General features: G+C 63.5%; 91 protein-coding genes, 2 tRNA genes and 1 riboswitch (1 of these 94 running past the window's edge). Of the genes, 53 read left to right on the top strand and 40 right to left on the bottom strand.

Translation table 11 applies throughout. The features are described from left to right. From PQR32_RS16180 to PQR32_RS16160, 5 genes are all read left to right on the top strand, one after another. Window positions 1-1,251: the 3' portion of an NCS1 family nucleobase:cation symporter-1 gene (locus tag PQR32_RS16180; RefSeq protein ID WP_408228472.1), read on the top strand. Its footprint begins 261 nt before the window's first position; the window shows 1,251 of its 1,512 coding nt (coding positions 262-1,512); its start codon lies off the left edge, out of view; the stop codon is at window positions 1,249-1,251. A 66-nt stretch (window positions 1,252-1,317) separates the two neighbouring features. Further along, on the top strand, window positions 1,318-2,769 hold the full coding sequence (gene hydA, locus PQR32_RS16175) for a dihydropyrimidinase (protein ID WP_408228469.1): 1,452 nt from the start codon (window positions 1,318-1,320) through the stop codon (window positions 2,767-2,769). Between the two features lie 354 nt (window positions 2,770-3,123). Continuing rightward, window positions 3,124-3,906 carry an amino acid ABC transporter substrate-binding protein gene (locus PQR32_RS16170; RefSeq protein WP_408228466.1) on the top strand — a complete coding sequence of 261 codons (783 nt, stop codon included), beginning with the start codon at window positions 3,124-3,126 and terminating at the stop codon, window positions 3,904-3,906. Window positions 3,907-3,928: 22 nt separating this feature from the next. Beyond that, entirely contained in the window at window positions 3,929-4,606 is a 678-nt protein-coding gene (locus tag PQR32_RS16165) for an amino acid ABC transporter permease (protein ID WP_408228463.1), read from the top strand. After that, a complete protein-coding gene (locus tag PQR32_RS16160; RefSeq protein ID WP_408228460.1) occupies window positions 4,606-5,394 on the top strand; it encodes an amino acid ABC transporter ATP-binding protein in 789 nt (262 codons plus the stop codon). The genes PQR32_RS16165 and PQR32_RS16160 overlap by 1 nt, the downstream gene beginning before the upstream one ends. 152 nt (window positions 5,395-5,546) lie before the next feature. Here PQR32_RS16160 and leuA read toward each other — a convergent pair whose 3' ends face one another. Next, entirely contained in the window at window positions 5,547-7,265 is a 1,719-nt protein-coding gene (gene leuA, locus PQR32_RS16155; protein WP_408228457.1) for a 2-isopropylmalate synthase, read from the bottom strand. Between the two features lie 269 nt (window positions 7,266-7,534). Continuing rightward, window positions 7,535-8,437 carry a class I SAM-dependent methyltransferase gene (locus tag PQR32_RS16150; RefSeq protein ID WP_408228454.1) on the bottom strand — a complete coding sequence of 301 codons (903 nt, stop codon included), beginning with the start codon at window positions 8,435-8,437 and terminating at the stop codon, window positions 7,535-7,537. A gap of 264 nt (window positions 8,438-8,701) precedes the next feature. Between PQR32_RS16150 and PQR32_RS16145 the strand changes: the two genes are divergently transcribed. After that, on the top strand, window positions 8,702-9,031 hold the full coding sequence (locus tag PQR32_RS16145; protein ID WP_408228451.1) for a hypothetical protein: 330 nt from the start codon (window positions 8,702-8,704) through the stop codon (window positions 9,029-9,031). Window positions 9,032-9,157: 126 nt separating this feature from the next. Here PQR32_RS16145 and PQR32_RS16140 read toward each other — a convergent pair whose 3' ends face one another. Next, a complete protein-coding gene (locus PQR32_RS16140) occupies window positions 9,158-9,874 on the bottom strand; it encodes a cadmium resistance transporter (RefSeq protein WP_408228448.1) in 717 nt (238 codons plus the stop codon). A 286-nt stretch (window positions 9,875-10,160) separates the two neighbouring features. On the opposite strand from PQR32_RS16140, the gene PQR32_RS16135 reads away from it, so the two are divergent. Further along, window positions 10,161-10,646, top strand: a complete 486-nt coding sequence (locus PQR32_RS16135) for a hypothetical protein (protein WP_408228445.1) — start codon at window positions 10,161-10,163, stop codon at window positions 10,644-10,646. A 93-nt stretch (window positions 10,647-10,739) separates the two neighbouring features. Here the strand turns inward: PQR32_RS16135 and PQR32_RS16130 are convergent, their stop codons facing one another. From PQR32_RS16130 to PQR32_RS16120, 3 genes are all read right to left on the bottom strand, one after another. Then, window positions 10,740-12,617, bottom strand: coding sequence for a glycosyl transferase family 1 (locus PQR32_RS16130; RefSeq protein ID WP_408228442.1), 1,878 nt, complete (start codon window positions 12,615-12,617; stop codon window positions 10,740-10,742). Window positions 12,618-12,756: 139 nt separating this feature from the next. Beyond that, window positions 12,757-14,037, bottom strand: coding sequence for a DUF3443 domain-containing protein (locus tag PQR32_RS16125; RefSeq protein ID WP_408228439.1), 1,281 nt, complete (start codon window positions 14,035-14,037; stop codon window positions 12,757-12,759). A 69-nt stretch (window positions 14,038-14,106) separates the two neighbouring features. Continuing rightward, window positions 14,107-14,571 (bottom strand): DUF2844 domain-containing protein, encoded by a 465-nt coding sequence (locus PQR32_RS16120; RefSeq protein ID WP_408228436.1) that lies wholly within the window; start codon window positions 14,569-14,571, stop codon window positions 14,107-14,109. Window positions 14,572-15,032: 461 nt separating this feature from the next. On the opposite strand from PQR32_RS16120, the gene bamC reads away from it, so the two are divergent. Continuing rightward, window positions 15,033-16,265 carry an NlpB/DapX family lipoprotein gene (bamC, locus tag PQR32_RS16115; protein ID WP_408228433.1) on the top strand — a complete coding sequence of 411 codons (1,233 nt, stop codon included), beginning with the start codon at window positions 15,033-15,035 and terminating at the stop codon, window positions 16,263-16,265. An 810-nt stretch (window positions 16,266-17,075) separates the two neighbouring features. Here the strand turns inward: bamC and PQR32_RS16110 are convergent. From PQR32_RS16110 to PQR32_RS16085, 6 genes are all read right to left on the bottom strand, one after another. Further along, on the bottom strand, window positions 17,076-18,002 hold the full coding sequence (locus PQR32_RS16110) for a DMT family transporter (protein ID WP_408228430.1): 927 nt from the start codon (window positions 18,000-18,002) through the stop codon (window positions 17,076-17,078). Between the two features lie 414 nt (window positions 18,003-18,416). Next, a complete protein-coding gene (locus tag PQR32_RS16105) occupies window positions 18,417-20,015 on the bottom strand; it encodes an L-lactate permease (RefSeq protein ID WP_408228428.1) in 1,599 nt (532 codons plus the stop codon). Between the two features lie 332 nt (window positions 20,016-20,347). Next, window positions 20,348-20,845 (bottom strand): hypothetical protein, encoded by a 498-nt coding sequence (locus PQR32_RS16100; protein ID WP_408228426.1) that lies wholly within the window; start codon window positions 20,843-20,845, stop codon window positions 20,348-20,350. A gap of 255 nt (window positions 20,846-21,100) precedes the next feature. Beyond that, window positions 21,101-21,313 carry a YMGG-like glycine zipper-containing protein gene (locus PQR32_RS16095; protein WP_408203571.1) on the bottom strand — a complete coding sequence of 71 codons (213 nt, stop codon included), beginning with the start codon at window positions 21,311-21,313 and terminating at the stop codon, window positions 21,101-21,103. Window positions 21,314-21,568: 255 nt separating this feature from the next. Beyond that, on the bottom strand, window positions 21,569-23,500 hold the full coding sequence (thiC, locus tag PQR32_RS16090) for a phosphomethylpyrimidine synthase ThiC (RefSeq protein ID WP_408228423.1): 1,932 nt from the start codon (window positions 23,498-23,500) through the stop codon (window positions 21,569-21,571). Between the two features lie 93 nt (window positions 23,501-23,593). Beyond that, window positions 23,594-23,712: riboswitch (TPP riboswitch) on the bottom strand. A 150-nt stretch (window positions 23,713-23,862) separates the two neighbouring features. Continuing rightward, window positions 23,863-24,273 (bottom strand): GreA/GreB family elongation factor, encoded by a 411-nt coding sequence (locus PQR32_RS16085; protein ID WP_408228420.1) that lies wholly within the window; start codon window positions 24,271-24,273, stop codon window positions 23,863-23,865. Window positions 24,274-24,708: 435 nt separating this feature from the next. Here PQR32_RS16085 and PQR32_RS16080 point away from each other — a divergent pair, with 435 nt between their 5' ends. From PQR32_RS16080 to PQR32_RS16060, 5 genes are all read left to right on the top strand, one after another. Further along, on the top strand, window positions 24,709-25,554 hold the full coding sequence (locus PQR32_RS16080) for a DUF1223 domain-containing protein (protein ID WP_408228417.1): 846 nt from the start codon (window positions 24,709-24,711) through the stop codon (window positions 25,552-25,554). A gap of 30 nt (window positions 25,555-25,584) precedes the next feature. Continuing rightward, window positions 25,585-26,223, top strand: coding sequence for a cytochrome b/b6 domain-containing protein (locus PQR32_RS16075; protein WP_408228414.1), 639 nt, complete (start codon window positions 25,585-25,587; stop codon window positions 26,221-26,223). Between the two features lie 40 nt (window positions 26,224-26,263). Then, window positions 26,264-27,055 (top strand): molybdopterin-dependent oxidoreductase, encoded by a 792-nt coding sequence (locus PQR32_RS16070; protein WP_408228411.1) that lies wholly within the window; start codon window positions 26,264-26,266, stop codon window positions 27,053-27,055. Window positions 27,056-27,173: 118 nt separating this feature from the next. Next, the gene (locus PQR32_RS16065; protein ID WP_408228408.1) at window positions 27,174-27,419 is read left to right on the top strand and encodes a pentapeptide MXKDX repeat protein; all 246 of its coding nucleotides are present in this window, start codon (window positions 27,174-27,176) and stop codon (window positions 27,417-27,419) included. A gap of 368 nt (window positions 27,420-27,787) precedes the next feature. Then, a complete protein-coding gene (locus tag PQR32_RS16060; RefSeq protein WP_408228405.1) occupies window positions 27,788-28,717 on the top strand; it encodes an EamA family transporter in 930 nt (309 codons plus the stop codon). Window positions 28,718-28,744: 27 nt separating this feature from the next. Here the strand turns inward: PQR32_RS16060 and PQR32_RS16055 are convergent, their stop codons facing one another. Continuing rightward, a complete protein-coding gene (locus PQR32_RS16055; RefSeq protein ID WP_408228402.1) occupies window positions 28,745-30,793 on the bottom strand; it encodes an oxidoreductase in 2,049 nt (682 codons plus the stop codon). Window positions 30,794-31,156: 363 nt separating this feature from the next. Between PQR32_RS16055 and PQR32_RS16050 the strand changes: the two genes are divergently transcribed. Next, window positions 31,157-31,951, top strand: a complete 795-nt coding sequence (locus PQR32_RS16050) for a DUF4397 domain-containing protein (protein WP_408228399.1) — start codon at window positions 31,157-31,159, stop codon at window positions 31,949-31,951. Between the two features lie 307 nt (window positions 31,952-32,258). On the opposite strand, the gene PQR32_RS16045 is transcribed toward PQR32_RS16050, so the two are convergent. Both PQR32_RS16045 and PQR32_RS16040 read right to left on the bottom strand, forming a co-directional pair. Then, the gene (locus PQR32_RS16045) at window positions 32,259-32,393 is read right to left on the bottom strand and encodes an entericidin A/B family lipoprotein (protein ID WP_408228397.1); all 135 of its coding nucleotides are present in this window, start codon (window positions 32,391-32,393) and stop codon (window positions 32,259-32,261) included. A gap of 223 nt (window positions 32,394-32,616) precedes the next feature. Then, entirely contained in the window at window positions 32,617-34,086 is a 1,470-nt protein-coding gene (locus tag PQR32_RS16040; protein ID WP_408228394.1) for a sensor histidine kinase, read from the bottom strand. Window positions 34,087-34,329: 243 nt separating this feature from the next. Between PQR32_RS16040 and PQR32_RS16035 the strand changes: the two genes are divergently transcribed. From PQR32_RS16035 to PQR32_RS16015, 5 genes are all read left to right on the top strand, one after another. Continuing rightward, complete coding sequence (locus PQR32_RS16035; RefSeq protein WP_132373772.1) at window positions 34,330-34,506, top strand: DUF1328 domain-containing protein; 177 nt, start codon at window positions 34,330-34,332, stop codon at window positions 34,504-34,506. Window positions 34,507-34,615: 109 nt separating this feature from the next. Beyond that, complete coding sequence (locus PQR32_RS16030; protein ID WP_006052455.1) at window positions 34,616-34,777, top strand: DUF1328 domain-containing protein; 162 nt, start codon at window positions 34,616-34,618, stop codon at window positions 34,775-34,777. Between the two features lie 101 nt (window positions 34,778-34,878). Then, entirely contained in the window at window positions 34,879-35,451 is a 573-nt protein-coding gene (locus PQR32_RS16025; RefSeq protein ID WP_408228391.1) for a ferritin-like domain-containing protein, read from the top strand. A gap of 260 nt (window positions 35,452-35,711) precedes the next feature. Further along, window positions 35,712-36,344, top strand: coding sequence for a response regulator (locus PQR32_RS16020; protein WP_408228388.1), 633 nt, complete (start codon window positions 35,712-35,714; stop codon window positions 36,342-36,344). A 20-nt stretch (window positions 36,345-36,364) separates the two neighbouring features. Beyond that, on the top strand, window positions 36,365-36,793 hold the full coding sequence (locus tag PQR32_RS16015) for a response regulator (protein ID WP_408228385.1): 429 nt from the start codon (window positions 36,365-36,367) through the stop codon (window positions 36,791-36,793). Window positions 36,794-36,819: 26 nt separating this feature from the next. On the opposite strand, the gene PQR32_RS16010 is transcribed toward PQR32_RS16015, so the two are convergent. Continuing rightward, window positions 36,820-38,019, bottom strand: a complete 1,200-nt coding sequence (locus tag PQR32_RS16010) for an MFS transporter (RefSeq protein ID WP_408228382.1) — start codon at window positions 38,017-38,019, stop codon at window positions 36,820-36,822. Window positions 38,020-38,232: 213 nt separating this feature from the next. On the opposite strand from PQR32_RS16010, the gene PQR32_RS16005 reads away from it, so the two are divergent. Then, complete coding sequence (locus PQR32_RS16005; RefSeq protein WP_408228379.1) at window positions 38,233-38,718, top strand: DUF2569 domain-containing protein; 486 nt, start codon at window positions 38,233-38,235, stop codon at window positions 38,716-38,718. Between the two features lie 8 nt (window positions 38,719-38,726). Here PQR32_RS16005 and PQR32_RS16000 read toward each other — a convergent pair whose 3' ends face one another. The 6 genes from PQR32_RS16000 to PQR32_RS15975 all read right to left on the bottom strand — a co-directional run bounded on the left by PQR32_RS16000 (window position 38,727) and on the right by PQR32_RS15975 (window position 44,735). After that, on the bottom strand, window positions 38,727-39,554 hold the full coding sequence (locus tag PQR32_RS16000) for a phosphodiesterase (RefSeq protein ID WP_408228376.1): 828 nt from the start codon (window positions 39,552-39,554) through the stop codon (window positions 38,727-38,729). 45 nt (window positions 39,555-39,599) lie between these two features. Further along, window positions 39,600-40,646: an ABC transporter ATP-binding protein gene (locus PQR32_RS15995; protein WP_408228373.1), complete on the bottom strand. Its 1,047-nt coding sequence runs from the start codon at window positions 40,644-40,646 to the stop codon at window positions 39,600-39,602. Beyond that, entirely contained in the window at window positions 40,643-41,545 is a 903-nt protein-coding gene (locus PQR32_RS15990; RefSeq protein WP_408228370.1) for an ABC transporter permease, read from the bottom strand. The genes PQR32_RS15995 and PQR32_RS15990 overlap by 4 nt, the downstream gene beginning before the upstream one ends. A gap of 47 nt (window positions 41,546-41,592) precedes the next feature. After that, a complete protein-coding gene (locus PQR32_RS15985; protein ID WP_012433636.1) occupies window positions 41,593-42,417 on the bottom strand; it encodes an ABC transporter permease in 825 nt (274 codons plus the stop codon). Next, the gene (locus PQR32_RS15980; protein ID WP_408228697.1) at window positions 42,414-43,403 is read right to left on the bottom strand and encodes an ABC transporter substrate-binding protein; all 990 of its coding nucleotides are present in this window, start codon (window positions 43,401-43,403) and stop codon (window positions 42,414-42,416) included. The genes PQR32_RS15985 and PQR32_RS15980 overlap by 4 nt, the downstream gene beginning before the upstream one ends. Window positions 43,404-43,664: 261 nt before the next feature. Beyond that, complete coding sequence (locus PQR32_RS15975; protein ID WP_408228367.1) at window positions 43,665-44,735, bottom strand: LacI family DNA-binding transcriptional regulator; 1,071 nt, start codon at window positions 44,733-44,735, stop codon at window positions 43,665-43,667. A 195-nt stretch (window positions 44,736-44,930) separates the two neighbouring features. Here PQR32_RS15975 and PQR32_RS15970 point away from each other — a divergent pair. The 4 genes from PQR32_RS15970 (at window position 44,931) to PQR32_RS15955 (ending at window position 47,197) form a co-directional block, all read left to right on the top strand. Next, window positions 44,931-45,015 (top strand) — tRNA-Leu (locus tag PQR32_RS15970). Between the two features lie 384 nt (window positions 45,016-45,399). After that, window positions 45,400-45,708, top strand: coding sequence for a hypothetical protein (locus PQR32_RS15965; RefSeq protein ID WP_408228364.1), 309 nt, complete (start codon window positions 45,400-45,402; stop codon window positions 45,706-45,708). A 330-nt stretch (window positions 45,709-46,038) separates the two neighbouring features. Then, entirely contained in the window at window positions 46,039-46,674 is a 636-nt protein-coding gene (locus tag PQR32_RS15960) for a hypothetical protein (RefSeq protein WP_408228361.1), read from the top strand. Between the two features lie 19 nt (window positions 46,675-46,693). Further along, a complete protein-coding gene (locus PQR32_RS15955) occupies window positions 46,694-47,197 on the top strand; it encodes a M48 metallopeptidase family protein (RefSeq protein WP_408228358.1) in 504 nt (167 codons plus the stop codon). Window positions 47,198-47,200: 3 nt separating this feature from the next. On the opposite strand, the gene PQR32_RS15950 is transcribed toward PQR32_RS15955, so the two are convergent. Next, window positions 47,201-49,516, bottom strand: a complete 2,316-nt coding sequence (locus PQR32_RS15950; protein ID WP_408228355.1) for an FdhF/YdeP family oxidoreductase — start codon at window positions 49,514-49,516, stop codon at window positions 47,201-47,203. 170 nt (window positions 49,517-49,686) lie between these two features. Between PQR32_RS15950 and PQR32_RS15945 the strand changes: the two genes are divergently transcribed. Together PQR32_RS15945 and PQR32_RS15940 are read left to right on the top strand one after the other, a co-directional pair. Continuing rightward, entirely contained in the window at window positions 49,687-51,120 is a 1,434-nt protein-coding gene (locus PQR32_RS15945) for an aminotransferase-like domain-containing protein (RefSeq protein WP_408228352.1), read from the top strand. A gap of 21 nt (window positions 51,121-51,141) precedes the next feature. Next, entirely contained in the window at window positions 51,142-51,450 is a 309-nt protein-coding gene (locus PQR32_RS15940; RefSeq protein WP_408228349.1) for a winged helix-turn-helix domain-containing protein, read from the top strand. Between the two features lie 13 nt (window positions 51,451-51,463). On the opposite strand, the gene PQR32_RS15935 is transcribed toward PQR32_RS15940, so the two are convergent. Both PQR32_RS15935 and PQR32_RS15930 read right to left on the bottom strand, forming a co-directional pair. Continuing rightward, window positions 51,464-52,453: an alpha/beta fold hydrolase gene (locus tag PQR32_RS15935; RefSeq protein WP_408228346.1), complete on the bottom strand. Its 990-nt coding sequence runs from the start codon at window positions 52,451-52,453 to the stop codon at window positions 51,464-51,466. Between the two features lie 127 nt (window positions 52,454-52,580). Next, window positions 52,581-53,330, bottom strand: coding sequence for an SDR family oxidoreductase (locus tag PQR32_RS15930; protein WP_408228343.1), 750 nt, complete (start codon window positions 53,328-53,330; stop codon window positions 52,581-52,583). 267 nt (window positions 53,331-53,597) lie between these two features. Between PQR32_RS15930 and PQR32_RS15925 the strand changes: the two genes are divergently transcribed. After that, window positions 53,598-54,728, top strand: coding sequence for a BMP family ABC transporter substrate-binding protein (locus tag PQR32_RS15925; RefSeq protein WP_408228340.1), 1,131 nt, complete (start codon window positions 53,598-53,600; stop codon window positions 54,726-54,728). A gap of 43 nt (window positions 54,729-54,771) precedes the next feature. After that, on the top strand, window positions 54,772-55,314 hold the full coding sequence (locus PQR32_RS15920; protein ID WP_408228337.1) for a nucleoside deaminase: 543 nt from the start codon (window positions 54,772-54,774) through the stop codon (window positions 55,312-55,314). An 88-nt stretch (window positions 55,315-55,402) separates the two neighbouring features. Here PQR32_RS15920 and PQR32_RS15915 read toward each other — a convergent pair whose 3' ends face one another. Continuing rightward, a complete protein-coding gene (locus PQR32_RS15915) occupies window positions 55,403-55,981 on the bottom strand; it encodes a lysozyme inhibitor LprI family protein (protein ID WP_408228334.1) in 579 nt (192 codons plus the stop codon). Between the two features lie 316 nt (window positions 55,982-56,297). On the opposite strand from PQR32_RS15915, the gene PQR32_RS15910 reads away from it, so the two are divergent. The 8 genes from PQR32_RS15910 (at window position 56,298) to PQR32_RS15875 (ending at window position 64,336) form a co-directional block, all read left to right on the top strand. Continuing rightward, a complete protein-coding gene (locus tag PQR32_RS15910; protein WP_408228331.1) occupies window positions 56,298-57,179 on the top strand; it encodes an SH3 domain-containing protein in 882 nt (293 codons plus the stop codon). A 277-nt stretch (window positions 57,180-57,456) separates the two neighbouring features. Next, entirely contained in the window at window positions 57,457-59,763 is a 2,307-nt protein-coding gene (locus PQR32_RS15905; RefSeq protein ID WP_408228328.1) for a putative bifunctional diguanylate cyclase/phosphodiesterase, read from the top strand. 222 nt (window positions 59,764-59,985) lie between these two features. After that, window positions 59,986-60,174: a hypothetical protein gene (locus tag PQR32_RS15900; protein ID WP_012433618.1), complete on the top strand. Its 189-nt coding sequence runs from the start codon at window positions 59,986-59,988 to the stop codon at window positions 60,172-60,174. A 126-nt stretch (window positions 60,175-60,300) separates the two neighbouring features. Then, the gene (locus PQR32_RS15895) at window positions 60,301-61,701 is read left to right on the top strand and encodes an FAD-containing oxidoreductase (protein ID WP_408228325.1); all 1,401 of its coding nucleotides are present in this window, start codon (window positions 60,301-60,303) and stop codon (window positions 61,699-61,701) included. Window positions 61,702-61,728: 27 nt separating this feature from the next. Beyond that, window positions 61,729-62,079 (top strand): cupin domain-containing protein, encoded by a 351-nt coding sequence (locus tag PQR32_RS15890; protein ID WP_408228322.1) that lies wholly within the window; start codon window positions 61,729-61,731, stop codon window positions 62,077-62,079. 136 nt (window positions 62,080-62,215) lie between these two features. Further along, on the top strand, window positions 62,216-62,791 hold the full coding sequence (locus PQR32_RS15885) for a TMEM175 family protein (protein WP_408228319.1): 576 nt from the start codon (window positions 62,216-62,218) through the stop codon (window positions 62,789-62,791). Window positions 62,792-62,796: 5 nt separating this feature from the next. Continuing rightward, window positions 62,797-63,603, top strand: coding sequence for a hypothetical protein (locus PQR32_RS15880; RefSeq protein WP_408228694.1), 807 nt, complete (start codon window positions 62,797-62,799; stop codon window positions 63,601-63,603). Between the two features lie 244 nt (window positions 63,604-63,847). Continuing rightward, the gene (locus PQR32_RS15875) at window positions 63,848-64,336 is read left to right on the top strand and encodes a metallophosphoesterase family protein (protein ID WP_408228316.1); all 489 of its coding nucleotides are present in this window, start codon (window positions 63,848-63,850) and stop codon (window positions 64,334-64,336) included. A gap of 79 nt (window positions 64,337-64,415) precedes the next feature. Here the strand turns inward: PQR32_RS15875 and proP are convergent, their stop codons facing one another. The 3 genes from proP to argA all read right to left on the bottom strand — a co-directional run bounded on the left by proP (window position 64,416) and on the right by argA (window position 68,411). Continuing rightward, on the bottom strand, window positions 64,416-65,918 hold the full coding sequence (proP, locus tag PQR32_RS15870; protein WP_408228691.1) for a glycine betaine/L-proline transporter ProP: 1,503 nt from the start codon (window positions 65,916-65,918) through the stop codon (window positions 64,416-64,418). A gap of 714 nt (window positions 65,919-66,632) precedes the next feature. After that, window positions 66,633-66,908, bottom strand: a complete 276-nt coding sequence (locus tag PQR32_RS15865; RefSeq protein ID WP_073427523.1) for an oxidative damage protection protein — start codon at window positions 66,906-66,908, stop codon at window positions 66,633-66,635. A 114-nt stretch (window positions 66,909-67,022) separates the two neighbouring features. After that, window positions 67,023-68,411 (bottom strand): amino-acid N-acetyltransferase, encoded by a 1,389-nt coding sequence (gene argA, locus PQR32_RS15860; RefSeq protein ID WP_012433610.1) that lies wholly within the window; start codon window positions 68,409-68,411, stop codon window positions 67,023-67,025. Window positions 68,412-68,434: 23 nt separating this feature from the next. Here argA and hrpA point away from each other — a divergent pair, with 23 nt between their 5' ends. Then, window positions 68,435-73,036, top strand: a complete 4,602-nt coding sequence (gene hrpA / locus PQR32_RS15855; RefSeq protein ID WP_408228312.1) for an ATP-dependent RNA helicase HrpA — start codon at window positions 68,435-68,437, stop codon at window positions 73,034-73,036. Between the two features lie 219 nt (window positions 73,037-73,255). Here hrpA and PQR32_RS15850 read toward each other — a convergent pair whose 3' ends face one another. Continuing rightward, window positions 73,256-76,729, bottom strand: coding sequence for a YadA family autotransporter adhesin (locus tag PQR32_RS15850; RefSeq protein ID WP_408228309.1), 3,474 nt, complete (start codon window positions 76,727-76,729; stop codon window positions 73,256-73,258). 590 nt (window positions 76,730-77,319) lie between these two features. Here PQR32_RS15850 and PQR32_RS15845 point away from each other — a divergent pair. The 4 genes from PQR32_RS15845 to PQR32_RS15830 all read left to right on the top strand — a co-directional run bounded on the left by PQR32_RS15845 (window position 77,320) and on the right by PQR32_RS15830 (window position 81,232). Next, window positions 77,320-78,339 (top strand): YVTN family beta-propeller repeat protein, encoded by a 1,020-nt coding sequence (locus PQR32_RS15845; protein WP_408203657.1) that lies wholly within the window; start codon window positions 77,320-77,322, stop codon window positions 78,337-78,339. Window positions 78,340-78,396: 57 nt separating this feature from the next. Further along, complete coding sequence (locus PQR32_RS15840) at window positions 78,397-79,395, top strand: sterol desaturase family protein (RefSeq protein WP_408228306.1); 999 nt, start codon at window positions 78,397-78,399, stop codon at window positions 79,393-79,395. Window positions 79,396-79,542: 147 nt separating this feature from the next. Continuing rightward, on the top strand, window positions 79,543-80,376 hold the full coding sequence (locus tag PQR32_RS15835) for an EI24 domain-containing protein (RefSeq protein WP_408228303.1): 834 nt from the start codon (window positions 79,543-79,545) through the stop codon (window positions 80,374-80,376). Between the two features lie 19 nt (window positions 80,377-80,395). Beyond that, window positions 80,396-81,232 carry a competence/damage-inducible protein A gene (locus PQR32_RS15830; protein ID WP_408228300.1) on the top strand — a complete coding sequence of 279 codons (837 nt, stop codon included), beginning with the start codon at window positions 80,396-80,398 and terminating at the stop codon, window positions 81,230-81,232. A gap of 131 nt (window positions 81,233-81,363) precedes the next feature. Here the strand turns inward: PQR32_RS15830 and PQR32_RS15825 are convergent, their stop codons facing one another. Beyond that, window positions 81,364-81,828, bottom strand: a complete 465-nt coding sequence (locus PQR32_RS15825; RefSeq protein ID WP_012433603.1) for a rhodanese-like domain-containing protein — start codon at window positions 81,826-81,828, stop codon at window positions 81,364-81,366. A 440-nt stretch (window positions 81,829-82,268) separates the two neighbouring features. Here PQR32_RS15825 and glnA point away from each other — a divergent pair, with 440 nt between their 5' ends. From glnA to PQR32_RS15805, 4 genes are all read left to right on the top strand, one after another. Further along, window positions 82,269-83,684 carry a type I glutamate--ammonia ligase gene (gene glnA / locus PQR32_RS15820; protein ID WP_408228297.1) on the top strand — a complete coding sequence of 472 codons (1,416 nt, stop codon included), beginning with the start codon at window positions 82,269-82,271 and terminating at the stop codon, window positions 83,682-83,684. Between the two features lie 188 nt (window positions 83,685-83,872). Further along, window positions 83,873-85,015 carry a nitrogen regulation protein NR(II) gene (gene glnL, locus PQR32_RS15815; protein WP_168794545.1) on the top strand — a complete coding sequence of 381 codons (1,143 nt, stop codon included), beginning with the start codon at window positions 83,873-83,875 and terminating at the stop codon, window positions 85,013-85,015. 112 nt (window positions 85,016-85,127) lie between these two features. After that, window positions 85,128-86,645, top strand: a complete 1,518-nt coding sequence (gene ntrC / locus PQR32_RS15810) for a nitrogen regulation protein NR(I) (protein WP_408228293.1) — start codon at window positions 85,128-85,130, stop codon at window positions 86,643-86,645. Window positions 86,646-86,758: 113 nt separating this feature from the next. Next, window positions 86,759-88,855 carry a prolyl oligopeptidase family serine peptidase gene (locus PQR32_RS15805; protein WP_408228290.1) on the top strand — a complete coding sequence of 699 codons (2,097 nt, stop codon included), beginning with the start codon at window positions 86,759-86,761 and terminating at the stop codon, window positions 88,853-88,855. 15 nt (window positions 88,856-88,870) lie between these two features. Here PQR32_RS15805 and xth read toward each other — a convergent pair whose 3' ends face one another. Beyond that, window positions 88,871-89,647, bottom strand: a complete 777-nt coding sequence (gene xth, locus PQR32_RS15800; protein WP_408228287.1) for an exodeoxyribonuclease III — start codon at window positions 89,645-89,647, stop codon at window positions 88,871-88,873. A 170-nt stretch (window positions 89,648-89,817) separates the two neighbouring features. Between xth and PQR32_RS15795 the strand changes: the two genes are divergently transcribed. Further along, entirely contained in the window at window positions 89,818-90,105 is a 288-nt protein-coding gene (locus tag PQR32_RS15795) for a hypothetical protein (protein ID WP_106279408.1), read from the top strand. Between the two features lie 79 nt (window positions 90,106-90,184). Further along, a tRNA-Met gene (locus tag PQR32_RS15790) sits at window positions 90,185-90,261 on the top strand. Window positions 90,262-90,670: 409 nt separating this feature from the next. Here the strand turns inward: PQR32_RS15790 and PQR32_RS15785 are convergent. Continuing rightward, complete coding sequence (locus PQR32_RS15785) at window positions 90,671-93,607, bottom strand: enterotoxin A family protein (protein WP_408228284.1); 2,937 nt, start codon at window positions 93,605-93,607, stop codon at window positions 90,671-90,673. Window positions 93,608-94,367: 760 nt separating this feature from the next. Between PQR32_RS15785 and PQR32_RS15780 the strand changes: the two genes are divergently transcribed. Next, on the top strand, window positions 94,368-94,835 hold the full coding sequence (locus PQR32_RS15780) for a hypothetical protein (RefSeq protein ID WP_408228281.1): 468 nt from the start codon (window positions 94,368-94,370) through the stop codon (window positions 94,833-94,835). 167 nt (window positions 94,836-95,002) lie between these two features. On the opposite strand, the gene PQR32_RS15775 is transcribed toward PQR32_RS15780, so the two are convergent. Then, window positions 95,003-95,701: an aspartate/glutamate racemase family protein gene (locus tag PQR32_RS15775; protein WP_408228279.1), complete on the bottom strand. Its 699-nt coding sequence runs from the start codon at window positions 95,699-95,701 to the stop codon at window positions 95,003-95,005. A gap of 204 nt (window positions 95,702-95,905) precedes the next feature. On the opposite strand from PQR32_RS15775, the gene PQR32_RS15770 reads away from it, so the two are divergent. Further along, window positions 95,906-97,198 (top strand): amidohydrolase family protein, encoded by a 1,293-nt coding sequence (locus PQR32_RS15770; RefSeq protein WP_408228276.1) that lies wholly within the window; start codon window positions 95,906-95,908, stop codon window positions 97,196-97,198. 103 nt (window positions 97,199-97,301) lie between these two features. Here the strand turns inward: PQR32_RS15770 and PQR32_RS15765 are convergent, their stop codons facing one another. Continuing rightward, the gene (locus tag PQR32_RS15765) at window positions 97,302-99,410 is read right to left on the bottom strand and encodes a M3 family metallopeptidase (RefSeq protein ID WP_408228273.1); all 2,109 of its coding nucleotides are present in this window, start codon (window positions 99,408-99,410) and stop codon (window positions 97,302-97,304) included. Window positions 99,411-99,743: 333 nt separating this feature from the next. Between PQR32_RS15765 and PQR32_RS15760 the strand changes: the two genes are divergently transcribed. Beyond that, window positions 99,744-100,859 carry an acyltransferase family protein gene (locus tag PQR32_RS15760; protein ID WP_408228270.1) on the top strand — a complete coding sequence of 372 codons (1,116 nt, stop codon included), beginning with the start codon at window positions 99,744-99,746 and terminating at the stop codon, window positions 100,857-100,859. Between the two features lie 238 nt (window positions 100,860-101,097). Here PQR32_RS15760 and folD read toward each other — a convergent pair whose 3' ends face one another. From folD to fixL, 5 genes are all read right to left on the bottom strand, one after another. Next, window positions 101,098-101,958, bottom strand: a complete 861-nt coding sequence (folD, locus tag PQR32_RS15755) for a bifunctional methylenetetrahydrofolate dehydrogenase/methenyltetrahydrofolate cyclohydrolase FolD (RefSeq protein WP_408228267.1) — start codon at window positions 101,956-101,958, stop codon at window positions 101,098-101,100. Window positions 101,959-102,317: 359 nt separating this feature from the next. Then, a complete protein-coding gene (locus PQR32_RS15750; protein WP_408228264.1) occupies window positions 102,318-103,256 on the bottom strand; it encodes a DUF2950 domain-containing protein in 939 nt (312 codons plus the stop codon). A gap of 23 nt (window positions 103,257-103,279) precedes the next feature. Further along, on the bottom strand, window positions 103,280-104,770 hold the full coding sequence (locus PQR32_RS15745; protein WP_408228261.1) for a DUF3300 domain-containing protein: 1,491 nt from the start codon (window positions 104,768-104,770) through the stop codon (window positions 103,280-103,282). Window positions 104,771-105,346: 576 nt separating this feature from the next. Further along, the gene (fixJ, locus tag PQR32_RS15740; protein ID WP_006051254.1) at window positions 105,347-105,991 is read right to left on the bottom strand and encodes an oxygen response regulator transcription factor FixJ; all 645 of its coding nucleotides are present in this window, start codon (window positions 105,989-105,991) and stop codon (window positions 105,347-105,349) included. Further along, a complete protein-coding gene (gene fixL / locus PQR32_RS15735) occupies window positions 105,988-108,504 on the bottom strand; it encodes an oxygen sensor histidine kinase FixL (protein WP_310815188.1) in 2,517 nt (838 codons plus the stop codon). The genes fixJ and fixL overlap by 4 nt, the downstream gene beginning before the upstream one ends. A 275-nt stretch (window positions 108,505-108,779) precedes the next feature. Between fixL and aceE the strand changes: the two genes are divergently transcribed. From aceE to lpdA, 3 genes are all read left to right on the top strand, one after another. Beyond that, window positions 108,780-111,476, top strand: coding sequence for a pyruvate dehydrogenase (acetyl-transferring), homodimeric type (gene aceE / locus PQR32_RS15730; RefSeq protein WP_408203692.1), 2,697 nt, complete (start codon window positions 108,780-108,782; stop codon window positions 111,474-111,476). A gap of 86 nt (window positions 111,477-111,562) precedes the next feature. Beyond that, a complete protein-coding gene (aceF, locus tag PQR32_RS15725) occupies window positions 111,563-113,215 on the top strand; it encodes a dihydrolipoyllysine-residue acetyltransferase (protein WP_408228257.1) in 1,653 nt (550 codons plus the stop codon). A 259-nt stretch (window positions 113,216-113,474) separates the two neighbouring features. Further along, window positions 113,475-115,271 (top strand): dihydrolipoyl dehydrogenase, encoded by a 1,797-nt coding sequence (gene lpdA, locus PQR32_RS15720; protein ID WP_408228254.1) that lies wholly within the window; start codon window positions 113,475-113,477, stop codon window positions 115,269-115,271. The last annotated feature ends 72 nt before the right edge of the window (window positions 115,272-115,343 follow it).

Here is a 115,343-nt window from a genome sequence, read left to right as displayed (position 1 = left end):
CTGATCGGCCATGCGGGCGCGAAGCACGGCATTCCGTACGCAGTGCTGGTGCGCTCGTCGTTCGGCACGCAGGGCGCCAAGCTGCCCGCGATGCTGCGCGCCATCGTCGCCTGCGGCTGGTATGGGATCCAGACATGGCTCGGTGGCAGCGCGATCTATACGCTGCTCAACATTCTCACCGGCAACGCGCTGCACGGCGCGGCTCTGCCGTTTCTCGACATCTCGCTTGCGCAACTGGCGTGTTTCCTCGTGTTCTGGGCGCTGCAGATCTACTTCATCGTGCACGGCACTGATTCGATCCGCTGGCTCGAAAGCTGGTCCGCGCCGATCAAGATCGTGATGTGCATTGCGCTCGTGTGGTGGGCGACTTCGAAAGCGGGCGGCCTTGGTTCGATGTTGTCGGCGCCGTCGCAGTTCGTGCCAGGCGGCAAGAAAGAAGGCCTCTTCTGGGTCACGTTCTGGCCCGGCCTCACGGCCATGGTCGGCTTCTGGGCCACGCTCGCGCTGAATATCCCCGACTTCACGCGCTTTGCCAGAACGCAGCGCGATCAGATCATCGGCCAGTCGGTCGGCTTGCCGGTGCCAATGGCGTTGCTCTCCGTGATCTCGGTGGTCGTCACATCGGCGACGGTGGTGATCTACGGCAAGGCGATCTGGGATCCGATCGACCTGACGAGCCGCATGACCGGCATCGGCGTGGGCGTCGCGCTGATCATCCTGACGCTCGACACGATGTGCTGCAATCTCGCGGCGAATCTCGTCGGCCCGGCTTACGATTTTTCGAGCCTGTGGCCTAAGGGCATTTCGTATCGCGTGGGCGGCATGATTACCGCGACCATCGCGATCGTGATGATGCCGTGGAAGATTCTCGCCACCACGCAGGGCTATATCTTCACGTGGCTGGTGGGCTACTCGGCCCTGCTGGGTCCGGTGGCAGGCATTCTGATGGTCGACTATTTCCTGATTCGCGGCACGCGCCTCGACACGCGTGAGTTGTTCGACGAACACGGCGAATACAGCTACACCGGTGGCTGGAATATCGGCGCGGTGGTCGCGCTCGTGATCGGCGTGCTGCCGAATCTGCCAGGCTTTTTGCACACCGCGTTTCCGGCGTCGTTTCCGAATGTGCCGGCGATCTTCAATACGCTCTATACGTATGCGTGGTTTGTCGGGCTCGCGTTGGCGTCGATCGTATATAGCGCGTGGATGAAGCTGAGCAAAGGACCGAGTGCGCGCGTGGCGAGCGCATAAATCAGGCACATGAGTATCAACGGATTACGTAGCACCGAAACCAGCAGTTCATAAGGAGGCGGCAACATGACGACCCTGATTCGCGGCGGCACGATTATCGACGCGGAGAACACGTATCGTGCGGACGTGTTGTGTGCGGACCCGCAGGACGGCGGCACGATCCTGCAGATTGGAGCGGACCTGGAGGCACCGGTCGGCGCCACGATCGTCGATGCGGGCGGTCAATACGTGATGCCCGGCGGCATCGATCCGCACACGCATATGGAATTGCCGTTCATGGGCACCACGGCGAGCGACGATTTCTACACGGGCACGGCGGCGGGTTTGTCCGGCGGCACCACGAGCATCATCGACTTCGTGATTCCGAGCCCGAAGCAGCCGCTGATGGACGCTTTCAAGGAGTGGCGCGGCTGGGCCGAGAAGGCGTCTTCGGACTACGGCTTTCACGTCGCGGTGACGTGGTGGGACGATTCGGTCTATCGCGACATGGGCACGCTGGTGCACGAACACGGTGTGTCGAGCTTCAAGCACTTCATGGCCTACAAGAACGCCATCATGGCCGATGACGAAGTGCTGGTGAACAGTTTCTCGCGCTCGCTCGAACTCGGCGCGCTGCCCACCGTGCATGCGGAAAACGGTGAGCTGGTGTTTCAATTGCAACGTCAGTTGCTGGCGAAAGGCTTTACCGGTCCGGAGGCGCATCCGTTGTCGCGGCCGCCGGAAGTGGAGGGCGAGGCCGCCAATCGCGCGATCCGGATCGCGCAGGTGCTGGGCGTGCCGGTGTATATCGTGCACGTGTCCTCAAAGGACGCGGTCGATGCGATCGCACGCGCGCGCAGCGAAGGTCTGCGCGTGTTCGGCGAGGTGTTGCCGGGCCACCTGGTGATCGACGAAGCGGTGTATCGCGATCCGGACTGGACCCGCGCGGCGGCCCACGTGATGAGCCCGCCGTTCCGCTCGGCCGAGCATCGCGAGGCATTGTGGCGCGGTTTGCAAGCCGGCCAGTTGCATACCACGGCGACCGATCACTGCGTGTTCTGCGCGTCGCAGAAGGCGATGGGGCGCGAGGACTTCACGAAGATCCCGAACGGCTGCGGGGGCGTGGAAGACCGCATGGCGGTGCTCTGGCATCACGGCGTGAACTCGGGGCGTCTCACGCCGAACGAGTTCGTGCGCATCACGTCGACGAATGCCGCGCAGATCTTCAACCTGTATCCGCGCAAAGGCGCGGTGCGGGTCGGCGCGGATGCCGACCTGGTGGTGTGGGACCCGAACGCGAGCAAAACGATCTCGGTGAAGACGCATCATCAGAAGGTCGACTTCAACGTGTTCGAAGGCATGACGGTGCAGGGCGTGGCGATGCACACGCTCACGCGCGGCGCGCTCGCCTGGACCGACGGCGAGCTGCGGGCCGTGCGCGGCGCCGGCCGTTACCTGAAGCGCCCGCCGAACGGCGCCTACTTCGACGCGATCCGCGTTGCCAACAAGCGCAAGGAGCCGCATCCGGTGGAGCGGTAAGCTATTCGCAATCCAACGGGCGGCGCCGTTTTCAAACGCGGCGCCGTCCGTTTTTCATGCCGCGCGTCCGCCGCGACAGCACCCTCTCGCGTTTTCCCCGATGGCGCGCAGCATAGGTTCCGTGTTGCGATGCATGCCGCGTCTGTCCTATCTGCTGTAGAGTTGAAATCCACGTCATACCAGAGGCCTTGGCTGTTCGCTTAGCACGCAAGCGCATATCGATCGAAAACCTGATCCTTTGTAAAAACGCAGGCCGTTTGCTACAGTCCGCCCACTCTGCGGGCGCAAGCGCCGGCGGGGACTGTCCAACACAAGACTCAGCCACCGACGTGGCACATTTGACGGAGCCGCCTGATGAAATCGATTCGTTCCATTCTGCTGATCGCGTTGTTCCAGGCCGTGGCCGTGAATTCCGCATTCGCCGCCGACGAACTCGCACAGATCAAATCCGCCGGCGTGTTCAAGATCGGCACCGAAGGCACCTACGCGCCGTTCACGTACCACGACGAATCGGGCAAGCTGACCGGTTTCGACGTCGAGATCGGCACGGCGATTGCACAACGTCTCGGCGTGAAGCCGCAATTCGTCGAAGGCAAATGGGACGGTCTGATCGCCGGTCTCGACGTGAACCGCTACGACGCGGTGATCAACGAAGTGGCCGTGACCGACGCGCGCAAGGCCAAATACGATTTCTCCGACCCGTACATCACCTCGCACGCGGCGCTGATCGTGCAGTCGAACAACACCACGATCAAGAACTTCGACGACCTGAAGGGCAAGAAGTCGGCCAACACGCTGACCAGCAACTTCGGCAAGATCGCGGCTGCGCATGGCGCGGAAGTGATCCCCGTGCAGGGCTTCAATGAGTCGATCGATCTGCTGACCTCGGGCCGCGTCGATGCGACCGTCAACGACTCGCTGTCGTTCCTCGACTTCAAGAAGCACAAGCCGGACGCGAAGGTGAAGATCGCCGCGCTCGATACGTCGAGCGACAGCAGCGACAAGTCCGCCGTGCTGATCCGCAAGGGCAGCCCGGAATTGCAGGCGGCGATCAACAAGGCGCTCGCCGACATCAAGAAAGACGGCACCTACGCGAAGATCTCGCAGAAGTATTTCGGCAAAGACGTCTCCCAGTAAACGCCTTCCGCGAGTCTGAATCATGCCGGCATGGTTGCATCTGATGGCGCAGTCGCTGTGGCCCCTGTTGTATGCGGGGCTCGTGTTTACCGTGCCGCTCACGCTGATCTCGTTTGCGATCGGGCTCGCGCTGGCGTTCCTCGTTGCGCTGGTTCGCCTGTTCGGGCCGAAGTGGGCCGTGGCGCTCGTGCGTTTCTACGTGTGGCTGTTTCGCGGCTCGCCGTTGCTCGTGCAACTGTTCGTGATCTTCTACGGCTTGCCGAACGTGGGCATCGTGCTCGATCCGTTGACGGCGGCGATCATCGGTTTTTCGCTGAATGTCGGCGCGTACAACTCCGAAGTGATACGCGGCGTGATCGAGTCGATTCCGAAAGGGCAGTGGGAGGCGGCGTATTCGATGGGGATGACGCGCGAGCAGGCCCTGCGTCGCGCGATCCTGCCGCAAGCGGCGCGCGTTGCGTTGCCGCCGCTGTCCAATTCGTTTATCGCGCTGGTGAAGGACACCTCGCTCGCCGCGGTGCTGACCGTGCCTGAGGTGTTTCAGGCGGCGCAGCGGATCGCGTCGGTGACGTACGAGCCGCTGATTCTGTACACGGAAGCGGCACTGGTTTATCTGGTGTTCAGTTCGGTGTTGTCGTCGGCGCAAGTCAGGCTCGAGCGCAAGTTCGGCCGTCATGCACTTTTCCAGGCAGGCAACTAATGATCCGACTGGAAAAAATCGACAAGTACTTCGCCGGGCAACGGGTGCTCAACTCGGTCGATCTTCAACTCGCTTCGGGTAATGTCACCGCCTTGATCGGTCCGTCGGGCAGCGGCAAGAGCACGCTTTTGCGTTGCGTGAATCTGCTCGAGATTCCCGAGTCCGGTTCGCTCGAACTCGGCGATCAGCGGCTGGAATTCAGCCGCGACCACCGCCCCTCGCGCGAAGCGGTGCTGACGATTCGCCGCCGCACGGGCATGGTGTTTCAGAACTTCCAGCTCTTTCCGCATCTGACGGTGCGGCAGAACGTGATGGAAGGCTTGTTGACCGTGCTGAAGTGGGACAAGGACAAGGCGCGGGCTCGCGCGGATGAATTGCTGGAGAAGGTCGGCATCGCGCAGAAGGCGGATGCGTGGCCTTCGACGCTGTCCGGTGGTCAACAACAGCGTGTGGCGATTGCGCGGGCGTTGGCGCCGTCGCCGGAAGTGCTGTTGTGCGACGAGCCGACCTCGGCGCTCGACCCCGGTCTCGCCGCGGAAGTGGTCGAGGTGCTCAAGCAACTCGCCACCGAAGGCATGACCATGCTGATGGCCACGCACGACTTGCGGCTCGCCGCGACGATCGCGCGTGACGTGGTGTTTCTGAATAACGGCGTGGTGGTCGAGGCCGGGCCGTCGCGCGAGATCTTCATGCAGCCGCGTGCGCCGGAGACCGAGCGTTTCGTTTCGACGTTGACGCACAGTCTGCCGGACGAGTGGACGGAATCGGGCGGAGCGGCAAGACAGTAAGGCAGCGCGACAGTAGCGCGGGGCGGGCGGAATCGAGCGACGCAGAGCGGCAAACGCAGTCACGCGCCCATGGTGATACAACGGAAAAGGGGGCGTCAAAACGCCCCCTTTGAACAACACCGCTACGAAATCATAGCCAGGTTCATCGAACCTTAAACGCCCACGCTCTCCGTGACATCGTTCATCGCGGCGTCGAAGAAGCGCTCCTTCGCCTGCGCATTGACACGTGCGTAAGCGCGATTCACGCCGCTGATCACCGCGCGAATCGACGCCGTCACCAGATTGGCATCGATGCCGACGCCGAACGCGCTGCCGGTGACATCGGCGCCGGCCATTTCGGCGACCGCCACCGCGCGGGCATCCGCACCCTGCGTCAACGCGCGTTCTTCATAGTGCTGAATTCGCACCGGCACGCCGATCGCGTGCATCAACGCGTCGAGCGGACCATTGCCTTCGCCGGTCAACACGCGTCGCGTGCCATTGATGTCGACCGTGAGTTTGATGTGCTCGCGTCCTTCGCGCTCGGACAGGCTGTGGCCGACGTAGTGGATCGGCGCGGTGTTCTGCACATATTCCTGCTGGAACAATTCCCAGATCTGCGCGGACGTGACTTCCTGGCCGCTGTCGTCGGTGAAGCGCTGCACGGCCGAGCTGAAGTCCACTTGCAGGCGGCGCGGCAACACGACGCCATAACCCTGCTCGAGCAGATAGGCGATGCCGCCTTTGCCCGACTGGCTGTTCACACGAATCACCGAGTCGTAGGTGCGGCCGAGATCGGCCGGATCGATCGGCATGTAGGGCACTTCCCAGACCGCGTCCGGTTTCTGCACCGCGAAACCCTTCTTGATCGCGTCCTGATGCGAGCCCGAGAAGGCCGTGAACACCAGATCGCCGACATACGGATGACGCGGATGGATCGGCAACTGCGTGCATTCTTCCGCCGTGCGCGCGACTTCATTGATGTTCGAGAAGTCGAGCCCCGGATCGACGCCCTGCGTGTACAGGTTCAACGCGAGCGTGACAAGGTCCACGTTACCGGTGCGCTCGCCGTTGCCGAACAGGCAGCCTTCGATGCGATCCGCGCCGGCCATCACGGCAAGTTCAGCGGCCGCCACCGCGGTGCCGCGATCGTTATGCGGATGCACGGAGATGAACAGCGAATCGCGGCGCGCGAGATTGCGGTGCATCCACTCGATCTGATCCGCGTAGATGTTCGGCGTCGACATTTCAACGGTGGCTGGCAAGTTGACGATGGCCTTGTGTTCCGGCGTCGGTTGCCAGATGTCGAACACGGCGTCGCAGACTTCCTTGGCGAATTCGATTTCGGTGCCGCTGAATACTTCCGGGCTGTACTGGAACGTGAAGTGCGTTTCCGGCGTGGCATCGGCGATCCGCTTCATCGTGCGGGCAGCGTTTTGCGCCAGCTCCTTCACGCCGCTCTTTTCCAGATTGAAGACGATCTTGCGGAATTCCGGCGCGGTCGCGTTGTACAGATGGACGATGGCGCGTGGCACGCCACGCAAGGATTCGAAGGTGCGTTCAATCAGGTCGTCGCGCGCTTGCGTCAAGACTTCGATGGTGACGTCGTCGGGGATATGGCCGCCTTCGATCAACTCGCGCACGAAATTGAAGTCGGTCTGCGATGCGGACGGGAATGCGACTTCGATTTGCTTGAAGCCGATCTGCACCAGCGTCTTGAACATGCGCATCTTGCGCTGCGCGTCCATCGGCTCGAAGAGCGACTGATTGCCGTCGCGCAGGTCGGTGCTCATCCAGATCGGCGGGTGCGTGATGGTGCGCGACGGCCACTGGCGATCCGTCAAGTTGATGGGCTTGAACGAGCGGTATTTGGTAGCGGGGTTCTTCAACATTTTCATCATCCGTGGGTGAGACCAGGTAGCTGGGAGTCGACCGGACGACGAAAAGACATAACTGGGCCGCCGGTCGGAAACCGGGGCTGGGTCAGTTACTGGGGAATTGAGCGGTGCTTCGAGTGGTTCAGATGGAAGCGCGCAGCAACAGACCTAGCCCGGTAGAGGGGGCTAGTAGTAGCGATAGGATGGTCTGGGCGCGGTACATAGTGCGCAATAGGAACATATTATTGGGACGGCGTCAAGCGCCGCCCCGGTGTGGGGCGAGATCAGTGTGCTGGTTTCACGAAGCGCAAGGTCATGCGGTCCGATTCGCCGATCGCCGCATATTTCGCCCGGTCGACGTCGTCGCCCTTGAAGGTCGGCGGCAGTGACCAGACGCCGTTCGGGTAGTTTTTGGTGTCGCGCGGGTTGGAGTTCACTTCGCTCTTGCCGGCCAATTCGAAGCCGGCCGCCCGCGCATGCTCGATCACGTAGTCTTCGGTCACATAGCCGGTGTCGATGGTCTGTTGCAGCGAAGTGCCCGGCGCTGCGCGGTGTTCCTCGACACCGAGGATGCCGCCCGGTTTGAGCGCCGCATAGAAGGCGCGCAGGTTCGCGTCGATCTGGCCGTCCTTGATCCAGTTATGGATATTGCGGAAGGTCAGCACCTCGTCGACGCTGGCATCGGCCGGAAAGCCGCTGAACTGGCCGGTGTGCAGCGTGCCGACCACCACATTGCTGTAGACGCCGGGCGTGGCCGCCAGTTTGCGCGCGAATGCGGCCCGATTGGCCTGTGCTTCCGCGGACGGCCCCCCTTGCGGGCCGTCGTAATGCGCCTCGTAGAGCTTGCCGTGGTCGTGCAGATAGGGCGCGAGGATGTCCGTGTACCAGCCGCCGCCCGGCTCGATCTCCAGCACGCTTTGCGATGGCGCGAGTTCGAAGAACTGCAGCGTTTCCTTCGGATGGCGGTAGGTATCGCGGGCGCGGGCCTTGTCGCCGCGCTGTGGTCCGGAGATTGCGGCATCGAGCTGTGCTGGACTGGCCGAAGCAGAGGCTGACGTTGACATTGATGCGGAAGTCGAGGCCGATGGGCCGGCGCAGGCCGCCAGCAACAGCGTTGCAGCCAGTGCCGCGAGCGTGGCGCGCGGCGCGCGGGCCTGGAGGTTGGGTCGAAGGTTCATGACGTCCATTATCGGGCGCGATCGCGCTGGAAGGAAATCGGTAATCGGCATAAGGATAGGCGCTCGCTGGATTTGCGTGGCTGCCGCCGTGGCCCGGAATAAAAGACCGTGCCCGCCAGTTTCGCTGTTTACCGCGACTCGCGCTGAGGTCGCCGAATCCGAAGCGCGGCATGGCGCGTATAAATGGTGTGATCAGCGTTGGCTGTCGCGCGCGGGCTTGTTGTGTGCCGGGCGCGACTTGATCCCCTTCATTTCATTTTGCTGGAGGCAGGTATGAAACGAACATTGAGGATGTCGCGGGCAGGGCGGGTTTTATTGTGCGCGGCCGCGTGCGCGATTGCGGTGCAGGCGGGAGCGCAGGGTTTGAGCCCGCAGGACGACATGAACGCGCCGCAAAACAGCACGCGTTTGATGCCGAACGCCGCGCGCGGCAGCGAATATCCGACGCACGGCAACCAGCAGGCCGGGGAAATGAACCTGAATCCGACCGACCCGCGCGCGCAACTGGTCAACGGTTTGCCGAATCACACCAATTCCGGCGGCTACGGCTCGCCGCTCGCCGGTGTGCGTACTTACGTGCAACCGCAGATGCCGTCGAATTGAGCGCTCGCGCGGACGACGGTCGTGCCGCATCGCGCGCTGGACTGCGGCGCATCCCTGCACGGACCGTGTTGTTCCATTGAGCTTTTTTCGGATGATGGCCGCGTATGGCCCACATACGGGCACCGGTCAGAGTCCGAAAACGATCCGCAACGTATCGTTCTGCGCGATCACGGAGACGCCGATGATCACCAGGATCAGCGGTAGCAGCGCGGTGCCATAGCGCCGGATCGGCGCGCCCAGCAACGGATGCTCCACGAGCCACACCGCGCCGGCGCACCAGAGCCCGATCATCACGATAAAGACGAGCGAGATGAACGCGCCCTCGCCGTGCGAATGGCTGGCGTACAAGGGCACGTAGACGGCGAGATTGTCGGAACCGTTGGCGACGGCCACGCAGGCGATAGTCCACCAGGATGAGGCGCGGCGTGCGGGCGATGGAGTGGCTGGAGCGGGCGGGCCTGCCTGATTCGCTGCCTTACCCGCGTCAGGTGCACTAACCGAATGCCCCGAGCTGGCAGGCCCGGACGATGCGGGTGGCCCCGTTTCGGTTCGCGCCGTTTCTTCCTGCTGCGCGTTGCCGGGACCAAAGCGCTCCCACGCTTTGCTGAGCCCCACGCCGATTGGCAAAATGCCGAGCAAACCGACATAACCCGCCGGCAAGTGCTTGAGCAATGCGGCGAGCACCATCGATCCCACGACCAGGATCAGCGAGCCGGCATACTGCCCGGCGATCACGCGACGCCGCTCGTCGCCGGCTTCCGCCAGGAAGGCGAGCAGCACGAACAGGTTGTCGATGTTGGTGGCGGTGTAACCCGCGATGGTGAGCAGGGCAAGGCTGAACATGCGGGAAAGCCAGTCGGCACACAGTGAGAAAGCGTGACAAGGCGAAGCGATGTGCGTCGCGAGGCCCCGTCGCAAAGTCGGCAGCGCGCCGATCGGACGGCGGCCGGTCAACACGATGCCGATGCGAGCCGCCGCGGTCAAGCGGTCACTGGGTTTCGGGTGCGCCGGATGCGCGGTGAAAGTGTCGCTCGCCTTGTGCGGCCCGCGCGCTGCCGACGCTCGAAGCCGGTGCCGCTCAAGGAGGTCGTAAGCTACAATTGCCGACGGCTTGAAAAACGGAACACCAATGAAGATTCGGATTCTCTCTATCGCCTGCGTCACGACGGCTGCTGCGCTGCTGACGGCCTGCACGGCCGTCTATAAGAACACGGACGCGTGCGAGCAGTTGATGCGAAGCAAGCTGGCGGAAACGTCGCCGGATCCGCTGAAGATCACTCATGCGGGCGCAGGTATTTATGGCTCGCGAGTGGTGGTTGAGGGATCGATCGAACGTGTGGGGGTTCCGGCGTCCGAGTCTGCGGCGGCGGGTGCAGCCAGTGCGCCGCTTGCAGCTTCGGGTGCGCCGGCGGCTTCCGCTGTGACTGCGGGTGGAGCAAGTGCAGCGGGCGCATCAGATGCATCGGCAACAGCGCTTTCGCTCAAGCCTGTCAAACCTAAGAAGACCGTCACGCCAGCAGCCGCGGAGTGCACCTTCCATGGGCCGACGCTGGACGTGTTCAACTGGCTGGCGCCGGCTGATCTTGTAACGGCGAGCCCCAACGCGACGGAGTAGCGTATCGGCGCACGGGTACGACGGCCCGGCGCCGGATAATCTCGTGACGCCGGCCATCATGCGACCGGGTAGCGCACTGAGCGGCGCCGAACCTCAGGCCATCGCTTCTTCCCTGCGTCGGCGTTGCTTTCCCCACACCCGTTCCAGCACGCATTCACCGAACGCCTGCGGCCGTCCTTCAAAGCAACGTTCCACAGCCCGCGTATCGATCAAACGCTGCCGCAAGGCTGTGCGCTCGTCATGCGCGTCGATCATCCGCACGGCGGCGGCGATGTAATCCTCGACGCTCTCCGCCGTGGTCCACGACGGCATGCCCACACGCTCGAACAGCGCGCCGTCGATCCGCTCGAACACTTCTGGCCCGCGTTTGCAGATGCCGGGCAAACCCAGCGTGAGCGCATCGACGATGCCGTTGGTATTGCCGAACGGGAACGGGCTGAGAAACAGGTCGGACCGATTGACGCGCGCCAGATAGCCCGCGTATTCGTGAAAGCCGTGCACGACAGCGCGTGGCAGTGTCTGGCGGATCACCTCGCGCATGCGCTCGAGCGGCAAACCGAAGGGCACGCCGCTCATGAAGTGAAACTGGACCGGCGGCGCCGCGCGCGCGGCGATCTCTCGGCATGCTTCGAGAAAGCCGGGGTTGAGCTTCATCGCGCTGGCCGTGATGACGATCTCCAGCGTTTCGCGTAACGGCGGAATCTCGGCGACGGTGTCCGGCAGCGCCACCGACGGCCGGTAAGGTTGGCCGTCTTTCGGCAGCTTCATCAAACGTTCGCTGAAGCAGGCGGGATCGCCAACATAGTCTGCCTCGACGCTGACGTAGTCGATCTTGTCGGAGTGAGTGGTGGCCGGGTGGCCGAGGCCGGCGATCTGCAGCGGCGCAATGCGCAGGTTCGACATGAACACCGTGAGCGCGAACATGCCGACGCTCGGCATATAGAGCACGTCGGGCTGTTCCGCCTCGGCAAAGTCGCGAATCGTTTTCAGACATTCACCGATGTATTCCGGCTGTTCGAGTTCGATGAATCGGTCGAACACCGCGCGCCCAATATCGTCGATGGCGTAGCCGAAGCCGAAGGCCACCACTTCGAAATGCTCGCGCGCGGCTTCGAGCGTGCGCGAGTGCGTGCGGTAGATCGAATGGGCGCCGCCGAACCACTCGAGCACGACCACCATCAGCGGTTTTTTGCCGCGCTGCTTGCGGCTTTTCGCGCCGGCTAGCTTCGCCGCGGGAATGTCGGTCAGCCCTATTTGGTCCAGCTTGCGGCGCACCAGCGCGTTGATGTCCCGCTTGATCTCATGGCGCCGCGGCGTGTCCGCGTAGCTGCAGAACATATAGGCGTTGTGCAGCAAGGCGGTCGGCAGGTCATCGAGGTCGTCGATCTGCCGCAGTTTGCCGGGCAGCCATTCCATCAGCGCTTCGCGCTTCATATGCGCGCTGGCCGATCCTTTGAAGACCGGCGCCAGCAAAACGAGGGCAAGACAGGCGCCGAGCGATTTGTCGTACGCCCACAGCGCGGCGAAGTCGAGTTCCAGTTCGGACTCGGTCGAGTAGAGCGCGCAGAGTTTTTCGATGAAGCTGTCGCCGGACAGAAACTCGGCGTTGTCCGCACCACGCGGATTCAGGTAACGGGTCACATGGTCCGCATTGCCGAACGGCGTGCAGGCGAACACCAGTCCGACCCATTCGTGCAGTGTCAGAATCAATCTGAAACACTCGGGTGGCAACTGGAACGCCGGGTCGGCGAACAGGGTCGACGCCGCGCTCGCGAGGCGTGTGCAGAAGCGCTTGCGTTGCTCGTCAGGCGGCAGGTCGGCAATGCCCGAGGCAAGAAAGCTGCCGTCCAGTTCGCCGCGCTTCTGCTGAAGGAGCGCCAGCGCGGCAATGAACTGGATCGCGGCTTTGACATGCTGTCGCGTGTAGACGAGCTGCTCGAAATGATCGAGCGAAAAAGTGGGTTTTTCCATCTGCCGACAATTCCAGGATTTGCATGACTAACTAATTGGGATGGAGTTAGCCGGAAGGTGAAATTATCTCAGCCGATGGGTACCAAATCTGTCCGCCAGGTGAGTTTGCGAAATTTCGGCGTCGAAAGAAGCCGTCCGTTCAGAACGCGTAGTAAGGCCCCGGGCCCGCCGACGTCTCGCGCGAGGCGATCGCCGTATAGACGCGTCGTCCGAAGAAGAACGGCAAGCCCCAGCCGAAGCCGCTGCTGGCCACGCCGGCCAGATTGTTGAAGGCGTTATTCGACGACGTGAACAGCGCGCTCGAATTGCCGATCGCGAACGACACCGTGGCCGACGCGCCATCCGTGCCGATGATGGCTGCGTTCGCGGACTGGATCGTCGCCGGGCAGTACCAGAAGCCGCACTGCGGAAACTGGCCAGTCTGGAAGAACAGCCCGTTCGAACCGCTGTCGACATAGCTTCGCGAATAAGTCTGCCCGCCGCTCGTGGTGACGACGTAGCCCGTCACCGGATTCGCCTTGAGGACGCTGGCGCCGTTCAGTGTGTTGTTGGCCTGGGTGCCGATGCCGAAGATCATCGAACCCGATACGCTGGCCGCGCCGGCATCGGCGATGGCCGGCAGGTCGATCACTACGCCGTTGTTGTCGAGCGCAAAGCGGCTGACCGGATTGGTCACCTGCTGCGCCAGCGCTTGCGTGCTGGCGAGGCAGGCGCCGCTGGCGTCGCAACTGTAGTACCAGCGCGGCAGCGCGGCGCTGACGCAGCCGCTGCCGCAGTCGGCCGCGAACAGGCCGACGCCGAGAATGCCGTTCGAGCGCAAGGCCGCCACCGTCTGCATGGCGCGGGCGGAGTCCGCGCAGTCGGCGGGCACCGTGGGCACGGCCGGGTCGGCGATCGTCTGGATCGGGAGCGACGCGGCCAGCTGGCCGGCCATGCGCACGTCCGCGCTGCGCACCGCGCCCCAGGTGTAGCCGCCACCGAACACCGCGCATTCGCCCGCAATGCCGCTGCCCGATGCGATTGCCGCGAGCGACAGGTCTGCCGGCAGTGCGGACGCGAGAATCCTGAGTCCGTGCGAACCGGTGTCGACCTGGATATTGTCGATCGTCGCGCAATTGCTGGTGCCGGGCTGGCAGACGGTGACGCTCGTCGTCAGCATGTTGCGCGTCAGACCCGGTGCGGCGGTGACGGCGATTGGCTGGACGTTCGGTGTATTCGACTGCGGCACGGAGGCGGTCGGGCTCGCGCTCGAGGCGGCAGGCGGCGCTGCGGCTACCGGCGCACCGCCAGCGCCCGGGCTGCTGGCCGGGGCGGCCGAGCCCGTCTGGGATGTCGTGGCCGGCGAGCCGCCGCCACCGCCGCATCCCGCGAAAACGGCGCAAACCAGCAGAAGGGCATAAAGGGGAAGAGCGGATTTCATGGCGTGGTCAGTGTTCGTCGAGGCGTGGTGCTGATGCTGATGCCGGTGCTGAGTGCCTGTGCTTGCGCATCACTGAAAATCGTCAGCCGTGACGCCGGGTGGCAGCGCCGCGGGCAGCCATGCGCGGCCGACGTAGCCGCGCATCGGGCCGCCGGATTCCACGATCACGTCCGGCCGCGCCACGCGCGAGACATGCAGATTGCCGTCCGCCGTCGCCGCGGCGGCGCCGGCGCGATACGAGGCGGCGTACTTTCCGAGCAGCGCGCGCAGGTCCGGCATGGTTGGGCCTTGCCACGCGTAGGCGATGATCTGGCCGGTGTTCGTCGCGTACTCGTTGATGGTCGTGTTGCCCGCGTCGGTCAGCGTGCGCATGCGCAGCGCCCCGTTCAACATGGCGCGCGGCGCGCGCGCGCTCGCATCCGCCTGAGCCGGCATGGCGCCGCCCAATTCGGCGCGCGCGTCGAGGCTCGCGCACAACACGGCGACCGCGATCGCCGACACAGCGAGATTCGGGGTAAAGGCAGGCAATAGCATGACGGTCGGTCCCGTGGCTGGAGTGCTCGAAGGCTTCTTGAGTTGTCCATTTCAAGATATCACTCGGGTTTTCAGACCGTTACCTGAAGCGGCGTGCAGCTAATTTCGATATATCAAAATTGACCGTGCGAAGGCGCCGGAAAGTGCCGTCGAATCAATGATCTGACGATCGCGTAGGGCGTATCTGACAGACCGTTGGGAAATGTGGGAAATTGTTAAATTTGCCGTGCGTCGGGCTGTTTTCAGGCGCGAAAACAAGGCTGTTGCAACTCATGGAAACCTTGGTGGAAGGAGGCGCTTCGGTATCCTTCGCACGCGTGAATCCTGCATCGTTTGCGCACGTCTCACGCTGCTCAAATCACGAGCAAACCCGGGTTTTTGCACATGACTCGCCGGGATCGGTAAAATGTTGGGTTGATCCACGGAAACTTGCCGTGGCGTAGCGGAAGGATTCCCCGAACATGACTGATCTTCGTCTTACCAAGCGGTTTGCAGTAATGCTGATGGCAGGCGGTCTGGTCGCCGGCTGCGGCACGTCGTCGCCGACCAAAGTCGACTACAAGAGCGACTCGAAATCGAAGCAGGTATCACTTGCCGTACCGCCGAATATGATCGATGAGACGGCCGATCAGCGTTCGTTGCCCCCGCAGGGCGGCGAAACCTCGTTGTCCACGCTCAAGCAGGTTCAGGCGCAAGCCCCGTCGGCCAATTCCGTAGTGGTGGCGCCGGCGGTCAACGGCATGCATATCCAGCGCGACGGCACGGAAAGCTGGCTCGTCATCGACAACAAGGCGCCCGAGCAGGCATGGCCGCAGATTCGCCGCTTCTGGCAGGAACAGGGCTTCCTGCTGGTGGTCGACCAGCGCGACAAGGGCGTGATGGAAACCGACTGGAACGAAACGCACGCGCAGATCAACGAAGGCCTGATCCGCAATACGCTGTCCAAGGCCATGGGCAACAGCTACGTGACCTCGGAGCGCAACAAGTACCGCACGCGTCTGGAAGCGGCGCCGAACGGCGGCACCTACGTGTTCGTCAGCCAGAAGGGCATGCGCGAGGCGCTGACCGGCACGAACAACGATTCGAGCACGTGGGTGGCGAAGCCGAACGATCCGGGCCTCGAACAGGAATATCTGAAGCGGCTGATGGCGGCGCTGGCGCTGGCCGATTCGCGCACGAAACCGACCGACGCGCAAAACGCCGACCTGTCGGCCGGCGCGCAAACGGCGCCGAACGCGGCCACGTCGGGCGCCAAGTCGGCGGCTGCGGCCACGGCGGCGCAAAACGTCGCGCTGTCTGCCCAGCAACCCCTGCCCGATGCGGACGCGGCGAACAACACCGACGCGCAGCTCTCGTCGACGGAACTCACGCTCGGCGAGCCGTACGACCGCGCATGGTTGCGCGTGGGCCTCGCGCTCGATCGCAGCAACTTCACCGTCGACGACCGCGATCTGACCCGCGGCCTGTACTTCGTGCGCTACGTCGATCCGAAGGACATGACGTCGGCGGAACAGGGCTTCTGGAGCCAGGTTTTCCACGGCAAGAAGGAAAAAGTTGCCAAGCAGTATCTGGTCAACGTGCGCGCGGTGACGCCGAACCAGACCCGTGTGGCTGTGGTCGACGACAAGGGTGCGATCGATCAGAGCCCGCAGGCCAAGCAGATCATGAGTCTGATGAGCGACCAGTTGCACTAGGGCTGCAGCAGCTGGAACGCTGGCTGAAAACCCGCCCGGGATCACGCCGGGCGGGTTTTTTTATGCCTTGGGTTTCACCCAGTGCGTGGCCGGCAAGAGAGCGTTCAACGCGCGCGCACGTCTTTTGCTTAGTCCCTGAATACCGGTCGAACCGGAATTCAACGGGAGATGGCCATGTTCGACGTGATTCCTTACTGGATGTGGGCGGCGAGTTTGCTCGTCCTGGCGCTTGTATGCGGCGCAGCCTTGAGCCCGCGAGAATCGCGGCGGCCGGCCGGCCTGCGGGTTCGGCATGGCGCGACGCAGCGCACGAAGTGGCCGACGCCTTGACCGTCTCACCGATGCGGCCGCCTCCGCGGCCGCATGTAACGTGACGTTACCCCGGTGACGTAACTTTCCAAGTCTCCCTTGAAACGCCATCCGCAACCTTCCTCCGCTGAAAAATTCAATAAAAATCAAGCGGTTGACGTTTGTTTCGAACAGTTTAACGAAACTGGCACACAAGCTGCTCTTATAGACTCATGGGGCCGGATTGAGTGATCCGCCGTGAGCTTGCAGCGAATCTCGATCGACGATTCCAGAGCATTCCAGCATCGGCCGACGAACCGATGCTTCGCCCGATGACGGCCTGCGCGCGTGGCGCGCAGCCTCGGTGGCCCCGTCGCCTATCCTCGTAGGGCGACGGTTTCGCCCGCGCTCCGATGGAGTGCGGGCTATTTTTTTGCGCTCTGGATTCGCTGCGGCCAGCCTCGCGGCGGGAAAGAGGGAGTCGGGGACGCGGGGCAAGCGTCGCGCGAAATAAAGCGGGTTTCAGGTATCGGCGCGGCGCGTGCCGATCCACGGCAGACGCTTGATCACGCCGGTGGCGAGCGCCGTGCCGACCAGAATCACGCCGCAACCTTCCAGCATGCCGGGCGAGACGCTTTCGCCGAGAAACAGCGCGCCCCACAGAATGCCGAAGATCGGAATGACGAAGGTCACCGTAATCGCGCGCGCCGGTCCGGCCACCGCGATCAGATGGAAGAACAGCATATACGCCACGCCGGTACAGGCCACACCGAGCGCGATCACCGCGCCCCATGCGTGCAGCGAGATCGGCGCCGCCGGCCAGTAGATCACGGCAAGCGGCAGCAGCACGATCGTGGCGCCGGTCATGGTGCCGGTGGCGACGGTGAGCGCGTCGACGCCGGTCAGATGGCGCTTGGTGTAGTTGGCGGCGATGCCGTACAGCAGCGTGGCGCCGAGCGCGGCACCGGCTGCGAGCGCGGTAGTGAGCGGCGTGGCCGGCGTGCCGTTCGGCGCGGCGATCTGATCCCACACCAGCATCAACACGCCGAGAAAGCCGATGACCAGACCGAGCGTGCGCAGCGCGCTCAGTCTGTCGCGCAGCCACAGAAAGCCGACCAGCGCGCCCCACAGCGGCGTGCTCGCATTGATCACCGACGTGACGCCCGCCGACAGCGTCAACTCGGCATAGGCGAACAGGCAGAACGGCGCCGCCGAATTCAGAATGCCGACCACCAGCAGCGGGAAGGCCCGGGTGCGCAGGAGCGTCGCGGATTGGCGCAGCGGACGTCGCGCGATCAGCACGATCGCGAGAAAGGCCGCGCCGATGCCGACGCGCAGCGCCATCAGTGGCGCCACGCCGAAGTCGGTGACGCCGACGCGGATAAACAGGAACGAGGCGCCCCACAGGGCGGCGAGGATCAGCAACTGCAGCAGGTTTTTAGCATTCATCGTGGGGGCGCCGCGCGCGGTTGAGTCGGGACGCCTGCGCATCGTAGCAGCGCAATCGTGCGAAACGTTTCAGGCTGGAATGAAACGGCAAGATACGGGAGAGGAAAGGCGTCTGTCACTGTCCATCGTAAGCGCAGCGGCGGCCTGCGCAAAACGAGCAATTCTCACGCTGATGTGAGAAATATTACGATCAGGGCGGTGGGTTGGGGTTGGAGCGCATGGGCAGGTGAGGGGGCGAGCGAAGAAGCGTGAATTATTTTGCGGCAGCGCATCAGCTGCGAATGGCTTGGGGCGTTCATCCTCGCATCGTTGAAGCGGCGCGTGCCAGTGAGCGCGCGGCCGCCGGTTAGCGAGGGTGCATCTAGCGGGCGGGGTGCGGGAGCCGAGCAACCCGTCGAACCCGCCCAGTCCGCCTCAATGCGGAATCATCCACTGCAGGAAATTCTGCTGCAGCCACACCAGCACACCAAGCAGCACCGTCAACAGAATCGAGTGCTTGAAGGTTTTGGCGAACACCACGCCTTCCTTGCCCTTGAGTTCGGTGGTCGCCACCCCGGTCGAGATGTTCTGCGGTGAGATCATCTTGCCCATCACGCCGCCCGACGAGTTCGTCGCCGCCATCAGAATCGGGTTGAGATTCAGCTGATTGGCCGCTACCACCTGCAGGTTGCCGAACAGCGCATTGCCCGACGTGTCGCTGCCGGACAGGAACACCGCGACCCAGCCGAGGAACGCCGACACCAGCGGAAAGAACGGCCCGACCGACGAGACGCCCAGCCCGAGGGTGTACGTGAGCCCCGAGTAGTTCATCAGATAGGCGAGCCCGACGATGGTCGCCACCGTCAGGATGGCGATGCGCGTCTGCACCCACGTGTCGGCGATGGCCGCGCCGAACTCGCGCGGGCTCAGTTTGACTACGAACGCGGTGATCAGCGCGGCGACCAGGATGGCGGTGCCGGTCGCGAGCGGCTGGAAGTCCCACACCGCGCCGTACGGCGTGTTGTATAGCGTGATGTACACGGCCTTGTCGAGACCGGGCCACGGCACCTTGACGTCGCCGATCAGGAAAACCTTCGCCACGGTCCAGATGATCACGACCACCGACACGATGATCCACGGATACCAGCCCTGGCCGCCACCAATCTTGCCGCGCACTTCGCCCACACGGTCGATGTTGACCGCGAACTTCGGATCCGCCGCGGGTTTCCAGACGCGCAGGAAGGCGATCGTCAGAATGAGCGAGACCATCGACGACAACACGTCGGTCAGGCTGTAGTTCACATAGTTCGATGCAACGAACTGCGTCAGCGCGAAGCTCGCGCCCGACACCAACAGCACCGGCCACACCCGCAGCATGTTGCGAAAGCCCGCATAGACGCTGATCACGTAGAAGGGCAGCAGGAAGGCGAAGAACGGCAACTGACGGCCGACCATCTTGGCGAGCGAATCGGCCGGCAGGTGTGTGACCGCGCCGAGCACCGTGATCGGCACGCCGAGCGCGCCGAACGCAACCGGCGCGGTATTGAAGATCAGCGTGAAGGTGAGCGCTTCGAGCGTGGGAAAGCCGAGCAGAATCAGCAGCGAACTGGTGATGGCGACCGGCGTGCCGAAACCCGAAATGCCTTCGAGCAGCGCGCCGAACGAAAACCCGATCACCACCAGCACCACGCGCCGGTCGTTCGGCAGGTTGTCGATCATCCACATGCGAAAGGCCGCGAAGCGGCCCGAGCGCTGCGAGATGTTGTAAAGCAGGATCGCCGTGAACACGATCCACATGACCGGCCAGCAGGCGAACACCGCGCCGGCGACCACCGAATCGACCGCGAGTCCCACCGGAAACTGCCAGACAAGGATCGCCACGATCAAGCCGACGATCAACCCCGCGAGCGACGCCTGCCATGCCGGCCGGCGCGCCCAGCCAAGCAGAATCAGCACGACGATGATCGGTAACGCCGCGACGAGAAACGAGGGCAATAGCGAATTGCCGACTGGAGTGAGTAGTTGGTGAAACATCACGTCTCCTTCGTTGTTGTTCGGACTCGACGCGGTACTGCGCACTACGGAGCGCGTCGTTCTGGCATGACGGATGGGCATCCGCAGCGCGCGGGAGCGGCCGGGATCGCTTATTTAAACGGGTACTGCGTGTGGCCTACCAAGCATAGAACCCAGCCGGGCGGCGTCAAGAAGGGAAACTACGGGCGAAGCGGTTGGGCGCTGGGAGCGCGTCTGCGCCGGCTGGCTGGCGCGGCACGCAGGGCGCGATGTTGCGCAGGCACCGCACGGCTGGAATCTGCCGTGCGAGCGCATCGCGTGAAGATCAGGAAGTTGAACGGTGCCGATGCGCGTCAGTGCCAATGGCCGTGGCCGCCCCATCCACCGTGACCGCAACAGTAACCGCCGAAACCGACGCCGATCGACACCGACGGTCCATACCAGCCCGGATAGCCGTAATAAGCCGGATAGACCGGCGGCGGGTAGTAGGCGGGATAAGGCGGCGCCACATAAACAGGCGGGGCGGCGACCGCGTAAGTCGGAGGCGAGCCTTGCTGGCCCGCCTGTGCCTGTTGTGCCTGTTGTTGCTGCTGTTGCTGTTGCGCCGCGGCTGAGTCGTCTTGCCCGACCGGCACCGCCTGCTGGGTACCGGCTGCGGGCACTGTCGCGTAGTACGGGTAATAGCCGCCCGGATAGTAACCGTACGGATAATAGCAACCGGACAGCGTAAGCACACAGACCGCGCCACCGAGCGCCATGCCTGTTTGCGAAAAACGTGGAAGAGACTTGGAAAAGCGCAGCGGCAACCGCTGGCCGATCGCGCACACCGTGTTGATGAGGCGGGACTTCATGACGCGCTCCTGGTTGAATCGAACGCCGCCATTAGGGGCGTCACGGCACCAGCTTACGCCGTCGCAGCGTCCACAGGATTGCAAAACCGTAACGGCTTATTTCACCTCATTGCAGCGTACTTCGCGACCCGATGTGAACGCGCACCGCTGGTCTTATCCGAGAGTGCCGCGCGAGTTATTCGTGGGCCGGGCACCGTACAACCCACGCTTGCCTCATACATAAAATAAACATGGCGCGATGTGTTGCCGTACGCCTTACTTGCCCACCTCATGCCCGATGACGCCGCCCGCCGCCGCACCGCCGAGCGTCGACAGCGCATTGCCGCCGACCGCCGCGCCCGCCGCACCACCCAAGCCCGCGCCGATTGCCGTATCGCGCCCCTGACGGCTCATGCCTTCACATGCGGAAAGGCTCACCACGACCGCCACGATGGCCGCGAACGTACCGATTTGACGTATCGATTTCATGATGTCGACTCCAGTAGTTATGGTTGGAAGTACTCCCGTCCCTGCATTTGATGTTATCGCCGGATCCCGTATCCGGATGTATGCGCTTGTCAGCGAACCGACGGTTTCGTAATCAAATGTTTCCCTCCATCCAGCATGCGGCGTGCCCGGATTCCATAAACGCAAAAGCCCGCCAGGGGCGGGCTCCGATGCTGCAATGCAGTCGTCTGGCGGATCGGGTGGCGTAACAACGGCGCTCGATCCGCGCTCCGAACCTTACTGCCGCTGATAAATCTCGGCGCCTTTCTTCATGAACTCGATCGACTTCACTTCCATGCCTTTCTGCAGCGCTTCGTCGTCGGTGACGCCTTGTTGCGCCGCGAACTCGCGCACGTCCTGAGTGATCTTCATCGAGCAGAAGTGCGGGCCGCACATCGAGCAGAAATGCGCGACCTTGGCCGAGTCCTTGGGCAGCGTTTCGTCGTGGAATTCGCGCGCCTTGTCCGGATCGAGACCGAGGTTGAACTGGTCCTCCCAACGGAATTCGAAGCGCGCCTTGGAGAGCGCGTTGTCACGCACCTGCGCGCCCGGATGGCCCTTCGCCAGATCGGCGGCGTGCGCGGCGAGCTTGTAGGTGATGATGCCGGTCTTGACGTCGTCCTTGTTCGGCAAGCCGAGGTGCTCCTTCGGCGTGACGTAGCAAAGCATGGCCGTGCCGAACCAGCCGATCATCGCGGCGCCGATGCCCGACGTGATGTGGTCGTAGCCCGGTGCGATATCGGTGGTCAACGGTCCGAGCGTGTAGAACGGCGCTTCGTCACACCATTCGAGCTGCAGGTCCATGTTCTCCTTGATGAGCTGCATCGGCACGTGGCCGGGGCCTTCGATCATGGTCTGCACGTCGTGCTTCCACGCGATCTGCGTGAGTTCGCCGAGCGTCTTCAGTTCGCCGAGCTGCGCTTCGTCGTTGGCGTCGTAGATCGAGCCGGGACGCAGGCCGTCGCCGAGCGAGAAGGCCACGTCGTACGCCTTCATGATTTCGCAGATGTCTTCGAAGTGCTCGTACAGGAAGCTTTCCTTGTGGTGCGCCAGGCACCACTTCGCCATGATCGAGCCGCCGCGCGAGACGATGCCCGTCATGCGCCTGGCCGTCAGCGGCACGTACTGCAGACGCACGCCCGCGTGAATCGTGAAGTAGTCGACGCCCTGCTCGGCCTGTTCAATGAGGGTGTCGCGGAAGATTTCCCACGTCAGGTCTTCGGCCTTGCCGTTGACCTTTTCGAGCGCCTGGTAGATCGGCACCGTGCCGATCGGCACCGGCGAATTGCGGATGATCCACTCGCGCGTTTCGTGGATGTGCTTGCCGGTGGACAGATCCATCACCGTGTCGCCGCCCCAGCGGATCGCCCACGTCATCTTGTCGACTTCCTCGCCGATGGAGGACGTCACCGCCGAGTTGCCGATGTTCGCATTCACCTTCACGAGGAAGTTGCGGCCGATGATCATCGGTTCGCTTTCCGGGTGATTGATGTTGTTCGGAATGATCGCGCGGCCGCGCGCCACTTCCTCGCGCACGAATTCCGGCGTGATCGCCGTGAGGCCGTTCGGACCGAACGCGCTCGCGCCGAACGCCTGGCCCGGATGCTGGCGGCCCATCATCGCCGCTAGCTTTTCGCCGTTCGGGCCGCTCGTCTTGAGGCTCTCCAGATACTCGGCGCGGCGCTGGTTCTCGCGAATCGCGATGTATTCCATTTCCGGCGTGATGATGCCTTGACGCGCGTAATGCATCTGCGAGACGTTCTTGCCGGCGATCGCGCGGCGCGGCGTGCGATGCAGCCCCTTGAAGCGCAGATCGGCAGTGGCCGTGTCGGCGGCGCGTTCGCGGCTGAAGTCGCTCGACAGACCGGTCAGCGCTTCCGTGTCGCCGCGTTCTTCGATCCACGCCTGGCGCAGTGCCGGCAGACCGGCGCGGATGTCGATTTTGGCTTCCGGATCCGAGTAGGGGCCCGACGTGTCGTAGACATAGACGGGCGGATTCTTTTCGCCGCCGAAGCTGTCGGGCGTGTCGGCCTGCGAGATTTCGCGCATCGGCACGCGGATGTCGGCGCGCGAGCCGGTCACGTAGACCTTGCGGGAATTCGGCAGCGGCGCGACAGCGGCTTCGTCGACGTGAGCGTCGGCGGAAAGGAACTTCGGATTGGCGTTCATGCGTATCTCCTGTGCAAAGCTATGTGGGGCGGCTAAGCAGGAGACGAGACGGAAGTTGTCGGAAATCGCGAGAGGTGAGGCGTTAAAGCTGGAGTGCGAGATCCGTACGCTTCCCTGCGCTGGCATTATCCAGATCAGGTTCAAAGGGTATTTCTCACCCACGCAACACGGACCTCCAACCTCCGTGCGACGCAGGACCCCCGCGTTAGCAGCGCACACGATACACCGGCCGCCTGCTGCTTGGCAACCCATCTTGAAAAGTCGGACGATGGATATAACAGCGGGCCGCCGCGCACTTTCCTGTATTGACGGGGCAGCCGGAGATGACGCGGCAAAAGTTTTGCGTTGCGCGCGAGCGTTGCTTACAGCGTGAAATCGTCGGCGGCTTCGGGTTGAAACAGGATCTTTTCCAGCTTCAGCACTTTCTCCGTGCCGCTCGGTGGCGTGAAGCGGATGCGCTCGCCGCGTTTGGCGCCGAGCAAGGCGAGACCGGCGGGCGAGAACACATTCAGGCGGCCGTGCGCGAAGTCCGCATTGGGCGGATAGACCACGGTCCAGGTCATGTGCTCGCCGCTGGTTTCGTCGACCAGCGTGGCCTGCGAGTTCATCGTGATGACGTTGGCCGGAATCTCTCGCGACTCGACGATCACGGCGCGTTCCAGCACGTCGTCGAGCATGTCCTGCAGACGAGCGTCCGCGCCGGGCGCGGCTGCGTGTTTCTCCAGACGGGCGACGTCGAGTTCGGTGAGATAACAGGTTTTCGTCTTTTTCACGACGGGTACTCCAATTCGATCTGCATTTGAGGGGACAGCGTGCGGATGAGATCAGCCCGGAGCCCGACAACGCGGCTCAGGCAATGGAGCGAGCAGCGTTAGATCGGGCGCCGGGCGGCGTGGAGCGGGAGCGTTCGGGACAGCTCACCGGCGCGACACGGCGTGAGTTCCGCACGCACGCAACCGGTTGCGCGACGGGGGCGCAAGCGGAAGAAGGCACGGGAATTCGGAACGCGCATCGAGGTAGCCGGCAGGTAGCGAAAGACAGTGAAGAGGGCGCCGCCATCAATCTGAATGGGCGCGATCGGAAGCTCAATGTTAGCACGGGGTCGCGCGTGGCTCGACTCGTTCGAGATTCAAGAAAAAAGTTGGAAACGGACTGTCATAACCGGCTTTGCGATTCGACAAACGTGCAGATCCTGATTGGAGCACGTCATGCAAACCGCCGGACCCCGCCGAGCCTATCGGCTCTTCACCCGAATCATCGCGCTCGCTCTCGCGCTGACCACGCTCGCGGCCAGCGGCCTCGCGACCGCGGCCAGCGCCGTCTGCAACGCGCACAGCCCGGCGCATCGCGTGGCGCTGGTCGAGCTGTATAGCAGCGAGGGCTGCAATAGCTGTCCGCCCGCCGATAACTGGCTGAGCCAATGGAAAAACAGCGGCGCGACCCAGAGCATCGTGCCGTTGGCGCTCCATGTGGACTATTGGAACAGCCTCGGCTGGACTGACCGCTTCTCGCAACATCGCTTTACCGAGCGTCAGCAAGCGCTCACCGATCTCGCCGGCGGCCACACCATCTACACGCCGGAAATCTTTGTCTCCGGACGCGAACTGCGTAGCTGGTCGCGACGCGACAGTTTCCAGAGTCGCATCGGCGAGGTCGTCGCCGAGCCTGCGCAAGCGAACGTCGCGCTGGAGCTCAAAGCGCAGCAGACGCCGGGCGCGTTCAATGTCGCGGCGCAATTCACCAGCAAGGCAGCGGATACGGCAGGCCAACTGGATGCCTACCTCGCCGTTTATGAAAACTCGCTGAGCTCGCAAGTCGGTGCCGGCGAAAACAGCGGCGTCACCTTGCATCACGAACGAGTCGTGCGGCAATGGGTCGGCCCTGTGCCGCTGGTCGCCGGCAACGCGCAGATTCGCCGCGATATCCGCATCGAGGACGCCACCGCGGATGCCGACGTCAACGCGCCTGCCGACCGCTTCGGCGTGGTCGCCTTCGTCGAAAACGCTGCGACCGGCGATGTGCTGCAAGTGGCCGAACTGGCCGCGTGCCATTGATCGCCGCGTCCGTGCTCACAGGAGAATCTCATGGCAACTCATCATGCACTTCGCGATAGCGCGCCGCCGGCCAAGCCGGAAAGCAGTGCGATCCATCCGCTGTGGGTGCGTCTCACGCATTGGCTCAACGCGCTCGCGGCCATTGTGATGATGCTCTCGGGCTGGCGCATCTACGACGCCTCGCCGATCTTCCCGGCGTTCCGTTTTCCGCCCGCCATCACGCTCGGCGGCTGGCTCGGCGGCGCGCTGCAATGGCATTTCGCGGCGATGTGGCTGCTGGTTTTCAACGGCCTGCTGTATCTCGCGTTGAACCTCGCGAGCGGGCGCTTCGTGCGCAAATTCCTGCCGGTGTCGCCGCGCGCCGTGCTGCACGATTTCATCGCCGCGTTGAGCGGCAAGCTCTCGCACGCCGACCTGCGTGTCTATAACGCAGTGCAGAAATTCGCCTACCTGTTCGTGGTCTGCGATCTGATCGTGCTGGTGCTCTCGGGTCTCGCCATCTGGAAGTCGGTGCAGTTTCCGCTGCTGCGCGAACTGATGGGCGGCTACGACAACGCGCGCATCGTCCACTTCTGCGCGATGTCGCTAATGGCCGCGTTCATTGCCGTGCATCTGGCGATGGTGGCGCTCGTGCCGCGCTCGCTGCTCGCGATGTTGCGCGGACGCTGAGTCATTCGTCCGATCAGGCGAACGTTACGGATACCGAATCATGAACAAACCCACTCGCAACTCCACTCGCTCTGTTGGCCAGAAGCTCGACCGCGAATCGATCCTGATCGACGCCCGCCGCGAACTCGCGATGCCGTCGCGGCGCCTGTTCGGCAAACGGCTGTTGACGCTGGGCGGCCTGTCGATGCTGACCGGCTGCTCGCTCACCGACGACGATTCGGTCAACACTTTTCTCACCGCCGTCTCGCGTCTGAACGACCGCGCGCAAGCCGCGCTGTTCGATCCGAAGCAACTCGCGCCGACCTACACCGAAGCGCAGATCACACGGCCGTTTCCGTTCAACGCGTTCTACGGCATCGACGACGTGCCCGACGTGAACGGCGCCGACTACAAGTTGAAGATCAGCGGGCTCGTGACCGGTCAGCGTGTCTGGGCGCTCCCCGAGCTGTACGCGCTGCCGCACGCCGAGCAGATCACGCGGCATATCTGCGTGGAAGGGTGGAGCGCGATCGGCCGCTGGGGCGGCACGCCGTTCAGCGACTTTCTGCGGCGCATCGGCGCGGACACGAGTGCCAAATACGTCGGCTTCAAATGCGCCGACGACTACTACGAAAGCATCGACATGCCGACCGCGCTGCATCCGCAAACGCTGCTCACGTTTTCGTACGACGGCGAGCGCCTGCCCGCGAAATACGGCTTCCCGATGAAGCTGCGCATGCCGACCAAGCTCGGCTACAAGAACCCGAAACACATCGTCGAGATGTTCGTCACCAACACGTATCCCGGCGGCTATTGGGTCGACCAGGGCTACAACTGGTTCGGAGGCTCCTGACGCGCGCGGGTCGGCGCCGCTGAAACGGCTGCGCGACCCCGGGCGGCAGAAGCTTCGGAAATACGCCGGCTAGTGCTCTGGCCGGTTCTGATTCATCCACAACTCACGGAGTCATCTCATGAAAAAGTTCGCAATCGCAGCAGTCGCCGTCGCTCTCCTGACCAGCGGCGGCGCCGCATTCGCCCAGGCAAGCGGCGCCATGTCCAACGATTCGATGTCGAAGGACACCATGTCGAAGGATTCCATGTCCAAAGACAGCATGTCGAAGGACGGCATGAAGAAGAACACGATGAAGCACGACAAGATGAAAAAGGGCGACGCGATGGGCATGAAGCACGAAGCGTCGGGTGCGATGGCCAACTGAGCCATCCTGATGATGCAAGCTGCATAGCGCAAACGCACCCCTTGGCGCGCGCGATGAAAAGCCGGGGAGAGGTCCCCGGTTTTTTGTTGCATGCACGCCAAAAAGTTACGATTCTTTCAAGCGACGCGGTGGGCGCTTACTGCATAATGCGGTGCGCGCCGACCATTTGGCGCGTGTTCGCCGTGGCTCGATTTTCTCTTGATCGCCGCGGCGTTGTGGCCCCATTGGCCATCTATCGTCCTTCCGTTCCACCGACATGTCCGCCAGCCTCGCCCGTCAGACCGCATCGCCGATGCGGTGTCCGCCATCCCGCCACAGGGTCTTTAGCGGGGGCGCAGCACCTCGAGCGGCATGGGCGGGTTGAACGCATGTCGCTGCAACTTCCAAGCCGTTTTCCGCGTGGTTTTCCCATCCGTCTGCCGCAGTCGCGCAACGGGCAGATCGCGCTCGCGCTCGCCGTCGTCTATCTCGTGTGGGGTTCGACGTATCTCGCCGTGCACGTCGCGCTGGGCTCGTTTCCGCCGCTGCTGCTTTCAGGGCTGCGCAATCTGTTTGCCGGCGTAGGGCTCTTCGTGTTCGCGGCGCGCCGCAATCCGGTCTGGCCGAGCGCGGCCGAAATCCGCAATGCGGGGCTCGTCGGCACCATGCTGGTCGGTTTGTCGAGCGGCATGCTCGCCTATGGGATGCGCACCGTCGGCACCGGCACCGCAGCCGTCATGGTCGCGACCGTGCCGCTCTTCGCCACGGTGATCGCGGCGGTGGCGGGGCGCAAGATCGGCCGCGGCGAATGGTTCGCGGTCGGGCTCGGTCTGGTCGGCATTGCGATTCTCAGCCACGGCGACAGCGCGCCCGGCTCGGCGGGCGGCAGTCTGGCGATTCTGTGCGGCGCGCTTTTCTGGGCGGGCGGCGCGCATCTGGCCGGGCGTCTGAAGCTGCCTTCGGACCTGTTTCTGTCGACGTCGCTGCAAATCGGCCTGGGCGGCGCGATGTCGACGCTGGTCGCGTGGGTCTCGGGCGAACGGATGCTCGAGGTGCATGCCCTGCCGGTGCTGGCGTTCATCTACCTGATGCTGATCGGGACGATGGCCGCCTACGTCGCGTACGGTTTTCTGATCCGGCACACCAGCCCGATCATCGCCAGCAGTTGCATGTACGTGAATCCGGTGGTGGCGGTGGCGCTCGGCGCGCTGCTGCTCGGCGAGCCGGTGACTCATTCCACGGTGGTCGCGACGGTCGTGATTCTGGCGAGCGTGGGGCTGTCTTTCTGGTTCGATTACCGGAAGAAGCGGCTCGCCTGAGTTTCGCCCGACGCGGGCGACGGCCTGTTACAGCGCCGCCGCCACTTCCGCGCCTTCGCGAATCGCGCGCTTTGCGTCCAGTTCGGTCGCGACCTTCGCGCCGCCGATCACGTGAAAACGCGGACCGTTGGCCTGATCGGTCTGCGCGTCTGCTTCCGTCTGCGGATGCAGGTCGCGCAGCGATTCCTGCCCCGCGCACACGACAATCGTATCCACTTCGAGCCATTCCTCGGCTCCGTCACGCGCGATCTTCAAGCCGCGCGCACTGATCTCCCGATACGACACGCCGCCGAGCATCTTCACGCCGTTCCTCGCCAGCGTCGCGCGATGCACCCAGCCGGAAGTCTTGCCGAGTCCCATGCCGAGCTTGCCGGCCTTGCGCTGCAGCAGCCAGATCTGTCGTGGCGGCTGTGGCGGCGCGGGTGGTTTCAGGCCGCCGCGTTCCTGCACGGCCAGATCGACACCCCATTCGTCGAGCCATGCATCGCGCGGCATCGGCAGCGGATCGCCCGCGCGATGCAGCAGAAACTCGCTGACGTCGAAACCAATGCCGCCCGCGCCGATCACGGCGACGCGCTGGCCGACCGGTGCGCCGCGCAGCACGTCGACGTAGGACAGCACATTCGGCCCGTCGATGCCGGCTATCGCCGGCCGCCGCGGCACGATGCCGGTGGCGATGATCACATCGTCGTAAGCGCCGGCAGCGAGCAGCGCGGGATCGACGCGCGTGTCGAGCCGCACGTCGACGCGGTGGCGCTGCAACTGGCTCTGAAAATAGCGGATCGTCTCGCTGAACTCTTCCTTGCCCGGCACACGCATCGCCAGATTGAACTGGCCGCCGATCGTTGCACTCGCATCGAACAGCGTCACGCGATGCCCACGCGCGGCCGCCACCGTCGCCGCCGACAATCCCGCCGGACCCGCGCCGACGACCGCGATCGAACGCGCGGCCTGCGCTCCGGCGACCGGCCGGTAGACCAGTTCGGTTTCGCGTCCCGCGCGCGGATTGACGAGGCAGGTCGCGCGCTGGTTCTTGAACGTGTGATCGAGGCAGGCTTGATTGCAGGCGATACAGGTGTTGATTTCCTGCGTGCGTCCCTCGGCGGTCTTCACGACGAACTCGGGATCAGCCAGCAGCGGCCGCGCCATGGAAACCAGATCGCCGGCGCCTTGTGCGAGCAGCGCCTCGGCGACGTCGGGCGTATTGATGCGGTTCGACACGATCACCGGCACCTTGACGGCGGCCTTCAATCGCGCGCTCAGCGCGGCGAAGGCGGCGCGCGGCACCGAGGTCACGATGGTCGGTACTCGCGCTTCGTGCCAGCCGATGCCGGTGTTGAACATCGTCACGCCGGCGGCTTCGAGCGCCTGGGCGACCTGCACGGTTTCGTCCCACGTATTGCCGCCTTCCACCAGATCGATCAGCGAGATCCGGTACACGACGATAGAGCGTTCGCCGCACACCGCGCGCACCCGCTCGACGATCTCGCGCGCGAGCCGCATGCGGTTTTCGATGCTGCCGCCGTACGCGTCGGTGCGTCGATTGGTGCGTGGGCATAGGAACTGGTTGAGCAGATAGCCCTCGCTGCCCATGATCTCGATGCCGTCATAGCCCGCGCGTTGAGCGAGGCGCGCGCAGCGCGCGTAGTCGCGCACGGTCTTCGCAATGCCGCCGATGCTCAGCGCGCGCGGCTTGAACTTCGAGATCGGCGATTTGATCGCGGACGCGGAGACGACGAACGGTTGATAACCATAGCGGCCCGCATGCAGGATCTGCAGCGCGATCTTGCCGCCCTCGGCGTGCACGGCCTCGGTCAACTTCCGATGATTGCGCAAATCGAACACGGAATTGAGCGTGCCGCCGAACGGCAACAGCCAACCCTCGCGATTCGGCGAGATGCCGCCCGTGACGATCAGGCCGACGCCACCCTTCGCGCGCTCGCGGAAATACGCGGCCAGCTTCGGGTAATTCCAGAAGCGGTCCTCCATGCCGGTGTGCATCGAACCCATCACCACGCGGTTGCGCAAGCGAGTGAAGCCGAGGTCGAGTTCGGCGAGTAAGTGTTGGTAAGACATGCGGAGGACCGTGTAAGTATTGGACGCGGACGAACAATACACCGCCCGCTGTGCCATCCCTCCGAGGAAAAATTCTAATCCCCGCAACTCATTGCTCCGTAAGACATTCTTCAGCCCCCACAAGCCATATCGAAGCCCGCGGCACACGCATTGCTCAAACCGAGCGTCCATCGACACGGACCGCGCCGTTCGGAAAAGAGGCGCGATGTGCAGCAGGGATAGGAGGGGGTGCTCCGTTTCGCAGAGCTGGCCTGAACCGTTCGTATGACCAACGAACAAGGTGTCAGACGGCGTGTTGCGCGAAGCGGGGCGTCCACAAAATCAATGGGCCGCGAGCCCGACAAATCGATACAGGTGAACATAATGAAACTGATCCGAACCATGGTGGCGATGGCTGCCGTTGCATCCGTTCTGAGTGCGTGCGGTGGTGGCTCCGACGACCCAGGCAAGGAACTCGGGCTGACCAATCCGGAGATCCATTTCATTCATGCGATTCCCAGCGGGCCGGCAGTCGACTTTCTGGTGAACGGCACTGCGCCCTCGGGACAGACGAACATCAGCTATAAGGGTGTGACGAACCTCACCAATATCAACACGGGTGCGACCACGGTCGCTTACTCGGCAACCGGCACGACAACGGCGCTCGCGAGCGGCAGCTTTCCGGATGTCGCGAAGGGCCACGAATACACCGTGCTCGCGTTGCCGGGTTTGGCCACGCCGGACATCGGCCTGATCGACGATCCGTTCGACAAGGGCCTGCTCTCGAACAGCGCGCGTCTGCGCGGCTTCAACGCGTCGGCGAACGCGACCAACCTCGACCTGTATCTGGTCCAGTCCACTTCCACCGACATCACCAACGTCTCCCCGACGATGGCCGGTGTGGCCTTCAAGAACGCGGTGCCGGCGAGCGGCCAGGATTCGATCTACGTGTCGGGTGGCACGTACGTGCTGATCGCGACTGCGGCCGGCAGCAAGACGCCGATCTTTAAGTCGACGGCGTTCACGTTGTCGAACAATGCCGACTGGCTGGTGACGTCGGTACCGACCGCCGGTGCGCTGAGCCAGCTCGTGCCGGGTCAGATCCATCTGCTGGTCGCGCAGAACGGCAACACGCAAACGCCGAGCGTCGAGTTGACGAACACGCTGAACGGGCAATAAGCGCTAACCAAGGCGGCTCGCCAAGCGCATGCAATAGGTGGCAAGTCCTGGGGAGGACGGGGCGGCGATCCACGCGAGTGGGTCGCCGTTTTGTTTGCGGGGTCGGCAACAACTGCGGCTTTGGCAGACCGCTGTGGTTCGACAAACAACTGCGGCTCGGACGGAGACCCACGTCTTCAGCGAACGCCCGCGAGGAAACCCTAAGCGGGCGCACAAAAAAACCCGCCACGGTTTCCCGCGACGGGCTCTCACTATCCTGCAATCCAGGCGCTGCAAAGCGCCCGGCGACTGCTTTGTTTTCAGCTGCTTATTTGGCCTTTTCAGCCGAGTTCGAGATGGCGTCGCCACCCTTCGAAATATCCTGCCCAGCCCCCGCCACGGTGTTGCAACCGGCGAGCGCAGCTGTCCCTGCAATGAGAAGCAAAGCGATCAGTCGATTCATGAGAGTTCTCCTTGTCGAGCATGCATTGGTTGACGTGCCCATGTTGTACGGCACGCGCCAGCTGAGCTAGCTGTCGTCCGACCGGGGCTTACGCCAGTCGATCCGGTCTGATTGCATGGTAAAAAAAGGGCGGGGGCGGCGCTGTCGGCTGGGCTGCGATTTTCTTGTAGGCGTGCTCCGGTGTTTGCGTCGGCGCACTCCTACAAGCCTCTGTGCAGCCTGGCTAGACGGGCGTTCGCGAAGGCGTAGTCTGCGGCAGATCGACCGACGGCGTCGCGGTGCTGACGCTCGGCATCTCCACATGGATGTCGGTGCCGTTCGGCACGCCGCGCCGGATATCGAAGCGCCCGCCGTGCGCAGCGACGCGCTGGCGCATGCCGAGCAGCCCGTGAGTGTGCGTGCGCTTCAGATCGGCCGGCATGATACCGACGCCGTTATCGGCGATATGCAGTGCCACCTGGCCGTCGCCGACCTGCAAGGCGATCGATACCTTCGAAGCTCGCGCGTACTTGGCTGCATTGGTGAGCGACTCCTGCGCGACGCGGAACAGCGCGATCTCTGTCTGCTCGTCGAGCTTGATGTCGTCGGCGGGCAGGTGCAGTTCGAGCGTCCAGCTGTTGCGTTGCGCGGCTTCGTCGGCAAGCGTGCGCAAGGCGGTGACGAGCCCGAAGTTGGCCAGCACGGTAGGCCGCATGTCTTCGATGATGCGGCGCTTGAGCGCGATGCCCTGATCGAGATTGGCGAGCGCCCGTTTGAGTTTCTCGGAGACGTCCGGCTCGCTGTCCTTCAGCTTGCGGTTGGCCCAGGCCACATCCATTTTGCTGGCGGTCAGAATCGCGCCGAGTTCGTCGTGCAACTCGCGCGCGAGCTGCGTCTTCTCGTTTTCGCTGACCGCCTGCAAGTGCCAGCCGAGCGCCTCGAGCTGCCGGGTGCGTTCGTTGACGAGCTGGTCGAGGCCTTCCTGTTGGGTGATCAATTGACGCTGCACGCGCGCCTGACGATCGATCTGAATGCCGAGGTTGCGAAACAGCAGAATGAACAGCACGATGTTCAGCGCCGAGAGACCCGCTGCGCACAGCGTGGAGATGCGCTGATCGCCGCGACTCGCGGCAAGCGCGTGTTGCGCGCGGCGTTCCTCGTTGTCGCGCAGCAGCGAGAGCGTGCTGTCCACCAGCGACGCGTCGGCCGGATTCGCCTCGCTCGCGCCGCCGCATGCGGACATATCGAGCGGATGCGGCGCCGCACGCTGCAGCGCGGACGCGCCCGCGCCGATCCGCGCCTCGATCAGCGCAAGAATCTGCGTAAAGCTGGCCAGCTCGGCGCTGTCCGCTTTGCCACTGCGGTAGAAGCGGTTCAACTGCTGTTCGCTCTGGCGGACGCGCACCGCGGTCGCGCAGAACTCGTGCGCGGTGGCGTCCTGCTTCGTCAGAAGAAATTCGCTTTGCTGAGCGCTCAGGCGCGATAACTCGCTTGCGAGCGTGCTCAGTTGCACGGTGACGTCGCGCGCTTCGAGCGCGGTCTCGTACTCGGCGGCAATGCGCTGGCGGGCGGTCTCGAGAATCACGAGGCCGCCCACGGTAATGACGATGGCCACCGTCATGGCGATCGCCCAACTGCGATTGCGCATCCAGTCGCTCAACCGGGCGGCGGCACCAGGATTGCCCGCGTCCGGTACGTTCTGCACATTTGACACATTCGGCTCCTCTGATGGGGCATCAGTGTAACGTCCGCCGCGTTCGGCGACGCTGCCGCTATCGCGCGGCTGTCGCGGCGCAGCACGCAGGCGCGGTGTGGCGAACACGCTCACCGTAACGCTGCCGTAATCCAATGTAAGCGGATTCTCACACGAAAACCGGCGTGCGTCGGAATGCGCGTTGCGTCGCTGATCGATAGGATGGACCTGATCGTTCAATCAATGTCTCGGGAGGAAGCCATCATGCTGAAATGGGCGTTGTTCTTCGCCGTCATCGCGGTGATCGCCGGTCTTCTTGGCTTTACCGGTGTCGCGGCGGGCGCGGCGGCGATCGCGAAGTTCCTGTTCATCGTGTTTGTGATTCTGTGCGTGGTGTTCCTCGTGCTGGGCTTCGTGGTGACGAAAAAGATCGTCGATTAGCGCTGCTCAATGAGAAAGTCGCGAGCCGCGTCTTCGAAGGTGCGAGAACGGTTCGCCAGTCGATGTCGTACGCCATGCCCACGCAGATACAACAAGAAGGAGAGTCGCCATGCTTCACTATGCCATCGTTTTTTTCGTGATTGCGATCATCGCCGCCGTGTTCGGTTTTACGGGCATTGCGGCGGGTGCGGCCGAAATTGCAAAGATCCTGTTCTACATTTTCCTCGTCGTATTCGTGGTCACGCTGCTGCTCGGCGTATTCCGAACGTAGACGCGTGGTCATTCGCGGCAATCATTCCGTGTGCCGGCGCATCAGGCGCGATTCGTGCGTGATGCGCAGTTCCCCCCAATACCGGATAAAGGAGAAATTCAATGTCGAAATCACCTGGCGCCCAGGGCGCGGCATCTCAATCTCGCGATCCGTTCGTGATGGACCTTAAAAAGATCCGCGAAGACGCACGCAAGCACATGTCCGACGGTCCGGTCACGCAAACCTATGGCGCGGATCGCGAGACAGTGTTGAAGCTGTGCAACGACGCTCTGGCCACCGAAATCGTCTGCGTGCTGCGCTACAAGCGGCATCACTTCATGGCGAAGGGCATCAACTCCGAGGCTGTGGCGGCGGAGTTCGCTCAGCATGCGGCGGAGGAGCAGGAACACGCCGACAGCATCGCCGAGCGGATCGTGCAACTCGGCGGCGAGCCGGATTTCGCGCCGGACGGCTTGAAGACGCGCTCGCATTCGGAATACAAGGAAGGCGACAATCTCACGGACATGATCAAGGAGAACCTGATCGCCGAGCGGATTGCGATCGACACGTACCGCGAGATCATTCGCTATCTCGGCGAGAAGGACGTGACGACTCGCCGTATGTTCGAAGAGATTCTCGCCGTCGAAGAAGAGCATGCCGACGATATGGCGGATTTGCTCGCAGGCCGCGAGTAAGCGGCGGCGCAAAAAAACTAGAACGTAGAAGCGAGGAACATAGAGAAGGACCGTAGCACGACGGCGAGCGGCAGCTCTGTACATCACGGCCGCTTAGCCGGCTCAGGCAGCGTGGCGGACGGCGCAGCGGGCGCGGGTGGGTCTGGAAGGTTTCCCGCGCCGGCATGCGCCGCCCGGTTTTCCAAATCCGGCAGATGCCATGCCGGAGGTCATTACAATGTCTGCTTTGGAGCGATTCCATTGCACGGACACCCAAGCCGATGATTCGAGTGTTGATAGCTGACGACCATGCGATCGTCCGAGGTGGCTTCAAACAGTTCGTCGCTGACGAGCCGGATATGTGCGTCGCGGCCGAAGCGGCCACCGGTGACGAAACCATCCGCCTCGTGCGCGAGCAGGCTTTCGACGTGGTGCTGCTCGACATCGCGATGCCGGACAAGAACGGCATCGACACCTTGCGCGTGATCAGGCAGGTGCGCCCTGAACAGGGTGTGCTGATTCTGTCGGGCTATCCGGAGAGCCAGTACGCGATCAATCTGCTGCGCGCGGGCGCGAACGGTTATCTGAACAAGGACTGCGAGCCCGAGGAGATCGTGCGGGCCATTCGCGCGGTGGCGCGCGGGCATCGTTACCTCTCCGAAGCGGTCGCCGACACGCTCGCCGACAATCTCGACAAGCCAGCCGCGGGGCGTCCGCACGAAGCGCTCTCCGAGCGCGAGTTCCAGATTTTCTGCAAGCTGGCAGCGGGGCAGATTCCCACTGACATCGCGGAGGAATTGCATTTATCCGTGAAGACGGTGAGCACTTACCGGGCTCGCGTGCTGGAGAAGATGCGGTTGGCGAACAATGCCGATCTGACTTATTACGCGATCAAGAACGGCTTGATCGAATAGTGGACGATCGAGATATCCCGATGAACAGCGAATCGAACCCTGTTGCCGAGTCAGCCCGTCACGCGCCGTTGCGTGTGTTGCTGATCGAGGATTCGCCGCTGATCCGCAGAAGCCTCGTGGAGACGATCGACGCCTCCGGTCTGCTGAAGGTGGCCGCGTACGCGGATTCCGCGGATCAGGCTATCGCCCTGTTGAGCGACGAATCCTTCGACGCGGTGATCGTCGACTTGCAGTTGAAGCAGGGCTCGGGCGTGCCGGTCCTCGCTTACTTGCAGCGCGAAGGATTGATCGACAGGATGTTCGCCGCGGTGCTGACCAATCACGCGTTGCCCGCGTATCGGGAGCGCTGCGAGCAATATGGCGTGCGCCACTTCTACGACAAGTCGTTCGAATTCGACCGGGTGATCGACGCATTGCACGAATATGCGTATGCGCGAAGCAGCAAATAAGGGCTCCGCGCAGCGCAGATAACGCGCTAGCTTTTAGCGCGTGTCGGGAGCGCCAGATGATTCCACGCCGCCAGCCCCGCGAATACGATCCCGGCCACACTCACACCGATCCACCCGAACGCCGGCCAGACCACTGCGCCGACACCGGAGCCGAGTGCTCCGCCAATGAAATACGCCACCATGTACACCGTATTCACGCGGCTGCGCGCGTCCGGCTTGAGTGCGTAGATGCGCGACTGATTGGAGATCTGCGCGGCCTGCACGCCGATATCGAGAATGATCACGCCGACCACAAGGCCGGCGATGCTCGTCGCCGATACACCGAACACGACGAACGAAATCGCCACCAGCACGATCGACAAAGTGATGATCGCGCGCGGTCCGCGTCGATCGGAAAACTTGCCGGCGAGCGGGGCGGCCATCGCGCCCGCCGCGCCGACGATTCCGAATAGCCCGGCCGCCTGCGGCCCGAGATGAAACGGCGCGCCGGCCAGCAACAAGGCCAGCACCGACCAGAAAATGCTGAACGCCGCGAACATGGCCGCGCCGGTTAGCGACGCTTCGCGCAGCTCGCGATGTTCGACGATCAGATGCCACATCGAGACCAGCAGCTTGCCGTAGGGCAGCGTCGACGTCGGCTGGCTCTTTGGCAGACGCAAAATGATGACGACCGCCAACACCAGCAACGCGACCACGGACGCGCCGAAGACCGCGCGCCAGCCGAAATATTCGGCGATCATGCCCGACGCCGTTCGCGCCAGCAAAATCCCCAGCAGCAAGCCGCTCATCACTGTGCCGACCGCGTGGCCGCGTTCGGACGGCGGCGCGAGTTCCGCCGCGAACGGCACCGCTTGCTGCGCGATGGTGGCGAGCACGCCGATCGCCAGACTCGCGACGATCAGCACGGTCAGCGTCGGCGCCGCGGCTGCCACGACCAGCGCGACGCAAATGGCGGCGATCTGCAACAGGATCAGGCGACGCCGGTCGAAACGGTCGCCGAGCGGCGCAAGCAGCAGCATGCCGGCCGCGTAGCCGAGTTGTGTGACGGCCGGCACCGCGCCGACCCACGACCCGCTGCGCGGAAACGATTGGCGGAAGTCGTCGAGCAGCGGCTGGTTGTAATAGATGTTCGCAACCGAGACACCGGCAATGGTGGCGAGCAGAAACAGCAGGCCGCGCAACGACCGGTCGGCGGAAGCGGGAGTGGACGCGTTGGAAGTGGACATGAGAGGGGACAGTCGACGGACCGGCCCATGCGCGGTCCTCAAGCGTGCCGATCATACCGGAGCATGGCGGATCGTGCTGATGGCGGCGAGCGAAGCGACAAGGGCGGACACCGATCGCCTGACAATGCATTGCCGACAAAATGAGATGGTTGTTCGGCGTTCGTTCGTAGAATCGGCGCGCCTTATCCGACTGACGCCTACTAGAACGACTCCATGACCTCGATCACGAAACACGAACCTCGACGCATCCGCGGCTGGCTGCTCATCGCCCTGATTTGCCTCACGGCGTGGGCGCTCCATACCGCGATCGCCATGCGCGATCCGCTCAAACTCATGCTCGAATGGGAAGTGCTGGCCGTGTTCGCGCGGCCCGAAACGCACGGCTGGTATCGCACCGTGATCGTGATGATGGGCTGCGATGTGCTCACGGGTGTGTTCATCGTCGCGGGCATGGGCTGGCTGGCGCTGCTTGCGTGGCGCAAGTCGGCGCGTTTTACCGTGCATATCCAGGCATGGCTGCTGGCGATTGTCGTGATGCGCACCGGCGCGTATCTGCTCGGCGATCACATGACCCATGCCGTCGGCATCGGCATCGCCATTCCATTCGACGGCTTCGTTCAAGCTGTTGTGGCGGCCGCGCTCGGGATTCCGTATTTCAGGTCGTCCCGGCGCGTGCATGAGACTTTCATCGACACCTGAGCCGCGCGTCAATCGATCAGATCGCCCTCGGGCTCGTAAAACGGATACGGGCCATCGGCCTGCTCGACGTAAGCGTGGTGCGTGACGATGCCAGTCGCCGGATCGTAGCGATGCAGCGCGTACGCGGGCGGCTCCATCATGAACGCGGACGGGGCATCGTCGCGCAGATCGAGCGCGACCTGATGCGCGGGCGCCGGCACCGCTGAGGCGATCGTGCCGCCGAAACGCACGAACATCGGCCGATGCACGTGCCCGCAGATTACTCGCTCCACGTTCGGATAACGCGCGATCAACGCCGCGAGTTTGTCGGCGGCGGCGGGGTCGAGCCGCAGTTCGTCCATATGCCCGATGCCGCACGCGAACGGCGGGTGATGCAACGCGACCACCGTCGGTTTGCCTTGGGCCGCATCGAGCTGCGTGGCGAGCCACGCGAGCCGTGCGTCGCACAGAGTGCCGGCGCTTTGGCCCGGCACCATCGAATCGAGCGCGATGAACCGCAGCGCGCCGACATCGACCGCGTATTGCACGAACTCGCCACCGCTTTGTAATTCCTTGCGATCGGGAAACGCGGCGCGCAACGCAGTGCGTTTGTCGTGATTGCCGACCAGCATGAAGTAGGGAATTTCGAGCGGCGCGAGCAGTGTTTTGAGGTGCTCGTACTGTTCGGGATCACCTTGATCCACGAGGTCGCCGGTCATGATCACCGCGTCGGGGCGCGGTTCGAGCGCATTGAGGGCGGCGACGCAGCGTGCGAGATAGGCGCCGGTGTCGACGCGGCGGTAAGCGAGCGCGCCGGGCCGTTTGATATGCAGGTCGCTAATTTGAGCCAGCAGCATGGGGATGTCCTTTTTATAGCGCGCCAGAAAAACAGCGCGGCTTCATTACGATAGCGCAATCAGCGCGTCCTGCGCGATGGAAATGCCGACCGGTGTGCCGCGCGCCAATTCCACCCGGCCGGCCACGTCGATCAGCAACGCGTCCGGCGCGGCGCCGCCGATCGTCAGACGCGTGCGTTCACCCAGAAAGGCCGTGCTTTCGATGTGGCCACGCAATTGCGCATGAGCCGGATCAGCAAGATAAGCGTCTTCCGGGCGGAAGAAAATCTCGTGCGCCGAGTTCGCGTGCATTGAGCCTGCGGGCAGCGGCACGGCGCCGCCCGTGGTCGTCAGCATGCCCTCGCGCCGCTCGCCCGCAAGCCGGTTGATCGTGCCGACGAACTGCGCGACTGTGCGGTTCGCGGGACGGTAGTAGATCTCACGCGGCGAGCCGATCTGCTCGATGCGCCCCGCGCTCATCACGACGATGCGGTCGCCCAGTTCCATCGCTTCGGCCTGATCGTGCGTGACGTAGACGGTCGTGATGCCCAACTCGCGCAGCAGCGTGTTCATCTCGCTGCGCAAGGTGTCGCGCAAACGGGCGTCGAGCGCGGTCAAAGGTTCGTCGAGCAGCAGCACACGCGGCTGCACGGCGAGGGCGCGAGCGAGCGCCACACGCTGGCGCTGGCCGCCGGAGAGTTGATCGATCGGTTTGTCGGCGTGAGCGGTGAGACGCATCATGCCGAGCAATTCGTCGACGCGTTGCCGCGTGGTCTCAACGGGCATGCGTTTGATCTTCAAACCGTAGCCGATGTTGCCGCGCACCGTCAGATTGGGAATCAGCGCGTAGCTCTGGAACACCATGCCGACCTGGCGTTTTTCGATCGGCAGGGCGGTGACGTCGTCGTCGCCGAATGCGATGCGGCCACCGGCGTCCGGTGTCTCGAGTCCCGCGATCATGCGCAGCGTTGTGGTCTTGCCGCAGCCGGACGGGCCAAGCAGCACCAGCGTTTCGCCGGCGTCGATATGCAGATCGAGCGGTTCGAGCACGCGCGTGCCGCGAAACGTTTTCGCGCATTGCGTCAGCGTGATGGGAACGGAAGCGAGTTTCATGGCGTGATGGACTTCGAAGGAGATGCGGCGACGCGTTTTTTCGCCGCGCTGCGCTGGCCAGTCGCATCGACGCCGAGCCATTGCATGGCGACGAGCAGAGGCATCGTCATGATGAAAAACAGAATCGTGTAGGCGCTGCCGATCTCGATGCGCAACGACGCGTAGGTGTCGGCGAGACCGACCGGCAGCGTCTTGGTATCGGGCGTGTGCAGCATCCACGTGAGGTTGAATTCGCCGATCGAGAGCGTCAGCACCGCCAGCGCGCCGGCCACGATGCCGGGCCGTGCGTTCGGCAGCACGATCGTCACGAAGCGTTGCAAGAAGCTTGCGCCGAGACTCGCCGCGCCTTCCTCGAGCGTGCGCAGATCGCTGCTCGCGCACACCGCGGCGACCGCGCGCACCATGAAGGGCAGCGTGAACACCACATGCCCGACGACGATGAATGCCACGCTCATGCGGAACATCGTGAAGCCGCCGTAGACCACCAGCAGCGCGAGCGCGGACGCGAGGCCGGGCAGCGCGATCGGCAGCACCAGAAACTCTTCGATGATGCGCGAGAGCCGCGTCTTGCTGCGCGCGAGCACATAACCCGCGGGCACGCCGGTCATCAGCGTGATGAGCAGGGTCGCCGCCGCCACTTCGAGCGAAAGAAACACCGAGCTGTGATACTGCGTCCACACTTCGCCAAGCCAGCGCAGCGTCAGTCCGCTGGAGACGCCCTTGAAGTAGTTGACCGTCAGGCCCGCCATGATCGACATGATGACCGGCACGATCAGGAACGCGCACAGCAGCAGCGTGACGAGCCATTGGCCGGCTGCGAGCCACGTCCTGGCGTCCGGCAAGCGGAGCCGCGAGCGCGGCTTTGCGGGCGGTTGTAAAGAGGTTGTGATGGAACTCATTGAAGTCCTGTCCTCCGCTTTGGAAGCGGCAGGTTTTGAAACGGCGCTCATGCACTTGCCGCCACGGCCGAACCGCTCACGCTGCGCGCCAACGCCAGCACGGCCCACGTCACGATGCCGAGCACGATCGAGAGGCCCGCGGCCGTCACCATGTTCGCGTTGAGGGTGAACTCGGTGTAGATGGTCATCGGCAGCACGTCGATGTCGGTGGCGAGCGTGAACGCGGTGCCGAATGCGCCCATCGCGGTGGCGAAGCACACCGCGCCCGCCGCGATCAGCCCAGGCGACAGCGCGGGCAACACGATGTCGCGCGTGATGCGCCACGGCGACGCGCCGAGCGAACGCGCGGCTTCTTCGAGCGACGCGTCGAGCTTGGTCGCCGACGCCATCACGGTGACGATCACGCGCGGAATCGAGAAGTACAGGTAGCCGAGAAAGAGGCCGCTCATCGAATAGGCGAACACCCAGCGGTCGCCCGTGAGTTTCAGCGAGAGCGCGCCGATCAGCCCCTGGCGTCCCGCCAGCATGATGACCATGAAGCCGACCACCACGCCGGGAAACGCCAGCGGAAACGTGAGCAAGGCAAGCAGCGTGCGTTTCAAAGGAAACTCGCGACGCGCCAGCAGCAGACCCGCGATCACCGACAGCACCAGCGTCGCCGCCGTGACCGCCGCGGACAAAAGCACGGTCGCGCCGAGGCTCGACATGTAGCGCGGATTCGTCAGCATCGCGCGATAGGTGGCGAACGCGTGGCCGTCGCCGCTCAACTGCGCGAGCGCGCCCATCGGCAGCAGCCAGAAGGCGATGAACACCGCCAGCGCCGGTGCGATCAACGCGATGCGCCAGCGCAGCGGGAACGTGATGTCGTTCAATGCATCACCTGCAGATAACGCTCGCCGAAGCTCGACTGCTTCTCGGCCATCTTGCCGAAGTCCACCGGCTTGGCGCGCGCATAGTCGCTGGCGGGCAGGAATTTGGCGGCGGTTTCCGGGCTCATCGCATTCGCGCGCACCGGACGCAGATAGGCGTCGGCCCACAGTTTCTGGCCTTCGTCGGAGAGCACGAAGTCGAGCACCTTCTTGCCGTTCGCTTCGTGCGGCGCGCCCTTCACGAGACTCATCACGTACGGCACCGAGATCGTGCCTTCCTTCGGAATCACGAATTCGACGTTCGCGTGATCCTTGTACTTCGCGCGGTAGGCGTCGAAATCGTAGTCGAGCAGGATCGGAATTTCACCGGACATCACACGCGCGTAGGCGGTCTGCTTCGGCACGATCGGCGCATTGGCCTTCAGCTTGCGAAACCAGTCGAGGCCCGGCTCGAAGTTATCGAGCGTGCCGCCGAGCGCCTGATTCACCGCGACCGCACCTGCATAGCCGACGAACGCGCTCGACGGATCGAGGTAGCCGATCATGCCTTTGTACTCAGGCTTGAGCAGGTCGGCCCACGAGCGCGGCACGGGCTTGCCTTCGAGCGCGTCCTTGTTGACGAAAAAGCCCAGCGTGCCCGAGTGAATCGAGAACCAGTAGCCTTGCGGGTCTTTCATGTTGGCGGGAATGTCGTCCCAATGCGCGGGCTTGTACGGCTGGATCACGCCCTTGTCCTTCGCCTGGAACGCCGACGAGACGCCGAGATAGACGACGTCGGCGACCGGGCTTTTCTGCTCGGCCATCAGTTGCGCGATCGACTGGCCGGAGTTCTTGTTGTCGAACGGCACGCGAATGCCGGTCTTTTGCTGGATCGCCTTGATCTGGCTCGCCCAGTCGGCCCATTCGGGCGGGCAGTTGTAGCAGATCGCGGTCTCGTCGGCGCGGGCGGCTTGCGGTGCGATCCCGGCGAGCGCGACAGCGACGACCATGCCGGCCGACAGCGCGGCGGCCGCGGAGCGCGCGAGGCGGCGCCAGAGCGGCCGGAGCGGTTTGATTGGCGAAGCGAAATATTTGGAAGAGCGGATCACTGCGGGTCTCCTGGAGAGGAAGCGAGCGGGCGGTTCGGGATTGTGGAGCGTGTGAGTCAAAGTGGTTTGCCACGCTCGGATCAACGAACGGGCGTGTTAAACGTTTTCATGCAGGCATGCGCTGGTGCATCGCGCACGCCAGGCAACGGCTTGCGTGACGCTTCAGGCAAACGGCCGCTCGGCAGCCGCTAAACCACGCGCAGGCGTTGCGTCGTCGCGGTTCGAAATCGCCGCGATGGTGGCGCCCTGGCGCAAGCTGTGCGGCAAGGTCAGCGTGAGCGACGTTTCATTCAAGGCTTCGTAAGTGCCCGTGACGCGCGCCAGCAAGCGCTGCCAGGCCGCGCAGCCGATTTCGCGATTCGGCGCGCAGATGCTGGCGAGCGCAGGCGACAGCAGCTCGCCCATTGCGAGGCCGTCGAAGCCGAGAATCGACATGTCGTGGGGAATCTGCAGCCGCGCGGGGCGCCGGCCGCGCATGACCACCATCGCGAGAAGATCGTTACTGCAGAAGAGGGCGCTGGGGCGGTTCGGGCCGCTCGTCAGATGAGCGAGCACCGAGGGCGACAGTTCCTCGGCGTTGAAATCGACTTCGAGCGCGGGCGCCGGCGTGAGGCCGGCCTGCTGCATCGCCTGCGAATAGCCGAGATGCCGCTGACGGGCACGATCGGACGCGGCCAGCGTGCCGGCGAGCATGAGGATGCGGCGATGGCCGTGCGCGATCAGCATGCGCACGCCGTCGTAGGCGGCGAGACGGTTGTCCACCGAGACCGACGGACGACGCACCGTGTCGTTATGCATCAGCACGTAGAGCAGCCCCGCGCGGTCGAGTTCGTCGAGCAGCGGGTGCGTGTCGGCATCGGCGACCGTCAGGATCAGGCCTTCGACGCGATGTTCGCGCAGCGTTTCGATGGCGTGGCGTTCGCGGTCGGCGTCGTACTGCGTGGTCATCAGCATGAGCCGGTAGCCTTGCGCCGAGGCGAGTTCGTCGATGCCTTGCAGGCATTCGGCGAATACCGGATTGGCGAGCGTCGGCAGGATCACGCCGATCAGGCGCGTGCGTTCGCCGCGCAACTGCCGGCCGAGCGGGCTAGGGCGAAAGTTCAGGGCGTCGATGGACTGACGCACCTTGTCGAGCGTGACCGGGTTGACGGTGTGCGGCGCGTTGATCGCGCGCGACACCGTGGCGATGGAGAAGCCGGCGTGGGCGGCGACATCTTTGATCGTCGGGATCATGGGTTTGCGCTCGATTTGTAAACGTTTTCGTGAGCGGATTATCGGGAAGGTTTGTGACTTGGCGATGACGTCGGTATCTGGCGATGCGGCTTGTGGAACTTGAGGTGGGCGGGGCGTCGGTGGGACGGTTTTGCGCCGGTTTGGTACGCCCGTCGGGCAATGGTAGAATTCGCGTCCACACGCATTTCGACCCCTGCCGGGGTGATGAAATTGGTAAACATAGCGGACTTAAAATCCGCCGCCTAACGGCTTGCCGGTTCAAGTCCGGTCCCCGGCACCAGCAGTCCCAGCAAGGGTTTCGCCCGTTTCGTGGCTTGACCACAAGTCCTTGGGGTGTGAGTTTTATTGCCTCAGACCGGATTCCGGGGCCCTACCTGATCTATTCGCTGTGCCGTACCACATCTGGCGAAACAAGACCAGGTCGTGCGAACGGCGCGCCGGAGACTGACCAGGTTCTGACTTCCTGCCATTGCGGTGCTCGGATTGAGCATCACGGACAGCGCAGCCGATTTCCCGGGCGACAACGATTCGGCAGCACGCATCAGCCGATAACGATAGGTGCCGCACGAGTTGATAACGGCGTTCACGATTCCACCTCCTGATCCGCGGCAAAAGATGCGGCGCATAATGTCGAAATCCCTTTGTCAGGATGATGGAGGCAGATGTGACTACTTTTGCTATAGATGCCATTCGCATCAACCCGGCGAGCGACAGGATCACCCACGTGCGCTGGGCTCCCGTCGACCCGTCGACGCGTGACTGGCTGTCCCCCACGTCGATAGTCGAGGTGCCCGAAGTCGTCGCCGCGATCCGTCGGGGAGACGCTGTATGGTCCCTTTTTACGCTCGGCGGCACCCGGTTTCTCGGGCCAAAAATTGTGCCTGTCTCTCACACCGACGGCCGCGATGGGATTGACACGGACGTCCCTGGCGATCATGTCGAAAAATGCATCGACGATTTGCCGCACGTTTGACCGCATAGCTTAAGGCTGTCGACGATCATCGCGCGCATCGCAGGAGCGCTTTTCCGCAATAGCCCGTCGTTTCGGCAAGGCGCTCATGCGAGCCTCACTGTCGATTTCGGTGACGTTGATGCGCTCGCCTAAATGGTGCAGGTGTCGTGGCGGGTTGAACGCATGAACACCCGCACTGAACTCGGGCATCCGCGTCAAGCGGGGAACCGTCGTGCCCGTTACAGTATTCAAAATATGCAACCATTCGCGTACGCATCCGACAACGTGCGACGCTACGACGCAAACCAACCTACGTTTCCCCCCAGACCAACCCAATTCCATCGGAGAAAAATGATGGGCAGTGAAAAATCGAAGCGCGCACGCCGTGCCGCCGAAAGCCTCTTCGGGGATTTGCCGACCACCAGCAATACCACGGCCAGCCGGCCTTCGAATCCCTTCGCCGACGACCCATTCAACAATCCCGCCACCGTTACGCCGACAGGGGACGAGCTCGTCGTGCTGCCGGCCCAATTCGAACTACCCCCCGGCTATGCAGACGCGGCGGCCATGCGCGATGCACTCGCCCGCATCTGGCGCATGGACTGGATCAAGGTCGGGAAAGGCGAATGCGTGGTCAGGCTGCCAGTGGGCTGGCGCGCGGACAAGTCGGTGGATGGTGTTCTGCGGATCGAATCCGCGGGCGTCGTTCGTGCGCAGGGCCGGATCGTGGAGGGCGCCGCGTTGCAGATCCTTCCGCGCTACTACCTGAAGGCGGAATTTCATGAGGCGAACGATCACTGCCGGATCGTCGTGCGGGATCGCGGCCGTAACAACGGCGTCCTGAAGGATTCGTTCTGGGACACGCGGAGTGGCCCGAACCATCCTCAGTGGAAGATTCTGTCGGACTGGTTAGACAAGGAATACCCCGATCATCGCGATCCGCTTCGGTATTGGGAAGATTGCGAAGACAATCGCCGCGGCGTTTGAGTGAGTGCCGACCAGAACCATGTCCCACCTGAAATACCTGACCGGCTACCCGCCCGCGCTTCAAGAGAAAGTCAGAAAGCTGATCACCGAAGATCAACTCGGCTCATACCTCAGCGCGCGCTATCCAAACACGCACGACGTACAAACAGACAGAGCGCTGTACGCCTACTGCGCCGACCTGAAACGCGAGCACCTACGCAGCGCGGACCAGATCGACAAGGTTACCTATGACAGCAAACTCGACGTCGTACGCCACGCACTCGGCCTGCACACGAGCATTTCGCGCGTGCAAGGCGGCAAGCTGAAGGCGAAGAAAGAAATCCGCATCGCCTCGCTGTTCAAATCGGCGGCGCCGGAATTTCTGAAAATGATCGTGGTGCACGAACTCGCTCATCTGAAAGAAAGCGACCACAACAAGGCCTTTTACCGCCTCTGCGAATTCATGCAACCGGGTTACCACCAGATCGAGTTCGACTTGCGTCTTTACCTGACACACCGCGAGTTGGCAAAAAAGCCTTTCTAACGATCAAGCCGCAATCGCCTCAACTTCAGAAGCCTTCAACAAAACCGGAATCGATTTCGACGTCGGCGTTCCCGCGCCATCGGCAACCGACGACAGCGGCACGAGCGGATTGGTCTCCGGATAATAAGCGCCGAGACAACCGCGCGGAATGTCGTACTCCACGAGCAGAAAACCGTCCGCGTGACGCTCGATGCCATCGGCCCATACACTCGTGATATCCACGCGCTGTCCCGCCACGAAACCGAGCATCGCGAGGTCGTCCTTGTTGGCGAACAACACGCGACGCTGCCCGTACACACCACGATAGCGGTCGTCGAGACCATAAATCGTCGTGTTGTACTGATCGTGCGAGCGCGTCGTCATCAGCGTCATCAGCCGTTCGCCATGTTCCTTGCGCGCTTGATGAATCGGCGTCGCCATATCGATCGCATGCACCAGGAACTGCGCCTTGCCGCTCGGCGTCTTCCAGATCCGCTCGCGCGACGCCACGCCGAGGTGGAAACCGCCAGGGTTCTTCAAGCGCTCGTTGTAGTCCGTGAAGCCCTCGATCACTTGCGCGATGCCGTCGCGGATCAGCGAGTAATCCGCGGCCTGCGCAAGCCAATCCACTTTCTCGCTCCCGAGCGTTGCCTGTGCCATGCGGGCGACGATCGCAATCTCCGACAACAGATTCTCCGACGCCGGTTTGTTCATGCCGTACGAGATATGCACCATGCTCATCGAATCCTCGACGCTCACGCCTTGCGCCACGCCGTTCTGCAAGTCGATCTCGGTGCGGCCGAGCGTCGGCAGAATCAGCGCGTCGCGTCCGTGCACGAGGTGGCTGCGGTTCAGCTTGGTCGTGATGTGCACGGTGAGGTCGCACGAGCGCATCGCTTCCCACGTGCGCGGCGTGTCGGGCGTCGCGATCGAGAAATTGCCGCCCAGGCCGATGAACACCTTCACCTTGCCGTCGAGCATCGCCTGAATCGTATTGACGACGTCGAGTCCGTGCTCGCGCGGCGGCTCGAAATCGTAGACCTCGCCGAGCTTGTCGAGAAACGCCTGCGTCGGCCTTTCCTCGATGCCGACCGTGCGATCGCCTTGCACGTTCGAGTGTCCGCGCACCGGGCACAGGCCCGCGCCGCGCCGGCCGATATTGCCGCGCATCATCATCAGGTTCGACAGGATCTGCACTGTCGGCACCGAATTCTTGTGCTGCGTGAGGCCCATGCCCCACGTCGAAATCACGGCACGCCCCTTCACGTAGATGTCGGCGAGTTGCAGCACGTCTTCGAACGGCACGCCCGCTTCGGCGACGATCGTGTCCCAGTTTTCGGCGCGCAGATCGTCGGCGAACGCCTCGAAGCCCACGGTATGTTCGGCGAGGAACGCGACGTCGAGCACGCGCTCCAGACCCGACGCCAACGCCTCATCGTCGAGTTCGATCACGCGCTTGGCGACACCCTTGATCAGCGCGAAATCGCCGCCGACTTTCGGGCGAATGAACACAGAGCTGATCTTCGTGCTGCCCATCGTCAGCATTTCCACCGGATGCTGCGGGCTCGCAAAGCGCTCGAGGCCGCGCTCCTTCAGCGGATTGATCGACACAATAGTCGCGCCACGTTTGGCGCACTCGCGCAGTTCGCCGAGCATCCGCGGATGGTTGGTGGCCGGATTCTGGCCGAAGATCAGCAGCGTGTCGGCGTGTTCAAAGTCGTCGAGCGTCACCGTGCCTTTACCGATGCCGACCGTATGCGGCAAGCCGCGGCTGGTCGCCTCGTGGCACATGTTCGAGCAGTCGGGGAAGTTGTTGGTGCCGTACATGCGCACGAACAACTGGTACAGGAACGCGGCTTCGTTGCTCGCGCGGCCCGAGGTGTAGAAGGCGGCGCGGTCCGGATCGTCGAGGCGCTTCAGGTGATCGGCGATCAGGTCGAACGCCTCGTCCCAGCCGATCGGCACGTAGCGGTCGCGCACGGCGTCGTAGACGAGCGGGTCGGTCAGGCGGCCGTGCTGTTCGAGCTCGAAGTCCGATTGCGTCATCAGTTCGGCGATGGTGTGTTGCTCGAAGAACGCCGGCGTCACGCGCTTGCTGGTCGCTTCGGCGGCCACGGCCTTCACGCCGTTTTCGCAGAACTCGAAGGTGGAGGCATGCTCACGATCCGGCCACGCGCAGCCGGGGCAGTCGAAGCCGTCCGGCTGATTCTGCTTGAACAGCATGCGGTAGTCGCCGCCCGTCACCTTTTCCTTGATCAGGTTGATGGCGACGTACTTGAGCGCGCCCCAGCCTGCGGCGGGGTGCGTGTACGGTTCGATGCGAGCTTCGGGTTTCTTCATGATGTTGCCGCCGGATCGGGCTTGAACGAGGCTGTTGAGCCGATAGGTGCAAGCCTACTGTGTTCCAAAAAGGGCGCAGCATACAGAAAATTGGAAAGGGAAGGGATACAGTTGGCCGGTTTTTGTTTTAGACTGGCGCTTCAGACCACGCTTCTGCTCGACTCAAGTCCTTGAAACTGTACGAAAAACTCGCCGATGAGATGACCGAAGCCGTGCGCCGTGGCGTGTTCGCGGCGGGCGAGCGGATTCCGTCGGTGCGGCAGGCGAGCCAGCAGCACGGCGTCAGTATCAAGACCGTGTTGCACGCGTACGCGTTGCTGGAAAGCCGTGGGATTGTCGAGACCCGTCCCCAGTCGGGCTATTTCGTGCGCGACGCGGCGGCGCGGGCAGTGGCGCTCGGCGAGCCGCGGCCCGGCCGCCCATCCGCGCCGCAGACGCCGCCAGTAGCCGCGGCGGTGGACGTGAGCCGCCTCGTGCTGTCGACGTTGCGCAGCATCCGCGCGCACGACGCCGTGCCGTTCGGCTCGCCGTATCCGGATCCGTCGCTGTTCCCGTGGCGGCGCATCAACCAGTACGCGAACGCGATCGCGCGACGCCACGCGAGCTGGAACCTGATCGACGACCTGCCGCCCGGCAACCCCGAACTGATCCGGCAGATCGCCCGGCGCTACGCCGAGAACGGCGTGCCGGTCGATCCCGACGAAATCGTCATCACGCTCGGCGCGACCGAAGCGATCAACCTCAGCCTGCAGGCGGTCGCCAAACCCGGCGACACGGTGGCCGTCGAATCGCCGACCTATTACGCGATGCTGCACGCCATCGAACGTCTGGGCATGCGCGCGATCGAGGTGGCGACGCATCCGGTCCACGGCATCGATATCGAAGCACTTGCTCAGGTGATCGCCGAACAGAAGATCGCGGCCTGCATGGTGATGCCGAACTTCCAGAATCCGCTCGGTTTCCAGATGCCCGACGCGCGCAAGCGGCAACTGGTCGAACTGCTCGCCGCGCACGAGATTCCCGTGATCGAGAACGACGTCTATCAGGAGCTGTACTTCGGCGAGACGCGGCCGTCGACGTTGAAGAACTTCGACACCAAAGGGCTGGTGCTACATTGCGCGTCGTTTTCGAAGAGTCTGACCGCGTCGTACCGGATCGGCTGGGCGCTGCCGGGACGCTATCGCGCCCAGGTCGAGAAGCTGAAGTTTCTCAATACGCTGACCACGCCGTCGGTGCCGCAAGTCGCGGTCGCCGATTATTTGCGGCAGGACGGCTACGACCGGCATCTGCGGCACGTGCGCAAGGTCTACCGGCAGCAGGCGAGCATCATGATGGCGATGGTGCAACGGTTTTTTCCGGTCGGCACGCGTATGTCGACGCCGCAGGGCGGCTACGTGCTCTGGGTGGAACTGCCCGAGCGCGTCGATTCGATGCGGCTCTATCAGGCGGCGCTCGCGCGCAGCATCACCGTCGGGCCGGGCATGATGTTTTCGACGCGCAATGATTTTCGCCATTTCATCCGGCTCAACTACAGCTATCCGTGGACGGCGCAGACCGAAGCGGCTTTGAAGACGCTGGGTGAACTGGTCGCGCACATGGCGTAAGACAAAGAGGAGACACGCACGATGGAAGATGACGAACTCGATCCGGTGCTGGTTGCCGTGCTGACGCAGTTATGGCGCGCGCATCGGGAAACGCCGGGCGGCGCGTGGTCGCTCGCCAAGCTGTCGAAGCAGGCGGGCGTGCCGATGAGCGGCTTGCGGCGGCACTTGACGGCGCTCGTCGACGGCGGTCTGGTGGATACCACCTTCAACGAGGAAGGCACGGGCACGGCACGCCTGAGTGAACTGGGCGAAAGTCTGTGCGGCGAGTTGTTCGGCGACGGCGAGAGGGCCGATGAGGATCAGGCGGACCCGTCGCCGAAGCTTCAATGAAGCAGGTGACGCGTTAGCGGGCCGGCGGCAGGAATTTCAGCAGCGCGTCGGTGACGGCCTGCGGCTGCTCTTCGGCGACCCAATGGCCGGCGCCCTTGATCTGCACGGACCGGACATCGAGCGCGACGTGGCCCAACTCCTCGCCGACGATCGGCCCAAGGCTGCCCGCTCCGCCTATCCCGAGTACAGGCATGGTCAGCTTGTGCTGCGCGAATAGCTGGTTCTGCCTGGCGTCGGCAGGGAACGCGCGGTAGTACTCGAAGCCCGCGCGCAACGCGCCCGGCATCGCATATTCACGGGCGTAGGTCTCTTCGACTTCGTTCGTGAACGCACGGGAGTTGACCGCCTCGGAATTGTGGAACCACTTGAGGTACTCCAGCTCGCGGCCCGCGATCAACATTTCCGGCAAATCCTGCACCGCGTAGAAGCGGAAGTGCCACGTGCGCGGCATCTGCACGATCTGGTCCCACGGGGCGATGCCGGGCAAGGGCACGTCCAGAATCGCGACCGAGCGCACCTCGTCCGGATGTTGCGCGGCGTACGCATACGCGACCATGCCGCCCATGTCGTGGCCGACCACCTGTACTTCGGGGCCGAGATTCAATTGCGCGACCAGCGCGTGAATGTCTTCGGCGATGTTGGCTTTCTCGTAGCCGCTGGCCGGTTTGGCGGTGTCGCCGAGACCGCGCAGATCGGGTGCGAGCACGGTGTAGCCGCGCGCCACCAGTTGCGGCATCACGAAGCGCCACATGAACGAAGTCGAGCCCCAGCCGTGCAGCAGCACGATGGGCGTGCCGTGTCCCATGGCCAGCAGGTAGTGGTAGCGCACGCCGTTCACGTCGATCTTGCCGTCGTGGATTTTCGCGGACGTGGCGGCGAGCGCTGGTGACGTCGATGCGAGCGCGAGCGATGCGGCGGTGGTCTCGGCGCTTTGCGCGGCCGGCGGGGCGGCCGTCAGCGAGAGCGCCGCGGCCAGTAGAGCTGAGGTCAGTTTAAGACGCATGATTTGTCTCGGACAAAAGGGGTTCCGCCGGGTCGCCCGTCGGACGGCCCGGTGATCGAATAGCAGGGTGAAGCTGTGAGCGTTCAGGCAGGCGATGCGAGCCGCGCGCGCATCGCCTGAGCGTGGCTTAAAGCTGGCTCATTCCGCCGTCAGCAATGATTTCCGTACCGACGATAAACGCCGATTCCGGCGCCGAAAGATGCAGCACGGTCGAGGCGATTTCTTCCGGCGTGCCGAAGCGGCCGACCGGCACCTGGCCGAGAATCTGCGCGGCGGTGGCTTCGAGCGCGGCGGCGTCGAGGCCGAGCTTGCCGTACAGCGGCGTTTGCACGGGGCCGGGGCTCACGACATTGACGCGCACGCCTTGCGGCAGCAATTCCGACGAAAGCGTTTTCGCCAGCGAGATCACCGCGGCCTTGCTCGCCGCATACACGGACGACGCCGGCATGCCGATATGCGCGTTGATCGACCCGTTGATCACGATCGACGCGCCGCGATTGAGCAACGGCAACAGTGCCTGAATCTGGAAGTAGGCGCCCTTGACGTTGGTGTTGAACATCGCGTCCCAGAAGGCTTCGTCGACGTCAGGGAACGGCGCGAATTTCGCGGTGCCGGCGTTGACGAACACCGCGTCGAGCCGGATGCCGGCAGCGCTGATCGTGCTCGCCAGTTCGCGCGCCGACGCGACCGAGCCGGCGTCGTTGCGCACCGCGACGGCGTCGCCGCCGAGCGCCTTTTTTGCCGTTTCGAGCGCGCCGGCGTCGCGGCCGGTGATGACGACACGGGCGCCTTCGTCGGCGAATGCCTTGGCGGCTGCGAAGCCGATGCCGCTGCTGCCGCCGGTGACGAGAACCGACTTACCTTGGAAGCGAGTCATTTTGAATCTCCGAAAGAGTGTTGCGGGTTGGTGAGAGTGATATTGCGCCTGTGCGGTGTGCTTGCCGTACCACTTCTCCGATGCACTCGTTCGAAGACATCGAACATGTTTCCTGGCCACCCAGAATACTGGATTCGTTATGGATGAGATAACGAATAATAATTTTTCCGCTGAAATTGACCTTCGAATATGGCCCCCTATGCTGGAGCCTTGCCCGGGTTATCCCGAGCGCTGGGGCAGGCACCTTCAACCATCTTCGGAGAATCCATGAAAACAACGCTGGCGCGAGCGCTGCATCATTCACTGCGCATCAAAACCGTCCGAACCGTCCTCGCTGCCGCGCTTGGCGCGACCCTCGCATTCAGTGCCGGGGGGGCGTCAGCCGCGACCACTCAGCCGATCGGCATTGCCTTCGTCTATCTCGGCAATCCGGGCGACGCCGGCTGGACCTACGCGCATGAACAGGGCGTGAAAGCGCTCGAGGCGAAATTCGGCGACAAGGTCAAGGTGACGCGCGTCGAGAACGTGCCGGAGTCGGCGGATTCGGAGCGCGTGTTCCGCGATCTGGCGTCCAAGGGCAACAAGATCGTGGTGGGTTCGAGCTTCGGCTTTCAGGATTTCGAGTTGAAGGTCGCGAAGGACTTCCCGGACGCCGTGTTCGAGCATGCCACCGGCTACAAGAAGGCCGCCAACTTCGCTACCTATGACGTGCGCACCTATCAGAGCGCTTACCTGGCGGGTCTCGTCGCGGGCTATACGACCAAGTCGAACACGCTCGGCTTTGTCGGCTCCGTGCCGGTGCCCGAAGTCGTGCGCAACATCAACGCGTTCACGATGGGCGCTCGCTCGGTCAATCCGAATGCGCGCGTGAAGGTGGTGTGGATCAATAGCTGGTTCGATCCGGGCCGCGAAAAGCAGGCTGCCGAAACGCTGATCGGCCAGGGCGCCGACGTGCTGATCCAGAACACCGATTCGACGGCGACGATGCAGACCGCCGAGCAGAAGAAGGTGCATGCGTTCGGCTGGGACTCGGATATGAAGAAGTTCGGACCGAATGCGCAACTTGGCGCATGCGTGAGCAACTGGGGCGTGTATTACACGCATCTCGTGGATCAGGTGATGGCGGGCACATGGAACAACTCGCCGGTGTGGTGGGGGTTGAAAGAGAAAGCGATCGACCTCGCCGACATCAACACCGACGCCGTTTCGCCGGCCGCGCAAAAAGCCTTGAGCCAGAAGCGCGACGACATCATCTCCGGCAAGTTCAACCCGTTTGCCGGTCCGATCATGGATCAGTCCGGCGCGGTGAAGGTCGCCGCCGGCAAGTCGCTGAGCGATCCGGAACTGCTGCGCTTGAACTGGTTCGTGCAGGGCGTGGATGGGTCGCTGCCCAAGTAAGAATTTGCTTCGCTAATCTAACTATTATTCAAGGAGATCACCCGTGAGTCTGACGGTTTCGACGGAGGCCGCCGCAGCGGCCGCCAACTATCCGCCGCAAGGTTTGACGCCCACGCACGAGCAGATCGGGCGGCATCTGCGGCATTCGAGCCGGGTGGCTGAACGGGCGACGCTGCTAGGACATCATCCGTTCGGCGCGGTGCTGGTCGGACCCGACCAGGAGACGGTGCTGATGGAGCAGGGCAACGTTGACACGGTGAATCACGCCGAGTCGGTGCTGGCGCGCGTGGCGGCGTTGAACTTCACGCCGGAGTATTTGTGGAGTTGCACGCTGTACACGTCGGTCGAACCTTGCTGCATGTGTGCCGGGACGATGTATTGGGCCAACATCGGCCGGGTCGTGTTCGGCATGACCGAGAAGCGCTTGCTCGAAGCAACCGGCGATCACGCCGAGAATCCGACCATGAGCGTGGATTGCCGGTATGTCTTCGATCATTGCCAGAAACCGGTCGAGGTGATCGGGCCGGTGCCCGAGGTCGAAGCCGAGGTGATGGAGGTTCAGCGCGGATTCTGGAGCAGCCGGTAGCCGTGCTTTACTCGCCTTCGCGAGAGAGCCGCGAGCTTGCATGCATGTTGGCGCGGCCGCTCCGCGCCAACATTGCGCAACACCTCTCTCATTGCGCGGCGTCCGCCTGCATCTCCGCCGGCGCCAGCATCGCGACGCCGCAGAACCAGTCGCCGCCATGCGGTTGAGGTTTCCACTGACCGCGGGTCTCCTTGAGCACGGTGGAACACTGCTCGTTCACCACGATTCCCGGATTCGCCGCCGTGCACTGACGCATCGCCATGTCGGTGGGTTGCGCGGGCGCCATGAGCGGCCTTCGTCGCGTGTCCGGCTCAACCGGTGTGGCGGATGGCAACGGCGTTCCGGCTTGCATGCTGTCGATCAGCTTCTGCAGTTCCTCGATACGCGTCGCGTACCACGTCCCCAGACACGCCGCATCGCGGCAGTTCGCTTCACGCCATGCCCACTTGCTGTCGCTGTCGGTGAGAAAAGCCCGCCGGTTGGTGACCCGCCGACGCGCTTTCCAGTACAGTTGCCCCAGCGTGTCGTCGAGTTTCGAGAGCGCGGGGTCGTTGCAAATCATCTTCTCGGTTAGCGAGCGCCCCCTTTTGCAGTCGAAGCTGGTGGCGTGGGCAACTGGATGCGCGAGCATCAGGGCGGCGATCAGAAGTGGGCGGATTATCGTCATTGCGGTCCCGGCAGTGCATGGCTTTTTCATGCAATGGATGATCGGCCGAGTCGCCGGAACACGGACGCCCGAAAAACGCCTGACTTCACGTGGGTGGTTACCAAATCTTGCCTCACGGGGACGGCGGGAATCGATGCGGGAGGTTGACTGAACGCTTTCAGGCATGTGCCGTGCAACCTGTCTATGAGTGGACACATCGCGCGGAAATGCATGGCAAGGCATGGGAATGCGGCGTGCCGTGCGCGGACCACAAGCACTCATTACATCAGCAGGACAGGCCGGCAAGGCAAACGCGGCTCTTGAAACGGGAGAAAGAATGAAACAACACCTCGTTCGATGTCTTTATGCGGCGGCCGGCGTGCTGGCCTTGCCCGCCGTGGCTTACGCGCAGTCGCAGGCCTACACCAACACTACCGTCAACGTGCGCGCGGGTCCGGCGCCGGATTACCCCGTCGTGACGCAATTGCCGGGCGGTGTTCCGTTGAGCGTCATGGGCTGCATCAGCAACTATCAATGGTGCGATGTCGCCGCGCCGAACTTGCGCGGCTGGGTCTATGCAGGGTCGCTCAGTTATCCGTATCAGGGCGGCAACGTGCCGGTGATGAACTACGGCATGGTGATCGGGCTGCCGATCGTGACGTTCTCGATCGGCACGTATTGGGGCAACTATTATCGCGGCCGGCCTTGGTACGGCCAGCAATCGCGCTGGGCACATCATCCGCCGCCGCCTCCGCCGCGACCCGGCGCGGGGCGGCCTCCGGGCGGACGGCCGCCGGGTGGACCGCCACCGGGGCACGGCGGAGGAAGACCGCCGGGCGGGCCACCGCCGGGGCACGGCAATGGAAGGCCACCGGGTGGACCGCCACCGGCGCACGGCGGGGGAAGGCCACCGGGTGGTCAGCCACCGGGGAATGTCGGAAGGCCGCCGGGAGGTCAGCCTCCGGAGAATGTTGGCGGGCGGCCAGCGGGTGGTCAGCCGCCGGGTAATGCGGGCGGCCGTCCACCGGGCGGTCAACCACAGGGCAATGCGGGTGGCCGGCCTCAAGGCGGTCCTCCGCAAGGCGGCGGAGGCAGGCCGCCGGGCGGTGGCAACGGTGGCAACGGTGGCGGAGGACACGGCGGAGGCGGCGGAGGCAACGGTGGCGGCGGTGGCGGAGGCGGCGGCGGCGGCGGCCGTCCACCGGATCAGCACGGCTGATCGCGCTCATACGCAAGTGGCCGCAGCGTGTTCCAGCGTGATTCGGGTTCCGCCTTCGCAACAGGCGGTAGCGGAGCCCGAAATCCTGCCTACGCGGCGCCCGCTCGCGGCGCCATCACCCGCTCCAGCACGGCCATTGCACTGTTAGCCCCAGCAATCGACCGGCTCAATTAGCCAACCCGTCTGCGACACGCGACGAATTAAATTCGCCGGCCTCGCGTAAACCCCCGTGTGCCGCGTACACTAAGTTGCCGATGTCGGGTTAGGGGGCGCACATATGACTTGCGAAGCGACATCAGAAAACACGCTGGGAGCAGCGCCTGAAGGCCGCTATGGATCGAATCTCGCCGAAGGGGTGCTGGCGTCGGAGCGCACGGTGTTGCGGTTGATCACCCGCAACACGCCGCTGCCAGAATTGCTCGACGAAGTATGCCGCCGCGCGGAAGCGCTGCTGGGGGAAGGCGCGTCCTGTTCAATCCTGTTGCTCGACCCCGACGGCGTGCACGCCAGAGTGGGCGGCGCGCCGTCGATGCCGGCGCACTTCAGCGCGGCGATCGACGGAGCCGCGATCGGTCCACGGGTCGGCTCGTGCGGCACCGCGATGTACGAGCGGCGCCTCGTCGTCGTCGAGGATATCGAAACCGATCCGCTGTGGGCCGACTTCCGGCACCTCGCGCTGCCGCTCGGCTTGCGGGCCTGCTGGTCGGTGCCCTTTGAAAACGATTCCGGCGTGGTGCTCGGCGCCTTCGCGGTGTACTACCGCGTGCCCCGCCGTCCGAGTGACGAGGAAGAAGCGATGCTGCGCGACATCGGCCACAGCGTCGGCCTCGCCGTGCATCAGGACACCATGGTTCAGCGCCTCGCGCACAGCGAGGAGCATCACCGGCTGGTGGTCGATCATCTGATCGAAGGGATTGTCGTGCAGTCGCGCGGGGGCATCGTGCTCGCCTGCAATCCGAGCGCGCAGCGCATTTTGCGCGCGACCCCGCAGATCGTCGGCCGCAGTATTCATACGGTGATGGTGCGCGCGTATCACGAGGACGGCTCGCTCGTCGCCGACACGGCCCGTCCGACCGCCCAGGTGCTGACAACCGGCAAACCCGTGCTCGGCGTCACGATCGGCGTGGAACTGATCGGCGGCGACATCGTCTGGATCACCGAGAACGTCGTGCCGATCATCAAGCCGGGCGAGAGCGAACCCAGTTCGGTGCTGATTTCGTTCACCGACATCGGACCCGTGCGCGAGGCGCAGCGCCAACTCAAATTCCTCGCCACCCGAGATTCGCTCACCGGCCTCTACAACCGCGCCTATCTCACGGAGCGGATGCGTGATCTGTTCACGCCGGACATGTCGTCCGGCATGGGCGAACTGGCGAGCGTCGCTGTGCTGTTCGTCGACCTGGACGGCTTCAAGAAAGTCAACGACACCGCCGGCCACGAGGCTGGCGATTCCCTGCTCTGCAGCGTGGCGGAGCGTCTCTCGGCGTGCATCTCGCCCGAGGACACGCTCGCGCGCGTGGGCGGCGACGAGTTCGTGATCGTGGTCAGCGCGTATGAAAACACCGGGCATCTGATCGGCCTCGCGCGCCGCATCCTCGACATGATCGCGGTGCCGTTCGCGGTGGCGGACAACGAGTACTACCTGGGCGCTTCGATCGGCATCAGCCGCTTTCCCGAAGACGGCCAGGACGTCGCCACGCTCATGCGCAACGCCGATTCGGCGATGTATCACGCCAAGCAGCGCGGCCGCAACAACTTCCAGTTCTTCACCGCCGAGCTGAATCAGCATCTGCAGCGCCGCTTCACGATCGAGCAATCGCTGCGGCGCGCGCTCGCCGCCAACGAACTGAGCCTGGTGTACCAGCCGATCGTCGACAGCCACGACGGCCGCACGATCGGCGCGGAGGCGCTCCTGCGCTGGTACAACAGCGAGCTGGGCAATGTGTCGCCGGGGGAGTTCATCCCCGTGGCCGAAGATGCGGGGCTGATCGTCGAGATCGGCGACTTCGTGCTGGCGCGGGCCTGCGAGCAGGTGGCGCAATGGCGGCGCACGCTGGCGCCGGAGCTGATCGTCGCGGTGAACCTGTCGCCGCGGCAGTTCAACGACGGCCTGGTGGAGCGGATCGAACGCTGTCTCGCGCAGTCCGGGCTCGAGCCGACGGCGCTGGAGCTGGAGATCACCGAACGGCTGCTGATGAGCGACAGCGAAACCGTCCTGCCGATGCTGAGCGCGCTGAACGCCATGGGCGTGCGCATTTCCGTCGACGATTTCGGCACCGGCTATTCATCGTTGTCGTATCTGAAGCGCTTCCCGCTGCATAACCTGAAAATCGATCGCTCGTTCGTCGCGGGTTTGCCGGATCATCGCGATTCGATTGCGATTACCCAGGCGGTGGTGGCGATGGCGCACTCGCTCGGCATGAACGTCACCGCCGAAGGGGTGGAAACCGCTGAACAGGCGGCGTTCCTGCGCGCGATCGATTGCGACAAGCAGCAGGGCTATCTGTACAGCCGCCCGGTCGGGGCAAGCGCGTATGCCCGCAGTTTGTGGGACGCGCAGCTTAACGTGGCCGACGCCTCCTGAACCCGCCGTCGGCCCCGCACGCAGCCCGGACGCCTTGCCGGGCCGGCGAAAGCGGGCTTTCGCCGGCTGCGGCTGCGGGCATCCGGATTCGATTGTTCGGTTTGACAAACAAGTGACTTCGCGTTCCTGGTATTTATCCGCGAGGCCGGTCTCCCTAAAATCCTCCCATCGAAACGTAAATTGAGCGCGATGCCGAAGCGGCGTCGTGCGATGGGAGTTGTCATGCCAGCTTTAATCAGAGACCAGCTTTACCGGCCGTCCGTGGTCTTACCGATGGTCGCCCTCATGCAGGTGATGGTGTCGCAGGATTTCAATCTCGGCCAGGTCGGCTGGGTAATGGCATCCCGCGGCGCGCAGGCCGCGCTGCAACGTTCGCGCGAATTGATCTGCGCCGTGCATTGCCACGCCTGAGCACAACGGACGGAAAACAGCTGTCGTCCGCAACAATCCGCGGCAGTAGTGAGCGGCACAACATGGTGATTCCAGGGCCGAAGGGTAAGATGCTACGACCAGCACCCCAGCCTCGGGAGAGTTGCCATGCCACAGCACTTCGACGCAGTTGTGATCGGTACGGGACAAGGCGGCGCACCGCTCGCCGTGCGTCTCGGTCAAAGCGGCCGCAAAACTGCGGTCATTGAACGGGCTGCTTTTGGCGGCACCTGTGTGAACGTCGGCTGCACGCCGACCAAATCCTATGTGGCGAGCGCCCGCGCGGCGCATGTCGCGCGTCATTGCGCGGAACTCGGCGTGCAGGTGGGCGGCGCGATCAGCGTCGACCTGGCCGCCGTCAAGGCACGCAAGGACGAGATCATCGGGCAGTCGCGCGACGGCGTCGAGAAATGGCTGCGCGGCACGAAGAACGTGAGCGTGTTCAACGGCCACGCGCGTTTCACCGGACCCCATGCGCTTGCTATCAGCGGGCCGGACGGCAATCTGCTCGACGAAATCAGCGCCGACGAAATCTTCATCAATACGGGTACGCGCGCCGTCGTGCCGCCGCTCGACGGGCTCGAGCGGATTCGCTACTACACCAACTCCAACCTGCTCGACCTGACGGAATTGCCGGGTCATCTGGTGATTGTCGGCGCGAGTTATATCGCGCTCGAATTCGCGCAGATCTTTCGCCGCTTCGGCAGCCAGGTGACCGTGCTGGTGCGCGGCGAACGCGTGCTCACTCGCGAGGACGCCGATTTCGCCGACTCCGTGCACAAGGTGCTGGACCGCGAGGGCGTCGAGTTCCGCTTCGGCGTGCAGCCTTCGCGGGTCGAGCCGCATCCGCATCGCGAGAACGAAGTGTGCATCGGCTTCGAGCAGAACATTCCCGCGCTCGAAGCGTCGCACCTGCTATTTGCGACCGGCCGCGAGCCGAATACCGACGACCTCGGCCTCGCGGCCGCCGGCATCACGACGGACAAGCACGGCACGATTCCCGTCGACGGCCAGTTGCGCACCAACGTGCCGGGCGTGTGGGCGATCGGCGACGTCAACGGGCGCGGCGCCTTCACGCACACTTCCTACGACGACTACCAGATCGTCGTGGCCAATCTGCTCGACGGCGGCTCACGCAGCGTCGATACGCGGATCATGGCGTATGCGGTATTCGTCGATCCGCCGCTCGCACGCGTCGGCGCCTCCGAGGCCGAGGTGCGCAAGTCGGGCCGCGACGCGCTGATCGCCACCATGCCGATGACGCGAGTGGGCCGCGCGCGCGAACGCGGCGAGACCGACGGCTTCATGAAGGTGATGGTGGACAAGGAGAGCAAGCAGATTCTCGGGGCGGCGATCCACGGCATCGAAGGGGATGAGGCGATTCACACGTTCATCGACACCATGACGGCGGGCGCGCCGTATCCGACCTTGCAGTTCGCCATGCATATTCACCCGACCATCAGCGAACTGGTGCCGACCTTGCTCGATGGACTCAAGCCCATGAAGTGAGCGGCGCAGACAAGCGGAGCACGTAAGGTGAAGCCGGCAATCAGAAGCGGCAATCTGTTCGACCACGGCGCACCAGCGGGCGCGGACGAGCAGGTCGACACGTTCGTGGAGCAGGGTGGCGTGAGCATCGAGCGGATCGTCTCGATGGGGCATGCCAGCCCGCCGGGCTTCTGGTACGACAGTCCGCGCGCCGAGTGGGTCGTGCTGTTGAGCGGCGCGGCGGCGCTCGAATTCGAAGGCGAGGCCGAGCCGCATCCGATGAAGGCCGGCGATCATGTGCTGATCGACGCGCATTGCCGGCACCGGGTGACATGGACGAGCGATCAGGAGCCCAGCGTGTGGCTCGCCGTCTATTACCCGGACGGCACGTCAGCTTGAACACGGCACCTTGCCGATCGATCAGGCGCATCGACAAAGCGTTGGGCCATCGCGGATAATCGGCAACGGCGCGGGTCGTCTGCGGAATGCGGGCGAACGGTGCGCGCAACCGCATTCATCATCAGGAATCCAACCGATGGGCAAGGGACGTGTCGAAGCCTTCAGCGATGGCGTGATCGCCATCATCATCACGATCATGGTGCTCGAGTTGAAGGTGCCGGAAGGCTTCGATCTCGCCGCGCTGCGTCCGGTGCTCCCCGTGTTTTGCGCGTACGTGCTGAGCTTCATCTACGTCGGCATTTACTGGAACAATCATCATCACATGTTCCATGCCGTGCAGAAGGTCAACGGCGCGGTGCTGTGGGCCAACCTCCATCTGCTGTTCTGGCTGTCGCTGCTGCCGGCCGTCACGCATTGGGTCGGCGAAAACCATCTGGCCTCCTGGCCGACCGCGATGTACGGCGTGGTGCTGTTCATGTCGTCGATCGCGTACTTCATTCTGATGGGCGTGTTGATCCGCGAGCACGGCAAGGACTCGACCCTCGCCAAAGCGGTCGGCAACGACTTCAAGGGCAAGGTCTCGGTCGTGATCTATCTGGCGGGCATTGCGCTGGCGTTTGTCGTGCCGTGGGCTTCGGCCGCGCTTTATACGCTCGCTGCCGCGTGGTGGCTGGTGCCGGACCGGCGCATCGAACACGTGCTGGAATCGTAAGCGTGCTGCTCGCACTCAAGCTCGTGCTGGTGCCGGCGTTTCTCGCCGCGCTGACCGTGGCGGGGCGTGTGTGGGGCCCGTCGGTGGCGGGGTGGCTCGCGGGGCTGCCGGTAGTCGCCGGGCCGATCGTGTTGCTGCTCGCGCTGGAGCGTGGTCCGTCGTTCGCGGCGCAGGCGTCGGCGGCCTCGATCGCGGCGATTGCCGCGTCGGAAGCCTTCAATTTTGCGTATGCGTGGACCTGCCGGCGTGTCGCGTGGCCGCTCGCGCTGGTCGTCGGCATGGTGGGCTGGGTCGGCGTGGCCATCCTGCTCACGCAGCTTCCGGCGGGGCTCGCGTGGGCGGTGGCGGCAGCCTGTGTCGCCGTGACGGTGTCGCAAAGCGGCTTGCCGCGCGTGACCGGTCACGTGCCGGCGGCGCGCCTCGGACTCGGCGACCTCGCCGTGCGCATGCTCGCCGGCGCATTGCTGACGGTCGCGGTGACCACGCTGTCCACGTCGATGGGCGCGACCTGGAGCGGACTGCTCTCGGTCTTTCCCTTGCTCGGTATCGTGCTCGCGGTGTCGGCGCAGCGCGCGCACGGCGCGGACTTCGTCGCGTTGCTGATGCGCGGCATGGTGATCGGCCGCGCCTCGTTCGCGGCGTTCTTCGCCGTGACCGCGACGCTGCTGCCGCGGTACGGCGTGTGGCTGAGCTTTGCGTGCGCGGCACTGGTCTCGATCGTCGTGCACGGCGCGACGCGGCGGATGCTCGGCGCGAAGCGGCCGGCGCAACGCGTGCCGCATGAACTCACGGAGCAGCAGTCGGCGGATTGAGCGTGAGGGTCAACTGCGGCTTATCGCAGCTTTTGCGGTTCATCGCAGGTCGAAGCAGTTGGTAGCGGCACGAAGCGGCTCATAGCGCGTCAAGCGGTCGGTAGCGGCACGAAGCCTCTCGCAAGCGCCTCAAATCCGTTCGTAGTGGTTCGTTGCGGTTAATAGCGGCTCAAAAGCACGCGTAACGCCCGCTCATGCGAAACGACCGCGCACACGTTCCGCGCATTTGCCGGATACTGCCACCATGACTTTGAGCACTCGACAATCCCGACGCACACGAATCGGCCTGATCTCCGACACGCACAATCTCGTGCGTCCCGAGGCGTTGCAGTACCTCGCCGGTTGCGACGCGATCATTCACGCGGGGGATATCTGCAACGAGGCCGTACTCGAAGCGCTCAGGCGGATTGCACCGGTTACGGCAGTGCGCGGCAACAACGATACCGGCGACTGGGCCGCGTCGCTGCCGACCCACACGACGCTGACCGTGCAGCAAGTGACGATTCTCGTCGTGCATGACATCGCCGACGTGGGCGCCGATCCGCGCAGCCAGGGCATCAACGTAGTGATGACCGGCCATTCACACAAGCCGTCGATCAGCGAGCGCGACGGCGTGCTGTTCGTCAATCCGGGCAGCGCAGGGCCACGGCGTTTCAAACTGCCGATTTCGGCGGGGATCCTGATCGTCGAAGGTTCACACGCAAGCGCGAGCTTCGATTCGCTGGTGCCATAAAAAACGGGCCGGCAAATTTGCCGGCCCGTTCTCCCACAACTTTGCGGACAAGCCGCGCTAACAGTTAAGCACCCAGCACTCAGGCACGCGCCGTAGCCGTAGCCGCATAGCCTTCGTCCATCTCCTCGGCTTCACGCTCGCCGCGCAGCACGGCATGTGCTTCCGCACGCGTCGCCACGCACGGGCCCGAGCCGAGCAGCGGCTTGCGGGCGGTTTCGCGCAGCGCCATCACCGAGACGATGCCGATCAGCGACGCGCCCATCAGGTAGTACGCGGGCATCATCAGATTGCCGGTACGGTCGACCAGCCACGCCGTCACGAGCGGCGTCGTACCGCCGAACAGCGACACCGAAATATTGAAACCGATCGCGAGCGCGCCGTAGCGGATCTTGGTCGGGAACAGCGCCGGCAGCGCCGACGGCATCACGCCGGTAAAGCACGACAGCAGCACGCCGAGAATCATCAGGCCGCCGAAGACCGGCAGCACGGTGCCCATGCGGATCAGCAGCAGGGCGGGAATCGACAGCGCGAACAGACCCACGCAACCGAACAGCATCACCGGCTTGCGGCCGATCGTGTCGGACAGGCGGCCGGCGGCGAGCGTCATCGGCATCATCAGCACCATCACGAGCAGCACGAGGAACAGGCCGTGCGCTTCGTTGAAGTGCAGCGTGGCCGACAGATAGCTCGGCAGATACGAGAGCGCCATGTAGTCAGTGACGTTGAAGATCAGCACGAGGCCGACGCACAGCAGCAGCGGCTTCCATTGCTGCATGAGCAACTCGCGGAACGACTGCTTCGGCACGGCCTTGTCTTCGGCTTCGCGTTGCTCGGCCTGCTTCTTGAACGCGGGCGTTTCTTCGAGCTTCATCCGGATGTACAGACCCACCAGACCCAGCGGACCGGCGATCAGGAACGGCACACGCCAGCCCCACGAGAGCAGCGCGTCGTTCGAGAGCGTCGCGGTCAGCACCGCCACCGTACCCGCGCCGAGCACGTAGCCGATCAGCGTGCCGAACTCGAGGAAGCTGCCCATGAAACCGCGGCGCTTGTCGGTCGAGAATTCGGCGATGAAGGTCGCCGCGCCGCCGTACTCGCCGCCGGTCGAGAAGCCTTGCACCAGACGCGCCACCAGCAGCAGCACCGGCGCGAAAATGCCGATCGTCGTGTAACTCGGAATCAGACCGATCGCGAAGGTGCCGAGCGCCATCATGATCATGGTCATGGCGAGCACGCGCTGTCGGCCGATGCGGTCGCCCAGCGGCCCGAACACCATGCCGCCGACCGGCCGCACGAGGAACGCCGCGGCGAACGTGCCGAAGGTGGCGATCAACTGCGCGGCGGGACTCGCCGACGGGAAGAACACTTTGCCGAGCGTGACAGCGATGTAGCTGTACACGCCGAAATCGAACCATTCCATCGCGTTGCCGAGCGCCATGGCGCCGACGGCCCGCTTGAGGAGAGATTTGTCGACGACGGTGATGTCGTCGAGAGAGAGGCGTTGTTCTTCTTTGTGGTGTCGCCAGAAGCCGTTGCTGGAAGCGGTCAAGGTGAAAACTCCAATGACTGCGACGAAACTCATGATGCGCATGAACGTTCCGCCACGGTTGCTGGGAAGTGCGGTTTCGCGAGCCAAGGCGATAGCGTCTCCGTCGCCGTTGAAGGGCGACCGAGCTGGGCGCGATGGAAAACAGAACGCCCGTGCCTCGCGAGACATGTCGCGAAAAAACACTCGTCTAGATTGTGCTGACTGTTGCACCTGCGTGGCCGTGGAAGGGGGGCAGGTGCATGAGGACGCTGGGGTGGCTGAAAGCTGGCCCATGCGCCGCTGGAAGGCTTGAAACGAAAAAGGCCGGTGCTTTATTCGCCGCTCATGGGGTCCATGAAGGGGCGCATGAAACGGGGAAGCGACCGACGAGCCTTCTTGTATAAAAACTGTTCAATTTCGGCATGGCACACGCACTGCGCGCCAATCTGAAGAGAACGTGAATGAAGGTGAAATGCTGTTGGAACGAGGCACATGATAGCACGATAACAGAGGATCGTGCAAACCCGGTGTCCGGTGGGGAGCTTTGCGAAGGCGCTCAATCCCTTGCGGGGCGGGGGATCGAGCGGATCCTGGCAGTCTGGAAAAGGGGCTTAAAACGGCGCGGAAATGTACCGTCTGGAGAGTTTCGTGGGGGCGCTGGAGCGGCCACGCCGGGTCGATTTTAGTGGCGAGGCACGACGGCGCAGACGAAAAAAATCCGCGCCCACGGCGCGGATTTCGTTGATGCAGCCTGAAGCGCGAAAGCGTTCACTCAGCCGACGGCGGCACATAACCCTGCGCCGTGTCCGCGCCTTCGCCGAAGAAGAACTTTTCGGTCTGCTTCATCAGGTATTGGCGTGCGCGCGGATCAGCCATGTTCAGGCGGTTTTCGTTGATCAGCATGGTTTGCTGCTTCAACCAGGCCTGCCAGGCTTCCTTCGAAATGCTTTCGTAGATCCGCTTGCCGAGTTCGCCCGGCAGCGGCGGGAAATCGAGGCCTTCGGCTTCCTTGCCGAGCTTCGCGCATTGAACCATACGAGTCATGCTGTGCTTCTCCTTTGTCGACCGGAGTTAGTGCTTCAGCACTTTTACTCCGGTCCCATAAAAAATGGTTGTTGTGTCAATGTCGGGGCGGGCAGTCGCTTTATATGAGGCCGCTCAGAGCTGTTTCATCAGCACGAGCGACTTGCGCTGCCAGTTATAGAGTCTGCGGCGGTCTTCCGGCAGGTCGTCGACCGTGACTTTGACGAAGCCGCGCTTGAGGAACCAGTGTTCGGTACGCGTGGTGAGCACGAAAATGCGCGTCAGGCCGCGCGCCCGCGCGCGTTGCTCGATGCGCTTCAACAGCCGTTCGCCGTCGCCGGTGCCTTGCGCTTCGGGGGCGACCGTCAGGCACGCCATTTCGCCGATGCGCTCCTGCGTGTACGGATACAGCGCCGCGCAGCCGAACAGCACGCCATCGTGCTCGATCACCGAGAAGTGGTCGATGTCGCGTTCGATCTGGTGACGGCCGCGCCGCACCAGCGTGCCGTCCGATTCGAGCGGCTCGATCAGCGCGAGAATGCCGCCGACGTCGTCCGGCGTGGCTTCGCGCAGGCTTTCGAGGTTCTCGTACGAGATCATCGTGCCCACGCCGTCGTGCAGGAACAGTTCGAGCAGCAGGCTGCCGTCGAGCGCGTAGGGGATGATGTGCGCCCGCGCCACGCCGCCGCGGCAGGCGCGAATCGAGTGCTTCAGGTAGAAGCCCGCGTCGCCGGTGACCTCGCCGCTTTCGTGCAGCTTGTAGGCGTCGTCGAGCGACAGTTCGCGCACCAGTACGGGGCCTTCTTCGCCGGCTTCCATCAGGCCCGGCGTTTCGGTCAGGAACACGATCTTGTCGGCGCGCAGGGCGATCGCCGCGGCGGACGCCACGTCTTCCATGGCCAGATTGAAGGCCTCGCCAGTGGGCGAGAAGCCGAGCGGCGAGAGCAGCACCAGCTTGCGGCTCGCGAGCGAGTGGCGGATCGAATCGGCGTCGATCTTGCGCACCACGCCGGTGTGGGCGAAATCGACACCGTCGAGAATGCCCACCGGCCGCGCCGTCACGAAGTTGCCCGACACCACGCTGATGTGCGCGTGCGCCATCGGCGTATTCGGCAAACCCTGGCTGATCGCGGCCTCGATATCCAGACGCACTTCGCCGGCCGCTTCTTTCGCGGATTCGAGCGCGCGTGCGTCCGTAATGCGCATGCCGTGCGAAAACTCGGACTCCACGCCGTGCAGGCTCATCTGTTCCTCGACCTGCGGGCGCGAGCCGTGCACCAGCACGATCTGGATGCCCATGGCCTGCAAGAGCGCGATGTCGGACACGAGCGCGTTCAGGAGCCCCTGATGCACCACCTCGCCGCCAAAGCCGACGACGAACGTCTTGTTGCGGAACGCATGGATGTAAGGGGCGACTGAGCGCATCCAGTCGACGAATTGCGCGTGCTGGGCGAGATCTTCCGTTGCTCCGGCGGGGGCCGGAGCGCTCGCGGGCGCGGGGACGAGGTCGGTTTGGGAATTCATGCCGGGGATTATAATGCGCCCCCATGTCGAATGTACCCAAAAGTCCCGCTGCGGCGAACGAGAATCCGGCGCCGGCCGCCGATCAACCGAAGGCCGGCGACGCGAAGCGCCGCGATGCGCAGGCCGCCGAACGCAACACGCCGCACACGGCGCGTGAGTCGCGGCGCGCCGCGGAAAATGCGCAGGCGCCGGCGCAGAAAAATGATTCCTCCCACAAGGCCCATCGCCAGGTAGGCGCTGAGGCCGCGAAACACGCCGGAGGCGGCGAGTCGCAATCGCCGCGCAGCGAGGAAGATCGGGGCGCAGGCCAAAACACGGGCCGTTCGCAGAAGCAGAGCGCCTCGCCGGGCCAGCAGAAACCGCGGCAAAGTGGCGAGCGGCGCGCTCGGCCTGTGAATCTGCCGGGCGGTAATCAGCAGAAAGGTGGCGGCCGTGGCGATCAGCCAGGTCTCGCGCCCCCTCGAGGCGGAGAGCAGCCGAGTCGCGCGACTGGGCAAGCCGGAGCACAACCGCGTCGCACGCCCGAGCAAGCCGGGGCATCGCGCCGGGAATCCGGCGGTGCGTCCGCGCAAAAATCGCAGGCAGCCAGCGACACCGAGCACAGCGCGAACCGCCGCGAACCGCAGCAGCCACGTGAGCCCCGTGCACCGCGCGCGCCGCGTGTAGTCGAGCCGAATCCGATTCCGCCGATTACTTACCCGGAAGCGTTGCCGGTTTCCGGCCGGCGCGAGGAAATCGCCAAAGCCATCGCCCAGAATCAGGTCGTGATCGTCTGCGGCGAGACCGGCTCCGGTAAAACCACCCAGCTGCCGAAAATCTGCCTCGAACTCGGGCGCGGGCTCGGCGCGGGTGGCTCGGGCCTGATCGGCCACACGCAGCCGCGCCGGATCGCCGCGTCGGCGACGGGCCGCCGCATCGCCGAAGAACTCGGCACACCGTTCGGCGAAGTGGTCGGCTACAAGGTGCGCTTCACCGACAATCTGTCGCCGGGCGCCTCCGTCAAGCTGATGACCGACGGTATCCTGCTCGCCGAAACGCAGACGGATCCGCTGCTGAAAGCGTACGACACGCTAATCATCGACGAGGCGCACGAGCGCAGCCTGAACATCGACTTTCTGCTCGGCTATCTGAAGGAAATTCTCGTCAAGCGGCCCGATCTGAAGCTGATCGTGACCTCGGCGACGATCGACGCGGACCGTTTCGCGCGACACTTCGGCAGCGAAGAGAAGCCCGCGCCGGTGATCGAGGTGAGCGGGCGGCTTTATCCCGTCGAGGTGCGCTACCGTCCGGTCGCGGAAGACAGCCCCGCCGTGAAGGCCGCGGAAGGCAATGCGTCGTCCGCGCCGCGCGGCGACCGGCCGAAAACCCAGCGCGAAACCGATCGCGATCTGATGGACGCCATCGTCGACGCCGTCGACGAACTCTGTCGCGAAGGTCCCGGCGACGTGCTCGTGTTCCTGCCCGGCGAGCGCGAAATCCGCGACGCCGCCGAGGCGCTGCGCAAGCATCATCCGCCGCATACGGAAATCCTGCCGCTGTTCGCGCGGCTTTCCGCGGCCGAACAGGAACGCGTGTTCCGCACTTCGAACGCGCGCCGCATCGTGCTGGCCACCAACGTAGCCGAAACCTCGCTGACGGTGCCGGGCATTCGGTATGTGGTCGACACCGGCCTCGCGCGCGTGAAGCGGTACTCGTATCGCAACAAGGTCGAGCAGTTGCAAGTCGAGTCGATTTCACAGGCCGCCGCGAATCAGCGGGCCGGGCGTTGCGGCCGCGTGGCCGACGGCATCTGCATTCGCCTCTACGAGGAAAGCGACTATCAAGGCCGCGTGCGCTTCACCGATCCGGAGATTTTGCGCTCGTCGCTGGCGTCGGTGATTCTGCGCATGAAGTCGCTGCATCTGACGGCAATCGAGACGTTCCCGTTCATCGAGCCGCCGCCGGGTCGCGCAATCGCCGACGGCTATCAGTTACTCAACGAACTGGGCGCCGTCGACGACGACAACCAGCTCACGTCGCTCGGCCGCGAACTCGCGCGCCTGCCACTCGACCCGCGTGTCGGCCGGATGATTCTTGCCGCGCGCGACCAGCAGGCGCTCAAGGAAGTGCTGATCATCGCGAGCGCGTTGTCCGTGCAGGATCCGCGCGACCGGCCGATTGAAGCGCAGGAGCAGGCCGACCAGGCGCATCGCCGTTTCGCCGACGAGCGCTCCGAATTCCTGCAGTGGCTGAAAATCTGGAACTGGTTCGAAGAAGCGATCGCGCACAAGAAGTCGAACAAGCAATTGCACGAGGAGTGCCGCAAGAACTTCCTGTCGCAACTGCGCTTGCGCGAATGGCGCGATGTGCATTCGCAACTGCTGACCGTGGTGCGCGAGCACGGCTGGCGGCTGAACGAAGCAGAAGCGACTTTCGAGCAGATCCATCTCGCGCTGCTGACGGGCTTGCTCGGCAACATCGGCCTGAAAGCCGACGACGAGCCGTATTACCTCGGCGCGCGCGCCATCAAGTTCTATCTGTGGCCGGGCTCGGCGCTGGTGAAGAAAGCCGGCAAGTGGGCGATGGCCGCCGAACTGGTCGAGACGAGCCGGCTGTACGCGCGTTGTATTGCGAAGATCGAGCCGGAGTGGATCGAGAGGATCGGCGCGCATCTGTTGAAGAAGTCGCTCTCCGAGCCGCATTGGGAGAAGCGCGCGGCGCAGGTCTCGGCGTTCGAGCGCGCGGTGCTGTACGGGCTGCCGATCTATCACCGGCGGCGCGTGAGCTTCGGCAAACAGGATCCGGCGCGCGCCCGCGAGCTGTTCATTCGCGGCGCGCTGGTAGAAGGCGAGTTCGACACGAAGCTCGCGTTCTTCGCGCACAACCGCAAGCTGCTCGCCGATATCGAGCAACTCGAACACAAGTCGCGCCGCCAGGACGTACTGGTCGACGACGAACTGATTTTCGCCTACTACGATCAGGCGCTGCCGAAGGGCATTTACACCGGCGCGTCGTTCGAGCGCTGGTATCGCGACGAGGTGAAAAAGAGCGGCCAGCCGGAAGACAAGCTGCGCCTGCTGTATTTGTCGCGTGACGACTTGATGCGGCACGAAGCCGCCGGCGTGACCACCGATCTTTTCCCGAAACGGATGACGATGGCGGGCGTCGAAATGGCGCTCACCTATCACTTCGAGCCGGGTTCGCCGCGCGACGGCGTGACGCTCGCCGTGCCGCTGTATGCGCTGAATCAGGTCGATGCGCGGCGCTGCGAATGGCTCGTGCCCGGCATGCTGAAGGAGAAGACGCAACTGCTGCTGAAGTCCTTGCCGCAGAAGCTGCGCCGTCATTGCGTGCCGCTGCCCGAGTACGCGGCGGGTTTCGTCGACCGGCACAGCGGTCCGCGCTTCGGCGCGGGCGGTTTGCTCGAGTCGCTGATCGCCGATATTCGCGAGCAGACCCAGGTCGCGATGAAGCAGTCGGACTTCAAGCTCGAGACCTTGCCGCCGCATCTGTTCATGAACTTCAAGGTCGTCGACGAGCATGGGCGCCAGCTCGCGATGGGCCGCAACATGTCGCAACTGCGCGCCGAACTCGGCGGCCAGGCGCAGCAGCATTTTCAGAAGATCGCGTCGAGTGCTGCTGGCGCGGCGTTGGCGGATGCGGGCGGCGGCGGTGTGGCGACGCCGTCGCAAGCGTCCGGTGGCGCGGCCGGTGCAGGCGCGCAGCGAGGCAAGGGTGGTGCCGCCGTGCCAGGTCCGCAGACCGCAGCGCAAGCCGGCGCGCAGGGCACGGCGCTGTATGAAAAGCTGACGACGTGGAATTTCGGCAAGCTGCCCGAGTTGCTCGAAATCCGTCGTGGCGGGCAGACGCTGTTCGGTTATCCGGCGCTGGTGGATCGCGTCACGCATTGCGACGTCGAAGTGTTCGATTCACCGGACGAAGCCGCGCGGATTCATCGCGCGGGATTGCGCCGGCTGTTCGCGTTGCAGTTGAAGGAGCCGATCAAGTATCTGGAAAAGAATCTGCCGGGTCTGCGCGAAATGGCGATGCAGTTCATGCCGCGCGGCACGCAGGAAGAGTTGCGCGATCAACTGATCGATACCGCGCTCGACCGCGCCTGTCTGCAAGACCCATTGCCCGACGACGACGTCAGTTTCCACACCCGCCGCGACGAAGGCCGCAGCCGCCTGACCTTGCTGGCTCAGGAAATTGCCCGGCTGGTCGGGCAGATTCTGAGCGAATACGCGACCGTGGCGAAGAAGCTGGTGCAGGCGAAGTCGTTCACGGCGGCGCACGCCGATCTGCAGAACCAGCTCGACGGACTGATCGGCAAGCGCTTCGTCGTCGACACGCCGTACGCACAACTGGCGCATTTCCCGCGCTATCTGAAAGGGATCGCGCTGCGCATTGATAAGCTGAAGGCGGACTCCGCGCGCGACGCCCGGCAGTTCGCCGAATTCCAGCCGCTGCTGCAGAACTATCAGCGCGAGGGGGCGCAACGCGGGGGCGTGCTGGATCCGCGCTTGTCGGAGTTCCGCTGGTTGTTGGAGGAACTGCGGATCTCGCTGTTTGCTCAGGAGTTGCGTACGCCGATGCCGGTTTCGGTGAAGCGGCTTTACAAGGTGTGGGAGTCGATGCAGCGGTGATCGAAACGGCAGGAGCCGCCGCGCGTGGGCGGCTTCGGTCACACGCCGGCGCTTTCGCGCCGCAAATAAAAAAGCGCGGCGACGCCATGCCTTGTCGGGATGGCGACGCGCGCAAAATGGCGCGGGCCTTTTTTCGGGCTCGCGCCGGTTGCACCACTACATTGATGTCCGGGCCATTGCCGTGACTCGCCTTGGCCCGGCCTGTCCTGCCCGTTCCGCCTACCAGTGCATGCCGGCGCCGACCGACGCGCCGAACTGGCCGCGCGAATCCGTGGTGCCTTGCAGCTTGTAGACCCACTTCCCCGTTTCGGAAATCTGCGATACGCCGATGGCCAACGCCGACTGGCCGGCGTACGTGCCACCAGCCATTGCGACCATGCCGCGACCCGGCAGGACTGCCTGCGGCAAACCGGCCATTGCCATCGCGGACGCCGTGCCGCCGTAGCTGTCGCGGCGGGCCGAGCGGATCTGGTCGTCGGTGTAGCTGTTCGCCTGGCTCACTGCTCCGCTGACGCTTTGCTGCAACTGATTGACGTTGACCGCGTCGGTGCCTTGCACGCCGGCCGCCACGTTGGTGATCTGGCGTTCCTGGCCTGCTGCGCCGATCGATACGCTGTTCGCCCGGTCCGCGATTGAGCCTTGGCCCAATGCGACGGAATTGTCAGCGCTGGCGTTTGCTGCTGCGCCGAGCGCGGTGGCGTTGGCGCCACTGGCGATCGAGTTTGCGCCGAGTGACGTAGCGTTTGCGCCGCTCGCAAGCGAGTTTGCGCCGATTGCGACCGCGTTGGTGCCGGTGCCCTGCGCGCTGGCGCCCGCGGCGACGGACTGCGCGCCGGATGATATGGCGCCTTGGGTATCGCGGTTGCCTTCCGCGCTGAAGAACGGATTGCCCGAGTTGACCACCACGTTGTTGACCGCGCCCGCGATGGCAGCGGTCAGCTGATTGACGTTGACCGCGTCGGTTCCATCCACACCTGCTGCGACGTTGTGGATCACTGTGCCGCCGCTCGCCGCATCGCCACCGAGCGTGACGCTGTTCTTATTGATGCTGCCGTCGGCGTTCTGGTCATACATGACTGCGCGGTCGAGCCTGGCGGCATTGGCGACGCCCTGGTCGCTCACGGCTTTCAACTGCGCGACGTTGACGGCGTCGGTGTCGGCGGTGCCGGCCGCGACGTTCGCGATCTGGCGTTCGTTGCCGGCGGAGCCGACCGAAACCGTGTTCGCCCGGTCCGCGAACGAGCCTCGGCCGAGTGCGACGGAATTGGCAGCCGAGGCGGTCGCCTGATAACCGAGCGCGGTCGAATTCGCGCTGCCTGCGCCGGCCTGATAGCCAAGCGCGATGGAACCGTCGCCCTGAGCGATCGCGGAGCCGCCGACTGCCGTGCTGAAATCGCCGCTCGCCCGCGCGCTGGAGCCGGCGGCAAAGGCAGTTTGCCCCGCAGCGAGCGCGGAACTGCCGATCGCGACCGCGTTGCTGCCGGTCGCGGATGCGTCGTCGGTGCCGTCGTTCAGGCCGTTCGCCTTGAAGTAGCGCGAGACGGTCGCACTGGCCGCTTGCAATTGGCTCAGGTTGACGGCGTCGGTCGCGCGAGTGCCGGCTGCGACGCTGGTGATCTGACGTTCTTTGCCGGCGGAGCCGACGGAGACGCTGTTCGCTCGATTGGCCACCGAACCTTGGCCCAAGGCGACCGAACCGTCCGCTGACGCGTTCGCGTCATGGCCTATCGCAGTTGAATCGGCATTGTTGGCGACGGCGTTGTAACCAATCGCGATGCTGCCGCCTGACGTGGCGGAGGCATACGCACCGAGCGCGGCGGCGCCTGTTGCGGCGGCCGCGGAATTGGCGCCGACTGCCGTGGCGTTGTCGCCCGATGCGGTGGCGAGCACCCCTGTCGCGACAGCGTGCGTACCGGCGGCGACGGCATCGTCCGTGCCGTTGGCGGCGCCGTCGGCCTTGAAGTAGTGCTGGGTGCCGCTTTGCGCAATAGCGTCGACCTTGCCATCGACCGCACTCAACTGGCTCACGTTGACGGCGTCGGTGGCCGCCGCACCCGCTGCCACGTTAGTCAGGCGGCGCTCGTTGCCTGTCGAGCCAACGGACACCTCGCCGAAAGCGTTGGTCGCCTCGACAACGCCGCTCGTGCCAAATTCCTCGCCGGGTTGCCTGAGATTCGCGGTCGTGGTCGAGTTCGCCCCAACGCCGGCACTGTTCGCGGCGGTAACACTGGCGTTGTAGCCGAGCGCCACGCTGTTGGCGCCGGAGACCCTCGCGTTGGCGCCGAGCGCTGTGGAGCCGTCGGCGTAAGCGAGCGAGCCGTAGCCGAGCGCGGATGCGTCGGCCCCGTACGCGGTCGCGAGGTGACCAAGCGCGATGCCATTTTGCCAGGCGCGGGCACCCGCGCCGAGCGCCACCGCGTTTGTGCCGTTTGCTTGCGCCGCATTGCCGACGGCGACGCCGTTCACGCTGCTCGCCGATGCGGCATAGCCAACTGCGATTGCATTCGCTGCCGATGCGCTCGCCTGATAGCCCGTAGCGACGGCGCCGATTGCCGCTGCGTCGGAGTTGTAGCCGATTGCAACGGCCCCGGCACCGGCGGTTTCCGAGTGAGCGCCGCGGCCGAGTGCGACCGAGTTGTCGCCGTCTGCCTGGGCGTTGTAGCCAACCGCCGAAGCGCCGGCGGCGCTTGCATGAGCGTCGTCCGGCGTCAGCGAGTCATCGTTGGTCCGGACGTACTTGACACCGCTGCCGTTCTGTTTGATATAGGCAGTCCTGGTGTCGCCGGCGATCGCATAGAGTTGGGCGCCATTCACGGCATCGGTGCTGCTGGCGGATACTGCGCCCTGATGCACGTTGGTGATTGTCGTGCCGCCCGTGACGCCGCCGTCCGTGGCGGTGGGACCCGCGAGCGTGACACTGTTCATGTTGACGGTGCCGTCCGCATTTTTGCCGTATGTGACAGCATTAGCCGTAGCAGCAGTAATGGCACCCTTGAGCTGACCGGCGTTGACGGCGTCGGTGTCGGCTGCACCAGCGGCGACGCCGGTGATAGTCCGGTTGCCGACGTTGACTTCGCCAACCGAAGTTTGTGGTGCGGTGAGGCCGTAGGCGTTGTACCCGGTCTGGGCGCCGACGGTCGTGATTGAACCCGCGCCGAGCGCGACACTGTTGGCGACCGTGGCTGCCGCCGCATAACCGATAGCGACGGAGTTGAGGTTGGTGGCCCGCGCGGATGCGCCGAATGCCATCGCGCCCAGGCCGCTGACGAGAGCCTGATTGCCGATCGCGATTCCGTAGGTGGCAGTAGTTGCAGTTATCGCCTGCACGCCCATTGCAGTTGAATTGTCGCCCTGCGCGTTTGCCTGCACGCCGTTCGCGATCGACAGGCGGCCCTGCGCGCTCGCCTGGAAGCCCGTCGCAGTCGCGTAGGGGCCCCCTGCCTTTGCGCCGATACCGATCGCAATCCCGCCTTGGCCTCCAGCATTGGGGGCGGTATCGTTTCCGGGCGAGTCAACATTCGTGTCCACGAAGAGGGCGGCTTGCGCCGCCGGCGCGCCACCCGCCAATGCCGCCAAAACCAGCACCGCGCGCGCGATGGCCTTCTTGCGGTTTGTCTTTGATTGTGCAGTCGCAGGCGTCCTCAGCGACGTTTGCGCCGCTTCACACCAAACCAGTGGGTTATTGCTATTCATTATTTTTAAAAACTCCGCAGTAGTGCGTGAGTGCGCGGCGCATGAACGCAGGTGTTCGTGTATGGATTCATCGCCCTGATAAATCGCGCAAAATAAAGATCAGCAGGCTTTGTTTTGGTAAGTCAGCCCTTCGTTCTTTCTCACGTGCGAAACACCGCGTCACGCCCGTGCATCCACGGTTTGAGTGGGTGGGCGATGCAGCGGCAAGATTGTCTAATTTGACGGCAGCACGGGAGATCAGTGAAATCTGAAGTAAGTGCGGAAAAATCGCTTTATGTCGGCGTGTCTCGGTTGGTCAATATGTGAGAAGCGTTGAATAAGGAATGTTCAGAATATATTCTGATAATTATTCGTTTAATCTAGGCAAGTTCCGGTGTTTATATGCTTTCGATAAGATTCGACATTTCAGGCGTGATACTCATTACCGGACGCCTTCAGAAAGACTCGATCGCACTTTCTGTCGAGCCGCTCGCCATGCGCCGCTCCACGGATCGTGCCCCTGATTTCTCTTGCGCCGCAGACCGACCTGCGTCAACCGCTGGCCCCGGCAAACGTTCTACAATGATGGTTGTTCTCCGAAGTGAGTTTTCATGCGTAAATTTTTTCTTCCGGGCTTGACTGCCACGGTCGCCGCGGGCGCGGCGCTGGTCGCCGCCACAGGCTTTTTTTCTCCGGCGGCCCACGCCAACAACGTGATCGTGCTCAATTCCGGTGAAGCCACGCTGAGCCTGATTGACGAAGCGACCCGCCAGGTCGTCGGCACGGTGCCCACGGGCAAGGAACCGCACCACCTGATGGCCACGCCGGACAATTCGTCGTTGATCGTCGCGAATTCGGTGTCGAACAATCTCATGTTCGTGGATCCGAAATCGGGCCAGGTGCAGCGCTGGGTCGAGAACATCGAGGATCCGTACCAGATCGGGTTTTCGCCTGACCGCAAATGGCTGGTTACCACGGGCCTGCGTCTGGACCGTCTGGACATCTATCACTACGACGGCCAGAAGAACCAGATGACGCTGGCCTCGCGCCTGCCGCTCGCGGTCATGCCGAGCCACATGGCGTTCACGAACGACAGCAAGACGGTATTCGTCACGCTGCAGGTATCGGGCGAACTGGCCGCGATCGACCTGGCCACGCAAACCGTCAAGTGGAAGATGAAGGTCGGCAAAGTGCCGGCCGGCCTGTGGATGACACCGGGCGAGAAATACCTGCTGGTCGGCATGACCGGCGCGGATTACGTCGCGGTGGTCGACTGGCGCAACCAGAAGATCGTCAAGACGATCCACACCGGCAACGGCGCGCACAACTTCCGCTCGTTGGCCGACGGCAAGCACGTCGCGGTGTCGAACCGCGTGGCGAGCACGATCAGCATCATCGACGAGGACACGCTCACCAACGTCGGCGACATCACCGGTTTGATGCCGGGACCGGATGACATGGAACTTTCCGCCGACAAACGCTATCTGTGGGTTACGTTCCGCTTCGCGAAGCACGTCGGCATCATCGACCTGACCACGCGTAAGCTGATCCAGACGATTGCCGTCGGCCGTTCGCCGCACGGCATCTATTTCTTCAATCGCGCGCCGGTCACGGCGCCGAACGGCGCCTGATGCAGGTTCATGCCGCACCACGCGAACCGTCACGGATGAAGTAACCAGACCAGCACCATGTTCCATCTGATTTTTTCTTCCCTCGACAACTTCGTCTCCGCCGTGCAGACGTTGTTGTACGTCGACGTGGTGCAGCCGCTGCTGTTCCGCTTCAATCTGATGGATTACGACGAAGACACCTACGACAGCCTGTATTGGGTAATCGTCGGCGTCGTCGAAGTGCTGGCCATGTACGCGGTTCTGCGCCCGCTCGAAGCGCTGCGTCCGGTGGAGAAGTGGCAGAGCCGCAAGGCGGTGCGCGTCGACGTGATCTATACGTGGATCGCCAAGCTCGGCATTCTCAACCTGTTCTTTTTCTTCGCGCTGCAGCCGTTCTTCGACACCGTGCAGGCGTGGCTGCGGCTGCACAATATTTCGAATATCGAGTTCGACAATCTGTGGCCCGGCGTGACCACGCAGCCGCTCGTCACGTTCGTGATGTATCTGCTGGTGCTCGATTTCGCCGGTTACTGGTATCACCGCTGGGAACATCGGATCGGCGTGTGGTGGGAATTGCACGCGGTGCATCACAGCCAGCAGCAGATGTCGCTGTGGTCCGACGACCGCAACCATCTGCTCGACGATCTGCTGCAAGCCTCGTTCTTCGCGGTCATCGCGCTGGTGATCGGCGTGCCGCCGTCGCAGTTCGTCGTGCTGGTCGCCATCACGAATCTCGCGCAGAGCGTCCAGCACGCGAACATCCGCCTGTACTTCGGCTGGCTGGGCGAGCGCCTGCTGGTCAGCCCGACGTTCCATCGCCGCCATCATGCGATCGGTTACGGCCACGAAGGGCTGAAATACGGTTGCAATTTCGGCGTGCTGTTTCCGTGGTGGGACATGCTGTTTCGCAGCGTGTCATGGAGCCGCGAGATGGAGCCGACCGGCATCAGCGATCAACTCGAAGGCCGCCGTTACGGTGACGGTTTCTGGGCGCAGCACTGGCTCGCCTTCGTGCGCATCGCCGGGCGTCTTTCGCCGAAACGCCGCACCGAAAGCAACGACGCCGCCGCCGTTTGAGCGCACTTCCTCCCACGCCGCCGGTTTCCCCGGCGGCGCGTCACGTGGTTTATCCTGTTCACGTTTGCGACCCCGCGCCGGGTTGCCCGGCGGGTTCGTCGCGCGGTTCGCTCCATTCCATCGCTTCCTTCACCGGCACTGGCTCGCATGAATGATCTGTTGCGCTCGTTCGGGCGCGCGCTCACCAGCGCGCTCCACCCGCGCATGCTCTGGCTGACCTTCCTGCCGTTTCTCGCGGCAACGGTCGGGTGGGGCGTGATCCTGTGGTTTTCCTGGCAGACGCTGATCGGTGCGACCCGCACCTGGCTCGAAGGCTGGTCGTTCACGCTCACGCTTTATCATCTGTTCGACTGGCTCGGGTTTTCGGCGCTGCACGCGGCGATCGCGCCGTTTATCGTGATCGCGATGACGATTCCGCTGATCGTCGTCACGGTGTTGCTGCTGATCGCCACGCTGTCGATGCCCGCGGTCATCCGCTTCCTGTCGGCGCGCCAATTCCCGAGCCTGGAAATGCGCCGCGGCGGAACGTGGTACGGTAGCCTCGGCCAGGCGTTGTGGACCACGCTGGTGTGTCTCGTGCTGTTGATCGTCACGCTGCCGCTCTGGCTCGTGCCGCCGTTCTTCGCGCTGATTCCGCCGCTCCTGTGGGGCTGGCTGACGTATCGTGTGATGAGCTATGACGCGCTCGCGCTGCATGCCACGCGTGACGAGCGCCGCGCGCTGGTGCGGCGCTTTCGCTTGCCGCTGCTGTTGATCGGCATCGCGAGCGGCTTGCTGGGTTCGCTGCCTACGTTGCTGTGGGCGTCGTCGGTGTGGCTGATCGTGCTGTTCCCGGTAGTCACGGCCGTGACGATCTGGATCTATGCGTTCATCCTCGTGTTTTCGGCGCTGTGGTTCGGCTACTACTGTTTGCGCGCCCTGCAACGCATGCGCGCGGAAGAGCACGGCGGCGTGCGGCACGCGGCGCCGGTTCCTTACTGATTAAACCAAAGAGGCGGCAATGGCATTTGGCGTCATCATCATCGGCGATGAAATTTTGTCGGGCAGGCGTATCGACAAGCATCTGCCGAAGGTCATCGAATTGCTGGGCGCGCGCGGGCTGTCGCTCGGCTGGGCGGAGTACATCGGCGACGATCCGGAGCGCATCACCGCGACGCTGCGGCGCACGTTCGCCTCGGGCGACATCGTGTTCTCCACCGGCGGCATCGGCGCCACGCCGGACGATCACACGCGCCAATGCGCGGCGGCCGCGCTCGGCGTGCCGCTCGAATTGCACCCGGAGGCCGCGAAGCTGATTCAGGAGCGCATCCGCGACATGTATCCGGCGAACTCGGCCGCGCCGCTCGATCTGGAGTCGCCGGAGAATCGGCATCGCCTGAATATGGGCACGTATCCGCAGGGTGCGTCGGTCATTCCGAACGGCTACAACAAGATTCCGGGCTTTTCGATCAGGCAGCATCACTTCGTGCCGGGTTTCCCGGTGATGGCGTGGCCGATGATCGAGTGGGTGCTGGATACGCAATACGCGCATCTGCATCACGCCATGCCGCACGCGGAGAAGTCGCTGCTGGTGTTCGAGTTGCCGGAGTCGCGCCTCACGCCGCTGATGGAAAAGATCGAACGCGATTTTCCGGGCGTGCGGGTCTTCAGTCTGCCGAGCGTGGGCGATGCCGAACGCGGCGGCGTGTACGCGCGTCATCACATCGACCTGGGTGTGAAGGGCGAGCCGGAAGCGGTGGCAGCGGCATTCGTCAAGCTGCGGGAAGGCGTGCACCTGCTGGGCGGCGATATCGTCGAACCCGAGGCGGCGGCTGCGGCGGCGAAGCCGCGCGCCTGATCCGCGCGACATGCGTTTATTCTGGTTCGGGCGCTGCGGCGCTCGTTTTTCACCGCGCTTGACGCCGATTCTGGGCGCGGCAGAGGCGGATCATCGGCCTGTCACATTCAGCGCTGACGATGTGCCTGTTTTCACGCGCCGATCCACGGCAACCCGCGAAAGCACCAGCCCGACACCGTCTTCCGATGCCCCTGTCCGTCCTTGTCGCCTTCGAAGCCTTCCAGCAGGTCGTACGCCTTGGTGAAGCCGGCCTGGGTGGCGGCGATCGCGGCGAGCTTCGAGCGTGCGGCGCTGCGGCATAGGAACAGCACCGGCGTATCGGGCGTGGCGACCTGTTTCAACTGCGCGAGAAATTCCTGATTCGGCACCGCGCCCGGGTAGCGCGTCCATTCCACGTGGGCGTATTGTCCATCGCCGATCACCGGTCGGCCGACCCAATCGAGTTCGGCGCGGGTGCGCACATCGACGAGACGGGTGCGCGGATCGAGCTGCAGCAGTTCGAACGCTTCGGCGGGCGATATCGCACCCGCGTACGGCAACTGATTCTCGGTGCGGCGCTTGTCCGCGCTGGCGTACAACTGTTCGAGCGTGCTCATGAGCGCAAATCTCCTTCGGACCAAATGACCATTCTAGCGCGCGGCGTGAGACGCGCACGCGTGGCGCGAGCGGTGGCGAACGGGCGTGCGTCGCAACCAGGCGAGTGCGCAGACATGGTGCAAATTTCGCGAAATGCACCAAAATAGAGATGTCATCCGTTGCCGATTTGGCGGATGCACGTATTTGGTGCGGCGCTTCGTCCAAAGATTTCGGGGCTGCATGCCGTGCGGTGCGCCCATTCCCCGCAAACGCGCGCGCAGTGTGGATTTGCGCCGGGTTGGCGCATACATGGCACAGAAGCTGCTTTATTGGTGCCGATCGATTTGTCCAGGCAGACTTTTATGCTCATCCTCAACGATTGAGGGTGGACGTGCCGGGACGGGTCAGCTAGATTGGGCGGCGGCTGAATCCGCCGAATTCGTTAATCAGGAGATAGGTTATGAGTAAATCCGTGGCCGACGTCGTGCAACTCGTCAAAGACGAAGACGTCAAGTTTGTCGACTTTCGTTTCACCGACACGCGCGGCAAAGAGCAACACGTTTCGGTGCCGGTGTCGGCATTCGATGAAGACAAGTTCGAAAGCGGCCATGCGTTTGACGGTTCTTCGATTGCCGGCTGGAAGGGCATCGAAGCCTCGGACATGTTGCTGGTCCCGGATGCGAACACGGCTTTCATCGACCCGTTCTACGAAGAATCCACCCTCGTGCTGACTTGCGACGTCGTCGAACCGGCGGACGGCAAGGGCTACGAGCGCGACCCGCGCTCGCTGGCAAAGCGCGCTGAAGCCTACCTGAAGAGCACGGGCCTCGGCGACACGGCATTCTTCGGTCCGGAACCGGAATTCTTCATTTTCGACTCGATCAAGTTCGGCACCGACCAGTCGGGCACGTTCGTCAAGATCGGTTCGGAAGAAGCACCGTGGTCGTCGTCGATGGACTTCGAAGGCGGCAACACCGGCCACCGTCCGGGCACGAAGGGCGGCTACTTCCCGGTCGCTCCGGTCGACACGTTCCAGGACATCCGCTCGGAAATGTGTCTGCTGCTCGAACAGATCGGCATTCCGGTCGAAGTGCACCACCACGAAGTCGCGGGTCAAGGCCAGAACGAGATCGGCACCAAGTTCTCGACGCTGGTGCAACGCGCCGACTGGCTGCAGCAAATGAAGTACATCATCCACAACGTCGCGCACACGTACGGCAAGACGGCAACGTTCATGCCGAAGCCGGTGGTCGGCGATAACGGTTCGGGCATGCACGTTCACCAGTCGATCTGGAAAGACGGCACGAACCTGTTCGCAGGCAACGGTTACGCAGGTCTGTCGGAATTCGCGCTGTTCTACATCGGCGGCATCATCAAGCATGCCCGCGCGCTGAACGCGATCACGAACCCGTCGACGAACTCGTACAAGCGCCTCGTGCCGCACTTCGAAGCACCGGTCAAGCTGGCTTACTCGGCACGCAACCGTTCGGCATCGATCCGTATTCCGCACGTATCGAACCCGAAGGGCCGCCGTATCGAAACGCGTTTCCCGGATCCGATGGCGAATCCGTACCTGTGCTTCTCCGCGCTGATGATGGCGGGTCTGGACGGCGTGCAGAACAAGATTCACCCGGGCGAAGCTGCCGACAAGAACCTGTACGACCTGCCGCCGGAAGAGGATGCAAAGATCCCGACCGTGTGCGCCGGCCTCGACCAGGCTCTGGACGCGCTGGACGCGGACCGCGAATTCCTGACGCGCGGTGGCGTGTTCACGGACTCGATGCTCGACGCGTACATCGAACTGAAGACGGGCGAGCTGCAACGCTATCGTCAGTCGGTGCACCCGATCGAATTCGAAATGTACTACTCGCTGTAAGCGGCAATGGCGCTTCGCCCTTCACACGGCGAAGTGCTTTGCCCGACGCTCGCGATCGGTCACGAAGGGACGGCGGCGCCGTCCCTTTTTCGTTAGACCGTGCATAACGTTTGCGGCGTATGGGTATTGAGCAGGGCAGCAGGCGGACTACCTGATTTATCACCATCTCCTATCGGCCAGACTGCAAGATGGTTCTTAAGAATCTGATCAAGGCAAGGAAAGGGCACGAGCAGGCGCTCTCGGACGACGCTCAGCTCGTCAGTTCCGGTTTGCTGCCGGGCTTCGAGGCGTTGCCGACGGTCGTGCTGGTGCTCGAAAAGCGCACGCTGCGCGTCGCGTTTGCGAATCCGTCGGCAGAGTCGATGCTGGAGCTCTCGCGCCGGCAACTGACGCAGATGGCGTGGCCGGACATCTTTTCGAATGCCGACGAACTGGTCGCGACCATTTCCGCGATCGCCGCCCACCGTTTTCACGCGACGCATCTGGACGCCGTGCTCGAGCGTCCGGGCCACGAGCCGCTGCATGTGCATGCGATCGTCGGTTTTCTGGAAGGCGCGCAAGACTACGTGCTGCTCGAACTGTTCGAGAACGAGCGGCATTTACGCACCGACCGCGAGGAGCGCATCAACGACCTCACGGCGGTCAACAAGCAACTGATCCGCAATCTCGCGCACGAAATCAAGAATCCGCTCGGCGGCATTCGCGGCGCGGCGCAACTGCTCGAGTTCGAACTCGGCGAGCGTCAGCGCGACGAATTGCGCGAGTACACGCAGGTCATCATCAAGGAATCGGACCGGCTGCAAACGCTGGTCGATCGTCTGCTCGAGCCGCACCGTCATCCGCATATCGTCGGCGACGTGAACATCCACGAGGTGTGCGAACGCGTGCGCCAGGTGATTCTCGCCGAGTTTCCGCGCGGCCTCACCATCGAGCGCGATTACGACGTGAGCGTGCCGGACCTGCGCGGCGACAAGGAGCAACTGATCCAGGCGCTCCTGAACATTGTGCGCAACGCGGCTGAAGCGTTGCGCGAACGTATTTCGCAAGGCGATGCGCGGATCGAATTGCGCACTCGCATTGCGCGCAAGATTACGGTGTCGAAACGCTTATGTAAGCTGGCACTGGACTTGCATATCACTGACAACGGCCCAGGCATTCCCGAAGAAATCCGTGACCGCATTTTCTATCCGCTCGTGTCGGGGCGCGAGGACGGCAGCGGTCTCGGACTGACGCTCGCGCAGACCTTCGTGCAACAGCACGACGGTTTGATCGAAGTGGATAGCCGCCCGGGTCACACCGAGTTTCAGATTCTGCTGCCGCTCGACTGCTAACACATGCCTCGTGAGAAAACGCCGGGCCGCCCCAAGTTTTCTCACTCCCCCTCGGGGGCCTGGCGCGAAGCGACAGGTTTGGGGGCACTCTTGAGACTTCTGACCGACCCATATGAAGCCGATCTGGATAGTAGACGACGATCAATCGATTCGCTGGGTGCTCGAAAAAGCACTGGCCCGCGAAAACTTCGCGACCCGCAGCTTCGCGAACGTGCGCGAGGCGTCGGCCGCGCTCGACCACGACAGCCCACAGGTGCTGGTGTCCGACATCAGGATGCCCGGCGGCTCCGGCCTCGAATTGCTGCAAACCGTACGTGACAAGGTGCCTGGCTTGCCCGTCATCATCATGACGGCGTTCTCGGATCTGGATAGCGCGGTCGCCGCATTCCAGGGCGGCGCGTTCGAATACCTCGCCAAGCCGTTCGACGTCGACAAGGCGGTCGAACTGATTCGCCGCGCGGTGGACGAAAGCATGCGCGGCGAACAGACGTGGGACGAACGCGTTACCGAAGCACCGGAAATGCTCGGCCAGGCGCCGGCGATGCAGGACATGTTCCGCGCGATCGGCCGCTTGTCCCATTCCGCGGCAACCGTGCTCATTACCGGCGAATCAGGCACCGGGAAGGAACTGGTCGCGCGTGCGTTGCACCGACATAGCCCACGCGCGAACGGTCCCTTCATCGCGCTGAACACCGCGGCGATTCCAAAGGATCTGTTGGAATCCGAATTGTTCGGCCACGAGCGGGGCGCCTTCACCGGCGCGCAGGCCATGCGCCAGGGCCGTTTCGAACAGGCTGAGAACGGCACGCTGTTTCTCGACGAAATCGGCGATATGCCGTTCGATTTGCAGACACGTCTGTTGCGCGTGCTGTCGGACGGGCAGTTCTATCGCGTCGGCGGCCACAATCCGCTGCGCGCCAATGTGCGCGTGATCGCGGCGACGCACCAGAATCTCGAATCGCGTGTGCGTCAGGGGCTGTTCCGCGAGGACTTGTATCACCGGCTCAATGTGATTCGCTTGCGCTTGCCGGCTTTGCGCGAGCGCAGCGAAGACATTCCGCTGCTCACGCGTCACTTCCTGCAAAAGAGTGCGCGCGATCTCGGTGTCGAGTCGAAGCGCGTGTCCGAAGAGGCGCTGGCTTATCTCGCGTCGTTGCCGTTTCCGGGCAATGTGCGTCAGTTGGAGAACCTGGCCAACTGGCTCACGGTGATGGCGCCCGCGCAGACCATCGAGATCAAGGACTTGCCGCCTGATCTCGGGCCCGCGCAAGCCGGCGTGACCGATCTCGCCGGCGGTGGCGGCGGTGCGATAGGAACGGGCGACGCGGGCCTCGCAGGCGGCGTGCCGGTCAACGGCACGAGTGCTGCCACGCATCCGGCCGCGGCGGGCGGCATGCCGGTCGCGACCACGGTCAGCGCCTGGGAAGGCGGCTTGCGCACCGAAGTTGCACGCATGCTGCGCGAGAATGCGGCGGACGTCATGGACGAACTCGCGCGTCGTTTCGAAGCGGCCGTGATTCGCGAAGCGCTCGACTTCACGCGCGGACGCAAGGTCGAAGCGGCGGAGCGTCTCGGCATCGGCCGCAATACGATTACGCGCAAGATTCAGGAACTCAACCTCGAGCCCTGAGTGTCGCGTGGTAGAGCGGGGCGGCGCGCGCGCCGCTCCGGTCATTCGCTTGTAAAACGAGGCACGGGCTGCCACAAGGCATAATCAACGCTGTTTTCATTCGACAGCTGACGATGCCTGCTTCTCCCGCTCCTTTCTCGTGGCCGCTTTCTCCCGATCCCTTCCTGTCGCTCGAAGCGCTCGACGACCCTGACGCGCTCGCGTGGGTCGAACAGCAGAACGCGCGCACGCGCGCCGCGTGGTGCAACAGCGAGGAATTCGAGTTGCTCAGGCAACGGCTCGCCGACGCCTATCTGCCGCGCGAACGTCCGGTGATTCCCGATCGCTGGAAGGAGTGGGCTTACGACCTGTGGCAGGACGAGCGCAATCCCAAGGGCATCTGGCGGCGTACGACGTGGGCGGCGTGGCGTGGCGGCAAGCCGGAGTGGCAGAACCTGCTCGACTTCGACGCGCTCGGTGCCGCCGAAGGCACGCCCTGGGTGTGCCTGGAGCTAGACATTCTCTATCCCGATGGCGACCGCGCGCTGATCACGCTGTCGCCAGGTGGCTCGGATGCGCTCGTGGTGCGCGAGTTCGACATCGACGCGCGACGTTTTGTCGACGACGGCTTCGTGATAGCGAAGGCCGGCAAGCACACGGCGACCTGGATCGATCGGGACACGCTTTACGTCGGCTGGGATAACGGCCGCAAGACGTTGACGCGCTCAGGTTATCCGCGCGAAGTGCGGCGCTGGACGCGCGGCACCGCGCTCGCCGACGCGCCGGTGGTGTTCAAGGGCGCGTTCGGCGACATCGGCGTGGAAGGGCACTACGATCCGGTCGAGCAGCGGCACACGGTGGTGAGCAGCGTCGATTTTTTCGATTCGCAGACGTATTACCTCAATGGTGCCGATGGTGCCATCGACGCATGGCGCCGCTACGAAGTGCCATCGCATGTCGCGGTGAGCGGCTGGCAAGACTGGCTACTGCTCGAACCGCGGCTCGATTGGGACTGCAATGGCGTGCATTATCCGGGCGGCGCGTTGCTGGCGATCCGCGAAGATGCGTTCCTGCGCGGCGAGCGCGACGTGCTGCCGCTATTCACGCCGACGCCGCAAACCTCGGCCTGCGAGTGGACGCACACGCGCAACCACCTGATCGTGTCGTACCTGGAAGATGTGCAGAACCAGACCTTGCTGTTGACGCCGTCGCAAGCCGACGACCAGGCGTGGCATTGGCAGCAGCGTGTCTTTCCAACGCGCGACGACGCGCAAGCCGACGTCTCGCCCGTCGAACCGACGCTCGACGACGAAGTGTTCGTCGATACCGACGATTATCTGCAGCCGCCTGCGTACTGGCTCGCCGATCTCGCGCGCGACGATCTGAGCGAATGGGAGTTGCTCGACCGCTGGCCGACCCAATTCGACGCGACGCAGTTCGCCGTCACGCGCGGTCACGCAGTTTCCGCGGACGGCACGCGCGTGCCGTACACGGTGATCGGCCCGCGCGCCGCGCAACAGCACGCGCGTCCATGCCTGCTCAACGGCTACGGCGGCTTTGCGATTCCGTTGCTGCCGAGCTATCTCACCGGGCAAGGCATCGGCTGGCTGGCGCGCGGCGGCGTGCATGTGGTCGCGCATATTCGCGGCGGCGGCGAGTTCGGCACGCGCTGGCATACGGCGGCGCAAGGCGAGCATCGCCAGCGCGCGTTCGACGATTTCATCGCGGTGGCCGAGGCGCTCATCGACACGGGCGTGACGAGCGCCGCGCAACTCGGCATTCAGGGTGGCAGCAACGGCGGTTTGCTGGTGGCGGCGTGCATGGTGCAGCGCCCCGAGCTGTTCGGTGCCGTGGTGTGCGAGGTGCCCTTGCTCGACATGAGCCGCTATCATCTGCTGCACGCGGGCGCGTCATGGATCGACGAATACGGTGATCCCGACGAACCCGATGACGCGGACATGCTGGCCGCTTACTCGCCGTATCACCGTGTGTCGGCAGACGTTGTGTATCCGCCTGTGCTGTTCACCACATCGACGGCCGACGACCGTGTGCATCCCGGCCACGCGCGCAAGATGGCGGCGCGCATGCAGGCGCTCGGCGCGGACCACGTCTGGTATCGGGAGAACACGGAAGGCGGGCACGGCGGCTCCGATGAGCTGGAGCAGGCCGCGCATGATGCGATGGTGTTCGAGTTCCTGTGGCGTACGTTGAACGTATCGACGCAGGCCTGACGTTGTGAGGAAGGATCAGCCGAGCTGCACGACGACCGGCGCGTGGTCCGACGGCTGATCCCATTTGCGCGGCACCTTGTCGACGTCGCAGGACGAGCATACGTCAGCCAGCGCCTTCGACAGCAGGATGTGATCGATGCGCAGGCCCGCGTTGCGGCGGAACGCCATCATCCGGTAGTCCCACCACGAGTAGATCTTCTCCGGCTGCTCGAACTGGCGGAATGCATCGACGAGACCGAGCTCGATCAGCCGCACGAACTCCGCGCGTTCTTCGGGCGACACGAGGTTCTGGCCTTCCCACGCTTTCGGATCGTGCACGTCGCGATCTTCCGGCGCGATGTTGTAGTCGCCGAGCAGCGCGAGTTTCGGATGCTGCGCCATCTCGCTCGCGATCCAGTCGTGCAGCGCAGCAAGCCAGCGTAGTTTGTACGCGAACTTGTCGGTGCCCGGCGCCTGGCCGTTGGGAAAGTAGGCGGAGATGATGCGCACGCCTTCGATGGTCGCGGCAATCACGCGTTGCTGTGGATCTTCGAAGCCCGGAATATTCCGCACGATGCTGCCTTCGTCGACCGTCAGGCCGCCGCGCACCAGAATGCCGACGCCGTTATAAGTCTTCTGTCCGGCGAACCAGCTGCGGTAGCCTTTCTCTTCGAGTTCGCCGCGCGGGAATTTTTCGTCCGGCAGCTTCAGTTCCTGAAGGCACAGCACATCGGTGCCGCTGGTTTCGAGCCAGTCGATCACATGCTGCTGGCGGACTTTGAGGGAGTTAACGTTCCAGGTGGCGATTTTCATGACATTCTCTTTTTCTTGCGTAATTCCGATAGTTCCGCATCTTATCGCGCGGACGAGGAGGCAGTGAAAAAGGCCCCGCCGCGGCATCGAAAATAAAAGCGCGAGCCGCTCATGCCGCGGCGTATAGTGGGACCACTCACACTCGCACTTTTGCGCATCGGGGAGGCACCATGGCCGAACTTTACCCAGCTCTTTATAAGGACTTCGAAGTGCATCCGCTGGTGTTTTCGCGGGCGTTCGACAAGTTCGACGGTCACAAGCGCCACTCCGAAGGCTACGACGTCGCGGTGCGCGTCTGCCGGCCGGGAGCGATCAGCGGCTCGAAGGCGAGCCGCGTATTTCGTCTGGTGCTGCCGCTCACGTTCTCCGATTTCGGCGTGGCCAAACGCAGCGCGAGCCAGTACGGCGCGGATATCATCGACGGCAAGGTGGAAGGCGCGACGGTCCAGGATTTGTGAGTCGTTTCACGCGTGTGAAATAAATTCGCGCGATTGTTTGACGTCTTGCGAACATCTCTATACAATCCGTTTTCTCTGACGCGGGGTGGAGCAGTCTGGCAGCTCGTCGGGCTCATAACCCGAAGGTCGTAGGTTCAAATCCTACCCCCGCAACCATACCTAGAGACACATTTCCGGCAGCACAGACGAGCAGCTGCGCGGAGATGTCGTCAAAAGACGCGAAGTAGGCGTCGTCCCTTTGTTCTATTCCTATCGGTCCCATTAGCGTCGCAGTGATTTGTCTTGCCTCGTTGGTCGCGTCGCCGGTTAGTGCCTCTTTCAGTTCCTGCTGTTTTTTGCCCTGCTCGGCTTGTGAGCTTCATGCAATCGCCCAGGTCGAGTTGCGTGGCGACGGCACATTCAGCTTTCTTCTGCTTGTCAGTCGAGAAGCGCGCATAGAGTGCCGCTCGCATTGTCTATCGATCTCCGCGTTATTGCCGCCCTGCGGTCCACCCCCGCGCCATATTTGATCAACCGCGCTTCGCAATGCGCGCCATGCAATGCCGCAGGTGTGGCTGGGGTTTTGTTACGGCCTTGACAACTTGCGTTTGAGATTAAGGCGTTCGCTCTCCCGGAACTGAAGATCTTTCCAGACATCGTCGCTGATCCGGAAGTTGCTCGAAATCCGACTGATGTTTTGATAAAGAACCCTACCGCTGCTCAAATCGACCGTCGTCTGCCAGACAGGCTTACCACCAAGCGTTCGCACTTGGAGCCAGCCCGGGCCGGTTGGGACTGCGTAGAAGCCGTCCCGGAAGATCCAGGCGGCATTATGCGAGGTCAGCCAATCAATCACCGTCTTGACTCCGCCGGTTCGTTCCACCTGCTTCTTATAGTCCACGAAGTTACCGTGGAAAAATTCACCCGGCGGGTCCGTGACAAATTGCGTCGTGCCCCCCGGCAACATGGAATCCGGATCCCGATCGAACTTGTACAACTGTTCGCGGGTGCCGGCCGTGCTACTCCAGTGGGAGTTTTTGTTTGAGACGGGCGGTGTGACCGCACTGCCGCTCGAGTCTGTCAGTTGCCAGCTTGACCTGTTTCCTGCGTCGTAGTTAGTGACAAACGGCGTAGCCACAGATTTGCCTACAGTCAGGTATTTGAGGTCCTCAACATGAACGAGATGGAAGGGATTGATGCCGTCGGGGCGGAAAACGCCGTTCAGGTTGTTTGGGTCCGTGGGGATCGCGCCTACGTAGAGGTAACCATCGTGACCGACACGCAAGACCTTTTTGTCGTCGTTCGCAAAGTGGAAACGACCGTCGTCGCCCATTGTGAATTGCCTCGTGTTTCTGGGCGTGCTGGACGCATAGGACGCCGAGTAGACATAGAGGTTGTTCTTTGCGTCGGCATAAAGTATGTACGGCCGACCTTCTCCGCCGTAAGCCTTCAGAGTCATCGGCCCGTGATAGTCTTTATGGGCTGCCTGCCGCGCCGCTGCCTGATGCACTTTCAACCGTGCATTGACATAGAAGTTGGCCTGTGTCAGGTTGGGGTCTTGCTTGGGACCGGTACCCACCTGCTGTCCGTTTTCCATAACCTGTGACGTGAACGGCTTGTAGGTGTCCCACCCCCAGGCGGGGCTGTCCATCGGGAAGCGGGCCAGCTGAGGCTGCGCTCCCGCGGTCCGCGTGTAGTTGTACACGTCCCAGCGAAAGTCCGGGTTGCGCGTGAACCGCGATACCTTCCCATCTTGGCGGTCTTTCTGCAGGTCCTGCGTCCGCCACCAGCCGATGATCTGGGTGTTATCGATGTGCCCCAGGGCGGCAAATTCGTGGTTTTCTGCCGCGACGGTGAGTGGGCCAAGGCTGCCGTTTACATCCACCATGTTGGGGGACGGCGCGACAAGGTAAATATAGCCGTCACGGGACTGATGTTGCTGGCGGTCGACGGCGGCCGGTGGCGTTACGAATGTTCCGAGGTAGCCGGCACTGTCTGTCTCCCCTTCGTGGGACGCGATGTCGAAATTGTGAGTTTGCAGATTGACGTCCCGCAGCGGTGTCTGTCCGGCACTGAACCCACCTCTTTTTTTTACTTCGTCCGGCGTTTCCGTCGATGGTCGAAACAGCGCCCGTGGATCGGTGGTCGATTGCGAATCCGTTGAACGTTTGTGCTCGATGTGCAGATAATTTTGAAGCTCGGCCGGTGCGGCTGGCAGGTCCGCGCGTGGTGGAACGAGCGGACCAGTCGGCGGCAGCCCCCCAGCGCGGTCCGCGTCGTCAAGGGTGGAGTTTCGTGCGGGTGACAACGCTTGTGTCCCTGCGGCTCCCTCGTTTGCGCTTTCACTGGCGAACCACGTGGTCGTGGCATGGTCGATTCCGCCGTCGGCACTATAGCCGGAGTTGTAGATGCCGCGTATAGCGGCCGATAGATCGTGGAAACTATCGTACGTATAGACACCGGAATTGGGATCATAAAGCTCGTATTGATCGCGCGCGAAATCACTATTGACATTGAGCCGCTGCACGATGATCGGACGACCAGGTTCTCGTCCGGACGATCCCGGGGCCTGGGGGGCCAACGCCAGATCGACGACCGCGAAGTCGTTGTGCAAACCGACCGTTGCGCTGTCGCCGATGTACGGTCTGCTAAATTGTGTGCTCAGATCGCCGACAAGATCGTCCGCAGTCCTGATACCGAGCCTGCCGCCGTGTCGGACGTGATTCGCCAGATCGATGGTAGAGGCCGACTGATAAAGCTCGTGAAGGTTGTTCGAATCGGAGATGACCCGCTGGCGCGGCGCTGGATTTCTCAGCAAGCTGCGTAAGTTGTCCGTGATAGCTGTAAGCGTTGACGCTCTCGGAGAGACGACTTCCCGTAGCACATAGGTTGCCAGGCTCTCGCCCGGACTGCGGAGGCCGGATTGCTCCGCACCACCGGGAAAGAGCCTGTCGAGCGATATTCCATTTGAGGACGCTGAACGCTCCTGATAGATTTCATCGTCACAGTTTGGCGCTGGCGGCCCATAACCGCCCGGTCCTTGCGGCGGTACGGGAACTGGAGGCTGCGTTCTAACTGGAGGCTGCGTTCTATTCACCTGCGATGTCGCCGAGTACACCTGAATTTTGAACGGGGTGGCTTGATACCCGTTCGCGATTCCGGAAGAGGAGCGGCTTGTGAACGCAGAGTCCATGTACGCTCTTAGCGCACGTTCTGTATTGGCCCAGTCTTGATACTCGAAGGCACCATTGTTGGGATCGAAGATCGTATAGTGACCGTTGCCTCCCCTCTGTACGAGAATGGCGTGCCCGTAGTCCTGTCGATCCGCTGGCGACTCCAGGCTCAATTCGACGTAGGCGAAGTCGCCGGGGTTCGCCAGCCGTTGGTGCAATTCGCGGGCGAACAAAAGGATGCGCACACTGCGCGGCGCATTTCCACCGTATCCGTGCGAAACGCGCCGCGCATAGCGGCTGAAGCCAAGCGTAGTCTTGCCGGTCTGGAAGTTCTGGATGCGACTGAACATATCTCGGCGCGTGGTAGAGGAACCGGTGTCCACGTGCATGTTGTGCACGGCTGCCATTAGCGACAATGCGGGCCGACCCGGAGGTATGGTTGTCGTTGGCTGATCGCTCAGGGCACGATCGATCCGCCGCATGGCTTCCCGAACCATTCCTCCACATAGGCCGCCACTCGCTTGCCCGCGGCTCTCGCGATAGTCGACCTGACTGAAGTATTCGGAACCAATGGCGTTTTGCCTCAATGCGTTGCCACCACGATCCGTAGTGCATTTACTGAGAACTGGACCGCGTTGCTGCCGCGGTCCGCCCTCGTCGGACTCTTCAGTGTGTTCAAGGGCGACCGGCGTCTCCGGGCCGACGTGGTAATCGTTTGTCGCGCCGGCTCCCCTTGCTGTCGGAATGTCCCCGGTCGACAACGTGCTTACGTAGCGAGTGGTAGACGTACGCTGGCCAGCGTGGAGATTCGCGCGGTGTTTCGTCGCGAGTTGGGTTCGAGGAGCGATGTCGGTTCGACTGTTCGGTAGCGCCTCGTGAGTTCCGCTCGCATCTCTGACGGATTGCTGCAGGTGGTTGCCTGCGCTGCCCGGGGAGCGCGCTGACACGTTGCCGCCGGCAGCATTTGGACTGGCGGCCCGCATGCTCCATTGCCTGGCGCAGTCCTGAGCGGTGCCTGAACTGGACGCGGAGCTGACGGCGTTCGGCTCATCGGTCGAGGGGTCGTTGCTGCCGCTGGTGCTGTAGCTTTGGTCTACTCCGGAGACGCGCATGTTCGATGCTCCAGGAAATGAGGTCACAAGGAAGGTCTGGTGGAATCCCGGGATCCCTGAGGATGATCGTAGGCATGACAGTCGGCACCCTGGTGGTAGCGGGGCATGGCGTGTCCAAGTCGTCACGCGTGGCCATGGGGAGCATCGACTGTTAGGCCGTTTCTGCCAGTCGCGTGATGGCAGAGCGATCAGCAGCACCGCCGAGGTGTCCTACGCAACCGGGAGCCTGTGCGATCTACGGCGTGAAGCGAACAGCGAAATCCTCTACGACTTCGCCGACCAGCCTTCTAGCGAAGAAGGTGACTACGACACCGTGGGCACTGAAGACGGGCGCATGCTTTTCAACGCGATAGACGGAACAACGGTCCACGAGAGCGACGTCGTCCTCGCCAGTGCGTCGCGCGAGTCAGAGTTTCTCGCGCAAAATGTCGGCGCCGATGTAAACATGACCTCGTCGCCGAAGTAAAGGTGACCCACTTGGGAGGCGATGGCGGCGTTTGCCGCCGACGCAGACTCAGGGGCAAGCAAATGGAAATCAAGGTATTGGCCAGGCGCGGGACGGCGGTGCGTCCCGAATGCCGATCTGCCGGCGTCCGCGCGCACATGCGTTGAAGCACACGCGCGCGTCGCCCTTCACTCCGAGTCGATCGCCCATTCCACCGCCGCCTGCGCATGCAACGCGGTCGTGTCGAACACGGGCAACACGGAATCTTCCGGCTTGATCAGCAAGGTGATTTCGGTGCAGCCGAGAATCACCGCCTGCGCGCCACGCGCGGCCAGCGCTTCGATGACACGCTGATACACCGCGCGCGAAGCGTCGTTCACTTTGCCGTGGCACAGCTCGTCGTAAATGATGCGATGCACGTCCGCGCGTTCGGCTTCGTCGGGAATCACCGTCTCAAGGCCGTAGCGCTCGCGCAGGCGCCCCGTGTAGAAAGTTTGCTCCATCGTATAGCGCGTGCCGAGCAAGCCCACCCGCTCGATGCCTGCCGCGCGCAGCGCGCTGCCCGTCGGATCGGCGATATGCAGGAAGGGCACGTCGATCGCCGCCTCGATCGATTCATACACGCGATGCATCGTATTGGTCGCCAGCATCACCAGGTCGGCGCCGCCTCGTTCGAGTTGGCGCGCGGCGTCGGCCATCTGCTGGCCGAGCGCGCTCCAGTCGCCCGTGCGCTGGTTCGCCTCGATCGGCGCGAAGTCGACGGTGAGCATCAGGCTGCGGGCGTTGTGGTGGCCGCCCAGGCGCGCTTTGGCGTGGCGGTTGAGCAGCTTGTAATACTCGGTGGACGATTCCCAGCTCATCCCGCCGATCACGCCGATCGTTTTCATGTGCTTGCTCCGTGAGTGGATGACGGCGCGCCATCAACCGTCTGTCTGGCGAGTATAGGCGGCCGGTGGGACGCACAGCCGGTACGGATCGCGCGCCGCTCGCCGGTACGGCCGGATGAAAAAACGTCGAACAAAAACGCCGCCACGCACTTTCTGACGCCGATAGAATCGTAGTCAATCAGGAAGGGTCAAAGGGAGCGACACATGGATCTGATCATCCGCCACGCGATGCTGCCGCCTGGCGCCGCGCCGCAGCAAAAACAGCCGGTCGACATCGGCATCGAAGCGGGCCGCATCGTCGCGGTCGAGCCGAGTCTGGCCGCTAATGCGCGCGAAGAAATCGATGCCGCGGGCTCACTCGTCACGCCGCCGTTCGTCGATCCGCATTTCCATATGGACGCGACGCTCTCGTACGGTTTGCCGCGCGTGAACGCGTCGGGCACGCTGCTCGAAGGCATCGCGTTATGGGGCGAACTGAAGCCGGACCTGACGCAGGAGGCGCTGATCGAGCGCGCGCTGCAGTATTGCGACTGGGCCGTCGCGCGCGGGCTGCTGGCCATCCGCAGCCACGTGGATGTATGCGATCCGCGCCTGCTCGCAGTCGAGGCGCTGGTCGAAGTGAAACGCCGCGTCGCACCGTATCTCGATCTGCAACTCGTGGCCTTTCCGCAGGACGGCGTGCTGCGCAGCGCCGGCGCGTTCGAGAACCTTAAGCGCTCGATCGCGATGGGCGTGGACGTAGTCGGCGGCATTCCGCATTTCGAGCGCACCATGGCCGACGGCGCTCAGTCCGTGCGCCTCTTGTGCGAGTACGCGGCGGAGCAGGGCTTGCGGGTCGACATGCATTGCGATGAGTCGGACGATCCGATGTCGCGTCACATCGAGACGCTCGCAGCTGAAACGCACCGGCTCGGTTTGCACGGGCGCGTCACTGGTTCGCATCTGACCTCGATGCATTCCATGGACAACTACTACGTCAGCAAGCTCCTGCCGCTGATGCGCGAGTCGGGCGTCGCGGCGATAGCGAATCCGCTGATCAACATCACGCTGCAAGGCCGCAGCGACACGTATCCGAAACGCCGCGGCATGACACGCGTACCGGAGATGATGGCAGCGGGCATCAACGTCGCGTTCGGCCACGATTGCGTGATGGACCCGTGGTACAGCCTCGGTTCGGGCGACATGCTCGAAGTCGCGCACATGGGTTTGCATGTGGCGCAGATGACGGGTGTCGACGGCATGCGCGCCTGTTTCGACGCGGTGACGGTGAATGCCGCGCGCATTCTCGGTCTGGAAGGCTACGGCATCGCGCCGGGCTGCGCGGCCAATCTCGTGCTGCTCGACGCGCGCGATCCGGTGGAAGCGATTCGCCTGCGCGCCGCGCGCCTCGCGGTGGTGAGCCGCGGCAGGGTGGTGAGCCGCGCGCCGGCCGCGCGCGCGGCGCTGTCGCTCGAAGGCCGTCCGTCGCAAGTGGACTTTAAATTGCATCGCGGTTGATTGCGGCACGATTTGCGGCAAACAAAAAAAACCGGTGCCTGCTCACGCAGGTCACCGGTTTTTTATCGGCGCCAAGCAAAGCGCCGACGCTTGCATCAACCAATCAATGCGCCGCGCCCGGCGACATGCCGTTATGACGCAGCAAGGCGTCGATATTCGGCTCACGGCCGCGGAACGCCTTGAACGACTCCATCGCCGGACGGCTGCCGCCCACTTCCAGAATTTCCTTGCGATAGCGCATGCCGGTCGCCTGGTCGAGCACGCTGCCGCTCGCCGCTTGCGCCGCTTCTTCGAAGGCCGCGTAGGCATCGGCGGAGAGCACTTCAGCCCACTTGTAGCTGTAGTAGCCTGCCGCATAACCGCCCGCGAAAATATGGCTGAACGTATTCGGCCAACGCGAGAACGGCGCCTGCGGCACGACATGGAAGCGCTCGTTGATTTCGCTCGCGAGTTCGGTGGCGTTCTTCGTGCCCGAAGCGTCGAAGCCGGTATGCAGTTGCATGTCGAACATCGAGAACACGATCTGGCGCAGCGTGCCCAGGCCGCTCTGGAAGTTCTTCGCGGCGAGCATCTTGTCGAACAGATCGCGCGGCAGCGGCTTGGCGGTCTCGACATGCGAGGTCATGTCGCTCAGCACGTCCCACTCCCAGCAGAAGTTTTCCATGAATTGCGATGGCAGCTCGACCGCGTCCCATTCAACGCCGTTGATGCCCGACACCCCCAGCTCATCGACGCGCGTGAGCATGTGATGCAGGCCGTGGCCGAACTCGTGGAACAGCGTGATGACTTCGTCGTGCGTGAAGCAGGCGGGCTTGCCGCCGACCGGCGCCGAGAAGTTGCAGGTCAGATACGCGACCGGCGTTTGCACGCTGCCGTGCGTGTGCTTGTGACGGCCGCGCGCATCGTCCATCCAGGCGCCGCCGCGCTTGCCTTCGCGCGCATACAGGTCGAGGTAGAACTGCGCGACGAGGCCGCCGTCCTGATTCTCGACGCGGAAAAAGCGCACATCCGGATGCCACACGGCCGCTTCATCGCGACGGATACGCACGCCGAAGAGCGTTTCAGTGACCTTGAAAAGCCCCTTGAACACGGCGTCTTCCGGGAAGTACTGTTTGACCTCGTTCTCGGAGAACGAATAGCGCTTCTGACGCAGACGCTCCGCGGCAAACGTCATGTCCCACGGTTGCAGCTCGGTCATGCCGAGTTCGTTCGCGGCGAACTCGCGCAGTTCCTTCCAGTCCTGCTCGGCATGCGGACGCGCACGCGTGGCGAGGTCTTCGAGGAAGCTCATGACCTGGGCGGGCGACTCGGCCATTTTCGGCGCGAGCGAGACTTCGGCGAAGTTGTTGAAGCCGAGCATGTGCGCTTCTTCGGCGCGCAGTTTCAACTGGTCGGCGAGCACCGCGGTGTTGTCCCACTCGGGCTTGCCGTTGCCGAATTGCGGGCCGAGCTCCGAGGCGCGCGTGACATAGGCGCGGTACATCGCTTCGCGCATCGGACGATTTTCGGAGTACTGCATCACCGGGAAATACGACGGGAAGTGCAGCGTGAACTTGTAGCCGGTTTTGCCTTCGCGTTCGGCCGCTTCCTTCGCGGCTTCGACGACGTCTTCTGGCAGGCCGGCCAGTTGCGCTTCATCGCCGGCTTCGACGATATACGCGTAGGCGTTGGTCGCATCGAGCACGTGATCGGAAAACGCTTTCGAGAGCGCCGCCTGGCGTTCCTGCAATTCGGCGAAATGCGGCTTCTGATCTTCCGGCAACTCCGCGCCGGACAGGCGGAAATCGCGCAGCGCATTGCCGAGGATCTTCTTGCGTTCGCCGGTCAGCGACGCGAAATCGCTGCTCGCGTTCAACGCCTTGTACTTCTCGTACAGCGCGAGATTCTGTCCGACGCTCGACCAGAATTCGGTGACGCGCGGCAGATTCTCGCCATACACCGCGCGCAGCTCGGGCGTATCGGCGACGGCGTTCAGATGGCCGACCACGCTCCAGGCGCGCGACAACGGTTCGGTGGCACGCTCGACCGGTTCGACCACGTCGGCCCATGAAGCGGGCGTGATCGGCAGGGCGGCGCGTTCGACGGCGGCGGCCGCATCGGCGAGCAGCACATCGAGGGCAGGCGTGACGTGTTCGGGGCGGATGTCGCCAAAGCGCGGCAGGTCGGAGAAATCGAGGAGCGGATTGTCGTGATTCGAGGCGGTAGTGGACATGAGGCTTCCTGTCTGACGCGGGTGAACGGGTAATCGGTGCATCGACGGGCATCCCCCAGGGGGACTTCCTTCGGAGCGCGCGTAATGACGACGGACGCCGCCCCATAACAGCCGATACACACATTATTGGGGCAGGGCGCGCCGATTCCAATCCGTCGACAGACAAATTATCAGATGTCGCGGCCCTGTGCGCGTGCCGGACGGGCCGGGCGGCACGCGCGCCGCAATAACGCGCCGCTGCGCTTTGTGCGAAAGCGCACGGTCCCGATTGCTGCTATGCGGCAAGGTGGAGCGTCGCTATCGGTCAGCGGCGTTTTTTGCAAAGAGGTATCAATGAATCCGCTTTCGGACGCTCTATCGCACAAGGGCAACAATTTTGATCTCGTGCGGCTGCTGGCCGCCATTGCCGTCGTGTATGGCCATTCGTACGTGCTCCAGGCTCCCGACGGCAGCACGGATTGGGTCCAGAACGCGCTGGGGTTCGACGGTTTCGGCGCGCTGGGCGTCTATGCCTTCTTCCTGCTGAGCGGCATGCTGGTGACCGCCAGCTTCGACCGGCAACGCTCGGTGCCGCGCTTCGCGGTGTTGCGTATCGCGCGCCTGTGGCCGGCGGTGGCGGCCGGGTCGCTGGTGACGGTGTTCATCGTCGGTCCGCTCTTCACGACGCTGACGCTGCGCGAGTATTTCGCCTCCGGCATGACGTGGGCCAATCTCGACAACTTCTCGACTATCGTGCGGAGCGCCGGCTGGGCGCTGCCCGGCGTGTTCGAGCACAACCGCTATCCGGTCGACATCTGCGGACCGCTCTGGACACTGCCGGTCGAAGTGCGCTGCTATCTGCTCGTGCTTGTGACCGGCATGGTGGGTTTGCTGTCCAGCTCGCGCGGCGTGATGCTTGCGGCCGCGCTCGGCTGCGCCTTCTTCATGCTGCACGTGGATCATTCGCATTGGCAGATCGGCTTGCGCGATTTCAGCGAAACACCCGACGGCTATTCGTTCTGGCCGGAGCCGTTTTTTATGCTGGGCATGCTGCTGTATGGCTGGCGTGAACGGATCGACATCAACGGCTTGACGGCGCTGGCGTTCACGATGGTGTTTCTGGTGTTCCGCGACACGGCCGGCGCGCAGCCGCTGTTCTATCTGGCCTTCGTGTACGGCGTGCTGTGGGTCGGGACGACGCCGCTCCTGCGGCGCTTCGTGCCGCGTCATGATTACTCGTATGGCATTTATCTGTACGGCTTCATGGTGCAGCAATGCGTCGCGAACATCGCGCCGCAGTTGAGCCATGTGACGGCGGTGTTGATCGCCGCGCCGTTTATTCTGTTGTGCGCGGCGCTGTCGTGGCACTTCGTGGAGCGACCCGTGCTGAAGTGGTGCCGCGGACGCTTGGCGCGCCCGTCGACGCCGCTAGCCGCGGGCATGCCGGCTGGCGATCAGGCCGTGCGCTGAGATGCGCTGAGGTATGAGGCGCGCGTTCGCGCCGATGGATGTGGAGACCTCGGCAAGACGCCAGGGCCGCACGATCCCGAAGCCCGTGAAGGTGCTTCGCTGGCGTTCCGGCGATCAAGGCGAGCGCTGAGAAGTGTGGCGCGCGTTAGCGCCGATGGAGGTCGATGCACCGGCGCGACGCCGGGGCCGTAAAGTCCCGAAGCCGGCGAAGACGCTCCGCCGGCTTTCTCCTGCCGCTTTACGCGTTCGCTGCCGCTTCGCGCTCGGCGGCTTCGATCGTGTTGACGAGCAGCATGGTGATGGTCATCGGGCCGACGCCGCCCGGCACCGGCGTGATGTAGCCCGCCACTTCCTTGACGCCCGCGAAATCCACGTCGCCGCACAGCTTGCCGGCTTCGTCGCGATTCATGCCGACGTCGATCACCGCCGCGCCCGGCTTCACCATCTCTGCCGTGAGAATGTTGCGCAAGCCGGTGGCGGCGACCACCACGTCGGCGTTGCGCGTATGGGCGGCCAGATCGCGCGTCTTGCTGTGGCAGATCGTGACGGTCGCGCCCGCTTCGAGCAGCAGCAGCGCCATCGGCTTGCCGACGATGTTCGAGCGGCCGATCACCACCGCGTTCGCGCCTTGCAGCGGAATCTCGTAAGCGGCGAGCATTTTCATGACGCCGTACGGCGTGCACGGACGGAACAGCGGCTGGCCGGTCATCAGCGCGCCGGCGTTGGCGACGTGAAAGCCGTCCACGTCCTTTTCCGGCGCGATCGCCTCGATCACCTTGTGGCTGTCGATATGCGGCGGCAGCGGCAGTTGCACCAGAATGCCGTGAATGCGCGGGTCGCGGTTCAGTTCGTCGATGCGCGCGAGCAGCTCCGCTTCCGGCAGGTCGGCCGGATAACGGTCGAACGACGAGCCGAGGCCATTGTCGTTGCACGCCTTCACTTTGTTGCGCACGTAGACTTCGCTGGCCGGATTATCGCCGACCAGCACCACCGCGAGGCCCGGCTGATGGCCGCGGGCGGTGAGGGCGGCGGCGCGCGCGGCGACATCGGCGCGCAGGGTCTTGGAAAGGGCTAGGCCGTCGATCAGTTTGGCTGTCATGGTCGGGTCGAGATGGGCAGTTTGGAAAGCGGGGCAGGGCGCAGACGCTTGTGTGTGCCGCGCGATGGCGCTTTTCAACGGGAATGGGTCGGCACGTGAAAAGCGCGCGGCGCGAATAGGGGTTAAGCGGCGCTGCAAAGTGCGACATTATACCGGCCCTGCCTGGTGAGCCGCGTACGGATTCCAGGCTGTGGGGCTGCGGTGGGGCTGCGGGCCGCGCGTGCCTCACATGGTGGGCACAGGCGTCCGGTTCGGACCGCCGGCAGCAACGGGTGCGCCGCCAGACGCGTGTTCGGGGTCCCGCGCCTGCCGCCTGCCGGCTGGTGCGGCGGCGGAGGCAGCGCTGTCAAACGCGACTGCTAAGGCTGGACCGCCTGCCAACCGGAGCCCGGATCGAACGATGCGATCGCCGCCGCCGCGTCCGCGGTGCGCGGCCCGAGGTTCTTCTGATACACCTCCCCGTCCTGGTTGACGATGAAACTCATCACGCCGGTCTTGCCATAGTCGGCCGGCGATGCAATCAGTCCGAACCCTTTGCCCAGCACGCCGTTATCGACGTAGTTCCTGGCGCCACCCTTCGCGTGCGCCCCTTGTGCCGTGAGAATGCGGAAGTGATAGCCGTGATACGCCTCTTCAGGCTGCGCGCCGTCGGGCATGGTGGCGGCGAGCGGTCCAAGGGGGCTTTCCGCTTCGCCGGGCGCCGCCGTCCAGTACAGGCCGTCGTGCTGTCCCGGCGTACTGACGAAGCGCTGTGCGTAGTGCTGGGTCAGGTTGCGATAGTCGTATTGCGCATCGAGGTAGGCGAGCGAGGTCAGAATCGCAGCGTGTTCATTGCGGCCGATGCGCCGTGTCAGCATCTCGTCGCGTCCCGCCGGTGGATCGAAACGCCAGCCGTTGCCCGACTGCACGAGCGGAATCGGCAGGGTCCAGCCGCTGTAGCCGACCGTCAGATGCGCGGTGGCGCGCCCCTTGTCCATCACCGGATCCGCGACGATTTGATGGTTTTTCGACCATTCGCCGAGGAACTGATAGATGTCGTCCTCGCCGATGCCTTCGGTTGGAATAAAGCGATGAAAATCGCCGCCGAGCACGCGCTTGAGGGCGTCGTCGTCGTTGCGCGCGAGGGCTTCGACGAAGGCATTGGCGGCGGCGTCCGCGCTGGGATAGACCGCCTGGGCATGGGCGGGGATCGCGCTGATCAGCAGAACCGGCGTCAGCAGCAGTGCGCCGGTGGTGCCGAGCGCGATGGCAAGTGTCAGGACGTGGGCGCGCAGCTTGCCGCGCGAGAATAGATGCATCACCAGACTCCTCCTTTCTTGGTTCAACGGTTGCGGCCGAAGTGATGTTCACCTGCACCGCCGCCGCCTAAGCTGCCACCGTCCAAGCCGCCGCCACCTCCACCCAAGCCTCCACCGCCCAGGCCGCCGCCCGAGCCGACCGTAGCGCTGCTACGCTGGAAACCGCCGCCGTTCGCGCCGAGATCTCCGCTCGTGCGTTGCTGGCCGCCGCCGTTCGCGCCGAGATCTCCGCTCGTGCGTTGCTGGCCGCCGCCGTTCGCGCCGAGATCTCCGCTCGTGCGTTGCTGGCCGCCGCCATTTGCGCCGAGACCTTCGCTTGTGCGCTGCTGGCCGCTGGCATTCGCGCCGCCCGCGTGCTGCTGGCCACCGCGGCCGGCGAGCGCGTCGCGGCTTGCCTCGCCGCGCTGCGCGTTCTGCCGCGCGGCTTTGCCGTCGCCGGCGCCGCGCAGCGCGTTGTCGCGATTCACGTTCTGCGCGCGGTTCTGCAAATTGGGGTTCGCCGTGCCGCCGTGATGAATCCCTTGCACACGCTGGCTCGCGCTGCCGCCCAGATTCTGGCCGGTGCGGTTTTGCAGCGTCTGCTGCGCCCGAGCGCGGGCGTCGTCGCGGCCGCGGTACGCATCGCGCTGTGTGCCGCCGACGTTATTGTTCAAGCTGCGATTGACGTTCGCGTTGCCGACGTTGCGATTGACATTGGTATTGCGGTTCCAGTTCGTCGTGCTGCCGTTCACGTTGATGCGGTGGTTCACATTGATATTGTTGTATCGGTTCACATTGATATTGACGTCATGCGAGTGCCAGTCGAAGCCGCCCCACAGCGCGTTCGCCACCGCTACGCCGGTGCCAAACGCAAGGCCCGCGACGAAACTTGTGCCGATCACATAACCGGGCGGCGGCGGTACATACACCGGCGGGTACGCGGGATAAGGCCACACGCCGTACACCACGGTCGGGTTGTAGGTCGGCACGTACACCACCTGCGGATTGGCCGGCACGATCTGGATCGTGCTCTGTTCGACCACGACCGTCTGCTGCGACGTCGTCTTCAGATTGCCGGCCGCTTGTGCTTGCCTGCGCAGACGCTGCACGGAGTCCATCACGTCGTTGGGCTGGGCGAGAAACGCGCTGCCGAGTTGCGTGACCCAATCCGCTTTCGAGGCCATGGTGGCGAGCACCTGCGGGAATGCAACGAGCGACTGCACGCTCGGGTCCCACGGCTCGGACGCGACTGCCTTGACGGCGCTGTCGCCTTGCAGCGTCGAGTTGACTCTGGACCATACGGCCGCGGCCTGCACGTCTTGCGGAAAAGTCGAGGCCATCAGCACCTGGGCGAGCAGTGCGTCCGGATAAAGCGCAATGGGGGCGGCCAGCGAATCGAGTTGCTGGTTCGACATCTTCGCGGTGCCCTGCGCATGGACGGTCTCCGGCGTGGCCAGTCCGACGAATAGTGGCGCTCCCGCAAGAACGGCGCAAACAAGCAACACATGCGAGCGGTGTGCTCCGGATCGTTTCACGATGAATTCCTCCCGGTGGGGTTTATACGACGAGATGCCGGTGCGCAGCACGGGCTGCGTCGCTTCGCCGCGATGGAATACGGCGAGGAAATGGCGAGCCGGGCTGGTGCCCGGTATGTGGCCGAACGGCTCGATCGACACGATGCGGGGGGGAAACGGTCGAGCCGCTCCAATTGTTTCGCATCACCAGGCGCTGCCGTATGCGGCGTTTCGCAGCATGTCACTCCCGCGCCAGTCGCCGCATCGGCGATGTCTGCTAAGGAGTTCTGCGTAAATTAAGGGGCGCGTCCGGATCCGTCAATCTTGTCTGAGGAAAGAACCTGTTGCGGATTAGCGTAAGTAATTGCTGAGTAATGCGTATTATCTTGCGCGCACCGTGTGCGTCGAAATTACGCAGTTCGTCCAGATTGCCATGCGATGGAGACGAGGGAAAAGCGAGCGGAGAGACGAGGAAGAAGAGGGGGAGACGGGCCGGACTCTTCAATAGTCCGGCCGTTGATGCGCAGTCACTTCCGGCTTGGCGGCGAGTCCCCCAAAGGGCCCTCCTTCAGGGTAAGCGCCGCCGCGCGAGGCTTATTATTGCGCCGGTTGCGGCTTGTTCGACAGCGCCAGTCGCAGCAGATCGGCAACCGTGTTGACGTTGAGCTTTTCCATGATGTTCGCGCGGTGCGCTTCGACCGTCTTGATGCTGATGCCGAGGTCGTCGGCGATCTGCTTGTTCAGGCGGCCGGCGATGATGCGCTCGAGCACCTGATGCTCACGCGCGGTCAGCTTGCCGAGACGTTCTGCCGCGGCGCGCTGCTGCTGCACGCTAGTGCTTTCGCTGCGCGCCTTGTCGAGCATGCGCTCGACAAGCTTGCGCAACTCGGCTTCGTCGAACGGCTTTTCGATGAAGTCCATCGCGCCTTTCTTCATCGTGGACACGGCCATCGGCACGTCACCGTGGCCCGTCACGAAGATGATCGGCAGCGATGCGTTGTCGGCGATCAGGCGTTCCTGCAGCTCGAGCCCGCTCATGCCGGACATCCGCACATCCAGAATCAGGCACGCGATCTGGCCCGGATGCTGATGCGGCTGCCATGCGTCGATGAACTGCTCGGCGCTGGAGAAGCATTGCACGCGGTAGCCGTTCGCCTCCAGCAGCCAGCGCAGCGAATCTCGCACGGCCTCGTCGTCATCGACGACAAAGACAGTTTCCTGTGTGGTGACTGGGCTGTTCATAGCTCTCCCGTAACGGTTTGTGGTGTCGGCGCCTGTGCCCCGCCGTTGCTCGGGCCATCAGGCTCTCCAATAGGCAGACTGCAATGGAACGTGGCGCCTGTGATGTGGCCGTCAGATTCGACGTTGTTGACCACCCACAGACGGCCGCGGTGCGATTCGATAATCGAACGGCAAATGTTCAGCCCCATGCCCATACCATCGGACTTGGTGCTGTAAAACGGTTCGAACAGCCGCTCGGCTGTTGCTTCGTCGACGCCCGGTCCCTGGTCGACGACACTGATGCAGACAAACCCGCTCTCCAGCCGCACGACCACGCGGATCACCGGATCGACTGCATTCGGACGGGCTTCGGCCATTGCTTCGGCGGCGTTCTTCAGCAGGTTGACCAGCACCTGCTCGATCAGCACCGGGTCGACGTAGATCACCGGCAGGCGCGAGCGCAGATCCGTGACGATGCGAATGCGGCGCTTCCTCGCCTCGATTTCGGCCAGACCCACGGCGTCGGCGACGATATCGGCCACGCGCGTGGCTTGCCGCTTCGGCTCGCTGCGCTTCACGAACTCGCGGATGCGCTTGATGATCATGCCGGCGCGCACCGCCTGCTGGGCGGTTTTTTCGAGCACGGGCAGCAGATTGTCAGGCGTCGTCCGACCGGATTTAACCAGTGCGACGGTTCCGGAGCAATAGTTATTGATCGCGGCGAGCGGTTGATTCAGTTCGTGCGCGAGCGACGAGGCCATTTCGCCCATCGTCATCAGACGGCTGGTGAACTGCAGCTTCTCGTCCTGCTGGCGCGACAGTTCCTGCGCCTGCTTGCGGGTCGTGATGTCGGTCGCGATCTGCATCTGCGCGAGGTGGCCGTCCACCCACTGGATGTACTGGCGGCGCACTTCGAACCACTTCTGGATACTCTGCACGTAGATTTCCTGCGCATCGGCGGTGCTTTCGGTCAACGCGGCGGCGGGCAGGCCGGCGTACGTATCCACCATATCGATCGAATCGGACGACGCCTGTGCGCTATCGAACCCGCCGCCCGCCAATTCCAGATGGCCGTCCGGGCGAATGCCGAAGAGGTGCCGGTAATAGCGGTTGGCGAACAGCAGTTCGGCTTCGTCGGCGGCCAGCACGGAGACGGCGGCGTCGAGACTTTCGAGCACCGTGGTGAAGCGCTCGTGCGCGGCGGCGAGTTCTTCGCGCGCGCGCTTCGGCTCGGTGATGTCGGTCATCGACGACATCCAGCCGGTCTGGCGGCCTGAACTGTCGATCAGCGGCGACACGTAGAGACGCGCATGGAACAACGAGCCGTCCTTGCGGCGCACCCGCAATTCGAAGCCGGATGAGGGCGCCTTGCCGCGCAGCGTCATGTCGAGCTGGCGCTGCATTTCGGGGTAAGCGTCGCGCGGCCAGTAGGCGAACGGCGCGTTCTTGCCGACCAGATCGCTTTCGTCCCAGCCGGTCATGCGGCAAAACGCCGGATTGACGTGGGTGATGCGCCCATGCATGTCGAGCACGCGCATACCGATCAGCACCGAGTTTTCCATTGCGCGGCGGAAGAACGCTTCGGCGTACAGCGCCTGCTGCGCTTCGAAGCGTTGCCGCGTGTGTTTCCACAAACTCCACAGGCTCCACAGCACGAAACAGGACAGACCGGCCACCAGCCACACCAGCGTGTTGTTGGTGAAGTTGGTCATCTGCGGGAACGCGTAGACGCGCACCGAGACGCCCTGGCCCGGCGGATCGAGCGGCAGATCGTAGAACATGTCGCGCGGCAGGCGCGGGCGGGTCGACGTGGTGGTCAACTCGCGGTTGTTCACATCGATGATCGAGATTTTGTATTTGGCGGACAGCTCAGGCGGAATGTCGTGCTTGAGGATCCCTTCCACCGAGAACACGGCGGCGATCGTGCCAAGGAAGTCGCGGTCGCGGAACACCGGCGTTTGCAGCGTGATGTAGCCGTTGCCGAGATCGTCGTAGATGAGCGGCGAATACACCTGGCGGCGCGTGTTGCGCGCCTCGGTGAAGGCGGCTTTGACGGCTTCGTCCATCTGCGCGTCGTTCGGCTTGGCCAGACGCTGGCCGAACACGGGTAGAGCGGTATTGGGCCAGCGCGGTTGCTGCGCGCTCGTGTACCAGTTCATGTAGAGGATCTCGGGATGCCCCTGCATGATGTCCGTGGTGGACACCTGAAACGAATGCGGATCGGCGTGGCCGGCGACCAGATCGCGCGCGAGCGCCTGGATCTGCTCCTGCGCGCCGGTCATGGACAGGCGGATCTGCTGCTGCGCCCACGCGACGTTACGGTAAAGCGTGTCTTCCTGCTGTTGCTGTTCGCGCCGATTCAGGCTCCACAAAATCAGACTCATGACGACCAGGAACACCAGGATCGACAGAAGCGGCGTGAGCAAATAGGAATTGGACCACCACGGTCCGTGGTGCCAGCGGGAGGACGGCGTCGAATCCGCGGGCGAACCGGCGGTGCGCGCCGAGCGTGCGAAAAGCCGTTCGGTCAACATGCGTGGCATTGTAGCGCAGCGTGAAGCTAGCAAATGGCGCAAAAAAGCGCGGAAAGGACCATTAATCGGCGCAAACTAGCCAGCGTATCCGTCGATCGGCAGTCAAATCAGGTTGCGCCGCAACAATTTTCCGCATTATGAGATTCGATCTCGTAATTCGAAAATTTTGTTGCGCGGACGTCGGGACCCTTATTACAATCGGCCGAAGCTGCCGCGGCCGTGCTTCGTCCGCGTCGTCTGTTCAAAGAGCGTTCCTCTACATCCAGGAGACGAGCATGTCCGCTGTACCCGACGAAGTCATGAAATATGTCGCTGCTGAAAAAGACGACGATCCCCAGGAAACCGGCGAATGGCTTGAAGCGCTGGATGGCGTGATTTCTGCTGTGGGCCCAGATCGCGCTCACTACCTGATCGAGAAACAGATCGAATTCGCCCGCGTGCACGGCGAACATTTGCCGTTCTCGGCCAACACGCCGTATATCAATACGATCCCGGTTTCGCGTCAGGCGAAGATCCCCGGCGATCAGGACATCGAACACCGTATCCGCTCGTACACGCGCTGGAACGCCATCGCGATGGTGCTGCGCGCCGGCAAGGACACCAACGTCGGTGGCCACATCGCTTCGTTCGCTTCCGCCGCCACGTTGTACGACGTCGGCTACAACCACTTCTGGCATGCGCCATCCGCTGAACATGGCGGCGATCTCGTGTTCGTGCAGGGCCACTCGTCGCCGGGCGTCTACTCGCGCGCGTTCCTGCTGGGCCGCCTGACCGAGAACCAGCTCGACAACTTCCGTCAGGAAGTGGGCGGCGAGGGCATCTCGTCGTATCCGCACCCGTGGCTGATGCCGGACTTCTGGCAATTCCCGACCGTCTCGATGGGCCTCGGCCCGATCATGGCGATCTATCAGGCGCGCTTCATGAAGTACATGCAGGCGCGCGGCATTGCGAAGACCGACGGCCGCAAGGTCTGGGCCTTCCTCGGCGACGGCGAAACGGATGAACCGGAATCGCTCGGCGCAATCGGCATGGCCGGCCGCGAACGCCTCGACAACCTCGTGTTCGTGATCAACTGCAACCTGCAGCGCCTCGACGGTCCGGTGCGCGGTAACGGCAAGATCATTCAGGAACTGGAAAGCGAATTCCGCGGCGCCGGCTGGAACGTCATCAAGGTCATCTGGGGCAGCCGCTGGGATGCGCTGTTCCAACGCGACAAGTCGGGCGCGCTGATGCGCCGCATGATGGATGTCGTCGACGGCGAGTACCAGACGTACAAGTCGGAGTCGGGCGCGTTTGTGCGCGAGCACTTCTTCAACACGCCGGAGCTGAAGGCGCTGGTCGCCGAATGGTCCGACGAGGAAATCTGGAACCTGAACCGCGGCGGCCACGATCCGCACAAGATCTACGCAGCGTTCCAGGAAGCGTCGAATTCGCAGGGCCAGCCGACCGTCATCCTCGCGAAGACGATCAAGGGCTACGGCATGGGCGAAGCCGGCCAGGCGATGAACATCACCCACCAGCAGAAGAAACTGCACGTGGATCAGCTGAAGAAGTTCCGCGACCAGTTCCGCCTGCCGATCGCCGACGAAGACCTCGTCAACGTGCCGTACCTCAAGTTCGAAGAAGGTTCGAAGGAACTCGAGTACATGCGTGCTCGCCGTCAGGACCTCGGCGGCTATCTGCCGGCGCGTCGTCAGAAGGCCGAGTCGCTGCCGGTGCCGGAACTGTCGGCATTCGAGCCGCTGCTCAAGGGCACGGGCGAAGGTCGCGAGATCTCCACGACCATGGCGTTCGTGCGGATCCTGAACATCCTGCTGAAGGACAAGGCGCTCGGCAAGCGCATCGTGCCGATCGTGCCGGACGAGTCGCGTACCTTCGGTATGGAAGGGTTGTTCCGTCAGATCGGTATCTGGAATCAGGAAGGCCAGAAGTACGTGCCGGAAGATTCCGACCAACTCATGTTCTACCGTGAGTCGGAAACTGGTCAGATTTTGCAGGAAGGCATCAACGAAGCCGGCGGTATGGCTGACTGGATCGCTGCCGCGACGTCGTACTCGACGCACGGCGAGATCATGATTCCGTTCTACATCTTCTACTCGATGTTCGGCTTCCAGCGTATCGGCGATCTGGCATGGGCGGCGGGCGACATGCGTTCGCGCGGCTTCCTGCTGGGTGGCACGGCGGGCCGCACGACGCTGAACGGCGAAGGTCTGCAACACGAAGACGGCCACTCGCTGCTGTGGGCGGCTTCGGTGCCGAACTGCATCAGCTACGATCCGACGTTCGGTTACGAACTCGCGGTCATCATGCAGGACGGCCTGCGCCGCATGGTCGCGGATCAGGAAGACGTGTATTACTACGTCACGGTGATGAACGAGAACTACGAGCACCCGGCGATCCCGCAGGGCGAAGCGGTAGCGGCCGACATCATCAAGGGCATGTACTCGTTCCGCAAGGCCGAAGCGGACAAGAAGGCGCCGCGCGTGCAGCTGATGGGCGCGGGCACGATCTTCAACGAAGTGATCGCCGCCGCCGACCTGCTGAAGAACGACTGGGGCGTCGCCGCCGATCTGTGGAGCGTGCCGAGCTTCACCGAACTCGCGCGCGAAGGTCACGAAGTGCAGCGCTGGAACCTGCTGCACCCCACGGAAGAAAAGAAGCTCTCGCACGTCGAGAAGCTGCTGAAAGACGCACAAGGTCCGGTCATCGCCTCGACCGACTACGTGCGCGCGCTGACCGAGCAGATCCGCGCGTTCGTGCCGCAGAAGTTCGTCGTGCTGGGCACGGATGGCTACGGCCGTTCGGACACGCGTGAAAAGCTGCGCCACTTCTTCGAAGTCGACCGCTACTGGGTCACGGTTGCCGCGTTGAATGCTCTCGCAGATGAAGGCACGATCGAACGCAAGGTAGTCGCCGAGGCGCTCAAGAAGTACAACCTTGATCCCGCCAAACCCAACCCGATGACCGTCTAAGGCATCATTCCCCGTGTGCCATGGCGTGCGCGCCCGCTCCTGATCGACAGGGGCAGGCCGCGTACGCGGCCCAGGAGACACTAACAATGAGTCAAGCGATCGAAGTCAAGGTGCCGGACATCGGCGATTACAAGGACATCCCTGTGATCGAGGTGCTGGTGAAGGCGGGTGACACCGTCGAAAAAGAGCAATCGCTCGTTACGCTGGAATCTGATAAGGCGACCATGGACGTGCCGAGCTCGGCCGCCGGTGTCGTCAAGGAAGTGAAGGTCAAGGTCGGCGACAATGTGTCGGAAGGTTCGTTGATCGTCGTGCTGGAAGGCGCTGAAGGTGGCGCGGCTGCGCCCGCTCCGGCGCCTGCCGCTGCGCCGGCTCCGGCATCTTCGCCCGCGCCCGCGGCTGCTCCGGCACCCGCACCGGCTGCGAGCGGCGGCGGTCTGCAGGAAGTCAAAGTGCCGGATATCGGCGACTACAAAGACATTCCCGTGATCGAAGTCGCGGTGAAGGTCGGCGATCGCGTCGAGAAAGAGCAGTCGCTGGTGACGCTCGAATCCGACAAGGCGACCATGGACGTGCCGAGCTCGGCTGCCGGCATCGTCAAGGAACTGAAGGTCAAGGTCGGCGATACCGTGTCGGAAGGCTCGGTGATCGTCGTCGTGGAAGCGGAAGGCGGCGCGGCTGCGCCGGCTCCGGCTCCCAGGCAAGAAGTCGAGAAGCCGTCCGATGCGCCGGCTGCACCATCGCCGGCTCCGGCGGCTCCGTCGGCGCTCGCTCAGGCGCCGGTGATTCCGGCCGGCGAAGGTGGCGCGCGCCACGCGAGCCATGCGTCGCCGTCCGTGCGCAAGTTCGCGCGCGAACTCGGCGTCGACGTGACGCAGGTGCAGGGCACGGGTCCGAAGGGCCGTATTACGCAAGCCGACGTGACCGCCTTCATCAAGGGCGTCATGACCGGCCAGCGTGCTGCGCCGGCTGGTGCTGCGGCACCGGCGGCCGCGGGTGGCGGCGAGCTGAATCTGCTGCCGTGGCCGAAGGTCGATTTCACGAAGTTCGGCCCGGTCGATCCGAAGCCGCTGTCGCGCATCAAGAAGATTTCGGGCGCGAATCTGCATCGCAACTGGGTCATGATTCCGCACGTCACGAACAACGACGAAGCGGATATCACCGAGCTCGAAGCGCTGCGTGTGCAGTTGAACAAGGAAAACGAAAAGTCCGGTGTGAAGATCACCATGCTGGCTTTCGTGATCAAGGCTGTCGTTTCGGCGCTGAAGCAGTTCCCGACGTTCAATGCCAGCCTCGACGGCGATAACCTGGTGTTCAAGCAGTACTTCCATATCGGGTTTGCGGCTGATACGCCGAATGGTCTGGTCGTTCCTGTCATTCGCGATGCAGACAAGAAGGGTTTGATCGATATCGCCAGGGAAATGGCCGAGTTGTCAAAGGCTGCGCGTGACGGCAAGTTGAAGCCGGATCAGATGCAAGGTGGCTGCTTCTCGATTTCTTCTTTGGGTGGCATTGGCGGGACGAACTTCACGCCGATTATCAATGCGCCTGAAGTGGCCATTCTCGGGTTGTCGCGTGGCGCGATGAAGCCGGTTTGGGATGGCAAGCAGTTCGTGCCGCGTTTGATCCTGCCGCTTTCGTTGTCGTATGACCATCGCGTGATTGATGGTGCTGCGGCGGCGCGGTTCAATGCGTATCTTGGGGCGCTTCTTGCCGATTTCCGGCGTGTGATTCTTTGATGTGGTGATTGGGTTGCGCGGGGCGCGGGTTTTTTCTGTTATCCGCGTCTCTCTGTAGAACCTGCTTTCTTTTCGGTCTATTAGCGTCGCCCCTGTGCGGGGCGGCACTTACTTTTCTTTGTCTTCCAAAGAAAAGTAAGCAAAAGAAAGGCGCGTCCTTGGGCGGACAGCAAAGGCTGATTCTGTTCATGGCGTTGCCAGCTTTTGGGCTGGATTGCGCGGTTCTTCTCATCACGATCAATAAGAGAAGGGGACACTAATGAGTCTCGTCGAAGTAAAAGTGCCAGATATCGGTGACTTCAAGGATGTCGATGTCATCGAAGTCAATATCAAGGCGGGCGACGTCATCGAGAACGAACAGGCGCTGATGACGCTCGAGTCCGATAAGGCCTCCATCGAAGTGCCGAGCGATGCCGCCGGCACGGTCAAGGAAGTCCGCGTCAAAGCCGGCGACAAAGTCTCGCAAGGCACGGTGATCGCGCTCGTCGAAACATCGGCGGACGCGGCTCCCGCGAAAGATGCACCGAAGGCTCCAGCCAAGGAACCTGAGAAGGCGCCCGCTCAAGCGGAAGCAAAACCGCAGGCGGCGGCTCCGGCCAAGGCGGCGGCGCCCGCTCCGCAAGCCGGTAGCTTCTCCGGCAACGCGGATATCGAGTGCGACATGCTCGTGCTCGGTTCGGGCCCCGGCGGCTATTCGGCGGCGTTCCGCTCGGCCGACCTGGGTATGAAGACGGTGCTCGTCGAGCGTTATTCGACGCTTGGCGGCGTGTGCCTGAATGTCGGCTGTATTCCGTCGAAGGCGCTGTTGCACACGGCGCTCGTGATCGATGAAGCCGAAGCGCTCGGCTCGCACGGCATCACGTTCGGCAAGCCGCAAATCGATCTCGACAAGCTGCGCGACTTCAAGTCGGGCGTCGTCAAGAAGCTCACCGGCGGTCTCGCCGGCATGGCGAAGATGCGCAAGGTCGAAGTGGTCACGGGCACGGGTTCGTTCGTCGATCCGCATCATATGGAAGTGCAGGTCGAGGGCGGCAAGAAAGTCGTCAAGTTCAAACAGGCAATCATCGCCGCGGGCTCGGAAGCAGTGAAGCTGCCGTTCGTTCCGGAAGATCCGCGTGTGGTCGATTCGACCGGCGCGCTCGAATTGCGTCAGATTCCGCAACGCATGCTGGTGATCGGCGGCGGCATCATCGGGCTGGAAATGGCCACGGTGTACGCCACGCTCGGCGCGCAGATCGACGTGGTCGAAATGCTCGACGGTCTGATGGCCGGCGCGGATCGCGATCTGGTCAAGGTCTGGGAGAAGTACAACAGCAAGCGCTTCGCTAACGTCATGCTGAAGACGAAGACCACCGCGGCGGAAGCGAAGGACGACGGCATCTATGTGTCGTTCGAAGGCGAGAAAGCTCCGGCCGAAGCGCAACGCTACGACCTCGTGCTGGTTGCCGTCGGCCGTTCGCCGAACGGCAAGAAGATCGGCGCGGACAAGGCAGGCGTCGCGGTGACGGATCGCGGCTTCATCGACGTGGATAAGCAGATGCGCACCAACGTGCCGCACATCTTCGCGATCGGCGATATCGTCGGTCAGCCGATGCTCGCGCACAAAGCCGTGCATGAAGCCCACGTCGCCGCCGAAGTCGCACACGGCGAAAAGGCGTACTTCGATGCGCTGCAGATTCCGTCGGTGGCCTACACCGATCCGGAAGTGGCCTGGGCCGGCAAGACGGAAGACCAGTTGAAGGCCGAGGGCATCAAGTACGGCAAGGCGGTGTTCCCGTGGGCCGCGTCGGGCCGTGCGATCGCCAACGGCCGCGACGAAGGTTTCACAAAACTGCTGTTCGACGAGGAAACGCATCGCGTGATCGGCGGCGGGATTGTCGGTCTGAATGCGGGCGACCTGATCAGCGAAGTGTGTCTCGCGGTCGAAATGGGTGCGGACGCAACGGATATCGGTAAGACGATTCACCCGCATCCGACGCTCGGCGAATCGATCGGCATGGCCGCCGAGTTGTACGAAGGCGTCTGTACCGATCTGCCGCCGCAGAAAAAGAGGTAAGGCGATTCGGTCCGTCTGCACTAGCGCAGGTGGATTCGATGGTGCAAATAAAAACGGCGCGCCCCGCAAAGG

The organism is Paraburkholderia dipogonis, assembly GCF_046027395.1.
GTDB classification, from domain to species: Bacteria; Pseudomonadota; Gammaproteobacteria; order Burkholderiales; family Burkholderiaceae; genus Paraburkholderia; species Paraburkholderia dipogonis_A.
Note: the sequence above shows the minus strand (reverse complement) of the source record. Positions and strands in the feature narration are given on the sequence as shown.

Excerpts from the sequence above, each read along its gene's own strand:
- hydA (WP_408228469.1), top strand. The coding sequence starts at position 1,318 with ATGACGACCCTGATTCGCGGCGGCACGATTATCGACGCGGAGAACACG.
- PQR32_RS16170 (WP_408228466.1), top strand. The coding sequence starts at position 3,124 with ATGAAATCGATTCGTTCCATTCTGCTGATCGCGTTGTTCCAGGCCGTG.
- PQR32_RS16165 (WP_408228463.1), top strand. The coding sequence starts at position 3,929 with ATGCCGGCATGGTTGCATCTGATGGCGCAGTCGCTGTGGCCCCTGTTG.
- PQR32_RS16160 (WP_408228460.1), top strand. The coding sequence starts at position 4,606 with ATGATCCGACTGGAAAAAATCGACAAGTACTTCGCCGGGCAACGGGTG.
- leuA (WP_408228457.1), bottom strand. The coding sequence starts at position 7,265 with ATGTTGAAGAACCCCGCTACCAAATACCGCTCGTTCAAGCCCATCAAC.
- PQR32_RS16150 (WP_408228454.1), bottom strand. The coding sequence starts at position 8,437 with ATGGACGTCATGAACCTTCGACCCAACCTCCAGGCCCGCGCGCCGCGC.
- PQR32_RS16145 (WP_408228451.1), top strand. The coding sequence starts at position 8,702 with ATGAAACGAACATTGAGGATGTCGCGGGCAGGGCGGGTTTTATTGTGC.
- PQR32_RS16140 (WP_408228448.1), bottom strand. The coding sequence starts at position 9,874 with ATGTTCAGCCTTGCCCTGCTCACCATCGCGGGTTACACCGCCACCAAC.
- PQR32_RS16135 (WP_408228445.1), top strand. The coding sequence starts at position 10,161 with ATGAAGATTCGGATTCTCTCTATCGCCTGCGTCACGACGGCTGCTGCG.
- PQR32_RS16130 (WP_408228442.1), bottom strand. The coding sequence starts at position 12,617 with ATGGAAAAACCCACTTTTTCGCTCGATCATTTCGAGCAGCTCGTCTAC.
- PQR32_RS16125 (WP_408228439.1), bottom strand. The coding sequence starts at position 14,037 with ATGAAATCCGCTCTTCCCCTTTATGCCCTTCTGCTGGTTTGCGCCGTT.
- PQR32_RS16120 (WP_408228436.1), bottom strand. The coding sequence starts at position 14,571 with ATGCTATTGCCTGCCTTTACCCCGAATCTCGCTGTGTCGGCGATCGCG.
- bamC (WP_408228433.1), top strand. The coding sequence starts at position 15,033 with ATGACTGATCTTCGTCTTACCAAGCGGTTTGCAGTAATGCTGATGGCA.
- PQR32_RS16110 (WP_408228430.1), bottom strand. The coding sequence starts at position 18,002 with ATGAATGCTAAAAACCTGCTGCAGTTGCTGATCCTCGCCGCCCTGTGG.
- PQR32_RS16105 (WP_408228428.1), bottom strand. The coding sequence starts at position 20,015 with ATGTTTCACCAACTACTCACTCCAGTCGGCAATTCGCTATTGCCCTCG.
- PQR32_RS16100 (WP_408228426.1), bottom strand. The coding sequence starts at position 20,845 with ATGAAGTCCCGCCTCATCAACACGGTGTGCGCGATCGGCCAGCGGTTG.
- PQR32_RS16095 (WP_408203571.1), bottom strand. The coding sequence starts at position 21,313 with ATGAAATCGATACGTCAAATCGGTACGTTCGCGGCCATCGTGGCGGTC.
- thiC (WP_408228423.1), bottom strand. The coding sequence starts at position 23,500 with ATGAACGCCAATCCGAAGTTCCTTTCCGCCGACGCTCACGTCGACGAA.
- PQR32_RS16080 (WP_408228417.1), top strand. The coding sequence starts at position 24,709 with ATGCAAACCGCCGGACCCCGCCGAGCCTATCGGCTCTTCACCCGAATC.
- PQR32_RS16075 (WP_408228414.1), top strand. The coding sequence starts at position 25,585 with ATGGCAACTCATCATGCACTTCGCGATAGCGCGCCGCCGGCCAAGCCG.
- PQR32_RS16070 (WP_408228411.1), top strand. The coding sequence starts at position 26,264 with ATGAACAAACCCACTCGCAACTCCACTCGCTCTGTTGGCCAGAAGCTC.
- PQR32_RS16065 (WP_408228408.1), top strand. The coding sequence starts at position 27,174 with ATGAAAAAGTTCGCAATCGCAGCAGTCGCCGTCGCTCTCCTGACCAGC.
- PQR32_RS16060 (WP_408228405.1), top strand. The coding sequence starts at position 27,788 with ATGTCGCTGCAACTTCCAAGCCGTTTTCCGCGTGGTTTTCCCATCCGT.
- PQR32_RS16055 (WP_408228402.1), bottom strand. The coding sequence starts at position 30,793 with ATGTCTTACCAACACTTACTCGCCGAACTCGACCTCGGCTTCACTCGC.
- PQR32_RS16050 (WP_408228399.1), top strand. The coding sequence starts at position 31,157 with ATGAAACTGATCCGAACCATGGTGGCGATGGCTGCCGTTGCATCCGTT.
- PQR32_RS16045 (WP_408228397.1), bottom strand. The coding sequence starts at position 32,393 with ATGAATCGACTGATCGCTTTGCTTCTCATTGCAGGGACAGCTGCGCTC.
- PQR32_RS16035 (WP_132373772.1), top strand. The coding sequence starts at position 34,330 with ATGCTGAAATGGGCGTTGTTCTTCGCCGTCATCGCGGTGATCGCCGGT.
- PQR32_RS16030 (WP_006052455.1), top strand. The coding sequence starts at position 34,616 with ATGCTTCACTATGCCATCGTTTTTTTCGTGATTGCGATCATCGCCGCC.
- PQR32_RS16025 (WP_408228391.1), top strand. The coding sequence starts at position 34,879 with ATGTCGAAATCACCTGGCGCCCAGGGCGCGGCATCTCAATCTCGCGAT.
- PQR32_RS16020 (WP_408228388.1), top strand. The coding sequence starts at position 35,712 with ATGATTCGAGTGTTGATAGCTGACGACCATGCGATCGTCCGAGGTGGC.
- PQR32_RS16015 (WP_408228385.1), top strand. The coding sequence starts at position 36,365 with ATGAACAGCGAATCGAACCCTGTTGCCGAGTCAGCCCGTCACGCGCCG.
- PQR32_RS16010 (WP_408228382.1), bottom strand. The coding sequence starts at position 38,019 with ATGTCCACTTCCAACGCGTCCACTCCCGCTTCCGCCGACCGGTCGTTG.
- PQR32_RS16005 (WP_408228379.1), top strand. The coding sequence starts at position 38,233 with ATGACCTCGATCACGAAACACGAACCTCGACGCATCCGCGGCTGGCTG.
- PQR32_RS16000 (WP_408228376.1), bottom strand. The coding sequence starts at position 39,554 with ATGCTGCTGGCTCAAATTAGCGACCTGCATATCAAACGGCCCGGCGCG.
- PQR32_RS15995 (WP_408228373.1), bottom strand. The coding sequence starts at position 40,646 with ATGAAACTCGCTTCCGTTCCCATCACGCTGACGCAATGCGCGAAAACG.
- PQR32_RS15990 (WP_408228370.1), bottom strand. The coding sequence starts at position 41,545 with ATGAGTTCCATCACAACCTCTTTACAACCGCCCGCAAAGCCGCGCTCG.
- PQR32_RS15980 (WP_408228697.1), bottom strand. The coding sequence starts at position 43,403 with ATGGTCGTCGCTGTCGCGCTCGCCGGGATCGCACCGCAAGCCGCCCGC.
- PQR32_RS15975 (WP_408228367.1), bottom strand. The coding sequence starts at position 44,735 with ATGATCCCGACGATCAAAGATGTCGCCGCCCACGCCGGCTTCTCCATC.
- PQR32_RS15960 (WP_408228361.1), top strand. The coding sequence starts at position 46,039 with ATGATGGGCAGTGAAAAATCGAAGCGCGCACGCCGTGCCGCCGAAAGC.
- PQR32_RS15955 (WP_408228358.1), top strand. The coding sequence starts at position 46,694 with ATGTCCCACCTGAAATACCTGACCGGCTACCCGCCCGCGCTTCAAGAG.
- PQR32_RS15950 (WP_408228355.1), bottom strand. The coding sequence starts at position 49,516 with ATGAAGAAACCCGAAGCTCGCATCGAACCGTACACGCACCCCGCCGCA.
- PQR32_RS15940 (WP_408228349.1), top strand. The coding sequence starts at position 51,142 with ATGGAAGATGACGAACTCGATCCGGTGCTGGTTGCCGTGCTGACGCAG.
- PQR32_RS15935 (WP_408228346.1), bottom strand. The coding sequence starts at position 52,453 with ATGCGTCTTAAACTGACCTCAGCTCTACTGGCCGCGGCGCTCTCGCTG.
- PQR32_RS15930 (WP_408228343.1), bottom strand. The coding sequence starts at position 53,330 with ATGACTCGCTTCCAAGGTAAGTCGGTTCTCGTCACCGGCGGCAGCAGC.
- PQR32_RS15925 (WP_408228340.1), top strand. The coding sequence starts at position 53,598 with ATGAAAACAACGCTGGCGCGAGCGCTGCATCATTCACTGCGCATCAAA.
- PQR32_RS15915 (WP_408228334.1), bottom strand. The coding sequence starts at position 55,981 with ATGACGATAATCCGCCCACTTCTGATCGCCGCCCTGATGCTCGCGCAT.
- PQR32_RS15910 (WP_408228331.1), top strand. The coding sequence starts at position 56,298 with ATGAAACAACACCTCGTTCGATGTCTTTATGCGGCGGCCGGCGTGCTG.
- PQR32_RS15905 (WP_408228328.1), top strand. The coding sequence starts at position 57,457 with ATGACTTGCGAAGCGACATCAGAAAACACGCTGGGAGCAGCGCCTGAA.
- PQR32_RS15900 (WP_012433618.1), top strand. The coding sequence starts at position 59,986 with ATGCCAGCTTTAATCAGAGACCAGCTTTACCGGCCGTCCGTGGTCTTA.
- PQR32_RS15895 (WP_408228325.1), top strand. The coding sequence starts at position 60,301 with ATGCCACAGCACTTCGACGCAGTTGTGATCGGTACGGGACAAGGCGGC.
- PQR32_RS15885 (WP_408228319.1), top strand. The coding sequence starts at position 62,216 with ATGGGCAAGGGACGTGTCGAAGCCTTCAGCGATGGCGTGATCGCCATC.
- PQR32_RS15875 (WP_408228316.1), top strand. The coding sequence starts at position 63,848 with ATGACTTTGAGCACTCGACAATCCCGACGCACACGAATCGGCCTGATC.
- proP (WP_408228691.1), bottom strand. The coding sequence starts at position 65,918 with ATGAGTTTCGTCGCAGTCATTGGAGTTTTCACCTTGACCGCTTCCAGC.
- PQR32_RS15865 (WP_073427523.1), bottom strand. The coding sequence starts at position 66,908 with ATGACTCGTATGGTTCAATGCGCGAAGCTCGGCAAGGAAGCCGAAGGC.
- argA (WP_012433610.1), bottom strand. The coding sequence starts at position 68,411 with ATGAATTCCCAAACCGACCTCGTCCCCGCGCCCGCGAGCGCTCCGGCC.
- hrpA (WP_408228312.1), top strand. The coding sequence starts at position 68,435 with ATGTCGAATGTACCCAAAAGTCCCGCTGCGGCGAACGAGAATCCGGCG.
- PQR32_RS15850 (WP_408228309.1), bottom strand. The coding sequence starts at position 76,729 with ATGAATAGCAATAACCCACTGGTTTGGTGTGAAGCGGCGCAAACGTCG.
- PQR32_RS15845 (WP_408203657.1), top strand. The coding sequence starts at position 77,320 with ATGCGTAAATTTTTTCTTCCGGGCTTGACTGCCACGGTCGCCGCGGGC.
- PQR32_RS15840 (WP_408228306.1), top strand. The coding sequence starts at position 78,397 with ATGTTCCATCTGATTTTTTCTTCCCTCGACAACTTCGTCTCCGCCGTG.
- PQR32_RS15835 (WP_408228303.1), top strand. The coding sequence starts at position 79,543 with ATGAATGATCTGTTGCGCTCGTTCGGGCGCGCGCTCACCAGCGCGCTC.
- PQR32_RS15830 (WP_408228300.1), top strand. The coding sequence starts at position 80,396 with ATGGCATTTGGCGTCATCATCATCGGCGATGAAATTTTGTCGGGCAGG.
- PQR32_RS15825 (WP_012433603.1), bottom strand. The coding sequence starts at position 81,828 with ATGAGCACGCTCGAACAGTTGTACGCCAGCGCGGACAAGCGCCGCACC.
- glnA (WP_408228297.1), top strand. The coding sequence starts at position 82,269 with ATGAGTAAATCCGTGGCCGACGTCGTGCAACTCGTCAAAGACGAAGAC.
- glnL (WP_168794545.1), top strand. The coding sequence starts at position 83,873 with ATGGTTCTTAAGAATCTGATCAAGGCAAGGAAAGGGCACGAGCAGGCG.
- ntrC (WP_408228293.1), top strand. The coding sequence starts at position 85,128 with ATGAAGCCGATCTGGATAGTAGACGACGATCAATCGATTCGCTGGGTG.
- PQR32_RS15805 (WP_408228290.1), top strand. The coding sequence starts at position 86,759 with ATGCCTGCTTCTCCCGCTCCTTTCTCGTGGCCGCTTTCTCCCGATCCC.
- xth (WP_408228287.1), bottom strand. The coding sequence starts at position 89,647 with ATGAAAATCGCCACCTGGAACGTTAACTCCCTCAAAGTCCGCCAGCAG.
- PQR32_RS15795 (WP_106279408.1), top strand. The coding sequence starts at position 89,818 with ATGGCCGAACTTTACCCAGCTCTTTATAAGGACTTCGAAGTGCATCCG.
- PQR32_RS15785 (WP_408228284.1), bottom strand. The coding sequence starts at position 93,607 with ATGTTCAGTCGCATCCAGAACTTCCAGACCGGCAAGACTACGCTTGGC.
- PQR32_RS15780 (WP_408228281.1), top strand. The coding sequence starts at position 94,368 with ATGTTCGATGCTCCAGGAAATGAGGTCACAAGGAAGGTCTGGTGGAAT.
- PQR32_RS15775 (WP_408228279.1), bottom strand. The coding sequence starts at position 95,701 with ATGAAAACGATCGGCGTGATCGGCGGGATGAGCTGGGAATCGTCCACC.
- PQR32_RS15770 (WP_408228276.1), top strand. The coding sequence starts at position 95,906 with ATGGATCTGATCATCCGCCACGCGATGCTGCCGCCTGGCGCCGCGCCG.
- PQR32_RS15765 (WP_408228273.1), bottom strand. The coding sequence starts at position 99,410 with ATGTCCACTACCGCCTCGAATCACGACAATCCGCTCCTCGATTTCTCC.
- PQR32_RS15760 (WP_408228270.1), top strand. The coding sequence starts at position 99,744 with ATGAATCCGCTTTCGGACGCTCTATCGCACAAGGGCAACAATTTTGAT.
- folD (WP_408228267.1), bottom strand. The coding sequence starts at position 101,958 with ATGACAGCCAAACTGATCGACGGCCTAGCCCTTTCCAAGACCCTGCGC.
- PQR32_RS15750 (WP_408228264.1), bottom strand. The coding sequence starts at position 103,256 with ATGCATCTATTCTCGCGCGGCAAGCTGCGCGCCCACGTCCTGACACTT.
- fixJ (WP_006051254.1), bottom strand. The coding sequence starts at position 105,991 with ATGAACAGCCCAGTCACCACACAGGAAACTGTCTTTGTCGTCGATGAC.
- fixL (WP_310815188.1), bottom strand. The coding sequence starts at position 108,504 with ATGTTGACCGAACGGCTTTTCGCACGCTCGGCGCGCACCGCCGGTTCG.
- aceE (WP_408203692.1), top strand. The coding sequence starts at position 108,780 with ATGTCCGCTGTACCCGACGAAGTCATGAAATATGTCGCTGCTGAAAAA.
- aceF (WP_408228257.1), top strand. The coding sequence starts at position 111,563 with ATGAGTCAAGCGATCGAAGTCAAGGTGCCGGACATCGGCGATTACAAG.
- lpdA (WP_408228254.1), top strand. The coding sequence starts at position 113,475 with ATGAGTCTCGTCGAAGTAAAAGTGCCAGATATCGGTGACTTCAAGGAT.